Here is a 110710-nt window from a genome sequence, read left to right as displayed (position 1 = left end):
AGCGACAGATCGAGGGCGACCTGCGGGTAGCGCGCGCTGTAGCCGGCCAGGCGCGGCCCGAGCCGGGCGACGCTGAAACTGAACGGTGCGTTGATCCGCAGCGTGCCGGACGGGGTCAGTGCCTGTTCGCCGACCGCGGCCTCCATGTCGTCGAACTCGGCCAGCAGCAACTGGCAGCGCTGGTAATAGGCGGCGCCGACGCTGCTCGGGCTGACCCGGCGCGTGGTGCGATTGAGCAGGCGCGAGCCCAGGCGCTGTTCCAGCCACGCCACCTGGCGGGTGACGCTGGCCGTGGACATGCCCAGCGCGTCGGCGGCGGCGTTGAACCCGTTGCGGTCGACCACGGCGACAAAGACCCGCATCGCCTCCAGCGTGTCCATTGTTTCGGTTCCTGAAATGGATCGTCGGCGGCAGGGTAATTTATTCCCGCAGATGGCGGAAATACCCTGGTCGCCTGCACGAACGCCCGGCGCTGGCCGCGCGCGCCACCGTGCCGCCCCCCACTGCGTGGAGACCTGCCATGGCGCGTTTGCCTTCCCTTTACATCTCGCACGGTTCGCCGATGACCGCGCTGCAGCCCGGCCTGGTCGGCACGCGGCTGGCCGAACTGGCGGCCACGCTGCCGCGGCCGCGCGCCATCGTGCTGGCCTCGGCGCACTGGCTGGGCCGGCGGCCGCTGGTCGGTGCCGCCGCGCAGCCGCAGACCATCCACGATTTCGGCGGCTTCCCGCAGGCGCTGTACGCGATGCAGTACCCGGCGCCCGGCGCGCCGGCCCTGGCCCACCAGGTTGCCGAGCTGCTGGCGCAGGCCGGGCTGGCGCCGGTGCTGGACGAGCGCCGCGGCCTGGACCACGGCGTGTGGGTGCCGCTGTCGCTGCTGTACCCGCAGGCCGACATCCCGGTGGTGCCGCTGTCGATCCAGCCGGAACTGGGGCCGGAACACCACCTGGCCCTGGGCCGCGCGCTGGCGCCGCTGCGCGAGGACGGCGTGCTGGTGATCGGCTCGGGCAGCATCACCCACAACCTGCACGACTTGGGCCGCTACGCCGAGGGCAAGGAAGTGCCCTACGTGCGTCCGTTCATCGAATGGACCGAGCAGGCGTTGCGCCGCGACGACGTGCCGGCGATGCTCGACTACCGCCGGCAGGCGCCGTTCGCCGCGCGCGCGCATCCCACCGACGAGCACTGGCTGCCGATCTACGTGGCGATGGGCGCGGCCGGGGCGGACGGGCTGGGCGCACAGCGCATCGACGCCGGCATCGACGCCGGCCTGCTGGCGATGGACATCTACCGCTTCGACGGCGCCGCCGCGCGCGCGGCGGCCTGAGCGGTTCATCGCGGTGAAGGCCGCAGCGCATCCGCGTCTCACCGTTTGAGACGCGGACCCGGCATCGTCGGCCGGTGAATACCCTCGAGAAACTCGCCGTGCTCGCCGACGCGGCCAAGTACGACGCGTCCTGCGCCTCCAGCGGCGCCGACAAGCGCCATTCGCTGCGCAGCGGCGGCATCGGCAGCACCGAGGGCATGGGCATCTGCCATTCGTACACGCCCGATGGGCGTTGCGTGTCGCTGCTGAAGATCCTGCTGACCAACTTCTGCGTGTTCGACTGCGCGTACTGCGTCAACCGCGTGTCCAGCAACGTGCGCCGCGCGCGCTTCACCCCGGCCGAAGTGGTCAAGCTGACCCTGGATTTCTACAAGCGCAACTACATCGAAGGGCTGTTCCTTTCCAGCGGCATCATCCGCAACAGCGACTACACCATGGAGCAACTGGTGGAGGTGGCGCGGCAGTTGCGCGAGGAGCACCGCTTCGCCGGCTACATCCATCTCAAGACCATTCCCGATGCGGCGCCGGAGTTGCTGGCCGCCGCCGGCCGCTACGCCGACCGGCTCAGCATCAACGTGGAGTTGCCGACCGAGCGCGGCCTGGCGCAGCTGGCGCCGGAGAAGAACGTCGGCGGCATCCGCGCGGCGATGGGCGAGTTGCGCTGGCGCATCGAGGAGAGCAAGGAGGCGCGCAAGGCCGAAGCCCGCGTGCGCGCCAAGCCGCCGCGCTTCGCCCCGGCCGGGCAGAGCACGCAGATGATCGTCGGCGCCGACGGCGCGGACGACCGCGCGATCCTGCACACCAGCCACAATCTCTACGGCAACTACCGCCTGCGCCGGGTCTACTACTCCGCGTTCAGTCCGATTCCCGACGCCTCGGCCAAGCTGCCGCTGCTGGCGCCGCCGCTGCAGCGCGAACACCGCCTGTACCAGGCCGACTGGCTGCTGCGGTTCTACGATTTCTCGGTGGAGGAGATCGCCCCGCCCACCACCAGCGGCATGCTCGATCTGGATGTGGACCCCAAGCTGGCCTGGGCGCTGCGCAACCCCGAGCGGTTTCCGGTGGATCTCAACACCGCCGCGCGCGAGATGCTGCTGCGGGTGCCCGGGCTGGGCACGCGCAATGTCGAGCGCCTGCTGCTGGCGCGCCGGCATGCGCGGCTGCGGGTCGAGGACCTGGCGCGGTTGCGGGTGCCGCTGAAGAAGCTGCTGCCGTTCGTCAGTGTGCTGGACCATCATCCGCGGCAGCGGCTGGACGATCCGCAGCGGCTGCGCGCGCAACTGGCGCCGGCGCCGCGGCAGGGGGGCTTGTTTGATTGACGCGGTGGGGTGGGGCGTTGCCATGCTTGCGGCAACGGCAACGGCAACGGCAACGGCAACGGCAACGGCAAGAGCAACTGCAACTGCAACTGCAACTGCAAGAGCAAAGGCTTTCGCGCCTACGGGCGCGAGTGACTTTTGTCTTGGCAAAAGTCACCAAAACCGCTCCCGCCTGACACGAGCCGGTGCGATACGGCCGCACCGGTCCCCTGCGCTCCTCGCGGCGAGCGGCACGGCGCCCAAACTCGCTTCGCTCAAACAAGGGCGCCTCTTCGGCCGCTCGCCGCTGCGGTGCTCGGCTCGCTTTAAGGCGGGAAGGTTCAAAAGCAAAATCACCGGCAACAGCAACAGCAACAGCAACAGCAACAGCAACAGCAATGGCTGGGTGCACGGTCGCTCCTGGTGCGGGCGTCGCGTTCGTGGTGTGATCTTTTGTAGTCGCCCCAGTGTGACGATACATGGAGCGGACCGTGTTCCAGGCTGAGGTAGCGCCGCCGTGGAGCCTGGAGGCGTGGCGGGCGGTGGCGCGGGCGGCATGGTGTGCGCAGGTGGCGCCGGAGACGCTGGCGTGGGACGGCGATGCGCAGGGTGGGTTGCTCGCCGGGACCGACGTCGCCACGCTGCCGGCGCAGCTGCCGCCGCCGCGGGTGTCGGCTGAGTTCCTGGCGCTGGCCGGTGCGGTGCTGTGCCATCGCGATCCGCAGCGACATGCGCTGCTGTACCGGCTGCTGTGGCGTATCGCCGGCGGCGAGCGCGCGTTGCTGCAGCGGGTCACCGATGCGGACGTGCACCGCGCGCAGCAATGGGCGCAGGCGGTGCGCCGCGACAGCCACAAGATGAAGGCGTTCGTGCGCTTTCGCGAGGTGCCGGGCGAGCAGGAGGCTTACATCGCCTGGTTCGAGCCGGAGCATCACATCGTCGATCGGGTGGCGCCGTTCTTCGCGCGGCGCTTCGCCGGCATGCGCTGGGCGATCCTCACCCCGTACCGCAGCGTGCGCTGGGACGGCGAGACGCTGCAGTTCGGCGCCGGCGCGCAGCGTGCCGATGCGCCGGCCGACGACGCGCAGGACACGCTGTGGCGCACCTACTACGCCAACATCTTCAATCCGGCGCGGCTCAATCCGACGATGATGCGCCAGGAGATGCCGCAGAAATACTGGAAGCATCTGCCGGAGGCGCAGCTGCTGCCCACGCTGATCCGCGACGCCGGGCTACGCGTGCGCGAGATGGCCGAGCGCGCGCCCGAGCCGGTGCGCCGGCGCATTCCCGCGCCGGCACCGGCGCCGGCGGTGGCCGCCGACGACAGCCTGGACGCGCTGCGCGCGGCGGCGCGCGACTGCCGCCGCTGCCCATTGTGGCAGCCGGCCACCCAGACCGTGTTCGGCGAAGGCCCGCAGGACGCGGCGGTGATGGTGGTCGGCGAGCAGCCCGGCGACGAGGAGGACCTGAGCGGGCGTCCCTTCGTCGGCCCGGCCGGGCGCCTGTTCGATCGCGCACTGCAGGAGCTGGGGGTCGAACGTGCAGGCATGTACGTGACCAACGCGGTCAAGCATTTTCGCTTCGAGCAGCGCGGCAAGGCGCGGCTGCACCGCAATCCCGAGCGCGCCCATGTCGAGGCCTGCCGGATGTGGCTGGCCGGCGAACTGGCGCGGGTGCGTCCGCGCATCGTGCTGTGCCTGGGCGCGACCGCGGCGCGCGCGGTGCTGGGGAGCGGTTTCAGGCTGATGGCCCAGCGCGGGCAATGGCAGGCGCTGGACGACGGCACCCGCGCGCTGGCCACCGTGCATCCGTCGTGGGTGCTGCGCCAGCGTGGTGGCGAAGCGGGCGATGACGCCTATCAAGGCTTCGTGCGCGACCTGCGCATGTTGGCGGCGCAGGTGCCGATGCTGGATACGGAAAATTCCGGCAACTGACCATGCGTGCGCGTGCTGCGGTTGTCGCCATCGGGGCGCGGTGGCGCGGTTGCAGGCGTGGACGTGCAAAACGGGGACGGCCGCAGCCGTCCCCGCGATGCCAATGCACCCCCGATGTGCTTACGGCATCAAAACCTTGTCCACCACATGGATCACGCCATTGCTCTGCATCACGTCGGCGGTGGTGACGTGTGCGGTATTGCCCTTGCTGTCGGTGAGGGTGACCTTGCCGCCGCGGGCCTTGGCGATCAGCGTTTCGCCCTGCACGGTGGTCAGCTTGGCGCTGCCGCCGCCGGCCTTGATCTGCGCCAGCAACGCCGCCGCATCGAGCTTGCCCGGAACCACGTGGTAGGTCAGCACCTGGGTCAGCTTTTCCTTGTTCTCCGGCTTGAGCAGCGTGTCCACCGTGCCGGCCGGCAGCGCGGCGAAGGCGGCATTGGTCGGTGCGAACACCGTGAACGGGCCTGCGCCCTTCAACGTATCCACCAGGCCGGCGGCCTTGACCGCGGCGACCAGGGTGGTGTGATCCTTGGAGTTGACCGCGTTGTCGATGATGTCCTTGGTGGCGTACATCGGCGCGCCGCCGACCATCGGATTGGGCTTGGCCTCGCTCATCGCGGCGTGGTCGTGCATGGCGGCCTGGCTGGGGGCGGCCATGGCGGGCAGGGAGACGAGGCCGGCGAGGGCCAGGGACAGCAAGTGGAGTTTCATGGGCTTGGCTCCTGGAAAGGGATGCGCGGCCAGTCGGCCGTGCACCTGTCTTTACGCGCCCTGCGCCGGCGCGGTTGCATCACGCCATCCAGATAATGATGAACAGGGTGAGCTGGCGGGTGCCGTCGCTCGCATCCAGGGCGGTTCAGGCGAGCGCCCTGTCGCACGGTGGTGCAGCCGCAAAGCCGGGCAGCGCTCCGGCGAAGGGTCTATCCGAGTGCAGGCAGGCCTCATCGTCGGCCTGCGTCGATGAAGATCACCGACACTGAGAAGGGATGTCCATATCCTCGAACTGGGTTGCCAGTGGCAGAACGCCAGCCTCAAACCTGGCGCCACGCAAGTCGCATTTCTTGAATTTCGCATCAGCAAAGATGCAGTTGATGAATGTCGATGCTCTGAATTCGACTCTGTCAAAGACAGCGCCGGTAAAATCGCAGCCCATGAATTTCACCCGGCGGCCGCCGTACTCCATTCCGCAAGATCCACCGGCAAACCTAGCTTTGACGAAATCGGTTTTTTCGCAGATCGCATCATCCATGTTTATCACAAGCTTGCTTTTTGAAAAGTTGCAGTTTTTTATTTCCGATCTGCACAACAGGGCTCTGTTCAGGCTGGAATTCTCGAAGCTGACATGCATGAAGACGCTATCGTTCGCACTTCCCGATATTTTCGAGTAGGACAGGTCGGTGTTGCTGATCCTTGATTCGAAGAGATTTGCGGTTTTCAATTGCTCCAGGATGGCAAACGGGCCGATGGCGATGCCGGAAAGATCAGTGTCGCGAATGATCGGCCGTCCAGCCGCGATCGAATCGATGCTGTCGATGATGCTCGCCAGATAGTCATGGTTTCGCCATTTGGCGGTTGTGTGTTTCATGGGCGGCCGCCTCGGCGATGCATTGGCGGCATGATATCTGCCATGCCGTTATGTTTGAGCGCGGCTGCAGCTTCGGACGCACCGCGACGTCCGCACCCTGAGTGGCTGTCGGGTTCAGGGTCCAGGATCGATGATCGGTGTGTCGGAAATGCCTGTCCTGTTGGTTGGCCGGGATCATCCCGGCGATGCCATTCTCGGAACGCCGCTTTGCGCTGCCGGCATGCGCTGGAGGACCAGGGCACGTCGGCTCAGCGGCGTTGCAGGACGTAGCTGTTCTCGAAGCCGTAGGCGCAGCCGAGCACATGGAAGTCGCCGAAGTAGCCGGCGGCGCGCAGCAGGTCCACTGCCGGGCCGACCTCCGGCGAGTACTCCCAGTCGCCGTAGTCGTCGAACACCACGAATCCCCCCGAGACGACGCTGGGCGCGTACAGCAGGAAATCCAGCAGCACGTTGCGCCCGGTGTGGCCACCGTCGATGTGCAACAGGGCCACCTTCGGCTCCATGGCGTAGAAATGCTCGGCGCAGAATTCGGAATAGCCGCGGATGAACCGCGCATTGGGCAGCAACTGCTGCCGATAGTGGTTGAACTCCTCGAACTGGTTCGGCAGCGCGAACGGATCCATGCCGATCACCCGGCGCTGGCGGCCAGACACCTCGTTCATCAGCACCAGCGACTTGCCCTTCCACACCCCGATCTCCACCAGGTCGCCCGGTACGCCCTCCAGCAGCAGGCACAGGTAGCCCAGCAGCCGCACGTGATCGTGGAAGGACAGCTCGCGCCGCTCCATCGCGTGTTCGGCCGGCAGGCCGGCCTGGGCCTGCACGAAGTGGTCGCCGATCAGTTCCCAGATCCGCGGAATGCTGCCTTCGGCCGCGTGTTCGTCGATGAAGCGGTTGAGTTCCTGGATGGTCAGCATGCGGTCTCCGGCGGAAAGGCGCCGGTGTTCGCCACCGGCTCTGCCGCCGGATAGTAGCCTGGACGCCGCCCGCCCCACTGGACATCGCCGCCGCGGTGCGCTTTGCTTGCAGGCTCCCCCATTCATGGGCGGCGCCGCCGGCGTGGCGCCGCCGTCCGGACGAGCATGCATTCGATCGAAGTGGTCTTGGCGATGTTGCTGGCGGTGGTGGCCAGTGGCTACCTCGTGCGTGTCCTGCCGTTCTCGCTGCCGCTGCCGCTGGTGCAGATCGGCCTGGGCGCGATCATCGCCGGCGTGTTCAAGAAGGGCTATGCGCTGGAGCCGGAGCTGTTCTTCCTGCTGTTCCTGCCGCCGCTGCTGTTCCTGGACGGCTGGCGCATCCCCAAGCAGGGCCTGTTCCGCGACAAGGGCGTGATCCTGGAGCTGGCGCTGGGCCTGGTGGTGTTCACCGTCATCGGCGCCGGCTTCCTGATCCACTGGATGATCCCGACCATGCCGCTGGCGGTGGCGTTCGCGCTGGCCGCGGTGGTGTCGCCGACCGATCCGATCGCGGTGTCCTCGATCGCCGCACGCGCACCGATCCCCAAGCGGCTGATGCACATCCTGGAAGGCGAATCGCTGCTCAACGACGCGTCCGGCCTGGTCTGCTTCCAGTTCGCGGTGGCCGCGGCGATCACCGGCACGTTCTCGCTGGCCGACGCCTCGCTGACCTTCCTGTGGGTGGCGCTGGTCGGAGTGGCCGCCGGCATCGCCGTGGTGGTCGGCACCAGCCTGGCGCAGCGCTGGGTGTGGCGCCAGGTCGGCGAGGAGCCGGGCGCGGCGATCCTGGTCAACCTGTTGCTGCCGTTCGCCGCCTACCTGCTGGCCGAGGCGATCAACGCCTCGGGCATCCTCGCCGCGGTCGCCGCCGGCATCGCCATGAGCTACGTGGAGCTGAGCGGCCGCGCCCCGGGCAGCATGCGCGTGCAGCGCTCGGCGGTGTGGGACATGGTGCAGTTCACCCTCAACGGCATCATGTTCGTGCTGCTCGGCGAGCAGTTGCCGGGCATCGTGCAGGGCGCCATGCACAACATGGACGAAGCCGGACACCTGGACCCGTGGTGGCTGCCGGCCTACGCGCTGGCGCTCTACGTCGGCCTGCTGCTGCTGCGCTTCCTGTGGGTGTGGCTGTCGCTGCGCTGGACCCTGCTCAAGGCGCGCCGCCGTGGCGAGGACCGGCAGAGCCCGCCGTGGCGGATCGTGGTGGCGACCTCGCTGGCCGGCGTGCGCGGTGCGATCACCCTGGCCGGCGTGCTGACCCTGCCGCTGGTCCTGCCCAGCGGCGCCGCGTTCCCGGCGCGCGACCTGGCGATCTTCCTGGCCAGCGCAGTGATCGTCACCTCGCTGCTGGTCGCCAGCATCGGCCTGCCGCGGCTGCTGCGCGGGCTGGAGCTGCCGGAAGAGCCGACCGACCGCCTGGAAGAAGACCTGGCCCGGCGCGAATCCTCGCGTGCGGCGCTGGCGGCGGTGGAGAAGCTGCGCCAGCGGCTGGTGCAGGACAGCGAGCATGCCGACCTCTACAACGAGGCGGCGATCCGGGTCAGCGCCCTGTACCAGCGCCACCTCGATCACGGCGAGGCGATGGAGAGCGATCCGGAAGAAGCGCGGCGCCTGGACGACGTGCTGCGCCAACTGCGCCATGCCGGCCTGCAGGCCGAGCGCCAGGAGCTGTTCAAGCTGACCCGCCAGCGCAAGATCTCCGACGAGATCGCCCGGCGCCTGATCCGCAACCTGGATCTGCTGGAGGCGCGGCGCAAGAGTTGATCGACGGCCGGGAATGGGGAGTCGGGAATGGGGATTCGTGAAAGCGGCTTCCTGGCGCCGTTGCAGATTTTTCGCGGTGTCGTTGCTCGCGCTCGGCCAGCGCGCCGGACTAGGTCTCTTCGGCCAGCGGCGGCAGTCGTCGCGGCACCGGGGTCGACTTCACGATCGCGGTATTGGTTTCGGCGCGATCGGTGACTTTCGCCAGGATGCTGTCCAGGTGCGCGATGGTGCGCAGGTACAGCCGGCAGATGAAGCAGTCTTCGCCGGTCACCTTGTCGCACTCGACGAACTCCGGGATGCGCTGCAGCAGTTCCTCCACCAGGTGCAACTGCCCCGGCAGCGGTTTGACCCGCACGATCGCCTGCAAGGTGTAGCCGAGCGCGCGTGGGTCGAGTTCGACCGTGAACCCGGCGATCACGCCCTGCTGCTGCAGCCGGCGCACGCGGTCGGCGGTGGCGGGCGCCGACAGGCCGATCTGCCGGGCCAGTTCGCTGGTGGCCATGCGCGCGTCCTGCGCCAGGGCGGCAAGGATGGCGCGGTCGATCGGGTCGAGCGTGGTGGCAGTCGGGGTGGAAAGGCGGTTTTGCATGATGACCTTTGTTTAAAAGGTAAGTGCCGCATCCTGCCTAAGTTTAGGCATGTCTTCGAGCGGTTGTGGTTCCTACAATGGCTGCCATTCGCAGCATTGCAAGGAACCGGGATGGCTTCCAACGAAATTCGCCGTGGGGCGGCCGAGATGGTCGTGGCCATGCTCATGTCCGGCACGATCGGCTGGCTGGTGGTGTCGTCGGGGCAGTCGCCGTTCAACGTGGTGTTCTTCCGCTGCCTGTTCGGCGCCGCCACGTTGCTCATCGTCTGCGCGGCACTGGGCCTGTTGCGGCGCAAGGCGTTTTCGCCGCGGATGCTGGCGCTGGTGCTGCTCGGCGGGGTGGCGATCGTGGCGAACTGGCTGCTGTTGTTCGCCGCCTATGGTCGCGCCTCGATCTCGATGGCCACTGCGGTCTACAACACGCAGCCGTTCATGCTGGTCGGGCTGGGCGCGCTCGTGTTCCGCGAGCGCATCAGCGCCTCGACCGTGGCGTGGCTGGCGGTGGCCTTCGTCGGGCTGGTGGGCGTGGTGCGCATCGCCCCGGCGGTGCTCGCAGTGCCGGGCGAGTACCTGCAGGGCGTCGCCCTGGCGCTCGGCGCGGCGTTTCTGTACGCGGTGTCGTCGATCGTGACCAAGCACCTGAAAGGCACGCCGCCGCACCTGCTCGCGCTGCTGCAACTGGGCATCGGCATCGTGTTGCTGGCGCCGTTCGTGCATTTCGACGCCTTGCCGGCCCGCCCCGGCCAGTGGCTGGATCTGGTCGTGCTCGGCGTGGTCAACACCGGGGTGATGTACGTGCTGCTGTACGGCGCCATCCAGAAACTGCCTACCGCGATGATCGGCGCGCTGTCGTTCATCTACCCGGTGGTGGCGATCGCGGTCGATCGCATCGCCTTCGGGCAATCGCTGGCGTGGACGCAGGTGCTCGGGGCGTTGCTGATCCTGCTGGCGGCGGCCGGGGTCAACTTCGGCTGGCGCGTGTGGCCGTGGCCGCGCGCGGCGCGGGCGCCTGCCAGCGAGCTCAAGACCGGCGAGCGCTAGCCCACGGCGCGACGACGGCGTCGCCCGGCGGTTGCGGACCCTGGCTGGCGCACTGTCCCGCATCCGGGAGAGTGCTTCCGCCGGATCGGGATTTATCCATCACGATCGGGCTTCTACCCTGGGGGCCGTTTCCGCAGCCGCCGCGCGCCCAGGGAGTCCCCGTGTCGCCGATCATTTCCGTACAACAGCTCACCAAGACCTATGCCGGGGGCTTCCAGGCGCTCAAGGGCATCGATCTGGAGATCCGCCGCGGCGAGATCTTCGCCCTGCTCGGCCCCAACGGTGCCGGCAAGACCACGCTGATCAGCATCATCTGCGGCCTGGTCACCCCCAGCAGTGGCCGGGTGCTGGCCGATGGCCACGACATCGTGCGCGACTACCGCGCCGCGCGCGGCAAGATCGGCCTGGTGCCGCAGGAACTGGCCACCGATGCATTCGAGACGGTGTGGGCGACGGTGCGCTTCAGCCGTGGCCTGTTCGGCAAGCCGCGCGACGATGCGCACTTGGAGCGGGTGCTGCGCGAACTGTCGCTGTGGGACAAGCGCGACAGCCGCATCTCCACCCTGTCCGGCGGCATGAAGCGGCGCGTGCTGATCGCCAAGGCGCTGGCCCACGAGCCATCCATCCTGTTCCTGGACGAACCCACCGCCGGCGTCGACGTGGAGCTGCGTCACGACATGTGGCAGATGGTGCGGCGCCTGCGCGAGCAGGGCACCACCATCATCCTGACCACGCACTACATCGAGGAGGCCGAGGACATGGCCGACCGCGTCGGCGTGGTCAATCGCGGCGAACTGGTGCTGGTGGAGGACAAGCGCACGCTGATGCGCAAGCTCGGCAAGAAGCAGCTGGCGCTGACCCTGCAGGCGCCGTTGACGAGGGTACCGGCGGCGCTGGCGACGCAACCGCTGGAGCTGTCCGCCGACGGCGCGACGCTGACCTACACCTACGACGCGCAGGCCGAGCAGACCGGCATCGGCGCGCTGCTGCGGCAACTGGAGGCGCAAGGCGTGGAGATCAAGGACCTGCAGTCCAGCGAGAGTTCGCTGGAGGAGATCTTCGTCAACCTGGTGCGGCCGGCGTCGGCCGCGGCGGAGGTGCGCGCATGAACCTGCACGCGATCGCCGCGATCTACCGCTTCGAGATGGCGCGCACCTTCCGCACGCTGACCCAGTCCATCGCCTCGCCGGTGCTGTCGACTTCGTTGTACTTCGTGGTGTTCGGCGCGGCGATCGGCTCGCGCATGGGCGACATCGACGGTATCCGCTACGGCGCCTACATCATCCCCGGGCTGGTGATGCTGTCGCTGCTCAGCGAAAGCATCTCCAACGCCTCCTTCGGCATCTACATGCCGCGCTGGGCCGGCACCATCTACGAGGTGCTGTCGGCGCCGGTGGCGTGGTGGGAGGTGGTGATCGGCTATGTCGGCGCGGCGGCGAGCAAGTCGGTGCTGCTGGGCCTGCTGATCCTGCTCACCGCGCGCAGCTTCGTGCCGTACGAGATCGCGCATCCGCTGTGGATGTTCGGCTTCCTGGTGCTGACCGCGCTGACCTTCAGCCTGTTCGGCTTCATCATCGGCGTGTGGGCCGACGGCTTCGAGAAGCTGCAGGTGATCCCGTTGATGGTGATCACGCCGCTGACCTTCCTCGGCGGCAGCTTCTACTCGATCAACATGCTGCCGCCGCTGTGGCAGAAGATCAGCCTGTTCAACCCGGTGGTGTACCTGATCAGCGGCTTCCGCTGGGCGTTCTACGGCAAGGCCGACGTGCACATCGCGACCAGCCTGGGCATGACCCTGGCGTTCCTGGCGCTGTGCCTGGGCGTGGTCTGGGCGATCTTCCGCAGCGGCTACCGGCTCAAGCCCTGAGCGCAGCCCAAGGGTCGCGCGGCGTGCGGCCGCGCGTGGCAACGCGCTGGCAGACGCTGTGCCTGCCGGCGCTCGCGCTTACCGCGTTTACTTGGCGTCGAGCCAGAACGCCTCGACCGTGCCCTTGACCTTCATGGTCATCGGATTGCCGCGGCGGTCGCGCGCCTTGCCGACCTGCACGCGGATCCAGCCTTCGCTGATCGAGTACTCCTCGACGTTGTCGCGCTCCACGCCGTTGAAGCGGATGCCGACGCCGCGCGACAGCGTCTCGGCATCGTGGAACGGGCTCTGCGGGCTGACCGCCAGGCGGTCGGGGGGCGTGTCGGACATCGTGGTGGCTTCGCGTGACGGCGGACAGCGCCGTCTTCCGGGCTGCGAAGGATAAACGCCCGCGGCGCCGTTGCCGAGTTCCGCGCTTCCGTCGCCGCGCCGGGCGCGGCACACTGGCGCTCCCCCGAGATGCCCGATGCGCCGCCATGCCCGACAACAGCGCCGACTACGACGAGCCCGACGACCTGTTCGACGACGACGACGATCCGGACACCCAGCAGGGCCTGATCTGGAACCTGCTGCTGCTGATCAATCCCGGCGACGAGGAAAGCGCGCTGCGCCAGTTCGACGCCTACCGCGAGGCCGCCGGCGAAGCCGAGCGCGAGGACGCGGACTGGCTGTGGACGCTGAAGGACGCGATCGACTGGCGGGCGGGCTTCTACGTCGACGGCCACGACCGCGAGGCGCTGATCGGCGCGATCGACGAACTGGCCGCGCGCTGGAACCTGCGGATCGACTGGGGCGGCGACGTCGACGACGCCGATTTCCTCGAGGACCACGACAGCGCCTCGCTGCTGGCGGTGGCCTACGACCGCCTGCGCGAGCACGGCTACAGCGTCTGGTGCTGGGACGCCGGCAGCGAGATCCGCGCCGGCTGGATGGCGCTCAGCCGCGACGACCAGGACATGCAGCGCCTGGCCGCGATCCTGGGCATCGACCTGCGCCCGGGCAGCGATCCGTTCTAGGCCCGCGCATGCGGAGCCCGGGTTGTAGTGGAAATGGTGCCCCGTGTTGGCAAGCGCTGACGGCAGCGCCGACCTCGGATTGCTCCTTGTGGGAGGGACTTCAGTCCCGACTGCAGTGAGGTGGACGCATCAATGGCTGCGCTTGTCGCCGCCGCCGCGCCGGCAACGCCCCGGTCAATGCGCCTCGCCCCGCGCCTGCGCACGCGCATGGCGGATCAGCGCTTTCAGCAACTCGCGATCGCTGTGCCGCGAGACCGGCACCGCGCCCAGGCGGATCGCCTCATCGCGCAGGGCGGCGGGCACGTCGTAGTGCGCGCCGCTGAGCTTGTTCTGGAAGGCGCGGCGGGGGATGCCCAGCCGCGCCGCCATGGCGTGCAGTTCGTCCAGCGTGTCGGCGAGCAGGTGGCCCCAGCGCTGGCCGCGCCAGGGATGCACCGCATCGTCGATGTAGACCGCCACGCGCCAGGTCAGGCCGGCTTGTGCGTGCCGTCGGCATCCGCCGCGGGTTCCGCGGTGGCGCTGCCGTCGGCCTCGGCCGGAGCGGCAGCGTCCGTCTCCGCTGCGGCGTCCGCGTCGGCCCCGTCCTCGTCCTCGTCCTCGTCCGCACCATCCGCTGCACCATCGCCCGCAGCGAACTCGGCGACCAGCGCGTCCAGGTACTCGGTCGGGGTCTGGCCGGCCTCGGCCGCCAGCGCGTCGATCATCTGCTGCAGCTGCGCCGAGTAGTCGAGGGTGATGGTGTTGCCTTCCTGCTCCTGCAGGTTGGCCAGGTGCTTGAGCATCGCCAGCATCGGCACCGGATTGTCGGCATTGCCCATGGTCTGGCCACCGACCGACAGCAACCACTGGCGACCCTGCAGGCCGATCGCGGCCAGCACGCGGCCGCTCTCGTTCTGCAGCACGGCGTGGTTGGCGATGGGCTGCTCGCGGCCCAGGCGGGCGAAGGGGCGCGGCGACTGCTGCTTCTTGCGCTTGTCGCGCTTGGCTTTGGATTGCTTGGACACGGCGGTCTCGTTGGCGAAGTGGCGGCCATTGTAAGCGCCGCGCCGTGTGCGGTCCCGCCGGTGCCTGTCTGCCCGGCCGCCAGCGGCACAGCGAGCACTGCCGCGATCAGCGTGCGCTGGTCGCCTCGGTGCCGCCGGCGCCGGCGGCAGCCGTCACCGGTGCCCCGCCGTTGATGCTGCGCAAGGCATCGCGCGCAGCGGCGGCGGCCGCCTCCGGCGAGGTCGTGCGCGGTTCGACGATCTGTACCGAGGCCTTGCCGGACGTCGCGGCCGGGGCTGTCGGGGCAGTGCCGTTCGTGGCGGCAGGCGCTGTCACGGGCGCGCCCTTGCCGGCGGCCGGCGCTGCGGCCGCGTCCGCCGCCGCCGCGCTCAGGTCCGGCACCTTGGTGTCGGCGTCGGGCTGCACCGTGCCCAGGGCGACGCTGTGGTCGCCATCGGCGGTGGCGGCGTCCTCGGCATCCTTGGTCATCACCACGATGCTGATGCGGCGGTTGATCGGATTGTTCGGTACCTGCTTGTCGAACAGCACCGACGAGGACAACCCGACCACGCGCGAGACCTTGTCCTCGCCCATGCCGCCGGCGACCAGCTCGCGGCGCGCGGCATTGGCGCGGTCCGCGCTCAGTTCCCAGTTGCTGTAGCCGTTCTTGGCGCTGTACTGGGTGACGTCGGTGTGGCCGGTGATGCTGATGTGGTTGGGCACCTGGTTGATGAAGCCGGACAGCTCGTGGAGGATGCCGCGGGTATAGGGCTTGAGCACCGCGCTGCCGAGGTCGAACATCGGCCGGTTCTCCTTGTCCACGATCTGGATGCGCAGGCCGTCCGGGGTCAGGTCCAGCAGCAACTGGTCCTTGAACGGTTCCAGCGCCTGGCTCTTGTCGATGGCTTCCTTCAGTTCCTGCATCAGCGTTTCCAGGCGTTGCTTTTCCTTCTCGCGCTGCGTGGTCTTGCTGTCGTCGCCCTTCAGGCTCTTGCTGCCGAACGGATCCTTGTTGTTGCCGCGCTGCATCTCGCCGGCGCCGCCGAGCTTGATCATCGAGGTGCTGGCGCCGCCGGGGCCGGCCATGCCGGGACTCGGCGCCGGGCTCTTGCCGGACAGCGGGCTGGGGTTGCGGAAGTATTCGGCGATCGCCGCGCGCTGTTCCTTGGTGGTGGCCGCCACCAGCCACAGCACCAGGAAGAACGCCATCATCGCGGTCACGAAGTCGGCATAGGCCACCTTCCACGCGCCGCCGTGGTGGCCGCCGCCCTGGACCTTCTTGACCCGGCGGATGACGACGGTGGGCTTGGTCTCGGCCATGACCGCGTTACTTGATCGTCTTCAGATGGGTTTCGAAGTCGGCGAAGCTCGGCCGCACGTCGGTCGGCAGGGTCTTGCGCGCGAATTCGAGGGCGATCTTCGGGTTGTAGCCGCGCAGGCAGGCCAGCAGCGCGGTCTTCACCGATTCGAAGATGCGGCTGTCCTGCTCGGCGCGCGCTTCCATCGCCGCCGACAGCGGCGCGACGAAGCCGTAGGCCAGCAGGATGCCGAGGAAGGTGCCGACCAGCGCCGCGCCGACGTGGTGGCCGATCTCCTCGATCGGGCCGCCGATCGCGCCCATGGTGATGACGATGCCCAGCACCGCGGCGACGATGCCGAAGCCGGGCAGGCCGTCGGACACCTTGCTCAGCGCATGCGCCGGCGCCATCGCCTCGTGGTGGTGCTTCTCCAGCTCCAGTTCCAGCAGCGGTTCCAGTTCGTGCGGCTCGATGTTGCTGCCGATCATCAGGCGCAGGCAGTCGGTGATGAAGTCGAGCAGGTGGTGGTCGGCCAGCACCTTCGGGTAGTTGCCGAAGATCGCGCTGTCGGCCGGCCGCTCGACGTGGTCTTCCAGGGCCATGAAGCCGTCGCGGCGCGCCTTGTTCAGCAGTTCGTAGATCAGGGTCAGGGTGCTGCGGTAGTCGTCGGCCTTGTACTGCGGGCCCTTGAACACGCCCATGACGCCGGACAGCGTCGCCTTGACGATCTTGCCCGGGGTGCTGACCAGGAACGCGCCCAGCGCCGCGCCGCCGATGATCATCAGCTCGTAGGGCTGCCACAGCGCACCGAGTTTGCCGTTAGAGAGCAGATAGCCGCCGACCACGCTGAGGAGGACGACGACGAAGCCAACGATGATGAGCATGGCGGAGCAGCCTGCGGGCCGGAACGGGGACGCTCTAGATGTCGGCCCGGCGCCGCCGTTCTGAAGGTGTGAACCGTGCCGGGTTTTTGGCGGCCGGCGGCGGCCCGCCCGCTCAGCCGGTCATGCCGCTGTCATGCCGGACGCATTTGAGCGTCTCGCCCAGGCCCGCCAGGGTCAGCGTGGCCTGGTCCGGCTGCGCCTGCAGAAAGACGTTGCCCAGCGCATCGGTGTAACGCGCGCCGGTGGCGGCACCGGCATCGGTACGCTGCATGTCCAGGCGGGTGCCGCGCACCTGCAGCGCCAGGCGCTCGCGCGCCGGATCGGCGGCCGCCTGCACCAGTTCCTCGCCGCAGCGCCACTGCATGGGCAGGGCATCGGCCTGCAGGCCGGGTGCGCTGGCGGGCGACGGCGCGGCGGCGACGGGCGCGGCCTGCGCCGGCGGCGGGGTGGGGCTGCGCTGGCAGGCGCCCAGAGTGAGCGGCAGCAGCAAGAGGGGAAGCAACGAGCGACGCATACCGGTGGTCTCCCTGTGGCGGCGCGGCTGCGCCGGGAATCAGGCCGGTTCGGTCTCGCCGCCGCCGCGGTGCAGCGGGTTGGGCAGCGCCTGGCCCTGTTCGGTGAACTGCAGCGAGACCGAATTCAGGCAGTGGCGCTCACCGCTCGGCGGCGGGCCGTCCGGGAACACATGGCCGAGATGGCTGTCGCAGCGGGCGCAGACGATCTCGGTGCGGATCATGCCGTGGCTGGTGTCGCGTATCTCGCGCACGTGGTCGGGGTGGTAGGGCGCGAAGAAGCTCGGCCAGCCGGTGCCGGAATCGAACTTGGCGCTGGAGCGGAACAGCGGCAGCCCGCACAGCCGGCAGGTGTAGACGCCCTCCAGCTTGTTGTCCAGGAACACGCCGCAGAACGGCGCCTCGGTACCGTGCTGCAGCAGCACCCGGCGTTCCTCCGCGTTCAGTCCGCCGATCAGGTGCTCGCGCTCGGCAGCGGTGGGAGGCGTGAGGTCGAAACGGCTCATGGCGTGGCCCGTGGCTGGAAGAGGGGAAAAACAACATGAGGGCTGTACGGGGCGGATCAAGCGCACCGCGTGGCGTCGACGCGGCCGGATCGATGCGCTAGCGTGGAATCCTCTTGCCGGCCCATCGATGGAGCCACCGTGAACCGCTTGCTGCCCTGCGTTGCCATCGCCCTGCTCGTGCCGGCGCTTGCCGCCGCGCAGCATCTTCAGCCAGTCCCCGGCGCACCGGCCAGCGATCGCGACGCCAACACCCTGCAGTCCGCACCGGCGCCGGCGCCGTCGGTGGCCAGCCGCCTCGACGAGCGTCCCTCGGCATCGGCCTCCGCTCCCAAGGCGACGCCAGTCCCCTCCAGCCTGGACGACCGGCCGCAGGGGCAGGCCAAGCGCAAGCGCCCGGCCAGCCAGGCGGTGCCGGCGGCCGCCGCGGTGGCCGACCCGTCCGCACGCCGCCCGGTGCGCCTCTACGACCGCCGCGGCCAGCTGATCCCCGGCGCGATGCAGGTCGGGCCCAATCGCGCGCTGGATACCCGCACCGGCCGTTACTACACCACCGTGCCCAGCGGCGACGGGGTGCGCATCCAGGACTGAGGCGCCTGCGCGCGGGCGGCGAACGCGCGGCGAACGCCGCGTGGCCGCCATCCTCACAAATCGGTTCCTAGACTGGCGGACCGGCCGCGACTGCCGCGGCGCCACGTTTTCGCAGGAGAACCGATGAGCAAGCTTCCCGACAACACCCTGATCGTCGTCGCCGACCGCACCACTGCGCGCCTGTTCCGGGTCAACCTGGCCGGCGAGACCGCGCTGCTGGAGCAGACCGAAGTGCTGAACCCGACGCCCATCGAGGGCGTGGAGGACGGCGACCGGCCGATGACCATGGATGAGGCCGGGTTCGTGCGTCAGATCGCCGAGCGGCTGTACCAGGACGCGCTGCGCGGGCAGGTCGAGCACCTGATGCTGGTCGCCGACCCGCACACGCTGGGGCAGTTGCGGCCGCTGCTGCACAAGGAGGTCCAGAAGCGGGTGGTGGCCGAACTGGCCAAGAACCACGCCAATTCCTCGCGTGACGACCTGGAGAAGCTGCTGGTCTCCTGACCCGCACGCATCCGCACGCAACGCTCAGTCGGCGATCGGCAGGCTGAGCGTTTCCTTCACTTCTTCCATGACGATGTAGCTCTTGGACTCGCGCACGTGCGGCAGGGTTAGCAAGGTGCTGCCCAGCAGCTTGCGGTAGGACGCCATCTCGCTGATGCGGGCCTTGAGCAGGTAGTCGAAGTCGCCCGAGACCAGGTGGCACTCGAGCACGTTGGGCAGCTTCAGCGCGGCGCGGCGGAATTCCTCGAAGATGTCGCCGGACTTGTAGGCCAGGCTGATCTCCACGAACACCAGCAGGCTGGCCTTGAGGTAGTGCGGGTCCAGCCGTGCGTAGTAGCCGGTGATGGCGCCGTCGCGTTCCAGCCGGCGCACCCGCTCGGTGCATGGCGTGGTCGACAGGCCGACCCGCTCGCCCAGTTCGGTGAAGGAGATGCGCCCTTCCTGCTGCAGGATGCGCAGGATCTTGCGGTCGATCTTGTCCAGTTCGCGAGGGCGTGCGGCCATGCGGGCGGGTCTCAGGGGTTTGGCCTGCAAGGCGGGCAGAAGTCAGGGGAAAATCCTGGGTTGTGCTGCCTATACTGCACCGAACTTCTGCCCTGGTGCCATCCAGCCAGGGAATTGATCCAAGCGGAGTAGGCGCATGCGGGTTCTGGTTCTCGGCAGCGGTGTGATCGGCACCACCACGGCGTGGTATCTGGCCCGCAGCGGCTGCGAGGTGACGGTGGTCGACCGCCAGCCGGCGGCGGGGCTGGAGACCAGCTACGCCAATGCCGGGCAGGTCTCGCCCGGCTACGCGTCGCCATGGGCGGCGCCGGGGGTGCCGCTGAAGGCGCTGAAGTGGCTGTTCCAGCGCCATGCGCCGCTGGCGATCACGCCCACCGCCGACTTGCAGCAGTACCTGTGGCTGGCGCAGATGCTGCGCAACTGCACGGCCGAGCGCTATGCGATCAACAAGGCGCGCATGGTGCGCCTGTCCGAGTACAGCCGCGACTGCCTGGACCAGTTGCGCGCCGAGACCGGCATCGCCTACGAAGGCCGCCAGCTCGGGACCACCCAACTGTTCCGTACCCAGCAGCAACTGGACGGCGCGGCCAAGGACATCGAGGTGCTGCGCGAGTACGGCGTCCCCTACGAGCTGCTGGACCGCGCCGGCATCGCCCGGGTCGAGCCGGCCCTGGCCAGCGCGCCGGCCAGCCTGGTCGGCGCGCTGCGCCTGCCCAACGACCAGACCGGCGACTGCCGCCTGTTCACCCAGCGCCTGGCGGCGATGGCCGCCGCGGCCGGCGTGCAGTTCCGCCAGGGCGACACCATCGAGGCGCTGCAGGCCGATGGCGACCGCATCGACGGCGTGCGCATCGGCGGCCGGGTCGAGCGCGCCGACCGCTATGTGGTCGCGCTGGGCAGCTATTCGCCCGGCCTGCTGGCGCCGCTGGGCATCCGCCTGCCGGTGTACCCGCTGAAGGGCTACTCGCTGACCCTGCCGATCCGCGACGCCGCGCTGGCGCCCACCTCCACCATCCTCGACGAGAGCTACAAGGTGGCGATCACCCGCTTCGACGAGCGCATCCGCGTCGGCGGCATGGCCGAACTGGCCGGCTTCGACCTGTCGCGGCCGGCGCGCCGCCGCGCCACCCTGGAAAAGGTGGTCAACGACCTGTACCCGCGCGGCGGCGACCTGGCCGCGGCCGAGTTCTGGACCGGGCTGCGCCCGGCCACCCCGGACGGCACGCCGGTGGTCGGCGCCACCGGCTACCGCAACCTGTTCCTCAACACCGGCCACGGCACGCTGGGCTGGACCATGGCCTGCGGCTCCGGTCGCTACCTGGCCGACCTGATGGTCTCGCGGCAGCCGCAGATCAGCGGCGAGGGCCTGGACATCTTCCGTTATTCCCGCGGTTCCGCCGCGTCCGTCGCAGAGGCCGTCGCGTGCGCCCAGCCCGTGCAGTGATCGATCTCGGCGCGCTGCGCCACAACTACCGCCTGGCCCGCCGGTTGAGCGGCGGCAAGGCGCTGGCGGTGGTCAAGGCCGATGCCTACGGGCACGGCGCGGTGGCCTGCGCGCGCGCGCTGGACGGCGAGGCCGACGGTTTCGCGGTGGCCTGCATCGAGGAGGCGCTGGAACTGCGCCAGGCCGGCATCGTTGCGCCGATCCTGTTGCTGGAAGGCATCTTCGACGCCGACGAACTGCCGCTGGTCGCCGAACACCGGCTGTGGTGCGCGGTGGCCTCGCCCTGGCAGGTGGAGGCGATCGCCGCCTTCGCCGCGCCGCAGCCGCTGTGCCTGTGGCTGAAGCTGGACAGCGGCATGCACCGGCTGGGCCTGGCGCCGGACGAGTTCCGCGCCGCGCACGCGCGGCTGAGCGCGCTGCCGCAGGTCGAGCGGCTGGTGCTGATGAGCCACTTCGCCCGTGCCGACGAACTGGACAGCGCGCGCACGCGCGAGCAGGTGGAGGTGTTCCGCCAGGCCACCGCCGGACTGGCCGGCGAGACCAGCCTGTGCAACTCGCCAGCGCTGCTCGGCTGGCCGGAGCTGCGCAACGACTGGGGACGGCCGGGGCTGATGCTGTACGGCGCCGACCCGTTCGCCGCCGCGGCCGCGCTGCCCGGCGAACTGCGCCCGGTGATGACCCTGCAGTCCAGGATCATCTCCGTGCGCGACATCGCGCCGGGCGAGCCGGTCGGCTACGGCGCGCGCTTCGTCGCGGCGCGGCCGACCCGGGTCGGGGTGGTGGCGATCGGCTATGCCGACGGCTATCCGCAATTCGCGCCCAACGGCACGCCGGTGCTGATCGACGGCGCGCCCGGCGCACTGATCGGACGCGTGTCGATGGACATGCTGACCGTGGACCTGACCGACCACCCGCAGGCCGGCCTCGGCAGCGAGGTGAGATTGTGGGGCGAGCAACCGCGCATCGATGCGCTGGCCGGGCGCTGCAGTTCCAGCGCCTACCGATTGCTGTGCGGCCTCAAGCGCGCGCCGCGCGTCTATCTCGACGCGTAAGCCAATGGCTGACGGCGCCGGCGCGATGCCGACGCCACGCGCGGGGGCCTCAGCGCTCGGCGACCGTGCTGTCCTTGCGCAACTGCCGGCGCAGCCACTCGTCGAGCATGCGCTTTTCGTAGCGCAGCGGATCGGTGCTCAGGCCGACCGAGCTGTTGTACAGGTAGCTGGGGTCCATCAGTTTCGGCTGGCCCTGCGCCAGCACCTGGCCGTCGGCGCCGTACAGGGTGAAGTCGAAGCTGATCCGTGGCGGGTACAGGTCGCGCATCACCCGCACGTCGTTCCAGTTGGGGCCGTGCCACGGCTCGAAGTCGCCGGCGCGCTTGATGTCGGTCAGCTTGATGTCCAGGCGCTGCCCGGGCTGCAGTTGCTTGGCGGCCTGCTTCTGCAGGTAGGTGGCCAGGTCCTGCACCCAGTCGCCGCGTTCGGCCTCCCAGCGGTTGCGGCTCTGCCGCAGTTCGCTGAAGGTGGCCGGGTCGGCCCAGCTCACCTGCACCGGGCCATCGCTGGCGAGGCTGCGCGGGGCCTGCGGGTCGGTGACGTTGCGGATCTCGGCGGAGGCGCCGCCCGCCCACAGGCAGGCAACAGCCAGCGCCGTCCAGGCATGGCGGATCTTCATGGCGGATCTCCAGGAGGCGTACGCGCAGTGTGTGCCTGCGCCGGCGCGCCCGCAATCGCGGCGAGCCGCGCAGCGACGACCGTTGACCGCGGATTCATCCGCCCGGCATGACGGACGGCTCACATCGCCTCGCCGCCTGCTTCACGGCGCGCGCGCGAGCATGGCGGCCACTCGAGCACCACGGGGATCGCATGAAGACGCCGCTGTTCCACCAGGCCTACACCGGTAGCGATGTGCGCCTGCAGTTCATCGACTGGGCCAAGCGGCACGGGCACAGCCCGGCCAGCGGTGCGGCCGCGTTCGTCGAGCACCAGGCCAACCTGGACGAGGCGGCACGCCAGCTGCGGCTGAATCCCGGCGACGACGTGCGGCACCTGCTGCGGCGCTACCTGGTCTCGCTCGGCGAGGCGCAGGACGTGGCCGTGCAGTTCCCGCCCAGCTACCACTACCGCAGCCCGCAGGGGCAGAGCTTCCGCTACACGCTGACCCTGGTGCTGGCCGAGGACGGCGTGGAGTGGAAGGCGCGGGTCTGGACCGGCCTGGAGTACCTGGGCCTGATCGTTGGCCGTGGCGCCGGCCCGCGCGCCAACTACACGCGCCTGGCGCGGATGGCGGTGGAGCACGAACTGGCCAGCGACGCACCGCGTTTCACGCTCGGCTGAGCAATTCAGGAACCTTGGCATGTCCGTCGTCAGCGCCCCCGAGCGATCCGTCGTCCCAGAAGACTTCCGCCGCCAATGCCGGCAGTTGGGGCCGGCACGCGTGCAGCAATTGCTGGAGGCGTCGCCGCCGCCGTGGCGCGAAGAGGCCGAGCGCTGGCTGGAGGAGCAGGCCTTGCGCAATGCCCGCCTGACCCAGTGGATGGTGCTGGCCGGCATCGGGCTGTCGTTGCTGGGCATCGTGCTGGTGATCGCCTTCTATTGGTGACCGCTGGGCGACGGCAGATCTGTGCGGCGGCTTGACGTCGGCGGAGTGGCTTAACAAGATGGGCGTTCCGCCTCGCTGTTCCTGGCGCGTCGTTGTTGCGCCGCGGATGCCGGGCACTGTCTTCATCCGTTGCCGTAGGCCGCTTCCAGAGCTACTCCGTCATGCATGCCAGTCCAGACTCCACCGCGTCTTCGTTCGCGCAGGCGACGGACCTGCAGTATCGCGAGATCTTCGACAAGATCGATTCGGGCTTCTGCGTGATCCAGATGCTGTTCGACGGCGACCGCGCGGTCGATTACGTGTTCCTGCAGGTCAATCCGGCCTTTGAGCGCGAGACCGGCCTGCGCGACGTGGTCGGGCGGCGCATCCGCGAGTTCTCGCCGACGCACGAGGAACACTGGTTCCAGCGCTATGGCGACGTGGCCCTGACCGGGCGTTCGGCCAAGTTCGAGAACGTCGCGGTCGCGCTCGGGCGCTGGTGGGCGGTGGATGCGTTCCGGATCGGAGCGCCGGAGCTGCGCCAGGTCGCCGTGCAGTTCCTCGACATCACCGAGCGCAAGCGGGTGGAACGCGACCTGGCCGAAAGCGAGGCGCGCTTCAGCGCCCTGGCCGAAGGCCTGCCGATGCCGGTCTGGGTGCTGGACGCCAGCGGCGAACTGCGCTTCACCAACACCGCCTACGCCCAATTCTTCGGCATCGACCTGGACACCGACGATGCGCGCCCGGGCTGGGGCGACGTGCTGCATCCGGAGGATGTAGGCGTGTTCGCCTACGAACTGCGCAGTGCGCTGCACGACCAGCGCAACCTGCGCGCCCTGGTGCGCGCGCGCCGTCACGACGGCGAGTGGCGCTGGGTGGAGATGACCGCGGTGCCGCGCTATTCCGCCGAGGGCAAGTTCATCGGCCTGGCCGGCAGCAGCCCCGACGTGACCGAGCGCCGCGACATCGAACTGGCGCGCGAGCAACTGCTGGAATCCGAGCGCAGCGCGCGCAACGCCGCCGAGAGCATGGCGCGGCTGAAGGACGAGTTCCTGGCGACGCTGTCGCACGAACTGCGCACGCCGCTGACCACCATCCTCGGCTGGAGCGACCTGCTGCTGCAGCGGCTGCCGCCGGGCGACCCGAGCAGCAAGGGCCTGTCGGTGATCGCCAGCAGCGCACGCGCGCAGCAACGGCTGATTTCCGACATGCTCGATCTCAGCAGCATGCTGCTGGGCAAGGTGCAGCTGGAAGTGGAGGCGCTGGACCTGGCCGAGCAGGTGCGCGAGGCGATGCGTGCGCAGGAACCGGTGGCCGAAGGCAAGGACCAGGCGCTGACCCTGCAGGCGCCGACGCAGCCGTGCATGGTGCTGGGCGACGCCACGCGCCTGCAGCAGGTGTTCTGGAACCTGCTCTCCAACGCGATCAAGTTCACCCCGGCGCACGGGCGCATCGCCCTGGCGATCGCGCTCGAGGACGATGGCGAGCACGTCAGCGTGGCGGTGCGCGATTCGGGCGATGGCATCCCGCCGGAATTCCTGCCGCATCTGTTCGGCCGCTTCCGCCAGGCCGACAGCACCACCACGCGCCTGCACGGCGGCCTCGGCCTCGGCCTGGCGATCGTGCAGCAACTGGTGGAGATGCACGGCGGCCAGATCAGCGCGGCCAGCGAAGGCCGCGGCCGCGGCTCGGTGTTCACCGTGCGCCTGCCGCTGCACCGCGACGCGCCGGGCTCGCGCCCGCTGCGCGAAGTGCGCGCCTTCGCGATGGCCGAACAGGTGGTCGAGGCGTATTCGCTCAAGGGCATGCGCCTGCTGGCGGTGGAGGACCAGCCGGACATGCTCGACTACCTGCGGCGCCTGCTCGAGGAGCAGGGTGCCGACGTGGTCGCGGTGGGCTCGGCCAGCGAGGCGCTGGAGGTGCTCGACAGTGGCGGCCATGCCGCGATCGACGTGATTGTCACCGACATCGGCATGCCGGGCATGGACGGCTACGGCCTGATCCGCACCGTGCGCGAGAACATGGGCCTGGGTGCGGACGACCTGCCGGCGGTGGCGGTGACCGCGCTGGCGCGCGCCGACGATCGCCAGCGCGCGCTGCAGGCCGGCTTCCAGGAACACCTGGCCAAGCCCTACAGCGTGGCGCAGCTGGTGTCCGCGGTGCGCTTCGCGCGGCAACGCTAGGGAACGTCCTCGATCGACGGGCATGCCGCGCCCGCTCGATCCAGTGCGGCATGTGCGGCAACCGAGCGGATGTCCCGGCGCTCTTGTCCGCTGGCTCACGCCGGCGGCGCTAGGCTGCAGCGGTCCCCACACGGAGTCCGCCGATGACCCAGTTTGCCGAGCGTATCCACACCGACCAGGCGCAGATCCAGGCGCTGGAAGCGTTGATCCTGCAACTGCCCGGCCAGGCGCATGTGCGCATCGAATTGCACGATGGCAGCGTGTGCTTCGGCACCGTGTCGGTGCGCCCCAGCATCCAGCAGTTCCGCGACGCCGAGGGCAACGAGGGCAGCAATGCGCAGGTGCGCATCGACGACCTCGACGACCCGGCCCGGCACCGCTATCTGTGGCTGGACCAGATCCGCAGCGTGCGCCAGCTTCCCCCACGGCCCTGGGATGTCGATCCGCGCGACGCCGCCTCTTGACGCATCTTTCACTTTTCGCGTGGCGGGGCTGTGCATCATCGGCGTTCCCCCGTGTTCCCGGATATCCAAGACGCATGGCCATGTCTTCGCCGATTCGTGCCCGTTGGGTGTTGTGTGCGCTCAGTGCCGCCCTGCTCGCCGCCTGCGGCGACACCGCCAAGCACGCCATCGAGGACGGCATGGGGCCGGATCCGGTATTGCCCGATCCGGTCAAGCGCATGATCCCCACGGTCAAGGTCGCCGAGGTCAAGCGCTGGGCCGATGGCGCCGCGCCGGTGCCGGCCGCCGACCTGGCGGTGCAGGCCTTCGCCCGCGATCTCGACCATCCGCGCTGGCTGTACGTGCTGCCCAATGGCGACGTGCTGGTCGCCGAAACCGCCGAGCCGCCTGCCCCGGAAAAGGAGGGCAGCGGTCTGCGCGACAAGATCCAGGGCGCGATGATGTCCAAGGCTGGCGCCAGCGTGCCCAGCGCCAACCGCATCACCCTGCTGCGCGATGCCGACGGCGACGGCGTCGCCGAGGTGCGCACGCAGTTCCTCAAGGGCCTGTATTCGCCGTTCGGCATGGCCCTGGTCGGCGACCGCCTGTACGTGGCCAATGCCGATGCCCTGGTCAGTTTCCCGTACAAGGACGGCGATACGCAGATCACCGCCGCGCCCAGCTTCGTCGCCAACCTGCCTGGCGGTATCAATCACCACTGGACCAAGAGCCTACTGGCCAGCCGCGACGGCAAGAAGCTGTACGTGGGCGTCGGCTCCAACAGCAATGTCGCCGAGAACGGCATGGACCAGGAGCTCAACCGTGCCGCGATCCTGGAAGTGGACGCGGCCAGCGGTGCCACCCGCGTGTTCGCCAGCGGCCTGCGCAATCCGGTGGGCCTGGCCTGGCAGCCCGGCACCGACACGCTGTGGACCGTGGTCAACGAACGCGACGAACTCGGCAGCGACCTGGTGCCCGATTACCTGACCTCGGTGCGCGAGGGCGGCTTCTATGGCTGGCCGTACAGCTACTACGGGCAGCATGTGGACGAGCGGGTGCAGCCGCAGAACGCGGAGATGGTGGCCAGCGCGATCAAGCCCGACTATGCGCTGGGCCCGCACACCGCCTCGCTCGGCCTGGCCTTCTACGAGGGCGCACTGCTGCCGCCGACCTACCGCGGCGGCGCCTTCATCGGCCAGCACGGCTCCTGGAACCGCAACCCGCCGTCCGGCTACAAGGTGATCTACGTGCCCTTCGTCAACGGCAAGCCCAGCGTCAAGCCGCTGGACGTGCTGACCGGCTTCCTCGACGCCGAAGGCCGCGCGCAAGGCCGCCCGGTCGGCGTGGCGGTGGACAAGCCGGGCGCGCTGCTGGTCGCCGACGACGTCGGCAACGTGGTGTGGCGGGTGACGCCGAAGCCGGGCAAGTGACGATAGGCGTTGTCGGTCGTAAGACAGGCTTCAGTCGCGGGATTTTTTGAATCCTGTCGCGGCTGAAGCCGCTCCTACGAAAGTCCTGGTCACGCGGTGCGGCACAGGATCCACGTATTCCGCATCCCTCCAAGCGCGGCTGTGTGCTTCGAAGAGGATACGGATGCACTCGTGGCACTCGTAGGAGCGGCTTCAGCCGCGACGGGCATTCTCGGGAACGCCCGTCGCGGCGGAAGCCGCTCCTACATATCAAGTTCGGAAGGACGACGCCAACCGTCTGGCGTCAATGCTCCACCGGCGCCGGCTCCACGCCGAAACGGCGGGCGTAGCCGCGTTCGTCGAACACGCGCTGCACTTCGGTGTCGCCCAGTTCCGGCGCCGCATAGACGGCGTAGACCACGCTGCCGTCGTCGCGTGCGCCGCGCTGGTGCAGGCGGTAGCGCGGGCGCCCGGTGCCGGTGTTCTCCGGGTAGTGCAACGGCGGCTGGCTGCCATCCAGATCCACTTCGCTGTTGTCGACGACGCCGCCGATGAACACTGCGCGCATGCTGCCTCTCCAGTCGTTGGGTGCCTTGCAGCCTAGGCGCGGCGATGTTGCCGAAACATCAATGATGCGTTGGATTCGCGCAAAACCGGGCCCGCCGCCGGCTGCCGGTAGAATGCGCGTCCCTGTTCCGACGACCACGCCCGATGCCGGCCGCGCAAGACGCCCCCCTCGAGACCCTGTTCCTGCCCTTCGCCCAGGGCGTGCTGCGCTGGCCTGCCGGTAAGGTGCTGTTCCTGCGCGCCCGCGACGGCTGGGCGCTGCGCCAGCACGCGCAGCCGGCGCACCTGGTTTGCGAACAGGACTACCGACCCTTCGCCAGCGCGCTGCAGCAAGGCGGCTGGACGGTGCGCGCCGAGCAGGAAGGCGATGCCGATGCCGGCGGCTACGCGCTGGTGCTGGTGCTGCCGCCGCGCCAGCGCGAGGAAGCGCGGGCGTTGCTGGCGCGCGCGGTGGCGCTGACCGCGCCGGGCGGCGTGGTGGTGGCCTGCCAGGCCAACAACGAGGGCGCGCGCTCCGGCGAGGACGATCTGCAGCAGCTGGCCGGCCTCGGCGGCAAGCTGACCAAGCACCACTGCCGGGTGTACTGGACCGCGCCGCTGCAGGGCGGCCACGACGCCGCGCTGCAGCAGCGCTGGGCCAAGCTGGACGCGGTGCGGCCGATCCTGGATGGGCGCTTCCGCAGCCGCCCGGGCGTGTTCGCCTGGGACCGCATCGATCCGGCCTCGGCGCTGCTGGCCGAGCACCTGCCCGCCGACCTGCGCGGCCGCGCCGCCGATCTCGGCGCCGGCTACGGCTATCTGTCGGCCGAGCTGCTGGCGCGCTGCACGCAGCTCACCGCACTGGACCTGTTCGAGGCCGACGCGCGCGCGCTGGCGCTGGCGCGCGCCAACCTGGCGCAGGCGCCGGCTGCGGTGACGCTGGGCTTCCACTGGCACGACGTGACCACCGGCCTGCCCGGACACTACGACGTCATCGTCAGCAACCCCCCGTTCCATGCGCCGGGGCGGATGGAACGGCCGGACATCGGCCGGCGCTTCATCGCGGTGGCGGCGCAGACGCTGGCGCCCGGCGGGCGGCTGTTCCTGGTCGCCAACCGCCATCTGCCCTACGAAGCGGTGCTTGATGCCAGTTTCGGGGAGACCGAGGTGCTCGCCACCCGCGACGGCTTCAAGCTGATCCACGCGGTGCGCAGCCGCGGCGGAGCGCGCCGATGAAACTGGTCAAGCACCTGGCCAACCTGGGCTACGGCAGCCGCAAGCAGGTGGCGCTGATGTTCCGCGAAGGCCGCATCACCGACGCCGAGGGCGAGGTGCTGTATGCCGACGACCAGGTGCCGCACGCGGCGATCCGGGTCGATGGCGAAGCGTTGGATCCGCCTCCGGGGCTGATCCTGGCGCTGCACAAGCCGGTCGGCTACACCTGCTCGACCAAGGACCCGGGGCGCATCGTCTACGACCTGCTGCCGCCGCGCTTCCGCCTGCGCTCGCCGCTGCTGTCCACGGTCGGGCGGCTGGATCGCGACACCAGCGGCCTGCTGCTGATGACCGACGATGGCGCACTGCTGCATCGCATCGTCTCGCCGAAGGCGCGCCTGGCCAAGGTCTACGAGGCCACCCTGGCCGAGGACCTGCGCGGCGACGAAGCGGCGCAGTTCGCCAGCGGCACGCTGCTGCTCGACGGCGAGACCACGCCGCTGCTGCCGGTGGAGATGGAGACGCTGGGGCCGCGGCAGGTGCGCGTGGCCCTGCACGAAGGCCGCTACCACCAGGTGCGGCGCATGTTCGCCGCCGTCGGCAATCACGTGGCGGCGCTGCACCGCAGCCGCATCGGCGGCTTCGCTCTGGGCGATCTGCCTTCAGGACAGTGGCGGGTGCTTGAGGCGGCGGACGTGGCGCGCTTGTTCGAGGGTGGGGAGTAGGGATTGGGGATTCGGGATTGGCAAAGGCGCGATGCTCCTCGCACCGCGGCGAATCCCGCTTTTACGAATCCCGAATCCCGAATGCCGAATCCCGCCCCTCAACCGCCCGCTTCCAGCCCTCCAGCCCCAGCTTCTCCAGGGTCTGCAGATTGCGCTCGACGATCACGTCCGCGTCCGGGAATGCGGCCACCGCGCGTTCCACGCTGTCCTCGCGCAGCAGGTGCAGGGTGGGGTAGGGCGCGCGGTTGGTGTAGTTGCCGATGTCGTCCGGCGCGGTGCCGGCGAACTGGTACTGCGGATGGAAACTGGCCACCTGCAGGATGCCCTGCAGGTCCAGCGCCTCGACCGCGGCGTCGGCGTTGTCGAGGAAGTCGTTGTAGTCCAGGAAGTCCTGCAGCACGTCCGGATGCACGATCAGCGTGGTGTCGATCTGCTCGGCCGGGGTGTCGCGCAGCAGCACCAGTTCCTCGGCCAACTGTTCGAGCAGCGTCTCGGGCGTACTGGCGTCGCTGAGCACGTAGCGGATCTGCTGCTTGACGTGCACGGCCTTGGCGAAGGGGCACAGGTTCAGGCCGATCACGGCGCGTTCCAGCCAGCGGCGGGTGTCGCCCAGGTAGTCGGGCGCGTCGCCGGGAGTCTCGTCGTGCATCGGTCGCGGAAATCGCCTAGGGAAGGTGCAGGCGATTGTAGGCGGTGTCCAGCCACGCCGGCGTTTCCGCGTACATCTGGCGAATCAGCTGCTTGATCAGCGGCAGCAGATCGGAGCCGTCGTTGCGGCGGTGGCTGAGGATGATCGGCGAGGTGGCGTGGGCGTCGTCGAGCAGGCGGTAGTGCAGGTCGCGACGCAGCACCCGCACCGAGGCCGGGATGACGCACAGGCCCATCTCGGCAGCGACCAGGCCCAGCGCGGTCTGCAGTTCGCGTACTTCCTGTACCGCCAGCGGACGGATGCCGCGGTCGCGCAGCAGCGACAGCACCTGGTCGGCGAAGCTCGGCCGCGGCTGGCTGGGGTAGACGATCAGGCGCTGCGCGTTCAGCGCGTCCGGCGCCAACGGCGCGTCGGACGCGGCCAGCGGATGCTCCATTGGCAGCGCGACCACCAGGCGTTCCTCGCGCAGCACGAAGCGCTCCACCGTGTCGTCGTCGTGGCGGATACGGCCGATGCCCAGGTCGATGCGGCCGGTCTTCAACGCCTCGATCTGCTCGCCGGACATCAGTTCCAGCAGTCGGATGTCCAACTCCGGTCGCTGCTGGCGCAGCCGCCGCACCAGCATGGGCAGGCCGCCGTACAGCGCGGACGCGACGAAGCCGATGGCGAACACGCGCTGCTCGCTGCGGCCGAGCCGGCGCGCGGCATCCTGCATCTGCTCGACCCGGCCCAGTATCTGCAGCGCTTCTTCGTAGAACAGCTTGCCGGCGTCGGTCAGCCGCAGCGGGCGGCTGCTGCGCACGATCAGGCGTGTGCCCAGTTGCTCCTCCAACTGCTGGATCTGTCGGCTCAATGGCGGCTGCGCGATGTGCAGCAGCTCGGCGGCGCGGGTGAAGTTGCGCTCGCGGGCGACGGCGACGAAGTAGCGGAGTTGGCGCAGGTCCATCGGAATTCGTATTCGTTGGCGGTATGCTGCGCTGCAATAATGCCAGCAACCATGCGGATTGCGCCAAGAACATACCAAAAAGGTATGGAGCGAGACTGAGAGAGTCTTGGACGTGGCCACGCGGCCGGCGCAGTGTGGACCGCATGGACCCGTTGCCGACTCCCACCCGCCGTACCGCCCCCACCGTCGAACGCGTCGAGACCCTGCTGCTCGACCTGCCGACCATCCGCCCGCACCGCCTGTCGGTGGCGACCATGCAGGGGCAGACCCTGATGCTGGTGCGCCTGCACTGCTCCGATGGCGTGGTCGGCCTGGGCGAAGGCACCACCATCGGCGGCCTGGCCTACGGCGCGGAAAGTCCGGAAGGCATGAAGCTGGCGATCGACCGCTACCTGGCGCCGCTGCTGGCCGGCGCCGACGCCACCGGCGTGCAGGCGCTGATGCAGCGCATCGGCAAGCAGGTCAAGGGCAATCACTTCGCCAAGTGCGCCGTGGAGACCGCGCTGCTGGACGCGCAGGGCAAGCGCGTCGGGCTGCCGCTGTCCGAGTTGCTGGGCGGGCGCCTGCGCGAGCGCCTGCCGGTGGCCTGGACCCTGGCCTCCGGCGACACCGCGCGCGACATCGCCGAGGCCGAGCAACTGCTGGACCTGCGCCGGCACCAGGTGTTCAAACTGAAGATCGGCGCGCGGCCGCCGGCCGAGGACATCGCCCACGTGGCCGCGATCAAGCGTGCGCTGGGTGCGCGCGCCGCGGTGCGGGTCGACGTCAACATGGCCTGGACCGAGGCCGAGGCGGTGCGCGCGCTGCCGGCACTGGCCGATGCCGGCTGCGAGCTGGTCGAGCAGCCCGTGGCCTCGCGCGAGGCGATGCAGCGGCTGATGCAGCGCTTCCCGCTGGCGTTGATGGCCGACGAGATCCTGGCCGGGCCGGAGAGCGCGTTCCTGGCCGCGCGGGCGCCGGCGGCCGACGTGTTCGCAGTGAAGATCGAGCCGTCCGGCGGGCCGATCGCCGCGCAGAAGGTCGCTGCCATCGCCGAGGCGGCCGGGATCGGCCTGTACGGCGGCACCATGCTGGAAGGGCCGATCGGCACCATCGCCTCGGCACAGGTGTTCGCCACCTTCCCGCAACTGCAGTGGGGCACCGAACTGTTCGGGCCGCTGCTGCTCACCGAGCACCTGCTGACCGAGCCGCTGCGCTACGCCGATTTCCATCTGCAGCTGCCCACGGGCCCCGGCCTAGGCATCGCGCTGGACGAGGCGCAGGTGCAGGCCTTCCGCCGCGATCGCGGCCGCAGCGTGGTGGCGGTCAGCGCCACCGCGGAGGGCTGACCATGCTGTTTCACGTGACCATGGAGGTGAACCTGCCCGCCGACATGCCGCCCGAGCGCGCCGAGCAGCTCAAGCGCGACGAAAAGGCGCGTTTCCAGGCGCTGCAACGCGATGGCCGTTGGCGGCACATCTGGCGGGTGGTCGGGCAGTACGCCAACGTCAGCATCTTCGACGTGGCCGACAACGCCGAACTGCACGCGCTGCTGCTGTCGCTGCCGCTGTTCCCCTACATGCGCATCGCGGTCACCCCGCTGTGCCGCCACCCCTCGTCGCTGCACGAGGACGATCGCTAGTTCCGCTGCGGACGCTCCCTCGGGAGGGGACGTGTCTCGGCCGCCATCGCCACCACGAGAAAGGAAGGGCATCACCATGAGCGTCAAGATCTTCGCCACCCCCGATGTGCAGGCGTTCCTGCGCCAGGTCAGCGGGCTGGACATGCCGGGCGGCGCGCCGCGGGTGAAGCAGATCGTGCACCGCGTGCTCTCGGATCTGTTCCGCAGCATCGACGAGTTGGAGATCACGCCGGACGAATACTGGGCGGCGATCGCCTGGCTCAACGACCTCGGCGCGGCCGGGCAGGCCGGGCTGATCTCGCCGGGGCTGGGCCTGGACCACTTTCTGGACCTGCGCCTGGATGCCATCGACGCGCAGCTGGGCATCGACAATCCGACCCCGCGGACCATCGAAGGACCGCTGTACGTGGCCGGCGCGCCGGTGGCGCACGGCGTCGCCCGGCTCGACGATGGCAGCGACGAAAATGGCCACACCCTGGTCATGCACGGCACCGTGTACGGCGCCGACGGCCGCCCGCTGCCCGGCGCCAGCGTCGAGGTCTGGCACTGCGACACGCGTGGCTTCTATTCGCACTTCGATCCGACCGGCAAGCAGGCGCCGTTCAACATGCGCCGCACCATCATCGCCGATGCCCAGGGCCGCTATCGCTTCCAGAGCATCGTGCCCAAGGGCTACGGTGTGCCGCCAGGCAGCCCGACCGAACGCCTGCTGTTCGCGCTCGGCCGGCATGGCCAGCGCCCGGCGCACATCCACTTCTTCATCGGTGCCGACGGCCACCGCAAGCTGACCACGCAGATCAACATCGCCGGCGACCCGTTGGTCGACGACGACTTCGCCTACGCCACCCGTGATGGCCTGGTGCCGGCGATCGTCGAGCACAGCGACCCGGCCAGCATCGCTGCCAACGGCGTGGACGGCCCGTTCGCCGAGATCGCCTTCGATTTCCACCTGACCCCGCTGGTCGACGGCGTCGACAACCAGGCCAATCCGGCGCGGCGCCGCGCCGCCGCCTAGCCGAGTTCGCGCCACGGCCACGTTGCGGCCGCGGCGCAGCGACAACGCCGTCTTCAGTTCCTGGCATCCCGCTGCCGCCGCCGCTTCCGGTGGCGGTACGGATCCCTGCGCGCCGCCGGCCGGCGGCCGCATCCACGCATCGGCTCGGAGGGAGGGCCCGATCATGCAGCAGTTCGCACATCCAACGCGCCGCAAGGCGCAACGACAGGGCACGCCACGCTGGACCACGCTGCTGTGGACCGTGGCGGCGGTTTCTGGCGGTGCCGCCGCCAACAATGGCGTCGCCTTGCCCGGCTACGGCGCGCAGACCCAGGGGCTGGCCGGCACGTCGATCGCCCTGCCGCTCGACGCGGCGGCGTCGGCCAACAACCCGGCCGGCATGGGCGCGGTCGGCGACCGCGTCGATGCCGACCTGACCCTGATCTCGGCGCCGGTGCGCAGCCAGGTCGGCACGGCGCGCTACAAGGACGATGCGCTGATCCCGGTGCCGACCGCCGGCTACAACCGCCAACTTGGCGACGACCTGAGCCTGGGCGTGTCGGTGTTCGGCCATGGCGTGGCGCTCGACTACGGTGCACCGGTGTACGGCAGCCACGACACGCTGTCCAAGCTGCAGCAGGTGGTGCTGGCGCCGACCCTGGCGTGGCGCGTGGGCGAGCACCAGTACCTGGGCGTCTCTCCACGGCTGGCCTATCAGCGCCTGCACATCGCCGGGCTGGAGGGCATCGGCTTCCAGTCGGCCGGGGCCGACGCCGCGTACGGCTATGGCGTGGCGCTGGGCTGGTACGGCCAGTTGGCGCCGGGTTTGAACGCCGGCATTACCTGGTCCAGCCGCATCCGCTTCGGCCGCCTGCAGCGCTACCGCGGGTTGTTGCCGGAAGGCCGCCTGGATCTGCCGCAGCAGGCCGGTGCCGGCCTGGCCTGGCAGCCCAAGGCGGGGCTGACCCTGGCCGCCGACTGGCTATGGATCGACTGGTCCGGCGAGCGTGCCTACGGCAACCGCATCGACCAGGGCGGCGCACTCGGCGACGCGGACGGCCCTGGCTTCGGCTGGCACAGCCAGCGCGTGTTCCGGCTCGGCGCCGATTACCGCCTCAACGATGCCTGGTCGCTGCGGCTTGGTTACTCGCGCGCCAGCCAGCTGATCCCCGACAGCCAGGCGCAACTCGCGGTGCTGGCGCCGCTGGCGCAGTACCGCCACTACGCGCTTGGCGCGACCTGGCGGCTGTCGCCGCAGCTGTCGCTGACCGGCAGCGTCACCCACGCCCCGGGCGGCGCGGTCGCCAGCGGCGGCGTGCAGGCCGGCACCCGCGATCTCACGTATTTCAATCTCGGCTTCGGCTGGACCTTCCGCTGAGCCACACGGAGACGACCCCATGCAAACCTATCTGTTGCTGCACGGTTCCTGGCACGACGGCCACGCCTGGGACGGCGTCGCCGCCCATCTGCGCGCGCACGGCGTGCAGGTGCACGCTCCGACCATCGCCGGGCATGGCGTGGGCGCCGACAAGCGCGTCTCGCACGCCGATTGCGTGGCCTCGGTGCTGGACTACGTGCGCCGCCACGACCTGCGCGACCTGGTCGTGCTCGGCCACAGCTGGGGCGGCAGCATCGTGCAACGCCTGGCCGAGGAGGAGCCGGAGCGCTGCAAGCGGCTGATCTTCCACAACGCCTTCGTGCTGCGCGACGGCGAGGCGCTGTTCGACCTGTTGCCGCCGCACTACCAGGCGCTGTGGAAGAACGCGGTCGATGCCGACGGCGGCATCATGCTGCCGTTTCCGATCTGGCGCGACGGCTTCATCGGCGACGCCGACCTGGCGCAGGCGCAGCAGGCGTACGCGCAGTTGAGCCCGACCCCGGCGCGCAGCCATTTCGACGCGGTACCGCTCAAGCGCTTCCACGAGCTGCACATCCCGCGCAGCTGGCTCTATGCCACCGACGATGTGGCACTGCCGCCGGGCGAGTACGGCTGGCATCCGCGGCTGAGCGCGCGCCTGGGCGCCTACCGTCTGGTCAGCCTGCCGGGCAGCCACGAAGTGTGCTTCAGCGCGCCTGCGCTGCTGGCCGAGAAAATCCTGCTGGCCGGCCGCGACTGACCTTCCCCACCGGAGACTCCAGATGAATCCTGCATCCCCCCTGCGCATCGGCATCGTCGGCGGCGGCATCGCCGGCGTCGGTCTGGCCCTGGGCCTGTGCCGGCACCGCCATCTCGACGTGCAACTGTTCGAATCGGCGCCGGCCTTCGGCGAAATCGGTGCCGGTGTCTCGTTCGGCCCCAACGCGGTACGCGCGCTGGCCGGCCTGGGCATGGGCGAGTCCTATGCCGAGCTCGCCGACCGCACCCCCGCACCGTGGCAGGACGTGTGGTTCGAATGGCGCCGCGGCGAGGACGCGCGGTTGCTGGGGCAGACCCTGGCGCCCGGCGTCGGCCAGTCCTCGGTGCACCGCGCCGACTTCCTCGATGCGTTGGCCACGCGCCTGCCGTTCGGGCTGGCCAGGTTCGGCAAACGCGCGGTCGCCGTGGAGCAGGACGCCGACGTGGCGCGCGTGCGCTTCGCCGACGGCAGCCAGTACGAGGGCGATGTGCTGATCGCCGCCGACGGCATCAAGTCCGCCTTGCGCGGCGAGGTGCTGCGCGCGCTCGGCCACGCGCCGGCGGAACCGCGTTTCACCGGCACCTGCGCCTATCGCGGCCTGATCGACGCCGCGCGGCTGCGCGCCGCCTTCGCCGCCCGCGGCGTGGACGCGCACCTGGTCGACGTGCCGCAGATGTTGCTGGGCCTGGACGCGCACATCCTCACCTTCCCGGTGAAGCAGGGAAGGCTGATCAACGTGGTCGCCTTCGTCTCCGACCGCAGCGAGCCGGCGCCGCAATGGCGCGCTGGCCAGGCCTGGGTGCGCGAAGCCAGCCGTCGCGAGATGCTGGAGGCATTCGCGCACTGGGGCGAGGCCGCGCGTACGCTGCTGGAGTGCATCGACACGCCCACGCACTGGGCGCTGCACGATCTGGCCGAGCTGCCTGGCTACGTGCACGGGCGGCTGGCGCTGATCGGCGATGCCGCGCACGCGATGCTGCCGCACCAGGGCGCCGGCGCCGGGCAGGGGCTGGAGGACGCCTATCTGCTGGCGCAGTTGTTGGCCACGCCTGGCCTGACGCGCGGCGATCTGCCGGCTCTGCTGCAGGTCTACGAGCGCTTGCGCCTGCCGCGCGCCTGCCGCGTGCAGCGCACCTCGCGCGAGGCCGGCGAGCTGTACGAGCTGCGCGATCCGCAGGCCGGTGCCGACGATGCGCGGCTGGCGCAGACGCTGGCGCAGCGCTTCGACTGGATCTGGGAGCACGACCTGGAGGCCGACGTGGCGCAAGGGCGGCGGATGCTGGCCGCGGGCGTCACCGAGGGCGCCTAGCCCGCAACTGCGGTGCTAGGCTTCGAGCGCCCACGTGCACCCACGCACCACGGCGACGGCATCGTGCGATCGAGTGCAAGGCGATCCATCGCCATGCGATGGTCGTCCTGCACCCTCGCACCGGCATGGCGAGGGCGCGCGAGGCGTTTGCGCGGCGGCCTCAGTCGCGGAAATTGTCGAACTGCAGTGGCAGCTCGAAATCGCTCTTCTTCAGCAGCGCGATCGCGTCCTGCAGGTCGTCGCGCTTCTTGCCGCTGACCCGCAGCTTGTCGCCGTTGATCTGCGCTTCCACCTTGAGCTTGGCCTCCTTGAGCGTGGCGACGATCTTCTTGCCCAGCTTCTGCTCGATGCCCTGCTTGACGGTGATCTTCTGCCGCGCGCCGCCCAGGTTGGTCTCCAGGTCGCCGAATTCCAGGCAGCGCACGTCGATGCCGCGCGCCAGCAGGCGTGCGCGCAGGATGTCGGTCATCTGCTTGACCTGGAAGTCGCTGGGCGCCGATTGGGTGATGACCTGGTCGTCGAGCGCGAACTTGGCGTCCACGCCCTTGAAGTCGAAGCGCGTCGACAACTCGCGGTTGGCCTGGTCGACGGCATTGGTCAGTTCGTGCTTGTCGACTTCGGACACGATATCGAAGGAAGGCATGGGCAAGTCCTCGGCAAAGATGCCTATCGTAAGACGTGCGGGTCGTGCCTGGGGCGGAGATTGGGGATTGGGGATTGGGGATTCGCAGAAGTGTCCTGCGCCGACACGCCAGGCGCCGTCGTAGGAGCGGCTTCAGCCGCGACTGCTGTGCCAGGAAGGCCCTGTCGCGGCTAAAGCTGCTCCTGCGAGACACCGCTATGCGCGGAGAAAAGCAGGTGATCGGAGATGTCTTGAAGCCGCTCTCACAGCGGGCTGTGTCAACCGATGCAACCGGGGCTGGAGCCATGTGGGAGGGACTTCAGTCCCGACGCGATGGCCCCGGCACCACGCACGCCACCGATCGCGGCGATAATGCGCCGATGCCCAACTCCCGTTCCAATGCCGCTGCCGCCGCGTGGATGATCGCCGCGGTCGCGTTCTTTTCGCTGATGGATGCGTCGATGAAGCAGCTCAGCACGCACTATCCGGCGCTGCAGGTCGCGGCGCTGCGCGGCGGCGCCTCGCTGCCGTTCGTGCTGGTGTGGGTGCTGGCCAGCGCCGGGCCGCGCGCGATCTGGCCGGTGCGCTGGGGCTTGCACCTGCTGCGCGGCGTGCTCGGCATCGCCATGATCGGCTGCTTCGCCTGGGCCTTGCGCAGCCTGCCGCTGTCCACCGCTTACACCATCTACTTCGTCGCACCGCTGCTGGTGGCCGCCCTGTCGGTGCCGCTGCTCGGCGAATACGTGGGGCCGCGGCGCTGGGCGGCGATCGGCGTCGGCCTGGTCGGTGTGCTGGTGGTGCTGCGCCCGGGCATGGACGGGTTCGTCTCGCTGCCGGGGTTGATGGTGCTGCTGGCGGCCATCGCGTATGCGGTGGCCTCGGTGCTGGTCAGCCTGCTGGCGCGCACCGACACCTCGCAGTCGCTGGTGGTGTGGTTCCTGCTGATCATGGCGCTGGGCGCCGGTGCGCTGGCGTTGCCGGAGTGGACCCCGCTGCGGCCGGCCGACACCGGCTGGATCGCCGGCATGGGCCTGGCCGGGGCGCTGGGCCAGGTGGCGCTGACCCAGGCGTTTCGCCGCGGCGACGCCTCGCTGGTCGCGCCGCTGGAGTACAGCGGCCTGTTGTGGGTGATTCCGTGGGACTGGCTGCTGTGGCGCAAGCTGCCCGATGCCTGGACCTGGGTGGGCGGGGCGATCATCGTCGCCAGCGGCCTGTACCTGCTGCATCGCGAGCGGGTCCGCGCGGTGGCGCACCCGCCGCCACAGGCGCGGCCCTAGGCCCCGCGATGCGCGCGCACGTTAGAATCGAATGGAATAACGCACGCCATCCTGGCCTGCTAGGCTTTGCGCCCCCCGTCGCTGCCGGTCCCGCGCGTTGATCCAGTTCGAGCGCCTGCACAAGTCCTATTCCGTCGCTGGCCAGCCGGTCGCGGCACTGCATCCGCTCGACCTGCGCATCGAGGCCGGCGAGGTGTTCGGCATCATCGGCCATTCCGGCGCCGGCAAGTCGACCCTGATCCGGCTGATCAACCGGCTCGAGGAACCCAGCGGCGGCCGCCTGATCATCGACGGCGAGGACGTCACCGCGCTGGATCGCGCCGGGCTGCGCACGCTGCGCCAGCGCGTGGGCATGATCTTCCAGCACTTCAACCTGCTGTCCTCGCGCACGGTCGCCGGCAACGTCGCCTTCCCGCTGGAGCTGGCCGGCACCCCGCGCGCGGAGATCGACGCGCGGGTGGCCGAGTTGCTGGAGCGGGTCGGGCTGGCCGCGCATGCCGGCAAGTACCCGGCGCAGCTGTCGGGTGGGCAGAAGCAGCGCGTCGGCATCGCCCGCGCCCTGGCCACGCGGCCGCGGATCCTGCTGTGCGACGAGGCCACCAGCGCGCTGGACCCGCAGACCACCGCCTCGGTGCTGGCGCTGCTGGCGCAGATCAACCGCGAGCTGGGCCTGACCATCGTGCTGATCACCCACGAAATGGAAGTGATCCGCCGGGTCTGCGATCGCGTGGCGGTGCTCGATGCCGGGCACCTGGTCGAGAGCGGGCCGGTCACCGAGGTGTTCCTGCATCCGCAGCATCCGACCACCAGACGCTTCGTCTCCGAAGCCGAACACGTCGACGAGGGCGAGCTGTACCGCGATCTCGCCGCGGTGGACGGCCGCATCCTGCGCCTGACCTTCCTCGGCGCCGACACCTACGCGCCGCTGCTCGGGCGCATCGCCCGCGCCACCGCGGTGGACTACAACATCCTGTCCGGGCGCATCGACCGGATCAAGGACACCCCCTATGGCCAGCTGACCGTGGCCCTGGTCGGCGGCGACATGGATGCGGCGCAGGCCGAGTTCGTCGCGGCCGGCGTGCATGTGCAGGAGCTGCGCCGATGAGTCCGTTCGCCACCGCCGCCACCGGCTTCTTCCGCAATCTCGATGCCGGCAAGTGGAGCGAGATCGGCCGCGCCACCGTCGATACGCTGCTGATGCTCGGCGGCTCGCTGCCGCTGACCCTGCTGATCGGCCTGCCGCTGGGCGTGCTGCTGTTCCTCACCGGCCCGCGCCAGACCCACCAGAAGCCGCTGCTGTACGGCGGCCTGGCGCTGGTCATCAATGTGCTGCGCTCGGTGCCCTTCATCATCCTGATGATCGCGATGATCCCGCTGACGCTGTGGACGATGGGCACCTCGCTGGGCGTGCGCGGCGCGATCCTGCCGCTGGTGGTGGGCGCGGCGCCGTTCTACGCGCGGCTGGTGGAGACCGCGCTGCGCGAAGTGGACCGCGGCGTGGTCGAGGCCAGCCTGGCGATGGGCGCGACCACCTGGCAACTGGTGATGCGGGTGCTGCTGCCGGAAGCGCGGCCGGGCCTGATCGCCGGCGCCACGGTGACCACCATCGCCCTGATCGGCTTCACCGCGATGGGCGGCGCGATCGGCTCCGGCGGCCTCGGCGACCTGGCCTACCGCGACGGCTACCAGCGCTCGCACGCCGACGTGGCCCTGGTGACGGTGGTGATCCTGTTGCTGCTGGTGCAGGCGTTGCAGATGCTCGGCGACCGCCTGGTCGCGCACTACAGCCGGCGCTGATGTCCTGCGTGCCGCGGCAGGAGCGGCTTCAGCCGCGATCCCTGCCGGCGAGCGGTCGCGGCTGAACCCACTTCTGCGCGCATGGATCGCCCCGCCTGCACGGCCGTCTGCTAGCGTGCACGCATCGCGGCCGCGGGTCGCGCTCCTCCATTCCCCCCGTTTCCCCGGATACCTGCCATGACCCGATTCCCGTTCCGCCTCCTGCTCGCCAGCGCCGTGCTCGCCCTCGGCGGCTGCGGCAAGCCCGATGCCGGCGCCGCCGGCGACCACCTCAGCGTCGCCGCCACCGCCGTGCCGCACGCCGAGATCCTGGAGGTGGTCAAGCCGATGCTGGAGCAGCAGGGGCTGACCCTGGACGTGCGCGTGTTCAACGACTACGTGCAGCCCAACGACCAGGTGGTACAGAAGCAGATCGACGTGAACTACTTCCAGACCGAGCCCTACCTGCAGGCCTACAACCGCGACCGCAAGAGCAACCTGGTCACCGTGGTCGGCGTGCACATCGAGCCGTTCGGCGCCTATTCGCGCCGCTACAAGTCGCTGGATGCGCTGCCGCAGGGCGCCGACGTGGTGATCCCCAACGATCCCAGCAACAACAGCCGCGCGCTGATCCTGCTGGACAAGGCCGGGGTCATCAAGCTCAAGGATCCGAGCAATGCGCTGTCCACCCAGCGCGACATCGTCGCCAATCCCAAGCAACTGAAGTTCCGCGAGCTGGATTCGGCGATGCTGCCGCGGGTGCTGGACCAGGTCGACCTGGCGCTGATCAACACCAACTACGCGCTCGACGCCGGCCTCAACCCGACCCGCGACGCGCTGGCGATCGAAAGCAAGGATTCGCCGTACGTGAACTTCCTGGTCGCACGTCCCGACAACAAGGACGATCCGCGCGTGCAGAAGCTGGCCAAGGCGCTGACCAGCCCGGAAGTGAAGGCCTTCATCCAGCGCAAGTACCAGGGCGCCGTACTGCCGGCGTTCTGATCGGCCTGCGCGCATGCCGCTGCTGCTGGCCATTCCGCTGGCGATCGTGATCGCGCTGGCGGTGACCGCGGTGCTGTTGCCGCTGTCGCTGCTGCAGCGCTTTCGCGTCGGTACCGCGCGGCGTCAGGCGCGTGGCTGGCTGGTCGCGGTGCAGCTGTGGTCGGCGCTGCTGTCCAGCGGCGTGCTGCTGGTCTTTGCCGTGATCGCCGGGCACTGGTGGCCGGACGCCGCCATGTACGCACTGGCGGGCTGGGGCTGCGGTGTGCTGTTGGGTGCGCTCGGCATCGGCGTCACCCGCTTCGAACCGCTGCCGCATGGCCTGCACTACACGCCGAACCTGTGGTTGGTGCTGGGCCTGACCGCGCTGGTGGCGGTGCGCATCGGCGCCGGGCTGTGGCAGGGCTGGCGCAGCCTGGTCGATGGCGCGGCGTGGCCGACCCAGGGCTGGATGAGCCACGCCAGCCTGCTGGCCGCCGCCGCATTGCTGCTCGGTTACGCCTGCGCCTATTCGTGGTTGTTGCGGCGGCGCCTGCGTCGTTTCGACCGCTACCGCGGTTTCGACCGCTCGCCGCGCTGAAGGCGAGCGCGCGTGCGGGCTCGCGCGATGCCGTTTCCGCTGGTCGCGCTCCCAGTCCAGCGCACGCGCAAAAACAAACGGGCCCTTGCGGGCCCGTTTGCATCACCACTGGAGACGGAACGCTTAGAAGCGCGCGCCGACGCCGAAGCTGAACAGCCACGGATCCAGCTTCAGGTCTTCGCCGGTGCCTTCGCCGGCCACCTTCAGCTCCGGACGCGAGCGCATGTAGCGCGCATCGGCACGGGCGAACCAGGTGGAGTTGATGTTCATGTCCACGCCGACGGTGCCGATGGCGCCCTTGGCGGTGTCCAGGCTCACGTGCTGGTCGGCGTTGAGGCCGGCGAGCTTCTCGTTGCTGAAGTTGGACTCGTAGTAACCGACGCCGACGAACGGACGGAACACGTTGTCCGCCTGGCCGAAGTGGTACTGGCCGCTCAGCGCGATCGGCTGCTGCTCGACGGTGCCGACCTTGCCGATGCCGTCGGCCTTGACGCGGTGGTTGAACTTGTCGGCAGCGCCCCACAGTTCGACCGCCCAGTTGTCGTCGATCAGCCAGCTGGCGCTGATGGTCGGCGCCGGGCCGCCATCGACGTCGAGGCCGGCCGCCGGCTTGGAGTGCGGGTCGAGCAGGGTCGCGCTGCCGACGACGGAGAAGTGCTTGCCGGACGCGGTATCGGCATCCTGTGCGAATGCGGCGGGCGCAAACGCAAGGGCGGACACGACAGCCAGGCTCAGGATCTGAATGGACCGCATGGGATATCTCCTCATCTTTTTCTTGTGGGGCCACGGGAGTGGGCGCGCACACCGTATCGATGAGAAGATGAATCGTTGCCGACCCTCGCCGGACCAATGCAGACGACGTTCAGCCACATGCGCTCTGCGCTTGAAATAACGAGGTTTTAAGACTTTTGGCTGTTCATCCAGATGCGCGCGACGTGACGACGCAGCCGCTGCTGCAGGGTCTGCCCGCGCGGATACGCGACGATTGCCGGGTGCTGCTGCTCGGCTCCATGCCCGGTGCGGCATCGTTGCAGCAGGCGCGCTATTACGCGCATCCGCGCAACCGGTTCTGGCCGTTGATGGCGGCGTTGTGCGGTTTCGATCCGGCACTCGACACAGAAGCGCGCATGCAGGCATTGCACGCAGCCGGCGTCGGCCTGTGGGATGTCATCGGCCAGTGCCGGCGCCGCGGCAGCCTGGATGCGGCGATCGTGCGCGGCAGCGAAGTGCCCAATGCCTTGCCCGAGCGCATTGCGCAGTTGCCGCAATTGCGCGTCGTCGCCTGCAATGGCGCGGCAGCGGCGCAGGCGTTCGCGCGCTTCGTGCAGCCGCGGTTGCCGCCGCGCGATCCGCCGCTGGTGTTGTTGTCGTTGCCGTCCAGCAGTCCGGCCAATGCTGCCTTCGCCTGGCCACGTCTGCTGCAGGCGTGGTCGCCGTTGCAGCAGTGGCTGCGTGCGCCGGCGGCCGGCGATTGAATGACGCCGCAAATCCCACGAGCCGCTCCTACGAGAGACGGCGCGCTGTGCGGGAAGAACAGGTGATTGGCGGTGCTCTGGCGTCGCGACGATCGATCAGCGCCGCGCGCGCGTGCGCAGCCACAGGGTCTGCAGCGCCAGCACGACGGCCAGCGACAGCGCTACCCATGCCGCAGTCTGCGCACCGGCCAGCGTGCTCCCGGCCTGTTTGACGTAGACCGCGGCCAGCGCCCACAGCGCCGCCGCCGCATAGGCGAAATTGCCGCGCATCGCCCGGTTCATGCCCAGCAGCAGCGCCGCCGCCAGCGCGAACAGCACCAGGCTCCACGGCAGCATCCGCTCGGTCGAGAGCCAGCGATAGGCCACGATCACCTGCGCGGTGTTCAGGAACGCCGCCAGCGACAGCCAGCCGGCGTGCAGCGACAGTGGCAGCCACGCCCACAAGGTTTGGCCGGGTTCGGCCGCCGGATCGCGCGACAGCCGCAGCGCGGCCAGCAGCGTCGCCGCCAGCGCAGTCCAGATCACCGCCAGCGCGAGCAGGAAGTGCTGTTGGGAGAACACCGGCATCCACGCCGCGGTCAGCGCGAAGCCCAGCGCCGCCGGTGCCCGCACCTGCGCCAGCGCGCTGCCGCGGCGGCGCCGCGCGCTGCATTGCCACAGGCCGAAGGCCAGGTCGAGCAGGAAGATCACGCCCCAGATCGCGAAGGCATAGCCGGCGGCGACGACCAGGGTCGGGTAGCGGTCGGAAATGGCGCCATTGGTGGGACCGAACGCGCCACGTTGCCCGAACCAGGCGACCAGCGGCATCGCCAACGCCATCAACAGCACCAGGATCCGCATGCCCGCCCTCCGGAAATCTGCGGCGAGCCTAGCCGCGGCGCCGTGAAGGCGGCGCACCGGCGGCGGGCGCCGCGGGTGCGCAACATGCGCCGGCGTACTGTCCGCTGGCAGCGCCCGCGCGCGCAGGCGATCAGGCTTTTTTGCCCGGCAAAGGTTGGCGCTGCGGCTGCGGGCCGCCACAATAGGGGTTTCCCCCTCATCAGTTGCCGGAGTTCCCCGCATGGCCGAAATCAAGGAAGCACTTGTCCCCGATATCGGTGACTACAGCGACGTCCCGGTAATCGAAGTGCTGGTGGCCGTCGGCGACACGGTGAAGAAGGACCAGAGCCTGGTCACGCTGGAGTCGGACAAGGCGACGATGGAAGTGCCGTCGCCGTTCGCCGGCGTGGTCAAGGAGATCAAGGTCAAGGTCGGCGACAGCCTGTCCGAGGGCAAGGTAGTGGCGCTGATCGAAGTGGCCGAGGGTGGCGCCAGTGCCGCAGCCGCCGCGCCTGCGGCCGCCAAGGCCACGCCCGCGCCGGCCCAGCAGGCCGCCGCCCCGGCCGCCGCACCCGCACAGAACGCGATCAAGCCGGCCCCGGCCGCGGCCGCGCCCGCCGGCGTGGTCGAGGCGCGGGTGCCGGACATCGGCGACTACAGTGACGTGCCGGTGATCGAGGTGCTGGTCGCGGTCGGCGACACGGTCAAGAAGGACCAGGGCCTGGTCACCCTGGAGTCGGACAAGGCGACGATGGAAGTGCCCTCGTCGGTGGCCGGCGTGGTCAAGGAACTCAAGGTCAAGGTCGGCGACAGCCTGTCCGAGGGCAAGGTGGTGGCGCTGATCGAGGTGGCCGGCAGCGATGCCGACGCGCCGGCCGCATCCGCGGTCCAGCCCAGCGCCGAGACCGGCGGCGGCGTGGAGCCGGTGCCGACCTCGTCCGCGCCGGACAAGCTGGCCCAGCGCGAGATCGCCCAGGTCCAGGCGACGGCGCCGGCCAAGGCCGCCGCGCCGTCCGCCACCCAGAGCAGCCCGCCGGTGGCGTTCGACGCCGACAGCGTGCTGCCGCAGAAGGTGCCCTACGCCAGCCCGGCGGTGCGCGTGTTCGCCCGTGAGCTCGGCGTGGACCTGTTCCAGGTCAGCGGCTCGGAGCAGGGCGGCCGCATCACCAAGGACGACGTGCAGCGCTACGTCAAGGCCGCGCTGTCCGGCGCCGCGCCGGCCGCCGCCGGTGCCGCGCCTGCCGCAGGCGGCAATGGCCTGAACCTGCTGCCGTGGCCGAAGGTGGATTTCGCCAAGTTCGGCGAGGTTGAGGTCAAGCCGCTGTCTCGGATCAAGAAGATCTCCGGCGCCAACCTGGCGCGCAACTGGGCGATGATCCCGCACGTCACCCAGTTCGAGCAGGCCGACATCACCGACCTGGAAGCGCTGCGCGTGGCGCTGAACAAGGAAAACGAGAAGGCCGGCATCAAGCTCACCATGCTCGCCTTCCTGCTCAAGGCCAGCGCCGCGGCGCTGAAGCAGTTCCCCGAGTTCAACGCCTCGCTCGATGCCAGCGGCGAGAACCTGACCCTGAAGAAGTACTTCCACATCGGGTTCGCCGCCGACACCCCGAACGGGCTGGTGGTGCCGGTGATCCGCGACGTGGACAAGAAGGGCGTGGTCGAGCTGGCGCGCGAGAGCGGCGAGCTGGCCAAGAAGGCGCGCGATGGCAAGCTCGGCCCGGCCGACATGAGCGGCGGCTGCTTCTCGATCAGCTCGCTCGGCGGCATCGGCGGCACCGCCTTCACCCCGATCGTCAATGCGCCGGAAGTGGCGATCCTGGGCGTGTCCAAGTCGTCGATCCAGCCGGTCTGGAACGGCAAGGAATTCGCGCCCAAGCTGATGCTGCCGCTGTCGCTGAGCTACGACCACCGGGTCATCGACGGCGCCGCCGCCGCGCGCTTCACCACCTACCTGAGCCAGGTGCTGGCGGACATGCGCCGCGTGCTGCTGTAAGCCCTGTCGTCACGGCGCCGCCGCTGTCGCGGCGCCGGTTTCCCCCCACCTGCGCGCGCCGGCTGTTTGCGCGGTCGCGCCGACGAACTGCAAACGCCCCTCGCTGAGGCGAAGGGCCACAGGAGAAGCTGCATGGCGGTCATTGAGGTCAAGGTCCCGGATATCGGCGACTACAGCGACGTTCCGGTCATCGAGGTGCTGGTCGCCGTCGGCGACACGGTGAAGAAGGACCAGGGCCTGGTGACGCTGGAGTCGGACAAGGCCACGCTGGAAGTGCCGTCAGCGGCCGCCGGCGTGATCAAGGAGCTCAAGGTCAAGCTCGGCGACACCCTGTCCGAAGGCGCGGTGATCGCGCTGCTGGAGACCGCCGATGGCGCCGCTGCCGGCGCGCCCGCCGCGGCCCCGGCCGAGGTGCCGGCCAGCAAGCCGCCGGTGGCGCCGTCGCACCGCGCCCCGGCCGAGCCGCCGGCACCGAAGCCGGCCCTGGCCAGCGGCAAGCCCGCCGACATCGAATGCAAGATGGTGGTGCTCGGCGCCGGCCCCGGCGGCTACACCGCCGCGTTCCGTGCCGCCGACCTGGGCCTGGACACGGTGCTGATCGAGCGCTACGCCAGCCTCGGCGGCGTCTGCCTCAACGTCGGCTGTATCCCGTCCAAGGCGTTGCTGCACGCGGCCGCGGTGATCGACGAGGTCGCCCATGCCGGCGACTTCGGCGTGGACTTCGGCAAGCCCAAGATCACCCTGGACAAGCTGCGCGAGTACAAGGAAAAGGTGGTCGGCAAGCTCACCGGCGGCCTGGCCAGCATGGCCAAGCAGCGCAAGGTGCGCACCGTCACCGGCGTGGCGTCGTTCGTGTCGCCGAACGAACTGGAGATCGTCGGCGCCGACGGCAAGACCCAACTGCTGCGCTTCGAGCACTGCATCGTCGCCGCCGGCTCGCAGGCGGTGAAGCTGCCGAACTTCCCGTGGGACGACAAGCGGGTGATGGATTCCACCGACGCGCTGGAACTGCAGGAGATCCCCAAGACCCTGCTGGTGGTCGGCGGCGGCATCATCGGCCTGGAAATGGCCACCGTGTACAGCGCGCTGGGCAGCAAGGTCACCGTGGTCGAGTTCATGGACCAGCTGATGCCGGGCGCCGACAAGGACCTGGTCAAGCCGCTGGCCGATCGCTTGAAGAAGCAGGGCGTGGAGGTCCACCTCAAGACCAAGGCGGCCGAGGTCAAGGCCGACAAGAAGGGCATCACCGTGACCTTCGAGGCCGCCACTGCGGGCGAGACCCCGGCGCTGGCCGCCACCACCTACGACCGCGTGCTGGTCGCGGTGGGACGGGCGCCCAACGGCAAGAAGATCGGCGCCGACAAGGCCGGCATCAACGTCACCGAGCGTGGCTTCATTCCGGTCGACCGGCAGATGCGCACCAACGTGCCGCACATTTTCGCCATCGGCGACATCGTCGGTAACCCGATGCTGGCGCACAAGGCCACCCACGAGGGCAAGCTGGCCGCGGAAGTGGCTGCCGGCGAGAAGAAGGAGTGGGTGGCGCGGGTGATCCCGTCGGTGGCCTACACCAACCCGGAAATCGCCTGGGTCGGCGTCACCGAGACCGAGGCCAAGGCCAAGGGGCTGAAGGTCGGCGTGGCCAAGTTCCCGTGGGCGGCCAGCGGCCGCGCCATCGGCATCGGTCGCACCGAGGGCTTCACCAAGCTGATCTTCGACGAGGAGACGCACCGCATCATCGGCGGCGCGATCGTCGGCGTGCACGCCGGCGACCTGCTGGCCGAGATCGGCCTGGCGATCGAGATGGGGGCCGAGGCCGAGGACATCGGCCACACCATCCATGCGCATCCGACCCTGAGCGAGTCGGTCGGCATGAGCGCCGAGGTCTACGACGGCACCATCACCGACCTGTACATCCCGAAGAAGAAGTGACGTCCTTGCATGCGACCGTACCGCCACGTGCGGTGCGGTCGCGGCCGGGGTGAACCGACGCATGGAGGTCGACGTGGGGCAGGACACCCTGTGTCCCGAACTGCAGGCGCTGCTGCAGCGCGAACTGGCCGGCGGCAACCGCATCGCCGAGCCGTCGCGGCGGACCGACTGGCCGCATCCCGGCTCGGTGTTCGTCTCGCTGAAGCGCGATCTGCGCAGCGACGTGGCCTCGCTGCCGGCGACGGTGCAACACGCGATCTGCACCGACCCGCACTATGGCTGGCACGACGAGTGCTACTGCACCACGCACCGGCACCTGCTGGTGGCCGGGGCGACCAAGCCGCCCTGAATCCGCCGCGTCGGCGGCGTTGCATGCCTGCAGGAACGCGAAAGGCCCGCACATGGCGGGCCTTTCGTTTGCAACGCGCGCTTGCGGCGCGCGTGGGCGTCGATCAGAACGCGAAGGTCACGCCCGCGACCGGGCCCTTGAACTCCTGCTTCAGGCCGATGCTGGCGTTGTCGCGCTTGCGGTCCACGTCCAGCTTGAACCAGTCGTAGCCGGCGAAGATGCCGAAGTTGCGGGTGAAGCGGTACTCGACGATGGCGTTGGCGCGGCTCAGGTCGCCGTCGTACTTGTCGAAGTTGCCCCACTTGGTGTTGAGGTACTGGCCCTGGATGTTGAACAGCCAGTGCTCGCTCGGATGCGCGGTGAAGCGCAGGCCGACCACCGGCGCGGCGCCGTCCTCGCTCTCGTCGAGGAAGGTGCCGGCATACACCGGACCCAGGTCGGCGTAGGCGTTGGCCTGCACCTTGGCCCACTCGGCACCGATCTGCAGGCCCATGCTGAACTGCGGGTTGTCGATCACCGAGTAGTCGTACACCAGGCTGGCCACCTGGTACTTCAGCTCGCCCTTGACGAAGCTGCCGGTCGGCACGGTCACGCCGCCGAAGCTCGCGTCTTCGCTCAGCTCTTCGCGGCGGTCCTTGTCGTACTTGAAGTAGTCGAAGATCAGGCGCTGGCGGGTGCTGAGGCGGAACACGCCGTCCACGCGCGGCTCCCATTCCTTGCCGCCGAAATTGAAGTCCTGCGCGCCGGAAATGGCGTTGCCGTTGATCACGGCATTGCCGCGCAGGGTGTTGTCGTTGTCCACGTTCATCGCGCCGACACGCAGGGTGAAGCGGTCGTCGCCGTCTTCGGCGTGGGCGGGCAGGGCGTAAGCGGCGGCGAGCGCGCAGGGCAGCGCCAGGGCAAGCAGGTGTTTCATGGGGGACAAACTCCGTCGTCTTGGGATTTTTTCGGATGAGGCGTCGATGGCAGTGCCAGCGCGTGCCGTCACTATCCTTAAATTTGCGTCCACCATTCGTGAAAGTATGGTGGCCCGGGCCGCCACGGCTGTCCCAAAACGCGCCACGAAAAAAGCCCCGGAAGGACCGGGGCTCGGTGGGGCTGCGCTGTGGGCCGACGAGGATGGGCGCAGTCCCTGTCCAATCGGACAGCGGGGCGGACAGAAAGTTCCCCCGCAAAGACGTGCTGCAACGCCGCATTCGGTGCCGGTGGCGGGCGGCCACCGTGCTATCGTCTACGGGTGGACGGGGACCCGGACGCTGTCAGGACTCCTGGCGGTTGTCTCGCAAATTGTCCCATTGCTATAATTCCGCGGCTCGACGGACGCGAAGACGTCCTCAATCCACCACCAATTGCAGGATTTTCTGTGCTGAACTCCGTTGATGCGGGTCGGCGGCTGATGCTGCGCGCAGCGATTTACCCGCTGGTGGCGGTGGCCGTGGTGTCACTGCTGTTCCTGCTGCTGGGACCGAAATACGCGATGGGCGCCGCCGCAACCGGGCTGGCGACCGTGGCAGGGGGATGGCTGGCCGCACGCACCGCGCTCAATGGCGGCGTGCAGGCGGCAGGCTCGGCGCTGGCGCGGTTGATCGTGGCCATGGTGCTGAAGTGGGTGTTGGTGTTCGCGGTGCTGGCGCTGGGCTTTGCCTGGTGGCGGTTGCCTCCTCTGGCCCTGTTGGCGGGTATCGCCGTCGGGCTGATGTTCCAGGTTCTGGCTCTGGCCAGGCGTTGATCGAATCAAGAAAAGGCTCAGGACTCATGGCGGGCGAGGCACTAACCCCTACCTCCTACATCCAGCACCACCTCAAGAACCTCACTTTCCAGGTGCAGGAAGGCGGGTTCTGGCAGTTGCACGTCGACACCCTGGTGATGTCGCTGCTGATGGGCCTGCTGATGGTGTTCGGCTTCTGGCTGGCCACGCGCAAGGCCACCGCGGGCGTGCCCGGCAAGTGGCAGGCGTTCGTGGAGATCCTGCTGGAGTTCGTCGACCGCCAGGCCAAGGACACCTACCACGGCACCAGCAAGCTGGTGACCCCGATCGCGATCACCCTGTTCTTCTGGATCCTGATGATGAACCTCATCAAGATGATCCCGGCGGACTTCCTCGCGATCCCGTTGAGCTGGGCCGGCGTGCACTTCTGGAAGCCGGTGCCGACCGCCGACGTCAATGCCACCCTGGGCATGTCGATCAGCGTGTTCTTCCTGATGCTGTTCTTCTCGCTGCGCTCCAAGGGCGTGGGCGGCATGACCAAGGAATTCCTCACCGCGCCGTTCGGCAAGTGGATGCTGCCGTTCAACCTGATCCTCAATATCGTCGAATGGCTGAGCAAGCCGGTGTCGCTGGCGATGCGACTGTTCGGCAACATGTTCGGCGGCGAGATCGTGTTCCTGCTGATCTGGGTGCTGGGCGGTGCCGGCATCCTCGGTGCGCTGGCCGGCGGCGCGTTCGGCTTCGGCTGGATGCTGTTCCACCTGCTGGTGATTCCGCTGCAGGCGTTCATTTTCATGATGCTGTCCATCGTGTACCTGAGCCTGGCGGAAGACAGCCACTGACGTTTCTGTTTCACGCGTTCTAAGCAACCCTTCGTTCGATTCACCATCCTCAAGCAACTTTGTTCCTGGAGAAAACCATGTACTTCGCCGTCCTGACCAACCTCGCCCAAGTCCAGAGCTCCACCGTCCTCGCCGTCGGCATCATGATCGGCCTGGCCGCGCTGGGCGCCGGCCTCGGTCTGGCCATCATGGCCGGCAAGTTCCTGGAATCGGCCGCGCGCCAGCCGGAACTGATCCCGGTGCTGCAGGTCCGCATGTTCATCACCGCCGGCCTGATCGACGCCGCGTTCATCATCAGCGTCGCGGTCGGCCTGCTGTTCGCGTTCGCCAACCCGATGATCGGCGAGTTCGTCGCGCGTCTGCCGCAGGGCGGTTGATCCCGTCGTACCGGCGTGCGGTCGCCACCGGCGGCCGCCGCTACGGATGAAGGTTCGGACGCGTCGCCGTGCTGGCGGCGCGTCCACCCCGTCACCATTGGCTGAGCGTACCCCATGAATATCGGTCTCACCCTCTTTGCCCAGGCGCTGGCGTTCGCCGGTCTGATCTGGATCGTCGCGACCAAGATCTGGCCGCCGCTGATGCAGGCCATCGAAGAGCGCCAACAGAAGATCGCCGAAGGCCTGGCCGCCGCCGATCGCAGTCAGAAGGATCTGGCGCAGGCGCAGGAAAAGGTCAACGAAGCGTTGAAGGACGCCCGCATCAAGGCCAACGAGATCATCGACCAGGCGCATGCGCGCGCCAACCAGATCGTCGAGGCGGCCAAGCACGAGGCGATCGTCGAAGCCACCCGGCAGAAGGAGCTGGCCCAGGCCGAGATCGACGCCGCGGCCAACCGCGCGCGCGAGGACCTGCGTCGCCAGGTGTCGCTGCTGGCGGTGAGCGGCGCCGAGAAGCTGCTCAAGCGCGAAATCGACGCCAACGCCCACAAGGCGCTGCTCGACGAGCTGGCGGCGGAGATCTGAGATGAGCCAGGCCCTCACACTGGCGCGTCCCTACGCTCGCGCCGCGTTCGCCGCGGCCAGCGACGCCGGCAAGCTCGCGCCCTGGTCGCAGGCGCTGGCGTTCTCCGCCCAGGTCGCGGCCGACCCGCGCGTGGCCGCGCTGCTGCACAACCCGCTGCTGCAGCGGGAGCAGGCGGTGTCGCTGCTGGCGCCGGACGCGGCCGACGAGCAGTACCAGCGCTTCCTGAGCCTGCTGGCCGAAGGCCAGCGGCTGCCGCTGCTGCCGGAGATCGCCGGGCTGTACGACCAGCTGCGCGCCGAGGCCGAGCGCGTGGTGCAGGCCAACGTGACCTCCGCGACGGCGCTGAGCGATGCCGAGGTGGCCTCGCTGAAGGTGGCGCTGAAGCAGCGCTTCGGCCGCGAGGTCGAGATCACCACGGCGGTGGACGCTTCGCTGATCGGCGGCGCGGTGATCGACGCCGGCGACGTGGTCATCGACGGTTCGTTGAAAGGCAAGCTGTCGCGTCTGCAATCCGCACTGGCCCACTAAGAAACGGGAATGGCGAATAGAGAGGAGAGAACCCGGCCCGGCGGCGACGCCACCCGCGATTCCCGATTCCCCATTCCCGATTCTCAAAGAAGCTAACCACACGTCGCCATGCGCCCTTGCGCGATGGACGATCCGAAGGAAACCAAGATGGCAACCACGCTCAACCCCTCCGAAATCAGCGAACTGATCAAGAACCGCATCGAGCAGGTCAAGCTGGCCGCGGAGTCGCGCAACGAAGGTACGGTCACCAGCGTGTCCGACGGCATCGTGCGCATCTTCGGCCTGGCCGACGTGATGCAGGGCGAAATGATCGAACTGCCGAACGACACCTACGCCCTGGCGCTGAACCTGGAGCGCGACTCGGTCGGCGCCGTGGTGCTCGGCGACTACGAGAACCTGCGCGAAGGCGACGTGGCCAAGACCACCGGCCGCATCCTGGAAGTGCCGGTGGGCAAGGAACTGCTGGGCCGCGTGGTCAACGCGCTGGGCGAGCCGATCGACGGCAAGGGCCCGCTGGGCACCAGCCAGACCGCGCCGGTGGAGCGCGTGGCGCCGGGCGTGCTGTGGCGCAAGTCGGTCGACCAGCCGGTGCAGACCGGCTACAAGTCGGTCGACGCGATGATCCCGATCGGTCGCGGCCAGCGCGAACTGATCATCGGCGACCGCCAGACCGGCAAGACCGCCATGGCCATCGACGCGGTGATCAACCAGAAGAGCACCGGCATCAAGTGCGTGTACGTGGCGATCGGGCAGAAGGCCTCGACCGTCGCCAACATCGTGCGCAAGCTGGAAGAGAACGGCGCACTGGCGCACACCATCGTGGTCGCCGCGACCGCTTCCGAATCGGCGGCGATGCAGTACATCAGCGCCTACGCCGGCTGCACGATGGGCGAGTACTTCATGGACCGCGGCGAAGACGCGCTGATCGTGTACGACGACCTGTCCAAGCAGGCCGTGGCCTACCGCCAGATCTCGCTGTTGCTGAAGCGTCCGCCGGGCCGCGAAGCCTACCCGGGCGACGTGTTCTACCTGCACAGCCGCCTGCTGGAGCGCGCCGCGCGCGTGTCCGAGGAATACGTGGAGAAGTTCACCGAGGGCAAGGTCACCGGCAAGACCGGTTCGCTGACCGCGCTGCCGATCATCGAGACCCAGGCCGGCGACGTGTCCGCGTTCGTGCCGACCAACGTCATCTCGATCACCGACGGCCAGATCTTCCTGGAAACCGACCTGTTCAACGCCGGCATCCGCCCGGCGGTGAACGCCGGCATCTCGGTCTCGCGCGTCGGCGGCGCCGCGCAGACCAAGATCATCAAGAAGCTCTCCGGCGGCATCCGCATCTCGCTGGCACAGTACCGTGAGCTGGCGGCGTTCGCGCAGTTCGCCTCGGACCTGGACGAATCCACCCGCAAGCAGCTCGAGCGCGGCCAGCGCGTGACCGAGCTGATGAAGCAGAAGCAGTACCTGCCGATGTCCATCGCCAACCAGGCGCTGTCGATCTACGCGGTCAACGAGGGCTACCTCGACGACGTGCCGGTCAACAAGCTGCTGGCGTTCGAAGAGGGCCTGCACGCCCACTTCGCCAACACCCAGGGCGACCTGGTGGCCAAGGTCAACGACACCGGCGACTGGAACGGCGACATCGAAGCCGCGTTCAAGAAGGGCATCGGCGAGTTCAAGACCACGGGCAGCTGGTAAATCAGTTGCCGGGAATCGGGAATCGGGAATAGAGAATAGGGAATCGTAGGAGCGGGATCCGGGCTTGCCCATTCCCGATTCTCCATTCCCCATTCCCACGAAGCGAGCAAAGCGAGCGAGAGCATGGCAGGCGGACGCGAAATCAAATCCAAGATCAAGAGCGTGCAGAACACCCGCAAGGTGACGCGCGCGCTCGAGATGGTCTCGGCCTCCAAGATCCGCAAGGCGCAGGATCGGATGAAGACCTCGCGTCCGTACGCGCAGGCGATGAAGCAGGTGATCGGGCATCTGGCGCAGGCCAGCACCGACTACACGCATCCGTTCCTGGCCGAGCGCGAGAACGTCAAGCGCGTCGGCTACATCGTGATCTCCTCCGATCGCGGCCTGGCCGGCGGCCTGAACAACAACCTGTTCCGCAAGATGCTGGGCGAAGTGCGCCAGTGGCAGGACCAGGGCGCGGGCGTGGACGTGGTCACCATCGGCCAGAAGGCCTCGGTGTTCTTCCGCCGGATCAAGGTGGACATGGTCGGCAGCGTCAGCCACCTCGGCGACCTGCCGCAGCTGGAGCAGTTGATCGGCGTGATCAAGGTGATGCTGGACGCGTTCACCGAAGGCAAGCTGGACCGCGTGTATCTGGTCTACAACCGCTTCGTCAACACGATGACGCAGAAGGCCAGCTTCGACCAGTTGCTGCCGCTGCCGGCGGCCGAGAGCCAGGTCGCGCACCACGACTGGGACTACCTGTACGAACCCGATGCCGCGAGCGTGCTCGAGCACGTGATGACGCGCTACATCGAGTCGCTGGTGTACCAGGCGGTGCTGGAGAACGTGGCGTCCGAGCATGCGGCGCGCATGGTCGCGATGAAGGCGGCCAGCGACAACGCCAGCAAGCTGATCAGCACCTTGCAGTTGGTCTACAACAAGGCGCGTCAGGCCGCGATCACCCAGGAAATTTCCGAAATCGTCGGCGGCGCAGCCGCTGTGTAGCCGGGAATGGGGAATGGAGAAACGGGAATGGTCGAAGCAGCAGCGCTCGATCTTCCCATTCCCGATTCCCCGTTCCCCATTCCCGACACCAGATTCGCATAGACATTAGTGGAGCTATCCAAATGAGTCAGGGCAAGATCGTTCAGATCATCGGCGCGGTCGTCGACGTCGAATTCGCGCGTGCCGATGTGCCGAAGATTTACGACGCACTGAAGGTCGAAGGCACCGCCATCACGCTGGAAGTGCAGCAGCAGCTAGGCGACGGCGTCGTGCGCACCATTGCGCTCGGCTCCACCGACGGCCTCAAGCGCCACCTGGTCGCCGCCAACACCGGCAAGGCGATCGCCGTGCCGGTCGGCATCGGCACCCTGGGCCGCATCATGAACGTGCTCGGCGAGCCGATCGACGAGCGCGGCCCGGTCCAGTCCGACGTGCAGTGGGAAATCCACCGCGAGGCGCCCGACTACGCCGACCAGTCCTCCAGCACCGAACTGCTGGAAACCGGCATCAAGGTCATCGACCTGATGTGCCCGTTTGCCAAGGGCGGCAAGGTCGGCCTGTTCGGCGGCGCCGGCGTCGGCAAGACCGTCAACATGCTGGAGCTGATCAACAACATCGCGACCGAGCACTCGGGCCTGTCGGTGTTCGCCGGCGTGGGCGAGCGGACCCGCGAGGGCAACGACTTCTATCACGAGATGAGCGACGCCAACGTCATCGTCCAGGACGACCTGAGCAAGTCCAAGGTGGCGATGGTGTACGGCCAGATGAACGAGCCGCCGGGCAACCGTCTGCGCGTGGCGCTGACCGGCCTGACCATGGCCGAGTACTTCCGCGACGAGAAGGACGCCAACGGCAAGGGCCGAGACGTGCTGTTCTTCGTCGACAACATCTACCGCTACACCCTGGCCGGTACCGAAGTGTCGGCGCTGCTGGGCCGCATGCCGTCGGCGGTGGGCTACCAGCCGACCCTGGCCGAGGAAATGGGCGTGCTGCAGGAGCGCATCACCTCGACCAAGACCGGCTCGATCACCTCGATCCAGGCCGTGTACGTGCCCGCGGACGACCTGACCGACCCGTCGCCGGCGACCACCTTCGCCCACCTCGACGCCACCGTCGTGCTGTCGCGCAACATCGCCTCGCTGGGTATCTACCCGGCGGTGGATCCGCTCGACTCGACCAGCCGCCAGCTGGACCCGAACGTGATCGGCCACGAGCACTACGACACCGCCCGCCGCGTGCAGTCCACCTTGCAGAAGTACAAGGAACTGAAGGACATCATCGCGATCCTGGGCATGGACGAATTGTCCGAAGACGACAAGCAGGCCGTGTCGCGCGCGCGCAAGATCGAGCGCTTCTTCAGCCAGCCGTTCCACGTGGCCGAAGTGTTCACCGGCTCGCCGGGCAAGTACGTGTCGCTGAAGGACACCATCCGCGGCTTCAAGGCCATCGTCGACGGCGAATACGACCACCTGCCGGAGCAGGCCTTCTACATGGTCGGCGGCATCGAGGAAGCGGTCGAGAAGGCCAAGAAGATGGCCGAGAAGGCCTGATCTGGACGCCGGCCGCAGGCGGCCGGCATCCGGGAATGGGGAATCGGGAATAGAGAATCGTCAAGGCGGGACAACTGGAATCTGATGCATCGCGTACTGGTTGAGAGAAGGCAATCTGCTTCTCCCCATTCCCGATTCCCGATTCCCGATTCCCGCCTCACCCAGTGAGGCACCATGAGCACCATCCGTTGCGACATCGTCAGCGCCGAGCATGAGATCTACCACGGCGACGCCACCCTGGTGGTCGCGACCGGCGAACTGGGCGAGCTGGGCATCGCGCCCAAGCACGCGCCGTTGATCACCCGGCTCAAGCCCGGCAAGGTGGTGGTGACCACCGCGAGCGGCGAGCAGCTGGATTTCGCCATTTCCGGCGGCATCCTCGAGGTGCAGCCGCAGGTGGTGACGATCCTGGCCGACACCGCGATCCGTGCGCAGGACATCGACGAGGCGTCGGTGCGCAAGGCCAAGGAAGAAGCCGAACGCCTGCTCGCCAATCGCGGCGAAGGCATGGACGTGGCCGAGGCACAGGCCAAGCTGGCCGAGGTCACCGCGCAGTTGCAGGCGCTGGAGCGCCTGCGCAAGAACCTCAAGCACTGAGGGTTCCCGCCACGCGGCCCAGCGGCCGAATGCGCGATGACGACGCCGGCTTCTGCCGGCGTTTTCGTGTCTGGGAAAGGCGGCGGGTGGACGGCACCGGCGCGCGGTGGTCGCGGGCGCGCTGCGACGTTGCCACCGCGGAATGCGACGTCGCGCACGGCGCTGGCTTGCTGGTCGCTGACTCGGCGGTGTCGCCATGCGACAAGACGCGGGTGCGGTCATCGTGCGGTCGGTGGACTGCGGCAAGATGGCGGCCCGATCTGCGCTCCATCCCCCACGCGCAGACGGTTACCGGAGAACCGAGATGAGCCTGTCCGCTTCCGTTCCTCGCCCCTGTGCGCACGCCCTGACCGCCGTGCTGGCCGGCGCCATGTTGATGGGCTGCGCCTTGCCCGCGCGCAGCGCCACCCCGCTGGAGCCGCTGCTGGATCGCATCGTCGAGCGCAATGCGATCGGCGACCAGGTCGCGCTGAGCAAGTGGGACAGCGGCAAGCCGGTGCTGGATGCCACGCGCGAGGCCGCGGTGCTGGCCAGCGTGCGCGAGCAGGCGCCGGCCCATGGCGTGGATGCCGACGATGCCGTGCGCTTCTTCGGCATGCAGATCGAATCCAACAAGCTGGTGCAATACGAGTTGCTGTCGCGCTGGCATCTGCGCGGCCGCGCGCCCGACAGCCCGCGCCCCGACCTGACCGCGCTGCGCGCGCGCCTGGACCAGTTGCAGGGCGAGATGCTGGACGCGTTGCAGGCCAGCGCCGCGGTGCGCCAGGCTCCGGATTGCCCGGCCACGACCGCACGCGCGGCCGAGGCCTATGCGCTGCGCTGGCAGCTCGACCAACTGCATCGCACGGCGCTGGTGCGCAGCCTGGGCGATTTCTGCCACTGAGTCGTCGCTAGCGGGGCCGGCAACGGATGGCCTGCGTCGGAGGCAGACAAAGTTGCTTTGGCGATCAGCGCCCCTGATGTGGGCTCGTCGTCCGGGCTTCGCTCGTCGCGACTGAAGTCGCTCCCACAGGGATGCTCCCGGCATCTGCTGGGCCTTGTGGGAGAGGCTTCGGTCCCGACGGCCGTCGATACAATCACGACCCGGGCTTCGCTTGTCGCGACTGAAGTCGCTCCACAAGAACTTGCGGCGAACGCGCGGGATGCACTGTGGGAGGGACTTCAGTCCCGACGCATTGCGCCATCAAAAGCACGCCACTTCGTGCGCCGCCGCCGCATGACAGACGCCCCCCAGCATCTGCCGAACCCGTGTGGGAGCCGCTTCAGCCGCCGTCGCGATGGACGCCGATCGCGTAGAACGGTCATGCCCGATTGCCGCCACGCGCGCCGGCGCTAGCGATAGACCAACTGTCGGCCCAGGAAGAACGACACCACCGCCAGCATGCCTTCGACCAGCGGCTTGGCCAGCCAGGCCAGGCGCAGACCCAGCCCGTGCGCGCACAGCGCCACCAGCCAGGTGCTGAGTGCGGTGAGCACCAACCACATGGCCATGAAGCGGCCGAAGCGCCGCCAGCCCAGCCGCGCGTCGTCGCCGTTGGCGAAGGTGATGCGGCCGTTGAGCCAGAACCCGAGCAGGGCGCCGCAGACGCGGCCCAGCACGTTGCCCGGCACGGTGGGCATGCCGGCCGCGGTGGCGGCGACGAACACGCTCCAGTCGACCAGCAATTGCAGCAGGCCGATCAGCAGGAACTGGCTGCCCTGGCGCAGGAGACCCATGAACATCCGCAGGAGAAGACGATCGCGCATGCTAGCGCCTGCCGCGCCGATGTACAGCCCGCCGCGCGTGCGGCGCCCGTGACGGCAGGCGCGGCCGGCACCCTCTAGAATTCGTCGTCCACTCGCAACGGAACCGCCCCATGAGCCTGCCCCTGCACGTCGTGATCCTCGCCGCCGGCGCGGGCAAGCGGATGAAGTCGGTCAAGCCCAAGGTGCTGCAGCCGATCGCCGGCCGGCCGATGCTGGCGCATGTGATCGAGACCGCGCGCCACCTGCAGCCCGATGCGATCCACATCGTTCATGGCCACGGCGGCGAGGCAGTGCTGGCGGCGTTCGCCGACCAGCCGGACCTGCTGTGGGCCGAGCAGGCGCAGCAGCTCGGCACCGGCCACGCGGTGCAGCAGGCGATGGCGGCCGTGCCCGACGCGGCCACGGTGCTGGTGCTGTACGGCGACGTGCCGCTGATCCGTGCCGAGACCCTGACCCGCCTGCTGCACGCGCCCGGCCGCGTCGCGGTGCTGGTCGCCGAACCGGAGGATCCCACCGGCTACGGCCGCATCGTTCGCGATGCGGCCGGCAAGGTCGCAGCGATCGTCGAGCAGAAGGACGCCGACGACGAGCAACGGCGCATCCGCACCATCAACACCGGCATCGTCACCGCCGAGTCCACCGCGCTGAAGCGCTGGCTGGCGCAGCTGCGCAACGACAACGCGCAGGGCGAGTACTACCTGACCGACGTGTTCGCCGCCGCCGCCGCCGAGTTCACCCCGGCCGAGATGGTGCTGGTGGCCGACCCGATCGAGGCCGAGGGCGCCAACGATCCGTGGCAGCTGGCGCAACTGGAACGCGCCTGGCAACTGCGTGCGGCGCGTGCGCTGTGCGAACAGGGCGTGCAACTGATCGACCCGAACCGCGTGGATCAGCGCGGCCGCGTGCGCGCCGGCCACGACGTGCGCATCGACGCCAACGTGATCCTGGAAGGCGAGGTGGAACTGGGCGACGGCGTCAGCATCGGCCCGTTCGTGCGGCTGAAGGACGTGGTGCTGGGGCCGGGCACCGAGGTGCGTGCGCATTGCGATCTGGAAGGCGTGGTCACCGAGGGCGCGGTGCAGATCGGCCCGTTCGCGCGGTTGCGCCCTGGCACGGTGCTGGCCGACGGCGTGCACATCGGCAACTTCGTCGAGACCAAGAAGGCCGTGCTCGGCGTCGGCAGCAAGGCCAATCATCTGACCTATCTGGGCGATGCCACGATCGGCAGCGGGGTCAACATCGGCGCCGGCGTCATCACCTGCAACTACGACGGGGTGAACAAGTCGCAGACGTCGATCGGCGATGGCGTGTTCGTCGGCTCCAACAGCGCGCTGGTGGCGCCGCTGGAGATCGGCGACGGCGCCACCATCGGCGCCGGCTCGGTGATCACCCGCAGTGCGCCGGCCGGCAAGCTGAGCGTGGCGCGGGTGCGCCAGGAAACCATCGAAGGCTGGAAACGCCCGGGCAAGCGCGACTGAGGCATGGTCCGGCGCATTCGTCTGGCGCGCGCGCAGGAGCTGGCGCGGCTGCAGGAGATCGAGCGGCGTGCCGGCGCCCTGTTGCAGGGCCACGCAGAGCAGGCCGTGTTCGCAGCGCACGTGCTGGACGCGGAAGCGTTGCGTGCTGGGCTGGCGCGCGAGCAGCTGTGGGTGGCGCTGGACGAGGACGGCCAGTGCGTGGGCTATCTGCTCGGCGGGCGGCTGGACGACGGCTTCCATGTGCAACAGATGGATGTAGACCCCGACGCAGGACGCCGCGGCCATGGCCGGGCGCTGCTGCGGTACGCGCACGCGGCGGCAATGGCTGCCGGCTTCCCGTGCATGCTGCTGACCACTCTGCGCGATGTGCCGTGGAATGCGCCGTTCTACGCCAGCGAAGGCTTCGCCGAACTGCCGCCTGCGCAGTGGGGGCCGCAACTGCGCGCGACCTGGCGACAGGAAGCCGCGCTCGGCTTCCCGATGCAGCTGCGAATGGCGATGCGCTGCACGCTGCCGTCGCACTGAGCCTCGCGGCCGGCTCGCCGCGTCTCAGCTCGCCGCGACCGCTGCATTCCCAGGGAGCCGGGTCCCCAATCCCGAATCCCCAATCCCGGCCCCAAAAAATCAGCCGCGCTCGCCCTGCGGCAACTGCACCGTCACGCACAGTCCGCCTTCGTCGCGGTTGTGCAGCGACAGGCGGCCGCCGTGGGCTTCGACGATCTCGCGGGTCAGGGCCAGGCCCAGGCCGGTGCCGTTGCGCTTGGTCGAATAGAACGGCATCAGCGCGTTGTGCAGCACCGCCTCGTTCATGCCGCTGCCGCGATCCAGCACTTCCAGGCGCAGCCAGTCCGGGCGGGTGGACACGCGCACGCGCACGCCGTCGACCGGCGTCTGCCCTTCCGGCAGGGATTCGTGGGCGTTCTTGACCAGGTTGAGCAACGCCTGCTGCAGTTGCGCCGGATCGACCCGGCTGTGCAGGTCCGGCGACTCCAGTTCTAGCGCGAACGGGATGTGCTGCTGCAGCCCGGCCAGAAACTGCGCCCAGTGCACCGTCTGCAGTTGCGGCTGCGGCAGCTTGGCGAAGCGCGCATAGCCGCGGATGAAGCCTTCCAGGTGCCGCGCGCGCTCCTCGATGGTGCCGAACACCTCTTCCAGCCGCTCCACCTTCTGCCGCCGCACCAGTTCGGCGCCGGAGTGCGCCAACGAGGCGATCGGCGCCAGCGAGTTGTTGAGTTCGTGGCTGATGACCCGGATCACCTTCTTCCAGGTGTGCACTTCCTGGCGGCGCAGTTCGGCGGTGAGCAGGCGGATCAGCAGCAGTTCGTGCGGGCGGCCGTTGAGATGGAAGCGGCGCTGCGACAGGTGGTAGATCTGCTCCTCGTCCGGATCCTCGTCGCCGCCCTCGATGGCGAACAGGCTGTCGCCGCCGCGCGAGATCGCCTCGCGCAACGGCCCCGGCACGCCCAGCAGCAGGTCGTCCAGGCGCTGGCCTTCCAGCTTCCAGCCGCTGTGCAGCAGCTTGCGCGCGGCCAGGTTGGAGAACACCACGCGGCGCAGGCCGTCGCCGCCCTTGGCGATGAGCAGCATCGCCACCGGGGTGTTCTGCACCATGGTGTCGAGCATCAGTTCGCGCTGCGCCAGGCCCTGGCGCTGCTCGCGCAGGATCTCGCCCAGTTGCGCGTGCGCGGCGACCATCTCGCCCAGTTCGTCGTCGCCGCGCCAGTGCACGCCGAAGTTGTATTCGCCGTCGCGGTAGCTACTGACGGTGCCGGCCAGGGCGCGGAACAGCGAGCGCATCGGCGCGGTGGCGCGGCGCAGGGTCCACCACATCAGCAGCAGCAGGGCCAGCGCCGAGGCCGTCACCACTTCCCAGCCGCGGTCCATCCAGTAGGCCAGCAGCCACGGCAGGGCGGCGGCCAGCGCCAGCACCGGCAGCAGGCGCAGGAACAGCATGACGGTGAAGGAGCGGCGCAGTTTCATTCGCGCGGGATGCCGTAGCGGTCCATGCGCCGGTACAGCGCCTGCCGGCTCATGCCCAGTTCGGCGGCGGCCTGGGCGATGACGCCGTGCGCACGGCTCAGCTCGGCCACGATGCGCTCGCGATCGGGTTCGGCGGCGGTGGCCGTGCGCGGCGCGGCGGGCTTGGGCAGGTTGAGGTCGGCGGCCTCGATCTGCGCGCCGCCGGCCAGCAGCTCGGCGCGCTGCACCACGTTGCGCAGTTCGCGCACGTTGCCGGGCCAGGCGTGGCGCTGCAGCGCCTGGCAGGCGCCGGCCGACAGCGGCTTGTCGCCGGACAGGAAGTGCTCGGCCAGCGGCACGATGTCGCCGGGGCGCTCGGCCAGTGCCGGCAGCGACAGTTCCACCGCGTTGAGCCGGTAGTACAGGTCCTCGCGGAAACTGCCGTCGCGGATCATGCCGATGAGGTCGGCGTTGGTGGCGCTGATCACCCGCACCTTGACCTGCCGCTCGCGGTTGGAGCCCAGCCGCTCGAACCGGCCGGTCTCCAGCACCCGCAGCAGCTTCATCTGCCCGGCCAGCGACAGGTTGCCGATCTCGTCCAGGAACAGGGTGCCGCCGTCGGCGGCCTCGAACTTGCCTTCGCGCACCTTGTTGGCGCCGGTGTAGGCGCCGGCCTCGGCGCCGAACAGTTCGGCCTCGATCAGTTCGGCCGGGATCGCGCCGCAGTTCAGCGCCACGAACGGGCCGCGCCGCACCGAAGAGTTGGCCTGGATGATCTGCGCGATCTTCTCCTTGCCGCTGCCGTTGGGGCCGGTGATCAGCACCGGCAGTTCCGAACGCGCGACCTGGCAGGCCAGGGCGATGGCGCGCTCGCTGGCGGGGTCGGCGAACACCGCACCGCACAGCTCGTAGCGCTGCGCCAACTGCTGGCGATGGCGGCGCTCGCCGTCGCGGCGGCGTTCCAGTTCGCGTCGCGTCTCCGACAGCTCCAGCAGGTTGTTGACGGTGGTCAGCAGCTTGCGGTCGTCCCAGGGCTTGGCCAGGTAGTCGGCGGCGCCGGCCTTGACCAGCTCCACCGCGCTGCTGAGCTGGGTCCAGGCGGTCAGCAGGATCACCGGCAGGTCCGGATGGCGCGTGCGGATCGCCTCGAACAGGGCCACGCCTTCCTCGCCGGAGGTGGTGTCGGCGGTGAAGTTCATGTCCTGCAGGACCAGGTCGATGTCGCCTTCGCCCAGGCGCTGCAGGCCGGCCTGCGGACTGTCGGCGTAGACGGTGTCGATGTCGTGCAGGGAGAACAGCACTTCCAGCGCGGTGGCGACCGCGGGGTTGTCGTCGATGATCAGCAGGCAGGGCATCGTGCACCTTGGGCGCGGAACGGCGCGCCGGCGAAGAAAAACGGACCAGGCGGCATCATCGCAGTCTGCGTGGAGATTGTCGTGCCTGCGTGCATCGGCGCCTCAGACACTGCGCGTGGCCACCGCCGGCGGCACCGCGGCGGCGCGGCGCGCGGGCAGCAGCACCGCGAGCTGGCCGAGCAGCCACAGCGCCAGCGCGCCGATCGGCAGGTACCACAACGGCAGCCGCGGCAGTTCGTAGGCGCTCATCAGATACAGGTTGGCGGCATAGGCCAGCAGCATGCCGAGGACGATGCCGGCGCTGGCGAGCAGGAAGTTCTCCAACTGGAAATGCCGCAGGATCTGCGTGCAGGTGGCGCCGAGCGCGCGGCGGATGCCGATCTGCTTGGTGCGTTGCTGCACCCAGAAGCTGGTCAGGCCGACGATGCCCAGCGCGGTGACCAGCAGCAGCGCGACGCAGACCCCGACCAGCAGCCACGCCATCGCCTGGTCGTTGCGGTAATAGTCTGCACGCGCCTGCTGCAAGGTCTTGGTGCGGTTCACCATCCGCCGTGGACCGTGTTGCGACAGCGTCGCCTTGGCTTGCCGCAACACCGCCTCGCGCTGCGCCGGATCGCGCACGCGCAGCAGGTAGGTGCCGCGATCGTAGGGAACGTTCACCGGGAACAGCATCGTGTCCTCGTAGTGGCCGGTGCTCCCGCCTTCGCGGGGTTGCACCAGGCGCTGCACCACGCCGACGACGCGGTGTTCGCCGTAGACGTAGATGGTGCGGCCCACGGCGTTCTGGCCGGGGAACAGGCGTTGCGCCAGCGACTGGCTGAGGATGACCGAGGGCGGGATGCGCTTGGCCACTGGATCGCGCAGTTGCGCGTCGTCGATGAACTCGTCGTCCGCGAAGCGGCGCCCTGCGACCAGATGCAGCCCCAGGGTATCGAGCAGCCGCGCGTCGCCGAAGTACTGCACCGCATGCAGGGTGCTGCGTTCCTGGTCCGGGCGCAGCGACACGCCGCTGTAGCCGAGCGAGTCGCCGAACAGCGGCTGGTTGATGATGCTGGCCTCGCGCACACCCGGAATGCGTCGCAGCGCGTCTAGGTCGGCGCGGGTCTGCGCGGCGCTGTTGCCGTCGCTGACCACGCTGCGGCTGCGCAGTTGCACCAGTTCCTGCTCGGCGGCGCCGCTGGGCCGCTGCATGCGTTCGAGCCGCTGATCGATCAGGAACAGCGCGTTGCAGACGACGGCGCAACTGAAGGCGATCTCCAGCACGATCAGGCTGGCGGCGACGCGGTGCTTGCGCAGACTGGAGAGGATGGGATGGAGGGACACGATGGGAGTTCCTGGCGGAGAGGGCGCGCGCGGCGCGTCATTGCGACTTGAGCTGCAGGGCGGTGGACACGCGCATCGCCTGCCAGGCCGGCAGCGCGCCGGCGAGCAGGCTGCTGCCCAGGCTCAGCGCCAGGGCGAGCAGCAACATGCGGCCGTCCAGGTGCGCCAGCGCGGCGTAGTCGGCCGGCTGCTGCCGCACCAGCCAGGTGCCGATCCAGGCCAGCAGCAGGCCGCCGGCGCCGCCGGCCAGCCCGATCGCCGCCGCTTCGATCAGGTGCTGGGCGAAGATCGTGCGCCGCGCGGCGCCGAGCGCGCGGCGCACGCCGATCTCGCCGCTGTGGCGCAGGAACTTGGCCAGCATCAGCCCGGCGGTGTTGAGCAGGCAGATGCCCAGGAACGCCAGCGCCAGCCCCACCTGCAGGCGCACGTCGGAGGGCACGGCGTGGTTGCGGTCCAGCCAGGTCATCACGTCGCTGAGGCGGATGTCCGGCTGGTGGCGGAAGCCGCCGGCGTCGCGCAGCTGGCGCACATAGGCTTGCAGCGCATCCAGATAGGCGATGCGCTTGGCGGGGGTGTCCAGTTCCACCCAGTACTGGATCCAGGCGCAGGGTGCGTTCGCGCTGGTCCTGTTGCCGGCATGGTCGCCCCAGCAGGACATCGAGCCGCTGACGTCCAGGTCCAGGTCGCGCGCGGTGGAGAACGGCACGAACACCTCTTCGCTGTCGCCATACTCGGTGTTGGTCAGGTCGTAGAAGCGCGGGTTCATGTCCCAGGCGTCGATCACCCCGACCACGCGCAGCACGGCATCGCCCAGCTGGAGCTGGCGGCCGACGCTGTTGGCGTCGCCGAACAGCTGGGCATTGAGTCGCCGCGAGATCACCGCGACACGTGCGCGCCGGGCATCGTCGTCTGCGGTCCAGGCGTGGCCATAGCGCATCGGCACCGCGAACATCGGGAAGAAATCGGCGCTGGTGTAGCGTGCCTCGGCGCCGAACGGCGACTGGTTCGCCTGCGCCGGCACCACGGTCACGCCGCCGGCGGACATCATCGCCTGGCGGTCGCCGCGCTTGTCGCGCAGCAACGCTTCGGCGTCGCGCCGGGTCAGTTGCTGCGGATCGGTGTCGTTCGGATCGTAGTGGTCGTCCGGCGCGATGTTGAACTCGACGTTGAACAACTGCGCGCTCTTGCCGGGAATGGGATCGGCCGCCAGCACGTGGAACACGGTCAGCGTGGTCATCGACGCGCCGATGCCGACCGCGATCGCCAGCACCATCAGGGCGGTCAGCAGGCGGTTGCGACCTAAGCTGTGCAGCGCCAGTTTGCAGTAGTAGCCGAACATCGGGCGTCCTGAAGAAAAAAGGCCGGCCGGAGCCGGCCAAGGGGATGGGTCAGGTGCTGCGGGTGGCCACGGCCGGCGGCACGTCGGCGGCGCGGCGCGCCGGCGCGAACACCGCCAGCTGGCCCAGTAGCCACAGCGCCACCGCGCCGATCGGCAGGTAGGCCAGCGGCAGCCGCGGCAGTTCGTACTTGCCCATCAGCCACTGGTTGATGGCGTAGGCCAGCAGCATGCCGAGCACGATGCCGGTGCTGGCCAGCAGGAAGTTCTCGGTCTGGAAGTAGCGCAGGATCTGCCCGCGGGTGGCGCCGAGCGCACGGCGGATGCCGATCTGCTTGGTGCGCTGCTGCACCCAGAAGCTGGCCAGGCCGACGATGCCCAGCGCGGTGACGATCAGCAACGCCACGCAGACCGCGCCGAGCAGCCACACCATCGCGCGGTCGCCCTGGAAGTAGGCGTCGCGGATCTCGCTGTAGGTCTGCTGCTTGAGTACCAGGCGGCTGCTGTCGACCTTCATCAGCGCCGCGGTGGCCGCGTTCAGCACTTCCTGGCGCCGCGCCGGGTCGGTAACCCGCAGCACGTACAGCCCGTCGGTGTAGTTCAGCCGAAACGGCAGCAGCATCGCGTAGTCGATCTCGGCCAGGCCGCTGGTGGCGGTGGGCCGCGCCAGGGTCTCGACGATGCCGACCACGCGGGCGCCCACCGGCCCGGTATACACGGTCTTGCCCAGCGCGTTCTGCCCCGGGAACATCTTCTCCGCGGTGGCGCGGTTGAGGATGATGGCGGTGCCCTTCTCCTGGATCCGCTTGTCGGTCTGCGCGGCTTCCAGATCCATGTACTCGTCGGGGGAGAAATCGCGCCCGGCCACCAGCTTCAGGCCCAGGGTCTTCAGCGTGCCTTCCTCGGCCATGTACTGCGCGGCATTGAGGGTGGGCCGCTCCTGGTCCGCGCTCAGCGACAGGCTGGTGTTCCAGGAGTAGTGCACGAACGGCACCTGGTTGAGCACGGTGGCGTTACGCACGCCGGGCACCGCGCGCAACGCGGCCAGGTCCTCGCGGGTGCGCGCGGCGGCGTTGACCTGCTGGCCTATGCCGCCCAGCGAGATCGTCACCAGTTCCGACTCGGCGATGCCGCTGGGCCGGTGCAGGGTCTCGATGCGGTTGCCGATCAGGAACAGCGCGTTGCAGACGATCGCGCAGGCCAGGGCGATCTCCAGCACGATCAGCGCGGCGGCGGTCTTGTGCCGGCGCAGGGTGGACAGGATGGGGCGGATATCCATGGCGATGACCTTGTGAGAATGCGTGGAAGGCGCAGGGCGCGCAGGATCAGGACTTGAGCTGCAGGGCGGGCGCGACCTGGATGGCGCGCCACGACGGCAACAGGCCGGCGAGCAGGCTGGCGCCCACCGCCATCGCGAAGGTCAGCGCCAGCATGCTCGGATCCAGGTGCGCCAGCTTGGCGTAGCTGGCCGGCTGCTGGCGCACGGCCCACAGGCCGAGCGTGGCCAGGCCGAGGCCGGCCACGCCGCCGGCCAGGCCGATGGCGCCGGCCTCCACCAGGCATTGCGCGAAGATCGCCCCACGCGAAGCGCCGAGCGCGCGGCGCACGCCGATCTCGCCGCTGCGGCGCAGGAACTTGGCCAGCAGCAGGCCGACGGTGTTGAGCAGGCACACCAGCAGGAAGCCCATCGCCAGCCATAGCTGCAGGCGCACGTCGCCGGGCACCACTTCGTTGTGGTCCAGCCACTGCATGACGTTGCGCAGGCGCACGTTGTTGGGGCGCTGGAAGCGCCCGGCGGCGCGCTGCTGGGCCGAATAGTTCTCCAGGTAGGCCTTGTAGTCGGCAGCCTGCGCCGGGTTCTCCAGTTCCACCCAGTACTGCACCCAGGTGCAGGGCGCATTGAGCGCGGTCTGGTCGCCGTTGCTGTCGCCGAAGCAGTTCATGCTGCCGTTGCGGTCCATCTTCAGGTCCATCGCTACCGAGAACGGCAGATAGGCCTGTTCGTCCGACCCATAGGTGTTGGTGACGTCGTAGAAGCGCGGCTTGACCTCCCAGGTGTCGAGCACGCCGACGATGCGGAAGGTGTTCTGGTCCATGCGCAGTTCGCGGCCGACGCTGTCGGCGCCGTCGAACAGCTTCTCGTTGAGCTTCCTGCTGATGACCACCACGCGGTCGTGGCGCTCGTCTTCGGTGCCGGTCCAGCCGTGGCCGTACTGGAACGGCGTGTCGAACATCGGGAAGAAGTCCGCCGACGTGAAGCGCACTTCCGACTTGAATGGCTTCAGGCCGCTCTTGGTCGGTTCGATCGCCACGCTGCCGCCGGTCATCAGCGCCTGGCGCTTGGCGCGCTTCTCGCGCAGCAGCGCCTCGGCATCGAAGCGCGTGTTCTGCGAATCCGGTTCCTCGCCCGGCTGGAAACCGGCCTTGGGCTGCGGATCGACCTGCACGTAGAACAGGCGATCGCTCTTCTGCGGAATCGGGTCGCCGGAGAGCACGTGGAACACGGTCAGCGTGGTCATGCTGGCGCCGATGCCCAAGGCGATGGCCAGCACCATCAGCGCGGTGAGGACGGTGTTGCGGCGGAAGCTGCGCAAGGCGAGGCGGACGTAGTAGCCGAACATGGGAGCTCCGGGGTCAGGCGCTGCGGGTGGCGGTGGCGGGCGGGACGGCGGCGGCGCGCAGGGCCGGGCCGAGGACGGCGAGCTGGCCGAGCAGCCACACCGCGACGATGCCGGTGAGCACGGTCGGCGAAGACAGTCGCTCCAGTTCGAAGCGCTGCATCAGCCACTGGTTCATGACGTAGGCGAGCACCGCGCCGAGCAGCGCGCCGCCGCCGACGATCAGCAGGTTCTCGGTCTGGAAGTAGCGCAGGATGTCGCCGCGGGTGGCGCCGAGCGCGCGGCGGATGCCGATCTGCCGGGTGCGCTGCTGCACCCAGAAACTGGCCAGCCCGCCGATGCCCAGCGCGGTGACGGTGAGCAGGATCAGGATGATCGCCAGCAGCATCCGCGCCACTGCGCTGTCGCTCTTGAAGTACTCGGCCCGCAGTTCCTGCATGGTGCTCACCCGCTGCTGCACGTAGGTCGGGTTGGCGCGCTGCATCGCCGCGGCCGCGCGCGGCAGCGCCTGCGCCAGCTGCCCCGGCGTGCTGCGGATCAAGTAGCCGCCGCCCCAGCCTTCGCTGCCGATGCGGATCTCGGTCAGCAGCGCATCGGCATCGTCGTCGTGGCCGGTGATCTCGCCGCGCACCGGCGCCATCACCCCGACGATGTCCAGGCGCACCGGCTGGTTGAAGGTGCTGGTGTAGAGCGTGCGCCCCAGCGGCGACGCGCCGGGGAACAGTTTGGCGGCCAGCGAGGGCGTGATCAGCGCCGGCAGGCGCCGCTCGATCTCCGGCGGCGCGCCGAACAGGTCCGAGGCGCCGGTGAGTTCCGCATCGCGCAGGTCGCGGCCGGCGACGATGCGGATGCCCAGCGTGCGGTTCAGGCCCTGGCTGCCGAGGAACAGGCGGGCACGGGCGACCGGTTGCGTGGCCTGCGGCTGCAGGAACAGTTGCGCCTGCGTCGGGCCCCACAGCGGCGGCGTGCCGAACGCCGCAGCCTCCACGCCGGGCACCGCCTGCAGCAGGTCCAGGCTGCGGCCGACGCTGCTGACGCTGCCCGGCTCGCCGACCACGCTGATGCTCTGGATCAGGCCGATATCCTGTTCCATCACCCCGGTCGGGGTCTGCACGCGCTGGTAGGTGCGGGCGATGATGAACACCAGGTTGCACAGCACCGCCAGGGTCAGGGCGATCTGCAGCGCCATCAGCACCACCGCGGCGCGATGGCTGCCCAGCGCCGACAGGATGGGGCGTACCGGAGGCAGCGGAGTCATAGCGATTTCACCTGCAGGGCGGGGGCGATGCGCGAGGCGCGCCAGGCCGGCCACAGGCCGGCGGCCAGCGCCGAGAGCGTGGCCACGGCCAGGGCGATGCCCAGGATCGCGGGATCGGCATGCGCCTGTTGCGCGTAGGCCACCGGTTGCTGGCGCACCAGCCACAGGCCGATCCAGGTCAGCGGAATGCCGAGCAGGCCGCCCAGGCAGCCGATCAGCGCCGATTCGGCCAGGCATTGCGCGAACACCGCGCGGCGGCTGGCGCCGAGCGCGCGGCGCACGCCGATCTCGCCGGCCTTGCGCATGAACTTGGCGACCAGCAGGCCGACCGCATTGAGCAGGCACACCAGCAGCACGCCGAAGGCGATCCAGGTCTGCATGCGCACCGTGGCCGGCACCACCCGCTTGTAGTCCAGCCAGTCGACCAGGCTACGCAGGCGGGTGTTGGGGGCGCGTTCGAAGCGGCCGAGCTGGCGCTGCTGCGCGCTGTAGGCTTCCAGCGCCGCGCGGTAGCGCCGCACCTGCTCGGGCGTGTCCAGCCGCACCCAGTACTGCACCCAGGTGCATTGCGCGGCCTTGGGGTCGTGCAGGCCGGCCTCGCCATCCTTGCCCCAGCACTGCATCGGCCCGTAGCCGTAGTCCTGCGGCAGGTCCAGCCAGGTCTCGAACGGCATGTACAGTTCCTCCGGCGGCGTGTACGCGCCGGAGTTGAGATCGTAGAAGCGCGGTTGCGCGTTCCAGGCGTCGATCACCCCGATCACCCGGAACGGGCGAGTGGCGATGGTCAGGGTCTTGCCGACGCTGTCCGCGCCACCGAACAGCGCGTCGTTGAGCTTGCGGCTCAGCACCACCACCGGCGCGCGCTGGCTGTCGTCGTGCCGGCTCCAGCCGCTGCCGTACACGAAGCGCATGCCGAACATGCCGAACAGGTCGGCCGTGGCGGCACGCGTGGTCAGCATGCGCAGCGGGCTGTCGGGCACGGTCTGGCGCACCGGCAGCCAGTTCGCGCTGGTCATGGTCTGCGCTGGCGCCGCCTGCGCCCGATACAGCGCGGTCGCGTCCTGCCAGGTCAGTTCGTCCGGCGGCTCGGGGTCGGCGCTGGGCAGGTTGCGCGGACGCGGATCCAGTTGCGGATGGAACAGCGTGGCGCTGCGCCCGGGCAGCGGGTCGCCGGAGAGCGTATGCAGCACGGTCAGCATGGTCATCGACGCGCCGATGCCCAGCGCCACCGCCAGCACCATCAGCGCGGTGAGGATGCGGTTGCGGCCGAAGCTGCGCAGCGCCAGGCGGAGGTAGTAGGCGAACATGCGGGCTCCGGGTCAGGCGCTGCGGGTGGCGGTGGCGGGGGCGACGGCGGCGGCGCGCAGGGCCGGGCCGAGCACGGCGAGCTGGCCCAACGCGCACAGCAGCAGCGCGCCGACCGGCAGGTAGCTGGCCGGCAGCCGTTCCAGTTCGAAGACGTGCATCAGCAGCACGTTGCCGCCGTAGGCCAGCAGCATGCCCAGCGCCACGCCGGCGCCAACGATGAGCAGGTTCTCGGTCTGGAAGTAGCGCAAAATGTCGCGGCGGGTCGCGCCGAGCGCGCGGCGGATGCCGATCTGCTTGGTGCGCTGCTGCACCCAGAAGCTGGCCAGGCCGACGATGCCCAGCGCGGTCACCAGCAGCATCGCGACGATGATTGCGACCAGCAGCCCGGTCATCGCGCGGTCGCTCTGGAAGTAGGTCTGGCGCAGCGCGTCCAGCGGTTGGCTGTTGGCGTTGTCCAGCACCGCCTCTGGCACCGCACGCGCCACCGCTGCGCGCGCCTGCGCCAACACCCGTGGCAGGTCGCGCGGATCGGCACGCAGCACGTAGGTGCCGGACTGCGCGGCTTCGCGCACCGGGAGCACCACCGACCAGTCGCTGCCGATCACGCCGTCCTCGCTGCGGCCGGGGTCGGGGCGCGCCAGATGCGCCAGCGTGCCGATCACGCGGAAATGGCCGCCGGCCCAGAACTCCTTCCCCAGCGGATCCTGGCCCGGCCACAGATGCGCGGCCAGCGCCCGTGTGATCCACACGCCGGCCGCGGTCGGGAGGCCGTTGACGAGCGGCTGGTAGTCCGCGTCGGCAAACGCGCGGCCGCTGTCCGGCTTCAGTTCCAGCGCGGCGACAGCGCCCGGGCTGAGCATGTAGAAGTGCGGCACGCCGCCGACCTGGGTGCAGTCCTGGTCCAGGCACAGCCCGTTGTTGAACGCCGGTGGCGCGAACGGAACCGTGTTGATGGCGCCGGCCGCGCGCACGCCGGGCGTGCGCCGCACCGCATCCAGCGCGCGCGCGTTGACATCGGCATCGTTGCAGCCGTCGCAGCCGGACAGCGTCACCAGGCCCAGCGCGGATTCGTCGATGCCGCTGCGCAGATGCACCAGGTCCAGGCGGTTGCCGATCAGGAAGAAGGCGTTGCACAGCACCGCACAGGCCAGCGCCACTTCCAGCGCGATCAGCGTGGCCGCAATGCGATGGCGCGACAGCGCGCTGAGGATGGGCGTGATCTGCATGGTCGCGGGCCCCGGTTACAGACTCTTGAGTTGCATGGCTGGCGCGATACGGCTGGCGCGCAGGGCGGGGAACAGGCCGGCCGCGAGGCTGCAGGCGATCGCCAGGGCGAAGGTGCCGGCGAACGTGGTCAGGTCCAGGTGTGCGAGGTCGGCGTAGGCGGTGGGCTGCTGGCGTACGCTCCACAGGCCGATCAGGGTCAGCAGCCAACCGCCGATGCCGCCGACCAGGCCGATCACGCTGGCCTCGGTCAGGCACTGCGCGAAGATCGCGCGGCGCGAGGCCCCCAGCGCGCGGCGCACGCCGATCTCGCCACCGCGGCGCAGGAACTTGGCCAGCAGCAGGCCGACGCTGTTGAACAGGCACAGGCCCAGGAACGCCAGCGCCAGCCAGCTCTGCAGGCGCACATCGCCCGGCACCACGCGGTTGTGGTCCAGCCATTGCGGCAGCGACAGCAGGCGTGCGGTGTCGGCACGGCCGATGCGCCCGGCGGCATGCTGCTGCGCGGCGTAGTCGGCCAGCAGCCGGCGGTAGTCGGCGATCTTCGCCGGCGTGTCCAGTTGCACCCACAACTGCAGCCACACGCACGGGGCGCTGCGCAGGTCCATGTTCGCGTCCGGCTTGCCGAAGCAGGTCCACGGCTGGACGTGGCCGTCGTTGACCTCCAGGCTGCTGGACAGCGGCATGAACACGTCCTGCGGCCGTCCGTAGAAGCTGCCGGTATCGCCATGGGCGAAGCTGCCGCCGGCCAAGGTGTAGAACAGCGGCGACGGCCGCCACGGCGCCAGCACGCCGACGATGCGCACCGCGGTGCCGCGCACCAGCAGGTTGCGTCCGACGCTGTTGCGTCCGCCGAACAGCTTGGCGTTGAGATCGGACGAGATCACTGCCACCCGCGCCCGGTCCTCGTCCTCGCGCGCGCGCCAGCCGCTGCCGTAGGCGAACGGCACCTGGAACATCGGGAAGAAATCGGCCTGGGTCATCAGCAACTGGGTCATGAAGGGCGGTGCGGCGCTGTCCGCCGCGTGCACCTTGATCTCGCTCTCGGCGACCATGGCCTGGCGATCGGCGCGCCCGCGCTTCCACAGGTCCATGGCCGAGGGGTAGTCGAGCTTGTCGTACGGCTTCTGGTTGGCGCCGTTGCTGGGGCGCGGATCCAGTTGCGCGAAGAAGATCTGCTGGCTGCGTCCCGGCAGAGGGTCGCCGGAGAGCAACCGCATCACCGTCAGCGTGGTCATCGCCGCGCCGATGCCCACGGCGATGGACAGCACCATCAGCGCGGTGAGCACCGGGCTGCGGCGCAGGCTGCGCCACGCTTGCTGGAAGTAGTAGCCGAGCATGTCGATCTCCGCGCCGTCGCCGTGCCGGTCAGCGCATGGCCGCGGCGTCGCTGCCGCCGTGCACCAGCACCGGGTCGCGCTGCAGGTCGGTGGCCTGGCCGTCGACGATGTGCACGTTGCGCTGCGCGCGCGCGGCCAGTTCCGGGTCGTGGGTGACCATGACGATGGTCGAGCCCTGCGCGTTGATCTCCTCCAGCAGTTCCATCACCCCGCGCGCCATCTGCGAGTCGAGGTTGCCGGTCGGTTCGTCGGCCAGCAGCAGGCGCGGGCTGCCGGCCAGGGCGCGGGCGATCGCCGCGCGCTGCTGCTGGCCGCCCGACAGTTCGGACGGATAGTGCTTCATGCGCGAGCCCAGCCCGACCCGGCTCAGCGCCTCCTCGATGCGCTGCTTGCGCTCGGCGGCGCCCATGCCGCGGTAGCGCAGCGGCACGTCGACGTTGTCGAACAGGTTGAGGTCGGGAATCAGGTTGAAGCCCTGGAAGATGAAGCCGATCTTCTGGTTGCGCATGCGCGAGCGCGCATCGTCGTTGAGGTTGCTGACGTCCTGGCCGTCGAGCAGGTACTGGCCGCTGGTGAAGGTCTCCAGCAGGCCGGCGATGTTGAGGAAGGTGGTCTTGCCCGAACCCGACGGCCCGGTGACGGCGACGAACTCGCCCTCGCGGACATGCAGGTCCAGCGAGCGCAACGCATGCGTCTCGACCTGTTCGGTGCGGAAGACCTTGGAGACGGAGCGCATTTCGAGCATGGCGTGAGTTCCTGTGGTGGTGGAGCGGGGATTGGGGATTGGAGATGTCGGGATTCGGAATCAGCAGCCGGGAAAGGAGAGCGGGAGGGGCTGACGAATCCCCACTCCCGACTCCCCAATCCCGGCCTTCAATGCACCGTGACCTGCGGGGCGTCGCCGAACAGATCGCTGCCGGAGACGACCACCCGGTCGCCCGGCTGCAGGCCCGAGCGCACTTCGACCTCGCCCAGGCTGGTGACGCCGAGTTCGACCGGGCGACGCACCGCCGAGTCGCCGTCCATGACGTAGGCGTAGCGGCCGCCGGACTGTTCGACGAACGGGCCGCGTTCGAGCTTGAGCACGTTCTTGCGGGTATCCAGCAGCACCCGCGCGCTCATGCGCTGGCTCTGGCGCAGGCCCGGCGGCTGCTTGTCGGTGAAGCGGATGCGCGCGTTGACCTCGCCGTTGACCACTTCCGGCGACACCGCCGAAATCGCCCCGGCGAACGGCTCGCCGGCACCGCTGGTCAACTGCGCCGGCATGCCGATCGCCAGGTCGCGGGCGAAGCTTTCCGGCACCTTGATCTCCAGTTCGAACTTGGACAGGTCGACCACGCTCAGCACCGGCGCGTTGGCGGCGACGTTGGTGTGCTGCGAGACCTGCACCTGGCCGACCTGGCCGTCGAACGGCGAGCGCAGGGTCAGCAGGTCGACCTGGCGCTTCACCTCGGCCACCACCGCACGCTGGCGCTCGGCGAGCAGGCGCTTGTTGCGCGCGTCCAGCGAGGCGCCCTGCGCCTGCAGGCCGGAATCCTTCTGCGCGTGGCTCATCGCGATGTCGGCCTTCTTCAGCGTGTCCTGGGCCTTGGCCAGTTCCACCTGCGGCACCGCGCCGCCTTCGTAGCCGCGCTGGTAGCGCTCCAGGTCGCGGCTGGCGGCCTGCCGTTCGATCTGCGCCTGGTCGATCAGCTTGCTGGCGTTGGCGCGGGCCAGGCTCGCGTCCAGGTCGGCGCGGCCGGCCTCCGCTTCCAGGCCGGCCAGGGTGGCCTCTTCCTGGGCCAGCTTGCTGCGCAGCTCCGGGCTGTCGATCTCGGCCAGCTCCTGGCCCTGCTTGACCACGTCGCCGGCGACCACCTTCAGGGTCACCGTGCCGCCGGAGATGGCGTACAGGGTGGGGCTGTTGGCGGCGATCAGGCGGCCGTCGGCGGAGATGTCGCGGACCAGGTCGCCGCGGGTCACCGTGGCGATGCGCACGCGCTGCGCGTCGAACGAGCGGCTGCCGGCGATCCAGCCGCGCGCGGCGAAGGCGATGCCCAGCAGCACCAGCGCGGCGATCGCCCCGGGCCACAGCCAGCGGCGCCAGGCGGCGGAGCGGGGGCGGGCGAGAACCTGGTCCTGGGCGGAGGTGTCACGGATCATCGGACGATCGCAGCGGTGAGGATGGGGACTCCATCGCACGATGCGTGCCAACTGCAAGTCGTTGAATTGTATGGGTGCGGCCGGCGCGGACAGGTGTCCGGGTGTCCGCGGACACGTTCGCGGACACTAGGACGTGTCATCAATCCCCGCGCAACCGTGGCCCTTCGGGTTGTGCCTGGCAGGCGCGGCATACCCGGGAATGGGTGACTCGCCTGGGTCCTGCAGAGGACAGCGGCGAGACATTCAGCGGACTTGGCTAGAATGGCGGACTTTTCGGGAAGGGCGTGGCTATGTGCGGTATCGTCGGTGCGATCGCGGATCGCGATGTGGTCCCGGTCCTGATCGAAGGGCTCAAGCGCCTGGAATACCGGGGCTACGACTCGGCCGGCATCGCCGCCATCGCCGACGGGCAGGTGCGCCGCGTGCGCCGCACCGGCCGCGTGGCCGAGACCGAAAGCGCCGCGCAGGCCGAGGGACTGCACGCGCCGCTGGGCATCGGCCACACCCGCTGGGCCACCCACGGCGGCGTCACCGAGGCCAATGCGCACCCGCACGTCAGCCACGGCGACCTGGCCCTGGTCCACAACGGCATCATCGAGAACCACGAACAGCAGCGCGAGCGCCTGACCGCGCTCGGCTACGTGTTCGAATCGCAGACCGATACCGAGGTCATCGCCCACCTGATCCACCACTACATCGACCAGGGCCGCGACCTGCTCGGCGCGCTGCAGGCGGCGGTAAAGGAACTGACCGGGGCCTATGCCGTGGCCGCGGTCAGCAAGTCGCGCCCGGACCTGCTGGTGTGCGCGCGCATGGGCTGCCCGCTGCTGATCGGCCTGGGCGAGGGCGAGAACTTCATCGCTTCCGACGTCTCGGCGGTGATCCAGGCCACGCGCCGGGTGATCTTCCTGGAAGAAGGTGATACCGCCGAACTGCGCCGCGACGGCGTGCAGGTGTACGACGCGCAGGACCAGCCGGTGCAGCGCGAGCCGCACGTCTCCGACGTGTCGCTGGCCTCGCTGGAACTGGGGCCGTACCGCCACTTCATGCAGAAGGAGATCCACGAGCAGCCGCGCGCGCTGGCCGACACCCTGGAGGCGCTGTTCGACGCCGGCGGCTTCGACACCGCGCTGTTCGGCAGCAAGGCCGAGGCGCTGCTGGCCGACGTGGACGCCGTGCAGATCCTGGCCTGCGGCACCAGCTACTACGCCGGCCTCACCGCGCGCTACTGGATCGAAGGCATCGCCGGGCTGCCGTGCAGCGTGGAGATCGCCAGCGAGTACCGCTACCGCGATGCCTGCGCCAACCCGCGGCAGTTGATCGTGACCATCTCACAGTCCGGCGAAACCCTGGACACGATGGAGGCGCTCAAGTACGCCAAGGCGCTGGGCCATGCCAAGACGCTGTCGATCTGCAACGTGCCCGAGAGCGCGATTCCGCGCGCCAGCGCGATGGTGCTGTATACCCGCGCCGGCGCCGAGGTCGGCGTGGCCTCGACCAAGGCCTTCACTACCCAGCTGGCGGCGCTGTTCCAGCTCACCTGCGTGCTGGCCAAGCGTCGCGGGCGGCTGAGCGCCGAGCAGGAGGCCGAGTACCTGGAGCAACTGCGCTACCTGCCCGGCAGCGTGCAGCACGTGCTCAACCTGGAACCGCAGATCGCGGTGTGGGCCGAGCGCTTCGCCGACAAGCACAACGCGCTGTTCCTGGGCCGTGGCCTGCATTACCCGATCGCCCTGGAAGGCGCGCTCAAGCTCAAGGAAATCACCTACATCCACGCCGAGGGCTACCCGGCCGGCGAACTCAAGCACGGCCCGCTGGCGCTGGTCGACGCCAACATGCCGGTGGTGGTGATCGCGCCCAACGACACCCTGCTGGAGAAGGTGAAGTCGAACATGCAGGAAGTGCGCGCGCGCGGCGGCGAACTCTTCGTGTTCGCCGACCAGGACAGCAACTTCAACGAATCCGAGGGCGTGCACGTGATCCGCACGCCGCGCCACGCCGGCGTGCTCAGCCCGGTGCTGCACACCGTGCCGGTGCAGTTGCTGGCCTACCACACCGCGCTGGCGCGCGGCACCGACGTGGACAAGCCGCGCAACCTGGCCAAGTCGGTGACGGTGGAGTAAGCGCGCTCAGTCGCGTTCGGTGCGCCAGCGATGCGCAGGCTGAGCGCCGTGGCGATGTCCGCCGCGGCGCCGGGCTGTCGCTGAGCGCTAGGCGCCGATGCCGTTGAAGAAATCGACCAGGCTCTGCGGCGCGGTGTCGTCGAAGAACAGGGCGAGGTTGCGCTGCGATTCGCGGGCGAACGGCGCGCTGCGCGCGAACAGCTCGGCTTCGTACATGGCCAGCGCGGCGTCGATCGCGCCAGGATGCGCGGCGATGGCCTTGCCCAGCTCGGCGCCATCGTGGAGCGCGAGATTGGCGCCTTCGCCGGCGAACGGCGACATCAGGTGCGCCGCATCGCCGAGCAGGGTCAAGCCGGGGACGCGCTCCCAGCGATGGTCGACCGGCAAGGCGTGGATCGGACGCAGCACCGGTGGTGTGTCGCTGGCGGTGATCAACGCGGTCAGCGCTTGCGCCCAGCCGGCGAACTCCGCGGCGATGCGCGCCATCGCGCTCGCCGGCACTGCAGCGTCGATGCCGTCGAACCATGCCTCCGGCCTGACCAGCGCCACATAGGCCTGCAACATGCCGTCGGCATGGCGGTGCGCGAGCACGCCCTTGCCCGGTGCGACCGCCATCAGCGTTCCGCCGCCGACCAGGTGCGCGCTGGCCGGATACCGGGTGTCGGCGTGCAACAGGCAGGTCTCGACGAAGGTGATGCCGCTGTAGGCGGGCACCGCAGCGGACAGCAAGGGCCGTACCTTCGACCAGGCGCCATCCGCACCCACCAGCAGGTCGGTGGTGACCGTGGCGCCATTGCCGAAGTGCAGCCGATGCCGCCCCTCGCCGAGCGGCGACACGCCGGCGAGCTTGTGGCCCCAGCGCACCGCGCCGGCCGGAAGCGCATCGAGCAGCAGGCGGCGCAACTGCCCGCGATCCACCTCCGGCCGACTGCCGGCGGCGATGTCCGGCCGCTCCACCAGTAGCGTCCCGTGCGCGCCGACCACGCGTTTCGCATCCGCGCCGGGCAACACCAGCGCGCGGAACTGCGCGTACAGCCCGGCGTCCTTGAGCGCCAGTTGCCCGTTGTATTCGTGGATGTCGAGCAGGCCGCCCTGCGGGCGCGCCTCGGCCGATGCCTCGGCTTCGTAGAGCGTTGCGGCGATGCCGTGGAGGTGCAGCACGCGGGCGAGCGCAAGCCCGCCCAGTCCGGCGCCGATGATCGCGATGGGAGTGTGCATCCGGGGACCTCGAAGGCGTGGCGCGCGCAGCGAAGCGCGCGGCGCATGGGTGATGGAACGTCGTTCCATCATATTGGAATGACGTTCCATTCGTGTCAAGATCGGCCATGGCCAAGCCACGCCCCAGCCCGTCCCGCCGCGATGCCGCGTTGTCGCGCGAGCAGATCGTCGACGCGGCGATCGCCCTGCTCGATCGCGACGGCGAAGCCGGCCTGACCTTCCGCGCGCTGTCCGAACGGCTCGCCACCGGACCGGGCGCCCTGTATGGCCATATCGCCGACAAGCGCGATCTGCTGACCGCCGCCTGCGACGCCGTCATCGCGCGCAGCCTGCCGCCGCCACCGGCAGGCGCCACGCCGCAGGCCGCCATCCGCGCGCTGGCCCTGGCCATGTTCGACGCGATCGATGCGCATCCGTGGATCGGGTCGGCGCTGTGGCAGGCGCCGGGACAGTTGCCGATCGTGCGCATCATCGAAGGCCTGGGCCAGCCGCTGCGCGCGCTCGGTGTGGCCGACGCCGCGCAATGGGCGGCGGTGTCCGCGCTGCTCAACTACATGCTCGGCGTGAGCGGACAGAACGCGGCCAACACGCAGTTGGCGCTGACCCAGGGGCTTGTCCGCAGCGAGGCCCTGGATGCGATGGCGGGCATGTGGTCGCGGCTCGATCCGGCCGCGTATCCGTTCGTGCGCAGCATGGCCACCGCGCTGCGCACGCACGACGACCGTCTGGATTTCGTCGCCGGGATCGACCTGATCCTCGCCGGCATCCTGGCGCAGGGCGCTGCGCCGGCGACCGGCGACGTCCGCAAGCGCCGCAGGTCCTGAACGATCCGGGCACCGAGCGCTGCGCGAGGTGGCACATGGCGCGCAGCTGCGAGCGCCGCATGACGCCGCTGGTCACGACGCGAACGCTGGCACTTGTGCGTGGACATTGCCAGCAGTGTGGCGCGGGTTATGCATAAGCTTCCTGCGAGGGTTCCCGCCACGCAGGAGGACGCATGTACGAGTCTTTCAGACAGGGGGCGCCGGCCGAGTTGTGGCAGGCGCTGGTGCACGAGGCCGGGCAGCGCCTGGGCCGGCCGCTTGACGAATCGCGCGAGCACTATCTGGTGTTCGTGCTGCTGCGCTACCAGCGCGACGCGCAGTTGCTGGCGCGCATCCAGGCGCTGGCGTGGCTGCATGCGCAGGAGCAGGTGGGGCGTGCACGTGCCGACGCCTTGCGTGAGGTCGGCGACGGCTGCCTGCTGATCGCCGGGCTGTTCCCCGGCGTGGCGGCGCGGCGCCGGGTCAGCGTGGACTACTTCATCGACTTGGGCCGCGGCGCCTACGCCGAAGTCGCCGAAACCCGCGACAGCGACGCCAGCCTGTTCGGGCAACTCGCACGCAGCTACCGGGAGCTGGTCCGCACGCTGGGCGCGCTGCGTCCGCCACGCCACGAAGTAGAGGCATTGCAGGCGGCGCTGCACGCGTGAACGGCGAAGAGGCACGTCCAGCGTTCGTCGCCGTCGGTGCCTGATGCGCTGTGCCGGGCTCCCGGTGCCGCATCTCGTAGGAGCGGCTTCAGCCGCGACGGGCATTCCCGGGAAAGCCCCTCGCGGCTGAAGCCGTTCCTACGGACGCACGGCCGTTTGCGGTGCCCGGGTGTGGAGAGAGCCGTGCGTGCGCCTGGCGCGCGACGCGCATCGCTCTGGCGGCGACGTCGCGTTTCGCTGCGGGGGCGCGTCCTTGCCGCCGGAGCGCGCACCCGCAGCTCGACACCAGAACCGTCAGAACCAGAACCGCAGGCCCGCGACCCAACGCGTCTCGCGCACCGCCTCGCCGTCGGCGCGGCGCAGCTCGGCGGTGTCGCCGAAGTGGCGGACGTGGTCCACGCCGATGTACGGCGCGAACCGCCGCGTGATCTCGTAACGCAGGCGCAGTCCGCCCTCCACGGTGGCCAGGCCGCTGCCGGTGCGGTGCGCCGGATCGTCGCGCACGGCCAGTTCCGCCTCCAGCCGTGGCTGCAGGATCAGCCGGTTGGTCAGCAGCACGTCGTATTCGCCTTCCAGGTGCAGGCTGGCATGGCCGCCTGCGCCGACGTACAGCATGGCCGAGACCTCGAACTTGTACGGCGCCATGCCCTGCACGCCGAACGCGGCCGAGGTCCGCGCGCTGCCCGGCGCGAACGCCTGCCTACCGCCGATCAGCACGTCCCACCACGGCGAGATCGCGCGCCCGTAGGCCAGTTCCAGCGAGGACGCCGTGGTGCGGCCGCCCTCGCGTTCGCCGTCGCTGCGCAGCCACAGCCGGTCGATGTCGCCGCCGTACCAGCCGCGCGCTTCCCAGGCCTGGCCGCTGCCGCGGGCGTTGTCCCAGCGCTCCAGGCGATCGACCAGCAGGTAGCCGGTGCGCGCCGCGCCGTGCGCCATGCCGTGGTCGCGCAGCACCGGGAACGCCGCCGCCTGGTCGGCGGCGGTGATCGGCGGGATCGGCTCGCGCGGCAGCGACGTGTCGGCGCTCGCGGGACAGTGGCACGCTGTCGCTGTCGCTGTCGCTGTCGCTGTCGCTGTCGGTCCGGGCGCCGACGGCGTCGCATGGTCCATGCGGTCGTGATGCATGCCGTCGCGTGCGGAGTGCGCGTGTTCGCCATGCTCGACCTGCGACGCCGGCGCGGCCGCCTGGTCCATCGTGGCGTGGTCCATGTGCTCGTGCGACATGGCGTCGGCGTGCTCTGCCGTGGTCTGCGTGGCAGGCGCGGCGTGCATGGCTGGCGCGTGCGCGGCATGCCCCATTGCGGTGTGGTCCACAGCACCGTGTATTGCCGCGTCGGGCTGCGGTGCCGTTGTCGCGTCCGCGATGGGCATGCTGGCAGCGGACGCCGGGCAGGCGCAGGGCGCGGCAGGGAGATCGGCGTCGCTGTCGGCCGCGTGGACATGCTGTGCCTGCGCCACGGCGTGCGCCAACAGCAGTGCCATGCCGGTGGCCTGGGCGAGCGGAGCGAGAGGGAAGCGGCTCATGCGTCCACCCGCACTTCGCGCATCATGCCGCCGTCCATGTGGTACAGCAGGTGGCAGTGGTAGGCCCAGCGGCCCAGCGCATCGGCGCGCACGCGGTAGCTGCGGCGCGTGCCCGGCGGCATGTCCACGGTGTGCTTGCGCACCTGGAAGCGGCCGGCGGCGTCCTCGACGTCGCTCCACATGCCGTGCAGGTGGATCGGGTGCTGCATCATCGTGTCGTTGACCAGCACGATGCGCAGGCGCTCGCCGTAGTTCAGCCGCAGCGGCTCGGCGCTGGCGAAGGGAATGCCGTCGAACGACCAGGCGAACTTCTCCATGTTGCCGGTCAGGTGCAACTGGATCTCGCGTCCCGGCTCGCGTCCGTCCGGGTCCTCGAACAGGCTGTGCAGGTCGGCATAGCTCAGCACGCGGCGGCCGTTGTCGCGCAGGCCGATGCCAGGGTCGTCCAGCCGCGGCGCAGTGGCGGAGGACTGCATGTCCACCAGCGGATTGCCGCGTTCGCTGCGCGGATGCGCAGGTGCGGCGGCAGCCGCGTGCGCGGCGTGGTCCATGCCCGGCATGCCGGCCATGTGCATGCTCGCGCCGCAGCCGCCTTCCATGCCCTGCATGGCCGTGCCGGCGCCGTGGTCCATGCCGGCGTGCCCGGCCATCGCATGGCCCATGTCCTGCATGCGCAGCAACGGACGCGGATCGTTCGCGGGCACCGGCGCCTGCAGGCCCTCGCGCACGGCCAGGGTGCCGCGCGCGTGGCCGGTGCGGCCCATGTCCTGGGCGAACACCGTGTAGGCGTCCTGGCCGCTGGGCTCGACCAGCACGTCAAAGGTCTCGGCCGCGGCGATGCGGAACTCGTCCACGCTCACCGGATGCACGTACTGGCCGTCGGCGGCGACCACGGTCATCTTCAGCCCGGGGATGCGCACGTCGAAGTAGCTCATGCTGGAGGCGTTGATGAAGCGCAGCAGCACCTTCTCGCCGGGGCGGAACAGCCCGGTCCAGTTGCCGCCCGGGGTCATGCCGTTGAGCAGGTAGGTGTAGGTGTTGCCGTTGACGTCGGACAGGTCGCTCGGCGTCATGCGCATGCGCCCCCACATGCCGCGGTCGGCGAGGGTGGCGCGCAGCCCGTCCTCGCGCGCGTCGCGCAGGAAATCGCCGACAGTGCGCTGGTACAGGTTGTCGTAGGACGGCATCTGCTTCAGCCGCCGGAACAGCGCCGCCGGGTCCAGGTCGGTCCAGTCCGACAGCAACAGCACGTGTTCGCGGTCGTAGCGGTACGGCGGCGGCTCGCGCGGGTCGATGACGATGGCGCCGTACAGCCCGGCCTGCTCCTGGTGCAGCGAATGGCTGTGGTACCAGTAGGTGCCGGACTGGCGCAGGGCGAAGCGGTACTGGTAGGTCTCGCCCGGGTAGATGCCGTCGAAGCTCATGCCCGGCACGCCGTCCATGTTGGCCGGCAGCAGCAGGCCGTGCCAGTGCACCGAGGTCTGGGTGTGGCCGGGCAGGCGGTTGGCCACGCGGATGGTCACGGTGTCGCCTTCGCGCCAGCGCAGCAGCGGTGCCGGCACGCTGCCGTTGACCGCGATGGCGGGACGCTCGCGCCCGGTGAAGTTGACCCGCGTGCTGCCGATGCTCAGGTCCAGGTCGGTGCCGTGCAGCACGTAGGGCGCGGCGCCGTTGCGCGCCAGTGTGCTGGCCTGGGCGTGGCGCAGCGGCAGCCCGGTGAGGCCGGCGGCGGCGCCCAGCGCCAGCCCGGTGACGAAGCGGCGCCGCGACGGCAGCGCCGGCAGGCCGGAAGAAGATGGGTTCATGTGCGATGTCCGTAAGCGGATGCGATGCGCCGCACAGCGCCGACGGAGCGCTGCAGGCACGGACGCGGCAGCGCCTGTGCGCTGCCGCCGGGAGACCGCCCAGCAGGCGGCCGCGCGCGCTCAGGCGCTGGGAGGGCGCTCCAGCCGCGGCAGGCCGGGCGCGCCGTGCGCGGCCTGGGGAACGGCGGCAATCAGGGTGCGGGGCAAGCGTGGCAGCGCCAGCGGCATCGCCAGCAAGGCCGGCAGCGGTTGCGCGTGCGGGCATTGGCAGCCGGCCATGCCGCCGCAGTTGCCGTGCTTGCCGGCATGGTCGTGGCAGTGCTCGCCGTGATCGGCCGGCGGCGGTGGCGGTGCGTCGTGGCAGGGCATCGCCGCATGCGCCGGCACCACGCTGGCGACGGTGGCAGCCGCTTCGTGCGCCGCGCTGCCGTGCGCCGGCATGCCGGGCATCGCCATGGCGGCCGCGGTGCCTTTGAGCAGCAGGCTCAGGCACAGCAGCAGGCGCAGCAGGACGGCGAAGGTCGGCACAGGCGGCAGGGTGGTAGCGGGAACGGAAGAGGATACCGAAGCCGGCGTGCGCAGCAAGCGACCGCCATGCGGCAAGGCTTGACTCTGGACCCGAGTCCAGGGAGTAGGGTGTGCGCATGCGATCCGACCCCGCCACCGCCCGCTTCACCATCGGCGCGCTCGCCCGCCAGGCCGACGTCGCCATCGACACCGTGCGCTACTACGAGCGCCAGGGCCTGCTGCCGCCCGCCCCACGCCGCGCCTCGGGCTACCGCGAGTACGACGCCGCGGCGGTGCAGCGGGTGCGCTTCATCCGCCGCGCCAAGGAGCTGGGCTTTTCGCTGGAGGAGATCGGCGAGTTGCTGGCGTTGCAGGACGATCGCGTACACGGCGTGGAGGGCATCAAGCAGCGCGCCAGCGCACGCCTGCAGGCGCTGGATCGGCGTATCGCCGAGCTGACCGAGATGCGCGAGACCCTGGCGGCCCTGGTCGAGGATTGTCCCGGCCACGGCGCGCCGGACGCCTGCCCGATCCTGGGCGACATCCGCGGCGATGCCGCTGGCGAGCCGTCGCGATGAGCGCAGACCGGGCCACCACGTCGCTGACGCTGCCGGTGCAAGGCATGACCTGCGCCGCCTGCGCGGCGGGCGTGGAAAAAGCGCTCACGCGTCTGCCCGGCGTGGCGGCGCAGGCCAGCTACGCCGGCGCGCGCGTGCAGGTGGACTACGACCCGCAGCAGGTGGACCTGCCGACGCTGCTGCAGCGCATCCAGCACGCCGGCTACCGCGTGCCGACCCAGACCGTGACCCTGGAACTCAGCGGCCTGCACTGCGCGTCCTGCGTGGCGTCGATCGATGCGGTGCTGGCGAAGACCCCCGGCGTGCTCGCCGGCCACGCCAACCTGGTCTCGGCCAAGGCGCGGGTGGAGATCGTGCCTGGTGCGGTTGCGCCGGCGGAGCTGGTCGCACGGATCGAACGCGCCGGGTTCGGCGCGCGCGTCGCCCAGGCCATGGACCCGGCGCAGCTGGCCGAGCGCGAGCGCAGCGAGCGGCGCGCCTGGCGCCGCGAGCTGGGCCTGTTCGCCGCGGCGGTGCTGCTGACGCTGCCGTTCTGGGGGCAGATGCTCGGCATGCTGGATGGCGACGCCCTGCGCGGCGCGCATGCCGAGCCGCTGCCGCGCTGGCTGCAGTTGCTGCTGGCCACGCCGGTGCAGTGCTGGATCGGCGCCCGCTTCTACCGCGCCGGCTACCGCGCGCTGCGCAACGGCAGCGCCAACATGGATGTGCTGGTCGCGCTGGGCACCGGCATGGCCTATCTGTACAGCGCCGTGGTCACCGTGGCCGGCCTGCACGGCCAGCACGTGTACTTCGAGGCCAGCACCAGCGTCATCACCCTGGTGCTGCTCGGGCGTTTACTGGAGGCACGCGCCAAGCGCCGTACCACCGCGGCGGTGCGCGCGCTGCTCGACCTGGCGCCGACCACCGCGCGGGTCGAGCGCGACGGCGCCATCGTGGAGGTGGATGCGGCGGAACTGGCGGTCGGCGACGTGTTCGTGGTCGCCGCCGGCGAGCGCGTGCCGGTGGACGGCGAGGTGCTCGACGGCCACTCCAGCGTGGACGAGGCCATGCTCTCCGGCGAGGCCATGCCGGTGGCCAAGGCGCCGGGCAGCCGCCTGCATGCGGCCACGGTCAATCAGCTGGGCCTGCTGCGCGCACGCGCCACCGGGGTCGGCGCGGACACCCTGCTGGCGCAGATCGTGCGCATGGTCGATGCCGCGCAAGGCTCGCGCGCGCCGATCCAGCGCCTGGTCGACCGCATCGCCGCGGTGTTCGTGCCGGCGGTGCTGGGCATCGCCGCGCTCACCCTGGGCGCGACCTGGGCGCTGGGCGGCAGCTTCGCCGAGGCGCTGGTGCACGCGGTGGCGGTGCTGGTGATCGCCTGCCCGTGCGCGCTGGGCCTGGCCACGCCGACCGCGATCATGGTCGGCACCGGCGTCGGCGCGCGCGCCGGCATCCTGATCCGCGACGCCGAGGTGCTGGAACGCGCTCGTGCGCTGACCGCGCTGGTGGTCGACAAGACCGGCACCCTGACCCTGGGCCAGCCGCAGGTGACTGCGGTGCTGGTCGCCGACGCGGCCGAGACCGCGCCGCTGTTGCGCCTGGCCGCGGCGCTGGAGACCGGGTCGGCGCATCCGCTGGCGCGCGCCATCGTGCAGCGCGCCGCCGAGTTGGGCGTGCGCGCGGCCGTGCCGGCACCGTCGGCCGAGGCAGTGCAGACGCTGCCGGGGCAGGGCGTGCGCGGCCGCGTGGACGGGCGCGAGGTGGCGCTGGGCGCGCTGGCGTGGCTCGACGGCCTGGTCGCCGCGCCGGCCGACCCGGCGCTGCGCCGCCAGGCCGAGGCGGCACAGGCGCAGGGCCACAGCGTGGTCGGGGTGGCGGTGGACGGCACGGTGACCGGCTACATCGCCATCGCCGATCCGCTGCGCGAGGATGCCGCCGAGGCGGTGGCGTTACTGCAGGCGCGCGGCATCGCGGTGACCATGCTCAGCGGCGATAACCGCCACGCGGCGCAGGCGGTGGCCGTGCGGCTCGGCATCCAGCAGGTGCAGGCCGAGGTGCTGCCGCAGGACAAGGCCGCGCACGTGCGCCGGCTGCAGGCCGTGCCGGGCGCACACGTGGGCATGGTCGGCGACGGCATCAACGATGCCCCGGCGCTGGCCGCAGCCGATGTCAGTTTCGCCATCGGCAGCGGCTCGGACATCGCCATCGAGGCGGCCGACGTGGTGCTGATGCACGGCGACCTGGCCGGCGTCGCCGCCGCCATCGACCTGTCCGCGGCGACGGTGCGCAAGATCCGCCAGAACCTGTTCTTCGCCTTCGTCTTCAACGGCCTGGGCATCCCGCTGGCCGCGTTCGGTCTGCTCAACCCGGTGATCGCCGGCGCGGCGATGGCACTGAGTTCGGTCTCGGTGCTGGGCAACGCGCTGCTGCTGAATCGCTGGCGTCCGCAATGAGCGCGGATTCGATTTCCTGACCCTGGAGCCTGACATGCACCATCTCGATCTTCTGGTTCACGGCATGAGCTGCGGCGGCTGCAGCGCACGGCTGCAGCGGGTGCTCGACGCCTGCCCGGGCGTGGCCGCCAGCACGGTGCTGCTGGAAGGCGGGCGCGTCGGCATCGACTACGACCCCGCGCGCATCGACGTGGCCGCGCTGGAGCAGGCGATCGCCGACGCCGGCTTCAGCGTGGTCGCCGGCTGAGCGCCGCCCCGGCGCCGCGTCCTCCCGGGTGAACGCCGGCGTGGCGGCCGCTGCCGCGCATGGTCCGGGCGCGCGGCCGGGCGTGTATCGTGGGCGCGGTTTCTCCGCTCCCGCATCGTCATGACCCATCGCGCTTGGGTGGCCGCCGCCATCCAGAAGATCGAAGCCGACTTCAACCGCTCGGCCGATACCCACCTGATCCCGCTGGACCTGCCCGGTTTCCCCGGCATCGACCTGTACTTCAAGGACGAGTCCAGCCATCCCACCGGCAGCCTCAAGCACCGCCTGGCGCGCTCGCTGTTCCTGTACGCGCTGGCCAACGGCTGGCTGCGCGAGGGGCGCCCGGTGATCGAGGCCTCCAGCGGCTCCACCGCGGTGTCCGAGGCGTATTTCGCGCGCCTGCTGGGGCTGCCGTTCATCGCGGTGATCCCGGCTACCACCTCGCCGGAGAAGATCGCCGCGATCGAGTTCCAGGGCGGGCGCTGCCACCTGGTCGGGCGCGCCTGCGACCTGCACGCCGATTCGGTGCAGTTGGCGCGCGAGACCGGCGGCCACTTCATGGACCAGTTCCTGTACGCCGAGCGCGCCACCGACTGGCGCGCCAACAACAACATCGCCGAGTCGATCTTCCGGCAGATGCAGGAGGAGCCGCATCCGATCCCGGCGTGGATCGTGTGCAGCCCCGGCACCGGCGGCACCGCGGCCACGCTCGGCCGCTACGTGCGCTACCGGCGCCATCCCACCCGCATCCTGTGCGCCGATCCGGAAGTGTCGCTGTTCTTCGACGGCTACCGCGAGGCGCTGGCCGGGCGCGACTATGCCGGCCTGGAAAGCACCGGCGGCTCGCGCATCGAAGGCATCGGCCGGCCGCGGGTGGAGCCGAGTTTCATCCCCAGCTGTGTCGATGCGATGGTCAAGGTGCCCGACGCGCTGAGCCTGGCGGCGATGCGCTACGTCAGCGCGCGCCTGGGCCGGCGCGTGGGCGGCTCCACCGGCACCAACTTCGTCGGTGTGCTGCAGGCGGCCACGCGCATGCGCGAGCAGGGCCGCAGCGGCGCCATCGTCACCATCCTGTGCGACAGCGGCGAGCGCTACGTGCACAGCTACTACCGGCCGCAGTGGTACGCCGAGCAGGGCATCGACGTGGAGCAGGCCGATGCGCAGCTGGCCGCGGCGGTGGCCGGTGCCGGCCTGCCGCCGCTGCCTTGTGCCGCGCTGGACTGACCGCCATCTGTCGTTCATGGCCGGCCGCGCCGGTCCTTCCTCCGCTACCGAGAGTTCCGCGATGACCAATCCCCTGCTCGATTTTTCCGGCCTGCCGCGCTTCGATGCGATCCAGCCCGAGCACATCGGCCCGGCGATCGACACGCTGCTGGCGCAGGCCGAGGCCGCCGTGGCCGCCGCCGAGACGGTGGCGCCGGTGCGCTGGGACAGCTTCGTGGCGCCGCTGGACGATGCCACCGAGCGCCTGTGGCGGGCCTGGGGCCAGGTGGGCCACCTGCAGGCGGTGGTCAACACGCCTGCGCTGCGCGAGGCCTACAACGCCAACCTGCCCAAGGTGACGCGCTTCTCCAGCGCGCTCGGGCAGAACCTGGCGCTGTTCGCCCAGTACCGCACGCTGGCGCAATCGCCGGAGGCGGCCACGCTGACGCCGGCGCAGCGCAAGGTGCTGGACAACGCGCTGCGCGATTTCCGCCTGGGCGGCGCCGAACTGGGCGAGGCCGACAAGCAGCGCTTCGCCGCGATCCAGGAAGAGTTGTCGGCGCTGTCGGCCAAGTTCTCGCAGAACGTGCTCGACGCCACCGACGCGTGGTCGCTGCTGATCGACGACCCGGCGCGCCTGGCCGGCCTGCCCGAGGACAGCATCGCCGCCGCGCGCGCGGCGGCCGAACGCGACGGCCAGGAAGGCTGGAAGCTGACCCTGCAGATGCCGTGCTACCTGCCGGTGCAGATGTATGCCGAGGACCGCGCGCTGCGCGAGACGCTGTACCGCGCCAATGCGATCCGCGCCTCGGAGTTCGGCGATGCGGCGCTGGACAACAGCGCGGCGATCGGCCGCATCCTCGCCCTGCGCGGCGAACTGGCGGCCCTGCTCGGTTTCGCCAGCTACGCCGAGTATTCGCTGGCGACGAAGATGGCACAGGATCCGGCACAGGTGCTGGCGTTCCTGCACGACCTGGCCGCGCGCGCCAAGCCCTACGCGCAGCGCGATCGCGCCGAGCTGGAGCAGTTCGCGCGTGAGCACCTGGGCCTGGACACGCTGGAAGCCTGGGATCTGGCCTACGTCAGCGAAAGACTGAAGCAGGCGCGCTACAGCTTCTCCGAGCAGGAGGTGAAGCGCTACTTCACCGAGCCCAAGGTGCTGGAGGGCCTGTTCGGCCTGATCCACGACCTGTACGGCCTGCGGGTGGAGGCCGACAGTGCGCCGGTGTGGCATCCGGACGTGCGCTTCTTCCGCCTCAGCGACGCGCAGGGGCGCCTGGTCGGGCAGTTCTACCTGGATCTGTACGCACGCGAAGGCAAGCGCGGCGGCGCCTGGATGGACGACTGCCGCAACCGCCGCGAACGCGCCGACGGCGTGCAGACCCCGCTGGTGTACCTGGTGTGCAACTTCGGCCGCGGCAGCGACGGCAAGCCGGCCACCTTCACCCACAACGAGGTCACTACCCTGTTCCACGAGATGGGCCATGGACTGCACCAATTGCTGACCCAGGTCGGCGAACTGGGCGTGGCCGGCATCAACGGCGTGGAATGGGACGCGGTGGAACTGCCCAGCCAGTTCATGGAAAACTTCTGCTGGGAATGGCCGCGCCTGCAGGCGATGACAGCGCACGTGGACAGCGGCGAGCCGCTGCCGCGCGCGCTGTTCGACAAGATGCTGGCGGCGAAGAACTACCAGAGCGGCATGTTCACCGTGCGCCAGCTCGAGTTCGCGCTGTTCGACATGCAGCTGCACCACAGCTTCGATGCGCAGTCCGACAGCGTGCTGCAGTTGCTCGAGCGCGTACGCGACGCCGTGGCGGTGAACCGGCCGCCGGCCTGGAATCGCTTCCCGCACCAGTTCAACCACATCTTCGCCGGCGGCTATGCGGCCGGCTACTACAGCTACAAGTGGGCCGAGGTGCTCAGCGCCGACGCCTACGCGGCGTTCGAGGAAGCGCCGGACCAGTTGGCCGCCACCGGCGCACGTTTCCTGCGCGAAATCCTCTCGCGCGGCGGCAGCCGCCCGGCGCTGGAGAACTTCACCGCCTTCCGCGGCCGCGCGCCGGAGCTGGAGGCGCTGCTGCGGCACAGCGGCATGGCCGGATAAGCCGGGATTCGGGATGACCAGCCTGCGGCTGTTGAAAGCCGGGATTCGGGATGACTAGCCTGCGGCTGTTGAGAGCCGGGATTCGGGATTTTCCCGCGCAGGCGTAGTGGTTGCGATTGCACTGTGGGAGGGACTTCAGTCCCGACGGGCTTTCCCGGGAAAGCCCGTCGGGGCTGAAGCCCCTCCCACAAAAGCAGCTGCTTTTTATCGGCGTACTGGATCGCTTTGCAGCGGTTGTGCTCCGCGGACTACGCTGCCGTCCCGATTCCCGATTCCCGATTCCCGATTCCCGGCTTTCAACAGCCGCGGTCTGGTCATCCCGAATCCCCAATCCCGAATCCCGGCTCCTCCGTGCTAGAACAGGACGCAGCGGCACGGCGATCTTCGCCGCCGCGATCGCGGCGCAGGAAACCGCCGCACCGCACAAGGAGGACCGCATGAAGCGAGCAGGGTGGTGGACGCCGTTGTTGTTGAGCATGGCCGCGCCGGCGCTGGCGCAGGACGGCAGTGGCACGGTGCGCATCGGCGCCAGCCTGCGCGCCGGCCCGGCACCGGAGTATCCGCGCGTGGCCACGCCGGTCACCGACGACGCGCTGCGGGTGCATGGCTGCACCCGCGACTGGGCCTGGTGCGATGTCAGTTGGCGCGAGAAACGCGGCTGGTTGCCGGCCGGCGCGATCGATTTCAGCGCACAGGAACAGGGCATCGTACCCGGCGTGCCCACCGTCGGCTTTGCGCTGGATCGCTATTGGGACACGCACTATCGCGGTCAGCCGTGGGCGCGTGAACGCGCGCGCTATCGACCGCTGGAAAGCACAGCGGCCGCGGCCGGCCCGGCGCAGATTCCAGCCCCGTTGCAGCGCCAGTTGGCGCCGCAATGGCGGGCGCCGCCACCCGCGGCGTCTGCCTCCGAGGCCGTGAGCGCCACGCCGGCATGGACGCCGCCGGGCGAGCGGATGTACCAGATCCCGCCGCCGGACGCGCTCAATCCCCGCTACAACAAGGAACTGTCGAAGGAACTGCAACGGCAGGAAGACGACCGGCGCCAGCGCGAATCGATGGGACTGTCGCCCGTACCACCGCCTGCGTCCGCGCCCTCGGCATCGCCGGCGTGGCCGCCGTCGCCGGCGACGATCCAGTGGGTCGAGCGGCATCCGCCGAAGCCGACTTCGCCGCCGCCACCACCTCCACCGCCACCACCGCCACCACCGCCTCCGTCTCCGCCCTCAGCGCCACCGGCCAAGCCGGAACCGAACAAGGACGAGGCCGCCGGGCGCCACGACGTGAAGCAACTGGAACGCTGAGCCGCGCCACGGCGCCCTCAAAAGCGCCGTGCGGCCTGGGTCCGGTCAGGCCTTGGCGAACACCAGCGCCGCGTTGGTGCCGCCGAAGCCGAAGCTGTTGGACATCACCGTGCGCAAGTCCGCGTCGCGGCTTTCGCGCACGATCGGGAAGCCCTCGGCACGCGGATCCAGCGTGTCGATGTTGGCCGAGCCGGCGATGAAGCCGTCGCGCAGCATCAGCAGGCAGTAGATCGCCTCGTGCACGCTCGCTGCGCCCAGCGAATGCCCGGACAGCGCCTTGGTCGAGGACAGCGGCGGCACCGCATCGCCGAACACCGCGCGCACCGCATCCAGCTCGGTGACGTCGCCCAGCGGCGTCGAGGTGCCGTGGGTGTTGAGGTAGTCGATCGGCGCGTCCACGCCCTGCAGCGCCATGCGCATGCAGCGCACCGCGCCTTCGCCGGACGGGGCCACCATGTCGGCGCCATCGGAGGTCACGCCGTAGCCGACCAGTTCGGCATGGATGCGCGCGCCGCGCGCCACCGCACGCTCGTAGTCCTCCAGCACCAGCATGCCGCCGCCGCCAGCGATGACGAAGCCGTCGCGCGCGGCGTCGTAGGGCCGCGACGCCACCGCCGGCGTGTCGTTGAAGCCGGTGGACAGCGCGCCCATCGCGTCGAACATCAGGCTCATGGTCCAGTCGAGCTCTTCGCCGCCGCCGGCGAACATCACGTCCTGCTGGCCGTGGCGGATCAAGTCCGCCGCCGCGCCGATGCAGTGCGCCGAGGTCGCGCAGGCCGCCGACAGCGAGTAGCTCACGCCCTTGATCTTGAACGCGGTGGCCAGGCTGGCCGAGACCGCCGAACACATCGTGCGCGGCACCATGTACGGGCCGACCTTGCGCACGCCGCGGTTGCGCAGCAGGTCCGCCGCTTCCACCTGCCAGTGGCTGGAGCCGCCGCCGGAGCCGGCGATCAGGCCGATGCGCGGGTCGCTGATCGCCGCCTCGTCCAGGCCGGCATCGGCCAGCGCATCGCGCAGCGCCAGGTAGGCGTAGGCCGAGGCATCGCCCATGAAGCGCTTGAGCTTGCGGTCGATCGCCGCGTCCAGGTCCAGTTGCACATCGCCGCCGACCTGGCTGCGCAGGCCGGCTTCCACCGCCTGCGGGTTGTGGCGGATGCCGGACTGGCCTTCGCGCAAGGCGCGCGCCACGCTATCCAGATCGTTGCCCAGGCACGAGGTGATGCCCATCCCGGTAATGACCACGCGCCGCATCAGAACGCCTCCGTCGACGTGAACAGGCCCACGCGCATGTCCTTGGCGGTATAGATCTCGCGTCCGTCCACCGACATGCGGCCGTCGGCCACCGCCATCACCAGCTTGCGGTTGATCACCCGGCTGATGTCGATCTCGTACACCACCTGCTTGGCGCTGGGCAGCACCTGTCCGGTGAACTTCACTTCGCCCACGCCCAGCGCACGGCCGCGGCCGGGCGCGCCCAGCCAGGTCAGGAAGAAGCCGGTCAGTTGCCACATCGCATCCAGGCCCAGGCAGCCGGGCATCACCGGGTCGCCGATGAAATGGCAGCCGAAGAACCACAGGTCCGGGCGGATATCCAGCTCGGCGCGGATCACGCCCTTGCCGTGCGCGCCGCCGGTCTCGTCGATGGCGACGATGCGGTCGAACATCAGCATCGGATCGTTGGGCAGGCGCCCGGCGTTGGCGCCGAACAACTCGCCGCGTGCGCTGGCGAGCAATTGCTCGCGCGAATAGGAAGACAGACGACTCATGAGCGGAAGATTTCCAGGCGAGACAGTCGAGGCGCGCAAGAGTGCATGAGCCTTGCGCGTTCAATCAAACGTTTTATCCGTACGCACGCGTAGTGTCGGCAGCGGCGGTGGCGCACGCACTGCGCCGGATCAAGGCGCGCATTCTCAGTCCGTGCGCAGTGCCGGGCTTATCATGCGCGCACCGTTCGCAGGCGTAGGGTATGGGGTCGATGCGCAAGATCATTCACGTCGACATGGATGCGTTCTACGCGTCCGTGGAGCAGCGTGACGATCCGGCGCTGCGCGGCAAGCCGGTGGTGGTGGCCTGGCGCGGCATGCGCTCGGTGGTGTGCGCCGCCTCCTACGAGGCGCGCGTGTTCGGCGTGCGCTCGGCGATGCCGGCGCTGCGCGCCGAGCGGCTGTGCCCGGACGCGATCTTCGTGCCGCCGGATTTCGCCCGCTACAAGGCGGTGTCGCGGCAGGTGCGCGAGATCTTCCAGCGTCATACCGACCTGATCGAGCCGCTGTCGCTGGACGAGGCCTACCTGGACGTCACCGAGCCGAAGGGCGAATTGCGCACCGCCACCGAGATCGCCCAGACCATCCGCGCGCAGATCCGCGCCGAAACCGAACTGACCGCCTCGGCCGGGATCGCGCCGAACAAGTTCCTGGCCAAGATCGCCTCGGACTGGCGCAAGCCCGATGGCCAGTTCGTGATCCGCCCGCATCGCGTGGAAGCCTTCCTGACCCCGTTGCCGGTGAACAAGGTGCCTGGCGTGGGCAAGGTGATGGAAGGCAAGCTGGCGGAACTGGGCATCGCCACCGTGGGCGATCTGCGCGCGCGCAGCGAAGCGGAGCTGGAAGCGCGCTTCGGCAGCTTCGGCCTGCGCCTGTACCAGCGCGCGCGCGGCATCGACGAACGCCCGGTGGAGTCGGACCAGCCGGTGCAGTCGATCTCCTCCGAGGACACCTTCGCCGAAGACCTGGCGCTGGACGCGCTGGAGCCGGCGATCCGGCAACTGGCCGAGAAGACCTGGAACGCCACCCGCCGCACCGAACGCATCGCCCGCACCGTGGTGCTGAAGCTGAAGACCGCGCAGTTCCGCATCCTCACCCGCAGCTTCACCCCCGAGCAGCCGCCGGAGTCGCTGCAGACCTTGATCGACATCGCCCTGGCGCTGCGCGCGCGCGTGGACCTGCCCGCATCCACCCGCTACCGCCTGGTCGGCGTGGGCCTGTCCGGTTTCCACGAACCCGCACCTTCACAGGCGCAGGGGCGCCTGTTCGGTTGAGGTGGTCACGCGCGGAGGCTGTATGGTGTTCTGCCTGGTGCGTGGATTGAAGCGGGTTGTCGTCGTCGTTGAGGATGCCAAGTCGGCAGCCGCTCCCTCGCCGTGCGTGGATTGAACACCAAGGGATACGCGAGCGAACCGGGAACGTGGCCTTTGCCCATTCCGCGTCGGGACTGAAGTCCCTCCCACATGTGCGCGCAAGGATTGGAATACGGACTTCATCGTCTGGGCATGCTGATCGGCCTTGTCGCGACCGCATACCTTCCGTGCGCCACCTACAATGCATGCTTCCTCCCTTGTCCTGGCACGACATGACATTTCCCTATGCAGTGGCGGTGTTCGACCTCGACGGCACCCTGGTCGACAGCGGCGCCGACATCGCCGAGGCGCTGAACCGCACCCTGGCCGACTTCGGCCTGCCGCGCGTGCCGGAGCCGACCGTGCTCGGCTGGATCGGCGAGGGCGTGCGCAAGCTGGTCGAGGCCGCCTGGCGGCATGCCGGGGATGCCACGCCGCTCGATGCGGTGATGCCGACCTTCATGCGCCACTACGCCGAGTGCCTGTTGCGCAGTCCGCGCTTGTATCCCGGCGCGGCCGAGGCCTTGGCGCAACTGCATGCCGATGGCGTGACGCTGGCGCTGTGCACCAACAAGCCGGCGGCGATGGTGCCGCCGCTGCTGCGCCATCTGGGTGTGGCCGATGTGTTCTCTGCCGTGCTGGGCGGCGACAGCCTGCCCGAGCGCAAGCCCAGCCCGGCGCCGTTGCTGCACCTGGCGCAGCAGTTCGCGCAGCCACCTGCGTGCTGCCTGATGGTCGGCGATTCGGGGACCGACCTGCAGGCCGGGCACGCCGCCGGCATGCCGGTGGCGCTGGTGCGCTACGGCTATCCGCGCGACCTGGATCTGGCCACGGCCGACGTGGTGCTGCTGATGGACGATCTGCGCGAGCTGCTGCAGTTGCGCTGAGGCGATGGCGGCGCAGCGCCCCGGTGCAGCGCGAAGATCCCTGTTGTGTCGTAGGAGCGGCTTCAGCCGCGACGGGCTTTATCGGGAAAGCCCATCGCGGCTGAAGCCGCTCCTACGAAAAGCGCGTGTTGTATCCGTGCCGTTGCCCCGCGCCACGCCCGCTGGCGCAGCGCGGGGTGCCGACTCAGCGCACCGCCGGCGCGTAGCGCAGGGTCAGCGCGTATTCGCGGCCCGGCTGGTTGTACCAGTTCACCGTCTGGTAGTCGCGATCGAACACGTTGCTGGCCTTGGCCTGCAGCGTCCAGTCCGGGGTGAACGCGTATTCCGCGCGCAGGTCGACGGTGCCGTAGCCGGCCAGGCGCACGCGGTTGGCCGCGTCGTCGAAGCGGTGGCCGCTGCCGAACACGGTGACGCCGAGCTTGACCGGGCCGATGCCGCGGTCCACGTCCAGGCGCGCAGTGTTCTGCGCGCGGCGCGCCAGCCAGTTGTCGCGGTTGTCGCCGTCGCTGCGGTTGCGCGGGTCGGTGTGGCTCAGCTGCGCCGACAGTTCCCAGCCGGCCAGCAGCGCATAGCCGGTCAGTTCGGCGCCGCGGATGCGCGCTTCGTCCACGTTCACCGGCAGGAAGCTGATCGCGTCGTAGGAGATCAGGTCCTTGACCCGGGTCTCGTAGGCGTTGAAGGTCCAGTTCCAGCTGTCGGCATACTGCGCAATGCCGAGGTTGCCGCTCTTGGAGCGCTCCGGCTTCAACGCCGGGTTGCCGGCGAACGGGTAGTACAGGTCGTTGAAGGTCGGCGCCTTGAAGCCGGTGCCGACGCTGGCGGTGAGCTTGAGGCCATGCGCCAGTGCCAGGCCCCAGCCGAGGCTGCCGGTGGTGTGCTCGCCGAACTGTTCGTTGTCGTCGCTGCGCACGCTGGCCTGCACCTGCTGCGCGCCGAAGCGGCCCTGGTACTCGGCGAACACGCCGGTGTTGTCGCGGCTGTCGACGTCGAAGGCGGTGGTGCTGGTGACGTGCTCGCGCTGCCAGTCGCTGCCGACGCTGAGCAGATGGCCTTCGGCCAGGCTGATGTCGCCCTGCAGCGCGGCGGTGTCGCGGCGGCTGTCGAAGGTGCTGATGAAGCTGCGGGTGCGTGCGCCCGGCGCACGGTAGTAGCTGTCGGCGTCGTCGACGTTGCGGCCCAACTGCGCGGCCAGGTGCAGGCGATCGGAGGGCGTCCAGTCGAGCTTGCCGCTGAACACCTGCTGGGTGTTGTCGGCCTCGTTGCCGGCGAACAGCGCATCGCCGTCGTATTCGTTGCGGCTGTCGATGTTCAGCGCCTGGCCTTCGATGCGCAGCGTGTCGGTCAGCGCGTAGCCGCCGCGCGCGCTCAGCGAGACGTTGCGGTAGCCGTCGCGGTCGGGCTGGTCGACGAAGCAGCCGGCGAACAGCGTGGCCGAGCCGTTGCAGGCATTGATGCCGTCGGTCTTCTGGTAGCCGCCCTGCACGGCCAGCCAGCCGCGTTCGCCGCGGTTGCTGAAGCCGGCGCCGGCCTCGCGCAGGCCATGGCTGCCGCCGCCCAGGCTCAGGTTCTGCTGGAAGCCCTGGCCACCGCGGCGGGTGAAGATCTGGATGACGCCGCCGATCGCGTCGGAGCCGTACAGGCTCGACCGCGGCCCGCGCACGATCTCGATGCGCTCGATCTGGCTCAGCGGCAGGTCCTGGAACGCGGCCAGGCCGGCGCTGGCCGAGCCGATGCGCACGCCGTCCACCAGCACCAGCACGTGGTCCGATTCGCTGCCGCGCAGGTTCAGCGTGGTCAGCTTGCCCAGGCCGCCCTGGTTGGAGACGCCGATGCCGGCGCGGCCCTGCAGCAGTTGCGCCAGCGACGTGGCCTGGCTGCGCTCGATCTCGGCGCGGTCGATGACCTGCGCCGGCACCACGCTGTCCTCCACGGAAATCTGGGTGCGGGTGGCGGTGACCAGGACCTGATCGAGGTCGGTGGCGGCGTCGGCGGCGTGGGCCAGCGCGGGCAGGGACAGGGCGGACGCGATCGCGACCGAAAGCAGGCGGGACGACATGGGTGGCAACTCCGGCGCGCGGCTGCGCGCTGTGACGGCAAAGGAGTCGCGAACGGAAGGTGCAAGCGGACGGCGCAGGACACGGCGCGGCACGCCGCGACGCCCTCCGCATCGCAACCAGTGAACTGCAAGGCCGGTCTCCGGGCTTGCGATCGGGGAGGCGGACCTCCCGGCTGCGACGCCTTCCCATGCCCAGGGCACAGTGGCGCAGGTCGTCAGCGCGGATCGCTTACCGTTGCGGGGGCAGCGCCGGCCTTGTCGCAAGACGCACCGGCTTCCCGTTTCAACCCGCTGGCCGGAGCCGGCGGGTCACCTTGAAGCGGCGCGATTGTACGCGATCGCCGCTGCCCGCGCGGCTCAGTCGGCGTGGGCGCCGTGGCCGTCGTCGTCGCCGTGGTTGTCGCCCACCGGCGTGTCGTGCAGGTCCGGCGCATAGGCGCCGTCGGCGTCATCGTCGCCGCGCGGGTCGTCGCGGTCGAAATGGGTAGTCGCCACGGGCCCTGCGACCTGCGCGCCGCGCTGCGCCGGCAGCGCCGCCGTCGCGGTCTCCAGTTCGCCCAGCAATTGCGCGCGCCGCGCTTCGGACAGTTCCTGCCAGTGGCAGCCGCTGAGCGCGCCTTCCAGCGAGTACAGCAGGTTGAGGCTGGGCTTGAAGCCGGCGCGCTTGACCTTGACGAAGGCGCCGACCGCGCCGGCCGCCTCCAGGTCCTGCTGTGTGCGCACGCCGACCTGGCGCAGCCAGGCCGCGCTCTTGGGGCCGATGTTGCGCAGCTTGGTGGTGCTCATCGCAGGCTGTCGACGAAGACCTGGGCGATCGCTTCCAGGCCGCGCTGGTCGTCGGCGTCGAAGCGGGCCAGGTCGGGGCTGTCCAGGTCGAACACGCCGACCAGCGCGCTGTCGCGCAGCAGCGGCACCACCAGTTCCGAGCGCGAGGCCGCATCGCAGGCGATGTGCCCGGGGAAGGCCTCCACGTCGTCGATGCGCTGGGTCTGGCCGCTGCTGGCGGCCGCGCCGCACACGCCCTTGTGCAGCGGAATACGCACGCAGGCCGGCAGGCCCTGGAACGGCCCGACCACCAGTTCCTTGCCGTCGTAGAGATAGAAACCGACCCAGTTCAGCCGCGGCAGCGCGTGATACACCAGCGCCGCCAGGTTGGCGGCATTGGCGATGCGGTCGGGCTCCCCGGCGACCAGGGCGCGGGCCTGGTCGAGCAACTGGGCGTACTGTTCCGGCTTGCTGCCGGTGAGCGAGGACGAGGCGAACATCGCCCGAGTCTAGCAGCGCGCTGGGTCCGCCGGCACCGCGGCGGCTGACGCGCGCGGCGCGCCCGGCTATCCTGCGCGCCGCCGCGCGTCCCGCCGGCCAACCGACAGGGTTTCGCTCGCATGGCTGTTCCCGCCTTCTACGTCACCGGCACCGATACCGGCATCGGCAAGACCATCGCCAGCACCGCGCTGCTGCATGCCCTGCGCGCGCGCGGCCAGCGCGCGGTGGGCATGAAGCCGGTGGCCAGCGGCTGCACCCGCGAGGCCGAGGGCTGGCGCAACGAGGACGCACTGGCGCTGCAGGAGGCCAGCGCGCCGCGCCCGCGCTATGACGATCTCAATCCGTACGCGCTGCCGTTGCCGCTGGCGCCGGAACTGGCTGCCGCCGATGCCGGCGTGCAGTTGGAGCTGGCGCCGATCGCGGCCGCGTTCGACCGCCTGCGCGCGCAGGCCGACGTGGTGGTGGTGGAAGGCGTGGGTGGCTGGGCGGCGCCGCTGTCGGCGACGCTGGACCAGGCCGATCTGGCGCGCGCGCTGCGGCTGCCGGTGGTGCTGGTGGTCGGCCTGCGCCTGGGCTGCCTCAACCACGCGCGGCTCAGCGCCGCGGCGATCGCCGCCGACGGCCTGCAGTGCATCGGCTGGATCGGCAACGAGATCGACCCGGCGATGGAGCGCATCGACGACAACATGGCGATGCTGCGCGCGCGCCTGCCGATGCCGTGCTGGGGGCGGTTGCCATACCGGCCGCAACCGCAGGCCGAGCAGTTGGCGGCCCAATTGCAGCCCTGGGCGGGCATGTCGCCGGGCTGATCGACTGCCGGGCGGGTGTGTGGGAGGGATTTCAGTCCCGACGCCGCACCAACGAAGCGCCGGTGCTGCAGCCCAAAAAGAAAATCAGGGATGCCGAAGCGCAGGGATCAACCAATCCCGAATCCCCACTCCCAAATCCCACCCAGAAAAAAAGGCCCGGTAGAGGGAGGGATCTACCGGGCCTGGGGGTTGCACGGGGGGAGGGACCCATGCAGACCGAGGGTGCGTCGGGCGGCGGACCGCAGCGACGTCGAATCGGGTGTTACTTCGTGGCGGGCTTGGCCTTGGGCGCGGCCTGTTCGGTCGCCGCCTCGAACTGGTGCTTGGCGAGCTGGCCGATGGCCTCGGAGGTCTTCAGGCCCAGGCCGAACACTTCCTGGTTGGCCGTGGCCAGCCGCTCGAAGTTGTCGCGGGCGATCTGCAGGCCCTTCGGCCACAGCGCCTGCACGGTGCCCAGGTCGCGCGCCTCGGTCAGTTCGCCGAGGAAGCCGGTGGTGGCCGACACGTTCTTCTCGAAGGTCTTCAACTGCACGCCGAACACGCTCTCGGCGCTCTCCAGCGCCAGGCGGTTGGCACGCGCCGCCGCAGCGGCGAACTGCTGGGTGTAGCTGCTGAACTGGTCGTTGAATTGAGCGGACATCATGCAACTCCGTTGGAATGCCGACTGCTGTTGCAGTGCAACATACGCCCATTCTGCTGCGATGCAACAAAATTTTCTGAAGCCGCTCAGGATCCGTTCAAATTGCTTTTAAGATCAATTGCTTGGCGCAATTCTGCCGGCCCTTGCCGATCGCCTCCGCGCCTCCGGCGGGCGCCAACTGCGCGCGACGACGAGGAACAGGCAAGCCGGCACGGAGGCTCTCGGTCGTCGCAGTGCCGCTCTTACGATTCCCGAATCCCCATTCCCCATTCCCCATTCCCGGCCTTCTTCAACCCGGCCCGCGATACCGGCACCCAGAAGTGCAGGTCTCATGCACCACCACTTCGCTCAGCAGCGGCAGCGCCGGCTTGAGCCGCTCCCAGATCCACATCGCCAGGCGTTCGCTGGTCGGGTTGTCCAGCCCGTCGATGTCGTTGAGGTAGTGGTGGTCGAGCTGGTCGTAGAGCGGGCGGAACGCCGCCTTGATATCGCCGAAATCCATTACCCAGCCGCTCTCGGCGCCGGGTTCGCCGCTGACGTGCAGCTCGATGCGGAACGAGTGCCCGTGCAGGCGCGCGCACTTGTGGCCGGGCGGCACGTTGGGCAGGCGGTGCGCGGCTTCGAGGGTGAAGACTTTGAAGATATCCATGGGCGGCATTGTACGGTCAGGGGTGGAGCGGCATGGCGCGGTGCGGGGCGCGCGGAACGGACGACGTGGCGTGCTGCAGGGCCGGCGGCAGGCACGCGACGTCCGGGTGCAGCGGACAAAAAAGGCCGCCCCGAAGGGCGGCCTGGATGCGTGCGGAGCGCGCGGCCGCGGATGGCTCAGCGCGGCGCGGCAGGACGGTTGCCGCCGTTGCCGTGGCGGCGACCCTGGCCCTGGCCCTGGCGGCGGGCGCCGTCGGCGTGGTTGCCGCCGGGCTTCTTGCTGCCGGCGTGCGCGTGCGCGTGCGCCGGCGCATCGCCGTGCCCGCGGCGGGCGTGGCTGCCGCGGCGCGGCGGGCGCTGGCCGCCCGGACGCTCGTCCGGCGGGTTGTTGTTGCCCCAGCGGATCGGCGTGACCGGCTCGAAGCCGGGCACGTCGCGGATATCCATCTCGCGCTTGAGCATGCGCGCGATCGCGCGCAGCAGCTTGGCCTCGTCCTGCGCCACCAGCGAGATCGCCTCGCCGGTCGAACCGTTGCGGCCGGTGCGGCCGATGCGGTGCACGTAGTCCTCGGCGACCATCGGCAGGTCGTAGTTGATGACCTTGGGCAACTGGTCGATATCGATGCCGCGCGCGGCGATGTCGGTGGCCACCAGCACGGTGATGCGGCCGGCCTTGAAGTCGCTCAACGCGCGCAGGCGCTGGCCCTGGCTCTTGTTGCCATGGATCGCCGCGGTCTTCAGGCCGGACTTGTCCAGGAAGGTGGTCAGCTTGTCGGCGCCGTGCTTGGTGCGGGCGAACACCAGGGTCTGCTTGCGCGAGTCGGCGGCCAGCAGGTGCAGCAGCAGTTCGCGCTTGCGCGCGCCATCCACCGGATGCACGCGGTGGGTGATGGTGTCGGCCACGGTGTTGCTCGGGGTGGCCTGGATTTCCTGCGGGTCGTGCATGAACTCGCGGGCCAGCTGCTTGATGCCTTCCTCGAAGGTGGCCGAGAACAGCAGGGTCTGCCGGTTCTGCTTGGGCAGCTTGGCGAGGATGCGCTTGATCGACGGCAGGAAGCCCATGTCGAGCATGCGGTCGGCTTCGTCCAGCACCAGGATCTCGATGCCCGACAGGTCCACGCTGCGACGCTCGAGGTGATCGAGCAGGCGGCCCGGGCAGGCGATCAGCAGGTCCACGCCACGGCGCAGCGCGTCGAGCTGGTTGCCCATGCCCACGCCGCCGTAGATGGTGGTGCTGGGAATGCGCAGGTACTTGCTGTAGCCGCGCAGGCTGTCGTGGACCTGGGTGGCCAGTTCGCGGGTCGGGGTCAGGATCAGCGCGCGCGGCTTGCGCGGGCCGGGGCCCACCGGCTGCGGCGAGGTGCCCAGGTGCTGCAGCAGCGGCAGGCCGAACGCGGCGGTCTTGCCGGTGCCGGTCTGCGCGCCGGCCATCAGGTCATGGCCTTCCAGGGCGACGGGAATGGCCTGCGCCTGGATCGGGGTGGGGGTTTCGTAGCCCTGCTCGGCCAACGCGCGCAGCAGGAAGGGCGCAAGGCCCAGGGATTCGAACGACATGAGAATGCTCCGGATAACGCGCCGACGCCTGGACGAACCCAGCGCGCAGGCGCAAGTAGGTGAGGCTCGGAGCGTTCCCGTGAACCGCGCTGCGAGAGGGTGGATCAACCCGCAGCGCAAGGCTGGGGTTCGTCGGCACCACGAAAGGCGTCGGGCGGGGCGGGCGAGTCGGATCATTGCGATCCTGGCCTCGCCGGCGGTCCCTGAGGGAAACGGACGGCCGCATGCAGACCGGCGCAGTGTACCTGAATTGGCGCGCTGCACAAAATGCGTGTCCGTTTCAGTTGAAACCAAGCCGCCGTCTGGCCGTACAATCGCCGGCTCAGCCCCCAGCACTGGACGGACATGAAGCTAGGTTCCCTGAAGGAAGGCGGTCGCGACGGCACCCTGATCGTCGTGTCCCGCGATCTGACCCGCGCGGTGCGCGCGACCGGCATCGCGCCGACCCTGCAGCGCGCGCTGGAGGACTGGAGCAACCTCGCCCCGCGCCTGAACGCCCTGTCCGAGTCGCTCAACGACGGCAGCGCCGACGGCCAGTTCGACCTGGACATGGCGGCCCTGGCTGCACCGCTGCCGCGCGCCTACGAATTCCTCGACGGCAGCGCCTACCTGCCGCACGTGGAGCGCGTGCGCCGCGCGCGCGGCGCCGAGGTGCCGGAGAGCTTCTACACCGACCCGCTGATGTACCAGGCGGTCAGCGCCGGCTTCTACGGCCCGCGCGATGCGGTCAAGGTGGTCAGCGAGGACTACGGCATCGACCTGGAGGCCGAGATCGTGGTGGTCACCGACGACGTGCCGATGGCGGTGACGCCGGCGCAGGCCGCCGCGCACATCCAGCTCATCGGCCTGGTCAACGACGTGTCGCTGCGCAACCTGATTCCGCCGGAACTGGCCAAGGGCTTCGGCTTCGTGCAGTCCAAGCCGCGTTCGGCGCTGTCGCCGGTGTTCGTCACCCCCGACGAGCTGGGCGAGGCCTGGCAGGGCAACAAGGTGCACCTGCCGCTGCTGACCCATATCAACGGCGCCTGGTTCGGCGCGCCGGAAGCGGGCGAGGACATGCAGTTCGATTTCGCGCAGCTGGTCGCGCACGCGGCCAAGACCCGGCCGTTGGCGGCGGGCGCGGTGATCGGTTCGGGCACCATCGCCAACCAGGACACCGCGCGCGGCGCCTCCTGCTTCGCCGAGCAGCGCACCGTGGAAACCCTGCGCGACGGCAAGCCGAGCACGCCGTACATGTCCTTCGGCGACGTGGTGCGGATCGAAATGCTGGACCGTGACGGAGTGAGCATCTTCGGCGCGATCGAGCAGCGCATCGAGCAGGCGCCGCTGCCCTGACCCGGCCGGCGGCGGTGCCGGGGCGACCGGCGGCGCCGCAGCCCAGGTGTCCACCGGTATCGTTGTCGATTGCGCAGACGGAGGCGGGCATGGACGAGGCACTGCAGCTCTACACCTACTGGCGCTCCAGCGCCGCGTACCGCGTGCGCATCGGGCTGGAGTTGAAGGGGCTGTCCTACCAGTCGCTGCCGGTGCACCTGGTGCGCGACGGCGGGCAGCAGCACTCGCCGGAATATGCGCGGCTGAACCCGCAGGAACTGGTGCCGACCCTGTGCCACGACGGCCAGCCGATCCGTCAGTCGCTGGCGATCCTGGAGTACCTGGACGAGCGCTGGCCGGAGCCGCCGCTGCTGCCGGACGCGCCGATCGACCGCGCCCGCGTGCGCGGCCTGGCGCAACTGATCGCCTGCGACATCCACCCGCTCAACAACCTGCGCGTGGCGCAGTTCTTCGAGAGCGCCTGGAACGTGCCGCAGCCCGAGCGCGAGGAGTGGATGCGGCACTGGATGCAGGTCGGCTTCGACGCGCTGGAGCAGTTGCTGGCCGAGTCGCCGGATACCGGCAGTTTCTGCCACGGCGAGCAGCCGGGCCTGGCCGATTGCTGCCTGATCCCGCAGCTGTACAACGCGCGCCGTTTCGGCGTGGACCTGCAGGTCTACCCCACCCTGGAGCGGATCGAACGCGCCTGCCTGGCCCTGCCGGCCTTCGACGCGGCACGCCCGGAACACCAGCCGGACGCACAGTGAAATTCGCCGTGTCGTAGGAGCGGCTTCAGCCGCGACCGGTCTGCCGATATACGCGAGCGAACGCCCGGTCGCGGCTGAAGCCGCTCCTGCGAAGTCGCTCCCACAGGCGCTTGCGGCGAACTCGCTGGGTGCACTGTGGGAGGGACTTCAGTCCCGACGCGCAGATGCGTGGAAGTGGCGTTTGCCCCGCAAAGGCGGCCCCGCGGGACCGCCGACGGACCCCGGTCCGCCGTTGCCGCCGTCGCTGCGGGACTGGCGCGACCAGGCATCTGCGAACGCCCGGTCGCGGCTGAAGCCGCTCTTACGTAGCTATTCCTGCATAGGCGCCGCATTGCTTGCGGCGATGCGCTCAGACGAAGCCGTGGGTGATGCGCGGCGCGGCGCTGGGGCCGCTGTCGTAGTCGGCGTAGGGGTCGTGTTCGCCGCTGCCGCCTTCGGACAGGCGGAACTTCAGGGCCAGGCCGTCGCGCGAGTCGGCCGCGCGCAGCGCTTCCTCCTGCTCGATCTGGCCCTGCTTGACCATGCGGAACAGGCACTGGTCGAAGGTCTCCATGCCGTCCTCCAGCGACTCCTCCATCGCCTGCTTGATCTCGTGGACCTGGCCGCGGCGCAGCAGGTCGCGGATCATCGGCGTGTTCAGCAGCACTTCCGAGGCCGGCCGGCGGCGGCCGGTGTTGTCCTTGACCAGGCGCTGCGAGATCACCGCGCGCAGGTTCAGCGACAGGTTCATCAGCACGTTCTTGTGCGCGCTCTCGGGGAAGAAGTTGAGGATGCGCTCGATGGTCTGGTCGGCGTTGTTGGAGTGCAGGGTGGCCAGGCACAGGTGCCCGGTCTCGGCGAAGGCGATGGCGGCCTCCATGGTCTCCGCGTCCAGGATCTCGCCGATCAGGATTACGTCCGGCGCCTCGCGCATCGCGTTCTTCAGCGCGTTGTGGAAGGCGTGGGTGTCCAGGCCCACCTCGCGCTGGTTGACGATGGACAGCTTGTGCTTGTGCAGGTATTCGATCGGATCCTCGATGGTGAGGATGTGCCCGGTGGTGGTGCTGTTGCGGTAGTCGATCATCGACGCCAGCGAGGTGGACTTGCCCGAGCCGGTCGAGCCGACCACCAGGACCAGCCCGCGCGGGGTCATGATCACGTCCTTGAGCACCTGCGGCAGGTGCAGCTCCTCGATGCTGGGGATCTTGCTGCGGATCGCGCGGATCACCATGCCGACCTCGCCGCGCTGCTTGAACACGTTGACGCGGAAGCGCCCGGCGTCCTGCAGGGCGATGGCCATGTTCAATTCCAGCTCCCGCTCGAACTGCGGCACCTGGCCCTCGTCCATCAGCGAGTAGGCAATCTTCTTGACCATGCCCGGCGGCAGGCCGGTGGCGCCGAGCGGGTACAGCTTGCCTTCGATCTTGATATAGACCGGTGCTCCTGTGGTCAGGAACATGTCCGAGGCGTTCTTTTCGGTCATCAGCTTCAGGAAATAGCCGATATCCATGCGCAATGGTTCCCCAACAATCCGCAATCGCCCGTTGCAAGCGCGCCACAGGCTTCCGACAATGGCCGTGATCGACGTCTCCGTCCACGGCCCCCCTAGATGAAAACTAGCTTCGCACACTTCCGTTGTCAGCAGTATGTGATGGCCTGCGCATTGGCGTTGTTCGCCGCGCCGGCCGCGTTCGCCCAGGTGGCCTCGCCGGAGTTGCTGGCCGCGCAGCAGGCGGTGCAGCGTGCGATCCAGGCCGATGCCGACCAGTACGCGCCGGACCTGCTGGCCAGCGCCCGCCAGGGCCTGGAGCAGGCGCAGCAGGCCGAACTCGACCGCCGCCAGCGCAAGACCGCGCCGCAGCTGGCGCTGCGCGTGGCCGCCGATGCCGACCTGGCGCGCGCGCGCAGCGAGGAGGCGGTGGCCAATGCGCAACTGAAGCAGCGCCAGGCCGAGGTGGCCCAGCTGCAACAGACCCTGGGCACCGGGGAGGGCCGTCCATGAGCCGCGCCCTGCACGGAATGCGCCGCCTGGCGCTGCTAGCGTTGCTGCTGGCGCCGCTGGGCGCGATGGCCGCCGACGACCCGGAACTGGCCGTGCTCAACCAGCGCCTGGTGGCGCTGCAGGCCGATCCGCTGAACGCCGATGTCGCCGCCTACGAGCGCCTGCAGGCGCAGCAGGCGGTGGCCAACTTCGCCAACGCCAAGCGCAAGGAGCGCGACGAGGCGCGCTACCTGGCCGAGCGCCGGGTCGAGATCGCCGAGACCATGGCCCGCGCCGAAATCGCCCGCCGCCAGGTCGACCAGTTGGAAAAGACCCGCAGCGACCTGCTGATCGAGGCCAGTCGCCGCGAGGCCGCGCGGGCCCGCCAGGAAGCCGAGCGCCTGCGCGTGCAGGCGCAGATCCAGGCCGAGGAGGCCGAGAACCTGCGCCAGGCCGCCGAGGCCGAACAGGCCGCGCGCGCGGATGCCGATGCGGCCCTGGCCAGCGTGGCCGGACAGCAGACCGCCAAGCTCAGCGCCGCGCAGCAGAAGTCGGCCAAGCTGGCACGCGAGGAGGCCGAACTGGTCGCCGGCACCAAGCTGCCGGCCTCGCGCTTCGACACCCGCGGGGAGGTCTTCACCTTCTCCGGCGCGGCCTTCGGCGCCGGCAAGTCGGCGCTGTCGGGCGACGCCACGAACCAGGCCAAGGCCCTGTCGCAATACCTGCAGATCAGCAAGGGCAAGGTGCGGATCGAGGCCTACGACACCGACGCCGGCGTGGCCCAGAAGCGTGCCGATGCCTTGCGCGCGGCGCTGGTCAGCGGCGGCGTGCCCGCCAATCGGATGCAGGCGGTCGGCAAGAAGGGGGCGTCGACCAAGGCCCGCTCGGCCGAAGTTGTGATCGCGCCCTAAGTGCGTCGTGCCCTGCGCCAGGCGTTTAACGGGGTTTTTCCCTGGGCCTGAGCGCCGAGCAACTGAATGCGGCAAAGCGGGCCTGCTTCTCTTGTTCGCGGCGGTGGGGAAGCGTAGGGTCGGTAGTCCAGGTGGCACTCCCGCCGCCTGGTGCCAACGGAGGAGTTCGAGCCGATGACGCAGTGGCGCACACCGCAGTCCGACGTCGCAGGAACCGTGGTTCCAGGCGTTGTGGCGGTGCAGCCGGCGGCTCGCGCGCTTCCGCTCCCAGGCAACGCCCCGTGCCGCAGCGGCCGGGGCGTTCTTGTTTCCAGCTGAAGGAGGCTATTCCTATGTTCGAAGGGCAACCGCAGACCGAAATCGACGCGTTGATCAAGTCCGATCCGGAGTTCAAGCAGCTCTACCAGCGCCACAAGACCTTGGACAAGAAGTGCATGGACGCCGAGCTCGGCGTGCTGCCGATCGACGATGTCACCCTGGCGCAGATGAAGCGCGAAAAGCTCGCCGCCAAGGAAAAGCTGCTGCGCCTTTACGAGCAGAAGCCGCACTGACCGTACTATTGCCCCCTTGTCGCGGGCGGTGGCTGGCCTCCTCGTCGGCTTGCCACCGTCCGCGTCATCCCCCTGCCGAAGGCCGCGCTCGCGGCTTTTTTCGTCGCTGCCGCGCGCATTCTCTGACTTTCCCTCCCCGAGCGCGGATAATGCCCGGTCCAGCCGCTGCCGCGGCGCGACGCATTCGGACCCGATGGCCATTCATTCCTCCGTCCTCGACCTGATCGGCGACACCCCTATCGTCAAGGCCAGCAAGCTCGACACCGGGGTGTGCGAGCTGTACCTGAAGCTGGAAAGCGCCAATCCCGGCGGCTCGATCAAGGACCGCATCGGCCTGTCGATGATCGAGGCGGCCGAGCGCCGCGGCGACCTCAAGCCCGGTGCGGTGCTGGTCGAGGGCACCGCCGGCAACACCGGCATCGGCCTGGCCCTGGTCGCCCAGCAGAAGGGCTACAAGCTGATCCTGGTGGTCCCGGACAAGATGAGCCGGGAGAAGATCTTCAACCTCAAGGCGATGGGCGCCGAGGTGGTGCTGACCCGCTCCGACGTGGCAAAGGGCCACCCCGAGTACTACCAGGACCTGGCCGCGC

Annotated in this window: 110 protein-coding genes, 1 pseudogene and 1 riboswitch (2 of these 112 running past the window's edge); of the genes and pseudogenes, 64 read left to right on the top strand and 47 right to left on the bottom strand. The window is 69.6% G+C overall.

Annotation, left to right across the window (positions count from 1 at the left end; all coding sequences use genetic code 11):
• On the bottom strand, positions 1–380 hold the 5' portion of the coding sequence (locus J7357_RS15400; RefSeq protein WP_209247768.1) for a LysR family transcriptional regulator. The gene continues 526 nt to the left of window position 1, outside the view; the window shows 380 of its 906 coding nt (coding positions 1–380); it begins with the start codon at positions 378–380; its stop codon lies beyond the left edge, outside the window.
• A 140-nt stretch (positions 381–520) separates the two neighbouring features.
• Here J7357_RS15400 and J7357_RS15395 point away from each other — a divergent pair, with 140 nt between their 5' ends.
• From J7357_RS15395 to J7357_RS15385, 3 genes are all read left to right on the top strand, one after another.
• On the top strand, positions 521–1327 hold the full coding sequence (locus J7357_RS15395) for a class III extradiol ring-cleavage dioxygenase (RefSeq protein ID WP_010343647.1): 807 nt from the start codon (positions 521–523) through the stop codon (positions 1325–1327).
• A 74-nt stretch (positions 1328–1401) separates the two neighbouring features.
• On the top strand, positions 1402–2646 hold the full coding sequence (locus J7357_RS15390; RefSeq protein WP_209247766.1) for a putative DNA modification/repair radical SAM protein: 1245 nt from the start codon (positions 1402–1404) through the stop codon (positions 2644–2646).
• Positions 2647–3116: 470 nt separating this feature from the next.
• Positions 3117–4559 (top strand): UdgX family uracil-DNA binding protein, encoded by a 1443-nt coding sequence (locus J7357_RS15385; RefSeq protein ID WP_209247764.1) that lies wholly within the window; start codon positions 3117–3119, stop codon positions 4557–4559.
• Positions 4560–4679: 120 nt separating this feature from the next.
• Here J7357_RS15385 and J7357_RS15380 read toward each other — a convergent pair whose 3' ends face one another.
• The 3 genes from J7357_RS15380 to J7357_RS15370 form a co-directional block, all read right to left on the bottom strand.
• Positions 4680–5270: a fasciclin domain-containing protein gene (locus J7357_RS15380; protein WP_209247762.1), complete on the bottom strand. Its 591-nt coding sequence runs from the start codon at positions 5268–5270 to the stop codon at positions 4680–4682.
• A gap of 256 nt (positions 5271–5526) precedes the next feature.
• The gene (locus J7357_RS15375) at positions 5527–6144 is read right to left on the bottom strand and encodes a pentapeptide repeat-containing protein (RefSeq protein WP_209247760.1); all 618 of its coding nucleotides are present in this window, start codon (positions 6142–6144) and stop codon (positions 5527–5529) included.
• A gap of 248 nt (positions 6145–6392) precedes the next feature.
• The gene (locus tag J7357_RS15370) at positions 6393–7061 is read right to left on the bottom strand and encodes a class I SAM-dependent methyltransferase (protein ID WP_209247758.1); all 669 of its coding nucleotides are present in this window, start codon (positions 7059–7061) and stop codon (positions 6393–6395) included.
• Between the two features lie 165 nt (positions 7062–7226).
• Here J7357_RS15370 and J7357_RS15365 point away from each other — a divergent pair, with 165 nt between their 5' ends.
• A complete protein-coding gene (locus tag J7357_RS15365; protein ID WP_209247756.1) occupies positions 7227–8864 on the top strand; it encodes a Na+/H+ antiporter in 1638 nt (545 codons plus the stop codon).
• A 109-nt stretch (positions 8865–8973) separates the two neighbouring features.
• Here J7357_RS15365 and J7357_RS15360 read toward each other — a convergent pair whose 3' ends face one another.
• Positions 8974–9453, bottom strand: a complete 480-nt coding sequence (locus tag J7357_RS15360) for an Lrp/AsnC family transcriptional regulator (protein ID WP_209247754.1) — start codon at positions 9451–9453, stop codon at positions 8974–8976.
• A 111-nt stretch (positions 9454–9564) separates the two neighbouring features.
• On the opposite strand from J7357_RS15360, the gene J7357_RS15355 reads away from it, so the two are divergent.
• From J7357_RS15355 to J7357_RS15345, 3 genes are all read left to right on the top strand, one after another.
• Positions 9565–10494, top strand: coding sequence for a DMT family transporter (locus J7357_RS15355; RefSeq protein ID WP_209247752.1), 930 nt, complete (start codon positions 9565–9567; stop codon positions 10492–10494).
• A gap of 161 nt (positions 10495–10655) precedes the next feature.
• Positions 10656–11603 (top strand): ABC transporter ATP-binding protein, encoded by a 948-nt coding sequence (locus tag J7357_RS15350; protein ID WP_209247750.1) that lies wholly within the window; start codon positions 10656–10658, stop codon positions 11601–11603.
• The gene (locus tag J7357_RS15345) at positions 11600–12361 is read left to right on the top strand and encodes an ABC transporter permease (RefSeq protein WP_019801505.1); all 762 of its coding nucleotides are present in this window, start codon (positions 11600–11602) and stop codon (positions 12359–12361) included. The genes J7357_RS15350 and J7357_RS15345 overlap by 4 nt, the downstream gene beginning before the upstream one ends.
• An 87-nt stretch (positions 12362–12448) precedes the next feature.
• Here J7357_RS15345 and J7357_RS15340 read toward each other — a convergent pair whose 3' ends face one another.
• Complete coding sequence (locus J7357_RS15340; RefSeq protein WP_010343635.1) at positions 12449–12691, bottom strand: DUF3297 family protein; 243 nt, start codon at positions 12689–12691, stop codon at positions 12449–12451.
• A gap of 146 nt (positions 12692–12837) precedes the next feature.
• Here J7357_RS15340 and J7357_RS15335 point away from each other — a divergent pair, with 146 nt between their 5' ends.
• Positions 12838–13377: a hypothetical protein gene (locus J7357_RS15335; protein WP_209247748.1), complete on the top strand. Its 540-nt coding sequence runs from the start codon at positions 12838–12840 to the stop codon at positions 13375–13377.
• Positions 13378–13551: 174 nt separating this feature from the next.
• On the opposite strand, the gene J7357_RS15330 is transcribed toward J7357_RS15335, so the two are convergent.
• The 6 genes from J7357_RS15330 to msrB form a co-directional block, all read right to left on the bottom strand.
• A complete protein-coding gene (locus J7357_RS15330; RefSeq protein ID WP_209247746.1) occupies positions 13552–13836 on the bottom strand; it encodes a DUF4031 domain-containing protein in 285 nt (94 codons plus the stop codon).
• A gap of 8 nt (positions 13837–13844) precedes the next feature.
• The gene (locus J7357_RS15325) at positions 13845–14381 is read right to left on the bottom strand and encodes a hypothetical protein (protein ID WP_209247744.1); all 537 of its coding nucleotides are present in this window, start codon (positions 14379–14381) and stop codon (positions 13845–13847) included.
• A gap of 106 nt (positions 14382–14487) precedes the next feature.
• Positions 14488–15681, bottom strand: a complete 1194-nt coding sequence (gene motB / locus J7357_RS15320; RefSeq protein ID WP_209247742.1) for a flagellar motor protein MotB — start codon at positions 15679–15681, stop codon at positions 14488–14490.
• Positions 15682–15688: 7 nt separating this feature from the next.
• Positions 15689–16543: a flagellar motor stator protein MotA gene (gene motA / locus J7357_RS15315; RefSeq protein WP_209247740.1), complete on the bottom strand. Its 855-nt coding sequence runs from the start codon at positions 16541–16543 to the stop codon at positions 15689–15691.
• Between the two features lie 112 nt (positions 16544–16655).
• Entirely contained in the window at positions 16656–17057 is a 402-nt protein-coding gene (locus tag J7357_RS15310; RefSeq protein ID WP_209247738.1) for a hypothetical protein, read from the bottom strand.
• 39 nt (positions 17058–17096) lie between these two features.
• Positions 17097–17561: a peptide-methionine (R)-S-oxide reductase MsrB gene (gene msrB / locus J7357_RS15305; RefSeq protein WP_209247736.1), complete on the bottom strand. Its 465-nt coding sequence runs from the start codon at positions 17559–17561 to the stop codon at positions 17097–17099.
• A gap of 138 nt (positions 17562–17699) precedes the next feature.
• Here msrB and J7357_RS15300 point away from each other — a divergent pair, with 138 nt between their 5' ends.
• Complete coding sequence (locus tag J7357_RS15300) at positions 17700–18149, top strand: hypothetical protein (protein WP_209247735.1); 450 nt, start codon at positions 17700–17702, stop codon at positions 18147–18149.
• A gap of 123 nt (positions 18150–18272) precedes the next feature.
• On the top strand, positions 18273–18653 hold the full coding sequence (locus J7357_RS15295) for a host attachment protein (protein WP_010343256.1): 381 nt from the start codon (positions 18273–18275) through the stop codon (positions 18651–18653).
• Between the two features lie 24 nt (positions 18654–18677).
• Here the strand turns inward: J7357_RS15295 and J7357_RS15290 are convergent, their stop codons facing one another.
• A complete protein-coding gene (locus J7357_RS15290; protein WP_010343257.1) occupies positions 18678–19157 on the bottom strand; it encodes an Lrp/AsnC ligand binding domain-containing protein in 480 nt (159 codons plus the stop codon).
• A 136-nt stretch (positions 19158–19293) separates the two neighbouring features.
• Here J7357_RS15290 and J7357_RS15285 point away from each other — a divergent pair, with 136 nt between their 5' ends.
• Entirely contained in the window at positions 19294–20601 is a 1308-nt protein-coding gene (locus J7357_RS15285) for a D-amino acid dehydrogenase (RefSeq protein WP_209247733.1), read from the top strand.
• Positions 20580–21653 (top strand): alanine racemase, encoded by a 1074-nt coding sequence (gene alr, locus J7357_RS15280; RefSeq protein WP_209247731.1) that lies wholly within the window; start codon positions 20580–20582, stop codon positions 21651–21653. The genes J7357_RS15285 and alr overlap by 22 nt, the downstream gene beginning before the upstream one ends.
• A 49-nt stretch (positions 21654–21702) precedes the next feature.
• On the opposite strand, the gene J7357_RS15275 is transcribed toward alr, so the two are convergent.
• Positions 21703–22272, bottom strand: coding sequence for a DUF3016 domain-containing protein (locus tag J7357_RS15275; protein ID WP_209247729.1), 570 nt, complete (start codon positions 22270–22272; stop codon positions 21703–21705).
• Positions 22273–22463: 191 nt separating this feature from the next.
• Here J7357_RS15275 and J7357_RS15270 point away from each other — a divergent pair, with 191 nt between their 5' ends.
• From J7357_RS15270 to J7357_RS15250, 5 genes and pseudogenes are all read left to right on the top strand, one after another.
• A complete protein-coding gene (locus J7357_RS15270; RefSeq protein WP_209247727.1) occupies positions 22464–22934 on the top strand; it encodes a hypothetical protein in 471 nt (156 codons plus the stop codon).
• A 19-nt stretch (positions 22935–22953) separates the two neighbouring features.
• A complete protein-coding gene (locus J7357_RS15265) occupies positions 22954–23199 on the top strand; it encodes a hypothetical protein (protein WP_209247994.1) in 246 nt (81 codons plus the stop codon).
• 218 nt (positions 23200–23417) lie between these two features.
• Positions 23418–25361: pseudogene (locus J7357_RS15260) on the top strand (ATP-binding protein); the annotation flags it as partial.
• Between the two features lie 143 nt (positions 25362–25504).
• Complete coding sequence (locus tag J7357_RS15255) at positions 25505–25825, top strand: DUF3247 family protein (protein ID WP_209247723.1); 321 nt, start codon at positions 25505–25507, stop codon at positions 25823–25825.
• 74 nt (positions 25826–25899) lie between these two features.
• On the top strand, positions 25900–27234 hold the full coding sequence (locus J7357_RS15250) for a sorbosone dehydrogenase family protein (RefSeq protein WP_209247721.1): 1335 nt from the start codon (positions 25900–25902) through the stop codon (positions 27232–27234).
• A gap of 283 nt (positions 27235–27517) precedes the next feature.
• Here J7357_RS15250 and J7357_RS15245 read toward each other — a convergent pair whose 3' ends face one another.
• Positions 27518–27781, bottom strand: a complete 264-nt coding sequence (locus J7357_RS15245) for a hypothetical protein (RefSeq protein WP_209031578.1) — start codon at positions 27779–27781, stop codon at positions 27518–27520.
• Between the two features lie 143 nt (positions 27782–27924).
• Between J7357_RS15245 and J7357_RS15240 the strand changes: the two genes are divergently transcribed.
• Positions 27925–28995 carry a methyltransferase gene (locus J7357_RS15240; protein WP_209247719.1) on the top strand — a complete coding sequence of 357 codons (1071 nt, stop codon included), beginning with the start codon at positions 27925–27927 and terminating at the stop codon, positions 28993–28995.
• Positions 28992–29699, top strand: a complete 708-nt coding sequence (locus tag J7357_RS15235) for a pseudouridine synthase (protein ID WP_209247717.1) — start codon at positions 28992–28994, stop codon at positions 29697–29699. Before J7357_RS15240 ends, J7357_RS15235 begins: the two co-directional genes overlap by 4 nt.
• A 61-nt stretch (positions 29700–29760) precedes the next feature.
• On the opposite strand, the gene J7357_RS15230 is transcribed toward J7357_RS15235, so the two are convergent.
• Positions 29761–30348, bottom strand: coding sequence for a DUF1415 domain-containing protein (locus J7357_RS15230; protein WP_209247715.1), 588 nt, complete (start codon positions 30346–30348; stop codon positions 29761–29763).
• A 16-nt stretch (positions 30349–30364) separates the two neighbouring features.
• A complete protein-coding gene (locus J7357_RS15225; RefSeq protein WP_209247713.1) occupies positions 30365–31294 on the bottom strand; it encodes a LysR family transcriptional regulator in 930 nt (309 codons plus the stop codon).
• A gap of 143 nt (positions 31295–31437) precedes the next feature.
• On the opposite strand from J7357_RS15225, the gene J7357_RS15220 reads away from it, so the two are divergent.
• The 6 genes from J7357_RS15220 to salA all read left to right on the top strand — a co-directional run bounded on the left by J7357_RS15220 (position 31438) and on the right by salA (position 37335).
• Complete coding sequence (locus J7357_RS15220; RefSeq protein WP_209247711.1) at positions 31438–32622, top strand: muconate/chloromuconate family cycloisomerase; 1185 nt, start codon at positions 31438–31440, stop codon at positions 32620–32622.
• Positions 32623–32624: 2 nt separating this feature from the next.
• Entirely contained in the window at positions 32625–32915 is a 291-nt protein-coding gene (catC, locus tag J7357_RS15215) for a muconolactone Delta-isomerase (RefSeq protein WP_209247709.1), read from the top strand.
• Positions 32916–32991: 76 nt separating this feature from the next.
• Positions 32992–33930, top strand: a complete 939-nt coding sequence (gene catA / locus J7357_RS15210) for a catechol 1,2-dioxygenase (protein WP_209247707.1) — start codon at positions 32992–32994, stop codon at positions 33928–33930.
• A 163-nt stretch (positions 33931–34093) separates the two neighbouring features.
• Positions 34094–35287 (top strand): outer membrane protein transport protein, encoded by a 1194-nt coding sequence (locus J7357_RS15205; RefSeq protein WP_209247706.1) that lies wholly within the window; start codon positions 34094–34096, stop codon positions 35285–35287.
• 19 nt (positions 35288–35306) lie between these two features.
• Positions 35307–36026 (top strand): alpha/beta hydrolase, encoded by a 720-nt coding sequence (locus J7357_RS15200; protein WP_209247704.1) that lies wholly within the window; start codon positions 35307–35309, stop codon positions 36024–36026.
• A 22-nt stretch (positions 36027–36048) separates the two neighbouring features.
• Positions 36049–37335, top strand: coding sequence for a salicylate 1-monooxygenase (salA, locus tag J7357_RS15195; RefSeq protein WP_209247702.1), 1287 nt, complete (start codon positions 36049–36051; stop codon positions 37333–37335).
• 160 nt (positions 37336–37495) lie between these two features.
• On the opposite strand, the gene J7357_RS15190 is transcribed toward salA, so the two are convergent.
• Entirely contained in the window at positions 37496–37978 is a 483-nt protein-coding gene (locus tag J7357_RS15190; protein ID WP_010343276.1) for a YajQ family cyclic di-GMP-binding protein, read from the bottom strand.
• Positions 37979–38337: 359 nt separating this feature from the next.
• Between J7357_RS15190 and J7357_RS15185 the strand changes: the two genes are divergently transcribed.
• The 5 genes from J7357_RS15185 (at position 38338) to J7357_RS15165 (ending at position 42589) form a co-directional block, all read left to right on the top strand.
• Positions 38338–39234, top strand: coding sequence for a DMT family transporter (locus J7357_RS15185; protein ID WP_152238516.1), 897 nt, complete (start codon positions 38338–38340; stop codon positions 39232–39234).
• A gap of 97 nt (positions 39235–39331) precedes the next feature.
• Positions 39332–40339: a methionine ABC transporter ATP-binding protein gene (locus J7357_RS15180; RefSeq protein ID WP_209247700.1), complete on the top strand. Its 1008-nt coding sequence runs from the start codon at positions 39332–39334 to the stop codon at positions 40337–40339.
• A complete protein-coding gene (locus tag J7357_RS15175) occupies positions 40336–41031 on the top strand; it encodes a methionine ABC transporter permease (RefSeq protein ID WP_209247698.1) in 696 nt (231 codons plus the stop codon). The genes J7357_RS15180 and J7357_RS15175 overlap by 4 nt, the downstream gene beginning before the upstream one ends.
• Positions 41032–41208: 177 nt before the next feature.
• On the top strand, positions 41209–42012 hold the full coding sequence (locus J7357_RS15170) for a MetQ/NlpA family ABC transporter substrate-binding protein (RefSeq protein ID WP_209247696.1): 804 nt from the start codon (positions 41209–41211) through the stop codon (positions 42010–42012).
• A 13-nt stretch (positions 42013–42025) separates the two neighbouring features.
• Positions 42026–42589 (top strand): DUF1453 domain-containing protein, encoded by a 564-nt coding sequence (locus J7357_RS15165; protein WP_209247694.1) that lies wholly within the window; start codon positions 42026–42028, stop codon positions 42587–42589.
• A gap of 123 nt (positions 42590–42712) precedes the next feature.
• Here J7357_RS15165 and J7357_RS15160 read toward each other — a convergent pair whose 3' ends face one another.
• A complete protein-coding gene (locus tag J7357_RS15160) occupies positions 42713–43342 on the bottom strand; it encodes an OmpW family outer membrane protein (protein WP_010343282.1) in 630 nt (209 codons plus the stop codon).
• Between the two features lie 182 nt (positions 43343–43524).
• Here J7357_RS15160 and J7357_RS15155 point away from each other — a divergent pair, with 182 nt between their 5' ends.
• Positions 43525–44064 (top strand): DNA-deoxyinosine glycosylase, encoded by a 540-nt coding sequence (locus J7357_RS15155; RefSeq protein WP_209247692.1) that lies wholly within the window; start codon positions 43525–43527, stop codon positions 44062–44064.
• Positions 44065–44160: 96 nt separating this feature from the next.
• On the opposite strand, the gene J7357_RS15150 is transcribed toward J7357_RS15155, so the two are convergent.
• Positions 44161–44904 carry a hypothetical protein gene (locus J7357_RS15150; protein ID WP_209247690.1) on the bottom strand — a complete coding sequence of 248 codons (744 nt, stop codon included), beginning with the start codon at positions 44902–44904 and terminating at the stop codon, positions 44161–44163.
• A 220-nt stretch (positions 44905–45124) separates the two neighbouring features.
• Here J7357_RS15150 and aceF point away from each other — a divergent pair, with 220 nt between their 5' ends.
• The 3 genes from aceF to J7357_RS15135 all read left to right on the top strand — a co-directional run bounded on the left by aceF (position 45125) and on the right by J7357_RS15135 (position 49160).
• Positions 45125–46879, top strand: a complete 1755-nt coding sequence (gene aceF, locus J7357_RS15145; protein WP_209247688.1) for a dihydrolipoyllysine-residue acetyltransferase — start codon at positions 45125–45127, stop codon at positions 46877–46879.
• A gap of 132 nt (positions 46880–47011) precedes the next feature.
• A complete protein-coding gene (lpdA, locus tag J7357_RS15140; protein WP_152236502.1) occupies positions 47012–48811 on the top strand; it encodes a dihydrolipoyl dehydrogenase in 1800 nt (599 codons plus the stop codon).
• A 61-nt stretch (positions 48812–48872) separates the two neighbouring features.
• Positions 48873–49160: a hypothetical protein gene (locus J7357_RS15135; RefSeq protein ID WP_209247957.1), complete on the top strand. Its 288-nt coding sequence runs from the start codon at positions 48873–48875 to the stop codon at positions 49158–49160.
• 103 nt (positions 49161–49263) lie between these two features.
• On the opposite strand, the gene J7357_RS15130 is transcribed toward J7357_RS15135, so the two are convergent.
• Entirely contained in the window at positions 49264–50076 is an 813-nt protein-coding gene (locus J7357_RS15130) for a hypothetical protein (RefSeq protein ID WP_209247686.1), read from the bottom strand.
• Between the two features lie 447 nt (positions 50077–50523).
• Between J7357_RS15130 and J7357_RS15125 the strand changes: the two genes are divergently transcribed.
• The 10 genes from J7357_RS15125 to J7357_RS15080 all read left to right on the top strand — a co-directional run bounded on the left by J7357_RS15125 (position 50524) and on the right by J7357_RS15080 (position 58913).
• Positions 50524–50889, top strand: a complete 366-nt coding sequence (locus tag J7357_RS15125; protein ID WP_026143249.1) for an ATP synthase subunit I — start codon at positions 50524–50526, stop codon at positions 50887–50889.
• A 26-nt stretch (positions 50890–50915) separates the two neighbouring features.
• Positions 50916–51710, top strand: a complete 795-nt coding sequence (gene atpB, locus J7357_RS15120; protein ID WP_209247684.1) for a F0F1 ATP synthase subunit A — start codon at positions 50916–50918, stop codon at positions 51708–51710.
• 77 nt (positions 51711–51787) lie between these two features.
• Positions 51788–52087, top strand: a complete 300-nt coding sequence (gene atpE / locus J7357_RS15115; protein ID WP_010340497.1) for a F0F1 ATP synthase subunit C — start codon at positions 51788–51790, stop codon at positions 52085–52087.
• A 114-nt stretch (positions 52088–52201) separates the two neighbouring features.
• The gene (locus J7357_RS15110) at positions 52202–52672 is read left to right on the top strand and encodes a F0F1 ATP synthase subunit B (RefSeq protein ID WP_010340680.1); all 471 of its coding nucleotides are present in this window, start codon (positions 52202–52204) and stop codon (positions 52670–52672) included.
• Position 52673: 1 nt separating this feature from the next.
• Positions 52674–53201 carry a F0F1 ATP synthase subunit delta gene (locus tag J7357_RS15105; RefSeq protein WP_010340679.1) on the top strand — a complete coding sequence of 176 codons (528 nt, stop codon included), beginning with the start codon at positions 52674–52676 and terminating at the stop codon, positions 53199–53201.
• Between the two features lie 147 nt (positions 53202–53348).
• Positions 53349–54896, top strand: a complete 1548-nt coding sequence (gene atpA, locus J7357_RS15100) for a F0F1 ATP synthase subunit alpha (protein ID WP_209247682.1) — start codon at positions 53349–53351, stop codon at positions 54894–54896.
• 123 nt (positions 54897–55019) lie between these two features.
• Positions 55020–55883: a F0F1 ATP synthase subunit gamma gene (gene atpG / locus J7357_RS15095; protein WP_209247680.1), complete on the top strand. Its 864-nt coding sequence runs from the start codon at positions 55020–55022 to the stop codon at positions 55881–55883.
• A 122-nt stretch (positions 55884–56005) separates the two neighbouring features.
• Positions 56006–57433, top strand: coding sequence for a F0F1 ATP synthase subunit beta (gene atpD, locus J7357_RS15090; RefSeq protein ID WP_209247678.1), 1428 nt, complete (start codon positions 56006–56008; stop codon positions 57431–57433).
• Positions 57434–57607: 174 nt separating this feature from the next.
• Positions 57608–58030, top strand: a complete 423-nt coding sequence (locus J7357_RS15085) for a F0F1 ATP synthase subunit epsilon (RefSeq protein ID WP_017910296.1) — start codon at positions 57608–57610, stop codon at positions 58028–58030.
• A 304-nt stretch (positions 58031–58334) separates the two neighbouring features.
• Complete coding sequence (locus tag J7357_RS15080) at positions 58335–58913, top strand: chorismate mutase (protein ID WP_209247676.1); 579 nt, start codon at positions 58335–58337, stop codon at positions 58911–58913.
• 449 nt (positions 58914–59362) lie between these two features.
• On the opposite strand, the gene J7357_RS15075 is transcribed toward J7357_RS15080, so the two are convergent.
• Positions 59363–59746 carry a GtrA family protein gene (locus J7357_RS15075; RefSeq protein WP_209247675.1) on the bottom strand — a complete coding sequence of 128 codons (384 nt, stop codon included), beginning with the start codon at positions 59744–59746 and terminating at the stop codon, positions 59363–59365.
• A gap of 140 nt (positions 59747–59886) precedes the next feature.
• Here J7357_RS15075 and glmU point away from each other — a divergent pair, with 140 nt between their 5' ends.
• Positions 59887–61254 (top strand): bifunctional UDP-N-acetylglucosamine diphosphorylase/glucosamine-1-phosphate N-acetyltransferase GlmU, encoded by a 1368-nt coding sequence (gene glmU / locus J7357_RS15070; RefSeq protein WP_209247673.1) that lies wholly within the window; start codon positions 59887–59889, stop codon positions 61252–61254.
• Positions 61255–61257: 3 nt separating this feature from the next.
• Positions 61258–61779: a GNAT family N-acetyltransferase gene (locus J7357_RS15065; protein ID WP_209247671.1), complete on the top strand. Its 522-nt coding sequence runs from the start codon at positions 61258–61260 to the stop codon at positions 61777–61779.
• A 99-nt stretch (positions 61780–61878) separates the two neighbouring features.
• Here the strand turns inward: J7357_RS15065 and J7357_RS15060 are convergent, their stop codons facing one another.
• From J7357_RS15060 to J7357_RS15005, 12 genes are all read right to left on the bottom strand, one after another.
• Positions 61879–63234 (bottom strand): HAMP domain-containing sensor histidine kinase, encoded by a 1356-nt coding sequence (locus J7357_RS15060; RefSeq protein WP_010343792.1) that lies wholly within the window; start codon positions 63232–63234, stop codon positions 61879–61881.
• The gene (locus J7357_RS15055) at positions 63231–64568 is read right to left on the bottom strand and encodes a sigma-54 dependent transcriptional regulator (RefSeq protein WP_209247669.1); all 1338 of its coding nucleotides are present in this window, start codon (positions 64566–64568) and stop codon (positions 63231–63233) included. The genes J7357_RS15060 and J7357_RS15055 overlap by 4 nt, the downstream gene beginning before the upstream one ends.
• Positions 64569–64670: 102 nt before the next feature.
• Positions 64671–65891, bottom strand: coding sequence for an FtsX-like permease family protein (locus J7357_RS15050; protein ID WP_209247667.1), 1221 nt, complete (start codon positions 65889–65891; stop codon positions 64671–64673).
• A 37-nt stretch (positions 65892–65928) separates the two neighbouring features.
• The gene (locus tag J7357_RS15045) at positions 65929–67230 is read right to left on the bottom strand and encodes an ABC transporter permease (RefSeq protein WP_209247665.1); all 1302 of its coding nucleotides are present in this window, start codon (positions 67228–67230) and stop codon (positions 65929–65931) included.
• Between the two features lie 49 nt (positions 67231–67279).
• Positions 67280–68506, bottom strand: a complete 1227-nt coding sequence (locus tag J7357_RS15040; RefSeq protein WP_209247663.1) for an FtsX-like permease family protein — start codon at positions 68504–68506, stop codon at positions 67280–67282.
• A gap of 46 nt (positions 68507–68552) precedes the next feature.
• Entirely contained in the window at positions 68553–69848 is a 1296-nt protein-coding gene (locus J7357_RS15035; protein ID WP_209247661.1) for an ABC transporter permease, read from the bottom strand.
• Positions 69849–69861: 13 nt separating this feature from the next.
• Positions 69862–71103 carry an FtsX-like permease family protein gene (locus J7357_RS15030; protein ID WP_209247659.1) on the bottom strand — a complete coding sequence of 414 codons (1242 nt, stop codon included), beginning with the start codon at positions 71101–71103 and terminating at the stop codon, positions 69862–69864.
• Positions 71100–72410: an ABC transporter permease gene (locus tag J7357_RS15025; protein ID WP_209247657.1), complete on the bottom strand. Its 1311-nt coding sequence runs from the start codon at positions 72408–72410 to the stop codon at positions 71100–71102. Before J7357_RS15025 ends, J7357_RS15030 begins: the two co-directional genes overlap by 4 nt.
• 12 nt (positions 72411–72422) lie before the next feature.
• The gene (locus tag J7357_RS15020) at positions 72423–73637 is read right to left on the bottom strand and encodes an FtsX-like permease family protein (RefSeq protein ID WP_209247655.1); all 1215 of its coding nucleotides are present in this window, start codon (positions 73635–73637) and stop codon (positions 72423–72425) included.
• Positions 73638–73652: 15 nt separating this feature from the next.
• Entirely contained in the window at positions 73653–74975 is a 1323-nt protein-coding gene (locus J7357_RS15015; protein WP_209247652.1) for an ABC transporter permease, read from the bottom strand.
• A 28-nt stretch (positions 74976–75003) separates the two neighbouring features.
• On the bottom strand, positions 75004–75720 hold the full coding sequence (locus J7357_RS15010) for an ABC transporter ATP-binding protein (protein ID WP_209247650.1): 717 nt from the start codon (positions 75718–75720) through the stop codon (positions 75004–75006).
• Between the two features lie 128 nt (positions 75721–75848).
• Positions 75849–77117: an efflux RND transporter periplasmic adaptor subunit gene (locus J7357_RS15005; RefSeq protein ID WP_209247648.1), complete on the bottom strand. Its 1269-nt coding sequence runs from the start codon at positions 77115–77117 to the stop codon at positions 75849–75851.
• 290 nt (positions 77118–77407) lie between these two features.
• On the opposite strand from J7357_RS15005, the gene glmS reads away from it, so the two are divergent.
• Entirely contained in the window at positions 77408–79240 is a 1833-nt protein-coding gene (glmS, locus tag J7357_RS15000) for a glutamine--fructose-6-phosphate transaminase (isomerizing) (RefSeq protein ID WP_209247955.1), read from the top strand.
• A gap of 87 nt (positions 79241–79327) precedes the next feature.
• On the opposite strand, the gene J7357_RS14995 is transcribed toward glmS, so the two are convergent.
• A complete protein-coding gene (locus J7357_RS14995; protein ID WP_209247646.1) occupies positions 79328–80458 on the bottom strand; it encodes an NAD(P)/FAD-dependent oxidoreductase in 1131 nt (376 codons plus the stop codon).
• 107 nt (positions 80459–80565) lie between these two features.
• On the opposite strand from J7357_RS14995, the gene J7357_RS14990 reads away from it, so the two are divergent.
• Positions 80566–81282 carry a TetR family transcriptional regulator gene (locus J7357_RS14990; protein ID WP_209247644.1) on the top strand — a complete coding sequence of 239 codons (717 nt, stop codon included), beginning with the start codon at positions 80566–80568 and terminating at the stop codon, positions 81280–81282.
• Positions 81283–81455: 173 nt separating this feature from the next.
• Positions 81456–81929: a hypothetical protein gene (locus J7357_RS14985; protein ID WP_209032510.1), complete on the top strand. Its 474-nt coding sequence runs from the start codon at positions 81456–81458 to the stop codon at positions 81927–81929.
• A 294-nt stretch (positions 81930–82223) separates the two neighbouring features.
• On the opposite strand, the gene J7357_RS14980 is transcribed toward J7357_RS14985, so the two are convergent.
• The 3 genes from J7357_RS14980 to J7357_RS14970 form a co-directional block, all read right to left on the bottom strand.
• The gene (locus tag J7357_RS14980) at positions 82224–83201 is read right to left on the bottom strand and encodes a copper resistance protein B (protein ID WP_244667554.1); all 978 of its coding nucleotides are present in this window, start codon (positions 83199–83201) and stop codon (positions 82224–82226) included.
• 248 nt (positions 83202–83449) lie between these two features.
• Positions 83450–85258, bottom strand: coding sequence for a copper resistance system multicopper oxidase (locus J7357_RS14975; protein WP_209247640.1), 1809 nt, complete (start codon positions 85256–85258; stop codon positions 83450–83452).
• Positions 85259–85378: 120 nt separating this feature from the next.
• Positions 85379–85786: a CopL family metal-binding regulatory protein gene (locus tag J7357_RS14970; protein ID WP_209247638.1), complete on the bottom strand. Its 408-nt coding sequence runs from the start codon at positions 85784–85786 to the stop codon at positions 85379–85381.
• A 116-nt stretch (positions 85787–85902) separates the two neighbouring features.
• Here J7357_RS14970 and J7357_RS14965 point away from each other — a divergent pair, with 116 nt between their 5' ends.
• From J7357_RS14965 to J7357_RS14940, 6 genes are all read left to right on the top strand, one after another.
• The gene (locus J7357_RS14965; RefSeq protein ID WP_209247636.1) at positions 85903–86343 is read left to right on the top strand and encodes a heavy metal-responsive transcriptional regulator; all 441 of its coding nucleotides are present in this window, start codon (positions 85903–85905) and stop codon (positions 86341–86343) included.
• Positions 86340–88778 (top strand): heavy metal translocating P-type ATPase, encoded by a 2439-nt coding sequence (locus J7357_RS14960; protein ID WP_209247634.1) that lies wholly within the window; start codon positions 86340–86342, stop codon positions 88776–88778. Before J7357_RS14965 ends, J7357_RS14960 begins: the two co-directional genes overlap by 4 nt.
• Positions 88779–88812: 34 nt before the next feature.
• Positions 88813–89025: a heavy-metal-associated domain-containing protein gene (locus J7357_RS14955; RefSeq protein ID WP_209247632.1), complete on the top strand. Its 213-nt coding sequence runs from the start codon at positions 88813–88815 to the stop codon at positions 89023–89025.
• A 120-nt stretch (positions 89026–89145) separates the two neighbouring features.
• On the top strand, positions 89146–90249 hold the full coding sequence (locus tag J7357_RS14950; protein WP_010343816.1) for a PLP-dependent cysteine synthase family protein: 1104 nt from the start codon (positions 89146–89148) through the stop codon (positions 90247–90249).
• Positions 90250–90310: 61 nt separating this feature from the next.
• Positions 90311–92335 carry a M3 family metallopeptidase gene (locus J7357_RS14945; protein ID WP_209247631.1) on the top strand — a complete coding sequence of 675 codons (2025 nt, stop codon included), beginning with the start codon at positions 90311–90313 and terminating at the stop codon, positions 92333–92335.
• 437 nt (positions 92336–92772) lie between these two features.
• Positions 92773–93639: a hypothetical protein gene (locus J7357_RS14940; protein WP_244667603.1), complete on the top strand. Its 867-nt coding sequence runs from the start codon at positions 92773–92775 to the stop codon at positions 93637–93639.
• A gap of 45 nt (positions 93640–93684) precedes the next feature.
• Here the strand turns inward: J7357_RS14940 and fabB are convergent, their stop codons facing one another.
• Complete coding sequence (fabB, locus tag J7357_RS14935; RefSeq protein ID WP_209247629.1) at positions 93685–94893, bottom strand: beta-ketoacyl-ACP synthase I; 1209 nt, start codon at positions 94891–94893, stop codon at positions 93685–93687.
• Complete coding sequence (gene fabA, locus J7357_RS14930) at positions 94893–95408, bottom strand: 3-hydroxyacyl-[acyl-carrier-protein] dehydratase FabA (protein WP_010343820.1); 516 nt, start codon at positions 95406–95408, stop codon at positions 94893–94895. Before fabA ends, fabB begins: the two co-directional genes overlap by 1 nt.
• A gap of 200 nt (positions 95409–95608) precedes the next feature.
• Here fabA and dinB point away from each other — a divergent pair, with 200 nt between their 5' ends.
• Positions 95609–96679 carry a DNA polymerase IV gene (gene dinB, locus J7357_RS14925; protein WP_209247627.1) on the top strand — a complete coding sequence of 357 codons (1071 nt, stop codon included), beginning with the start codon at positions 95609–95611 and terminating at the stop codon, positions 96677–96679.
• Between the two features lie 311 nt (positions 96680–96990).
• The gene (gph, locus tag J7357_RS14920; protein WP_209247625.1) at positions 96991–97644 is read left to right on the top strand and encodes a phosphoglycolate phosphatase; all 654 of its coding nucleotides are present in this window, start codon (positions 96991–96993) and stop codon (positions 97642–97644) included.
• A gap of 184 nt (positions 97645–97828) precedes the next feature.
• Here gph and btuB read toward each other — a convergent pair whose 3' ends face one another.
• The 3 genes from btuB to J7357_RS14905 all read right to left on the bottom strand — a co-directional run bounded on the left by btuB (position 97829) and on the right by J7357_RS14905 (position 100965).
• A complete protein-coding gene (gene btuB, locus J7357_RS14915; RefSeq protein ID WP_209247623.1) occupies positions 97829–99700 on the bottom strand; it encodes a TonB-dependent vitamin B12 receptor in 1872 nt (623 codons plus the stop codon).
• Positions 99701–99813: 113 nt separating this feature from the next.
• A riboswitch (cobalamin riboswitch) is annotated at positions 99814–100032 on the bottom strand.
• A gap of 25 nt (positions 100033–100057) precedes the next feature.
• Entirely contained in the window at positions 100058–100486 is a 429-nt protein-coding gene (locus tag J7357_RS14910; RefSeq protein ID WP_209247621.1) for a TfoX/Sxy family protein, read from the bottom strand.
• A complete protein-coding gene (locus tag J7357_RS14905; RefSeq protein ID WP_160948164.1) occupies positions 100483–100965 on the bottom strand; it encodes a GAF domain-containing protein in 483 nt (160 codons plus the stop codon). The genes J7357_RS14910 and J7357_RS14905 overlap by 4 nt, the downstream gene beginning before the upstream one ends.
• 120 nt (positions 100966–101085) lie before the next feature.
• On the opposite strand from J7357_RS14905, the gene bioD reads away from it, so the two are divergent.
• On the top strand, positions 101086–101775 hold the full coding sequence (bioD, locus tag J7357_RS14900; RefSeq protein WP_209247619.1) for a dethiobiotin synthase: 690 nt from the start codon (positions 101086–101088) through the stop codon (positions 101773–101775).
• A gap of 262 nt (positions 101776–102037) precedes the next feature.
• Here bioD and J7357_RS14895 read toward each other — a convergent pair whose 3' ends face one another.
• The 3 genes from J7357_RS14895 to J7357_RS14885 all read right to left on the bottom strand — a co-directional run bounded on the left by J7357_RS14895 (position 102038) and on the right by J7357_RS14885 (position 104617).
• Positions 102038–102415, bottom strand: coding sequence for a phasin family protein (locus J7357_RS14895; protein WP_209247617.1), 378 nt, complete (start codon positions 102413–102415; stop codon positions 102038–102040).
• Between the two features lie 289 nt (positions 102416–102704).
• Positions 102705–103064: a 6-carboxytetrahydropterin synthase QueD gene (gene queD / locus J7357_RS14890; protein WP_010343828.1), complete on the bottom strand. Its 360-nt coding sequence runs from the start codon at positions 103062–103064 to the stop codon at positions 102705–102707.
• Between the two features lie 176 nt (positions 103065–103240).
• Entirely contained in the window at positions 103241–104617 is a 1377-nt protein-coding gene (locus tag J7357_RS14885; protein ID WP_209247616.1) for a DEAD/DEAH box helicase, read from the bottom strand.
• A gap of 345 nt (positions 104618–104962) precedes the next feature.
• On the opposite strand from J7357_RS14885, the gene J7357_RS14880 reads away from it, so the two are divergent.
• Both J7357_RS14880 and maiA read left to right on the top strand, forming a co-directional pair.
• Positions 104963–105952 carry a fumarylacetoacetate hydrolase family protein gene (locus J7357_RS14880; protein WP_209247614.1) on the top strand — a complete coding sequence of 330 codons (990 nt, stop codon included), beginning with the start codon at positions 104963–104965 and terminating at the stop codon, positions 105950–105952.
• A gap of 89 nt (positions 105953–106041) precedes the next feature.
• A complete protein-coding gene (maiA, locus tag J7357_RS14875; RefSeq protein ID WP_209247611.1) occupies positions 106042–106698 on the top strand; it encodes a maleylacetoacetate isomerase in 657 nt (218 codons plus the stop codon).
• A gap of 349 nt (positions 106699–107047) precedes the next feature.
• Here the strand turns inward: maiA and J7357_RS14870 are convergent, their stop codons facing one another.
• Positions 107048–108187, bottom strand: coding sequence for a PilT/PilU family type 4a pilus ATPase (locus J7357_RS14870; RefSeq protein WP_209247609.1), 1140 nt, complete (start codon positions 108185–108187; stop codon positions 107048–107050).
• Between the two features lie 99 nt (positions 108188–108286).
• On the opposite strand from J7357_RS14870, the gene J7357_RS14865 reads away from it, so the two are divergent.
• The 4 genes from J7357_RS14865 to J7357_RS14850 form a co-directional block, all read left to right on the top strand.
• Positions 108287–108679 carry a DUF4398 domain-containing protein gene (locus J7357_RS14865; RefSeq protein WP_010340230.1) on the top strand — a complete coding sequence of 131 codons (393 nt, stop codon included), beginning with the start codon at positions 108287–108289 and terminating at the stop codon, positions 108677–108679.
• Positions 108680–108696: 17 nt separating this feature from the next.
• Positions 108697–109569 carry a hypothetical protein gene (locus tag J7357_RS14860; protein ID WP_209247951.1) on the top strand — a complete coding sequence of 291 codons (873 nt, stop codon included), beginning with the start codon at positions 108697–108699 and terminating at the stop codon, positions 109567–109569.
• 332 nt (positions 109570–109901) lie between these two features.
• A complete protein-coding gene (locus J7357_RS14855) occupies positions 109902–110120 on the top strand; it encodes a YdcH family protein (protein WP_010340228.1) in 219 nt (72 codons plus the stop codon).
• A gap of 193 nt (positions 110121–110313) precedes the next feature.
• Positions 110314–110710, top strand: the 5' portion of a protein-coding gene (locus J7357_RS14850) for a pyridoxal-phosphate dependent enzyme (RefSeq protein ID WP_010340227.1). The gene runs 974 nt beyond the window's last position; the window shows 397 of its 1371 coding nt (coding positions 1–397); it begins with the start codon at positions 110314–110316; its stop codon lies off the right edge, out of view.

Origin of the sequence: Xanthomonas sp. D-109, from assembly GCF_017746095.1 — a bacterium.
Classification (GTDB): Bacteria; Pseudomonadota; Gammaproteobacteria; order Xanthomonadales; family Xanthomonadaceae; genus Xanthomonas_A; species Xanthomonas_A sacchari.
Note: the sequence above shows the minus strand (reverse complement) of the source record. Positions and strands in the feature narration are given on the sequence as shown.

Bases quoted from the DNA above. Each gene is read 5' to 3' on its own strand.
- J7357_RS15395 (WP_010343647.1), top strand. From the start codon at position 521: ATGGCGCGTTTGCCTTCCCTTTACATCTCGCACGGTTCGCCGATGACC.
- J7357_RS15380 (WP_209247762.1), bottom strand. From the start codon at position 5,270: ATGAAACTCCACTTGCTGTCCCTGGCCCTCGCCGGCCTCGTCTCCCTG.
- J7357_RS15375 (WP_209247760.1), bottom strand. From the start codon at position 6,144: ATGAAACACACAACCGCCAAATGGCGAAACCATGACTATCTGGCGAGC.
- J7357_RS15370 (WP_209247758.1), bottom strand. From the start codon at position 7,061: ATGCTGACCATCCAGGAACTCAACCGCTTCATCGACGAACACGCGGCC.
- J7357_RS15365 (WP_209247756.1), top strand. From the start codon at position 7,227: ATGCATTCGATCGAAGTGGTCTTGGCGATGTTGCTGGCGGTGGTGGCC.
- J7357_RS15360 (WP_209247754.1), bottom strand. From the start codon at position 9,453: ATGCAAAACCGCCTTTCCACCCCGACTGCCACCACGCTCGACCCGATC.
- J7357_RS15355 (WP_209247752.1), top strand. From the start codon at position 9,565: ATGGCTTCCAACGAAATTCGCCGTGGGGCGGCCGAGATGGTCGTGGCC.
- J7357_RS15345 (WP_019801505.1), top strand. From the start codon at position 11,600: ATGAACCTGCACGCGATCGCCGCGATCTACCGCTTCGAGATGGCGCGC.
- J7357_RS15340 (WP_010343635.1), bottom strand. From the start codon at position 12,691: ATGTCCGACACGCCCCCCGACCGCCTGGCGGTCAGCCCGCAGAGCCCG.
- J7357_RS15335 (WP_209247748.1), top strand. From the start codon at position 12,838: ATGCCCGACAACAGCGCCGACTACGACGAGCCCGACGACCTGTTCGAC.
- motB (WP_209247742.1), bottom strand. From the start codon at position 15,681: ATGGCCGAGACCAAGCCCACCGTCGTCATCCGCCGGGTCAAGAAGGTC.
- motA (WP_209247740.1), bottom strand. From the start codon at position 16,543: ATGCTCATCATCGTTGGCTTCGTCGTCGTCCTCCTCAGCGTGGTCGGC.
- J7357_RS15310 (WP_209247738.1), bottom strand. From the start codon at position 17,057: ATGCGTCGCTCGTTGCTTCCCCTCTTGCTGCTGCCGCTCACTCTGGGC.
- msrB (WP_209247736.1), bottom strand. From the start codon at position 17,561: ATGAGCCGTTTCGACCTCACGCCTCCCACCGCTGCCGAGCGCGAGCAC.
- J7357_RS15295 (WP_010343256.1), top strand. From the start codon at position 18,273: ATGAGCAAGCTTCCCGACAACACCCTGATCGTCGTCGCCGACCGCACC.
- J7357_RS15290 (WP_010343257.1), bottom strand. From the start codon at position 19,157: ATGGCCGCACGCCCTCGCGAACTGGACAAGATCGACCGCAAGATCCTG.
- J7357_RS15285 (WP_209247733.1), top strand. From the start codon at position 19,294: ATGCGGGTTCTGGTTCTCGGCAGCGGTGTGATCGGCACCACCACGGCG.
- J7357_RS15275 (WP_209247729.1), bottom strand. From the start codon at position 22,272: ATGAAGATCCGCCATGCCTGGACGGCGCTGGCTGTTGCCTGCCTGTGG.
- J7357_RS15270 (WP_209247727.1), top strand. From the start codon at position 22,464: ATGAAGACGCCGCTGTTCCACCAGGCCTACACCGGTAGCGATGTGCGC.
- J7357_RS15265 (WP_209247994.1), top strand. From the start codon at position 22,954: ATGTCCGTCGTCAGCGCCCCCGAGCGATCCGTCGTCCCAGAAGACTTC.
- J7357_RS15255 (WP_209247723.1), top strand. From the start codon at position 25,505: ATGACCCAGTTTGCCGAGCGTATCCACACCGACCAGGCGCAGATCCAG.
- J7357_RS15250 (WP_209247721.1), top strand. From the start codon at position 25,900: ATGGCCATGTCTTCGCCGATTCGTGCCCGTTGGGTGTTGTGTGCGCTC.
- J7357_RS15245 (WP_209031578.1), bottom strand. From the start codon at position 27,781: ATGCGCGCAGTGTTCATCGGCGGCGTCGTCGACAACAGCGAAGTGGAT.
- J7357_RS15240 (WP_209247719.1), top strand. From the start codon at position 27,925: ATGCCGGCCGCGCAAGACGCCCCCCTCGAGACCCTGTTCCTGCCCTTC.
- J7357_RS15235 (WP_209247717.1), top strand. From the start codon at position 28,992: ATGAAACTGGTCAAGCACCTGGCCAACCTGGGCTACGGCAGCCGCAAG.
- J7357_RS15230 (WP_209247715.1), bottom strand. From the start codon at position 30,348: ATGCACGACGAGACTCCCGGCGACGCGCCCGACTACCTGGGCGACACC.
- J7357_RS15225 (WP_209247713.1), bottom strand. From the start codon at position 31,294: ATGGACCTGCGCCAACTCCGCTACTTCGTCGCCGTCGCCCGCGAGCGC.
- J7357_RS15220 (WP_209247711.1), top strand. From the start codon at position 31,438: ATGGACCCGTTGCCGACTCCCACCCGCCGTACCGCCCCCACCGTCGAA.
- catC (WP_209247709.1), top strand. From the start codon at position 32,625: ATGCTGTTTCACGTGACCATGGAGGTGAACCTGCCCGCCGACATGCCG.
- catA (WP_209247707.1), top strand. From the start codon at position 32,992: ATGAGCGTCAAGATCTTCGCCACCCCCGATGTGCAGGCGTTCCTGCGC.
- J7357_RS15205 (WP_209247706.1), top strand. From the start codon at position 34,094: ATGCAGCAGTTCGCACATCCAACGCGCCGCAAGGCGCAACGACAGGGC.
- J7357_RS15200 (WP_209247704.1), top strand. From the start codon at position 35,307: ATGCAAACCTATCTGTTGCTGCACGGTTCCTGGCACGACGGCCACGCC.
- salA (WP_209247702.1), top strand. From the start codon at position 36,049: ATGAATCCTGCATCCCCCCTGCGCATCGGCATCGTCGGCGGCGGCATC.
- J7357_RS15190 (WP_010343276.1), bottom strand. From the start codon at position 37,978: ATGCCTTCCTTCGATATCGTGTCCGAAGTCGACAAGCACGAACTGACC.
- J7357_RS15185 (WP_152238516.1), top strand. From the start codon at position 38,338: ATGCCCAACTCCCGTTCCAATGCCGCTGCCGCCGCGTGGATGATCGCC.
- J7357_RS15175 (WP_209247698.1), top strand. From the start codon at position 40,336: ATGAGTCCGTTCGCCACCGCCGCCACCGGCTTCTTCCGCAATCTCGAT.
- J7357_RS15170 (WP_209247696.1), top strand. From the start codon at position 41,209: ATGACCCGATTCCCGTTCCGCCTCCTGCTCGCCAGCGCCGTGCTCGCC.
- J7357_RS15165 (WP_209247694.1), top strand. From the start codon at position 42,026: ATGCCGCTGCTGCTGGCCATTCCGCTGGCGATCGTGATCGCGCTGGCG.
- J7357_RS15160 (WP_010343282.1), bottom strand. From the start codon at position 43,342: ATGCGGTCCATTCAGATCCTGAGCCTGGCTGTCGTGTCCGCCCTTGCG.
- J7357_RS15150 (WP_209247690.1), bottom strand. From the start codon at position 44,904: ATGCGGATCCTGGTGCTGTTGATGGCGTTGGCGATGCCGCTGGTCGCC.
- aceF (WP_209247688.1), top strand. From the start codon at position 45,125: ATGGCCGAAATCAAGGAAGCACTTGTCCCCGATATCGGTGACTACAGC.
- lpdA (WP_152236502.1), top strand. From the start codon at position 47,012: ATGGCGGTCATTGAGGTCAAGGTCCCGGATATCGGCGACTACAGCGAC.
- J7357_RS15135 (WP_209247957.1), top strand. From the start codon at position 48,873: ATGGAGGTCGACGTGGGGCAGGACACCCTGTGTCCCGAACTGCAGGCG.
- J7357_RS15130 (WP_209247686.1), bottom strand. From the start codon at position 50,076: ATGAAACACCTGCTTGCCCTGGCGCTGCCCTGCGCGCTCGCCGCCGCT.
- atpB (WP_209247684.1), top strand. From the start codon at position 50,916: ATGGCGGGCGAGGCACTAACCCCTACCTCCTACATCCAGCACCACCTC.
- atpE (WP_010340497.1), top strand. From the start codon at position 51,788: ATGTACTTCGCCGTCCTGACCAACCTCGCCCAAGTCCAGAGCTCCACC.
- J7357_RS15110 (WP_010340680.1), top strand. From the start codon at position 52,202: ATGAATATCGGTCTCACCCTCTTTGCCCAGGCGCTGGCGTTCGCCGGT.
- J7357_RS15105 (WP_010340679.1), top strand. From the start codon at position 52,674: ATGAGCCAGGCCCTCACACTGGCGCGTCCCTACGCTCGCGCCGCGTTC.
- atpA (WP_209247682.1), top strand. From the start codon at position 53,349: ATGGCAACCACGCTCAACCCCTCCGAAATCAGCGAACTGATCAAGAAC.
- atpG (WP_209247680.1), top strand. From the start codon at position 55,020: ATGGCAGGCGGACGCGAAATCAAATCCAAGATCAAGAGCGTGCAGAAC.
- atpD (WP_209247678.1), top strand. From the start codon at position 56,006: ATGAGTCAGGGCAAGATCGTTCAGATCATCGGCGCGGTCGTCGACGTC.
- J7357_RS15085 (WP_017910296.1), top strand. From the start codon at position 57,608: ATGAGCACCATCCGTTGCGACATCGTCAGCGCCGAGCATGAGATCTAC.
- J7357_RS15080 (WP_209247676.1), top strand. From the start codon at position 58,335: ATGAGCCTGTCCGCTTCCGTTCCTCGCCCCTGTGCGCACGCCCTGACC.
- J7357_RS15075 (WP_209247675.1), bottom strand. From the start codon at position 59,746: ATGGGTCTCCTGCGCCAGGGCAGCCAGTTCCTGCTGATCGGCCTGCTG.
- glmU (WP_209247673.1), top strand. From the start codon at position 59,887: ATGAGCCTGCCCCTGCACGTCGTGATCCTCGCCGCCGGCGCGGGCAAG.
- J7357_RS15065 (WP_209247671.1), top strand. From the start codon at position 61,258: ATGGTCCGGCGCATTCGTCTGGCGCGCGCGCAGGAGCTGGCGCGGCTG.
- J7357_RS15060 (WP_010343792.1), bottom strand. From the start codon at position 63,234: ATGAAACTGCGCCGCTCCTTCACCGTCATGCTGTTCCTGCGCCTGCTG.
- J7357_RS15055 (WP_209247669.1), bottom strand. From the start codon at position 64,568: ATGCCCTGCCTGCTGATCATCGACGACAACCCCGCGGTCGCCACCGCG.
- J7357_RS15045 (WP_209247665.1), bottom strand. From the start codon at position 67,230: ATGTTCGGCTACTACTGCAAACTGGCGCTGCACAGCTTAGGTCGCAAC.
- J7357_RS15040 (WP_209247663.1), bottom strand. From the start codon at position 68,506: ATGGATATCCGCCCCATCCTGTCCACCCTGCGCCGGCACAAGACCGCC.
- J7357_RS15035 (WP_209247661.1), bottom strand. From the start codon at position 69,848: ATGTTCGGCTACTACGTCCGCCTCGCCTTGCGCAGCTTCCGCCGCAAC.
- J7357_RS15030 (WP_209247659.1), bottom strand. From the start codon at position 71,103: ATGACTCCGCTGCCTCCGGTACGCCCCATCCTGTCGGCGCTGGGCAGC.
- J7357_RS15025 (WP_209247657.1), bottom strand. From the start codon at position 72,410: ATGTTCGCCTACTACCTCCGCCTGGCGCTGCGCAGCTTCGGCCGCAAC.
- J7357_RS15020 (WP_209247655.1), bottom strand. From the start codon at position 73,637: ATGCAGATCACGCCCATCCTCAGCGCGCTGTCGCGCCATCGCATTGCG.
- J7357_RS15015 (WP_209247652.1), bottom strand. From the start codon at position 74,975: ATGCTCGGCTACTACTTCCAGCAAGCGTGGCGCAGCCTGCGCCGCAGC.
- J7357_RS15010 (WP_209247650.1), bottom strand. From the start codon at position 75,720: ATGCTCGAAATGCGCTCCGTCTCCAAGGTCTTCCGCACCGAACAGGTC.
- J7357_RS15005 (WP_209247648.1), bottom strand. From the start codon at position 77,117: ATGATCCGTGACACCTCCGCCCAGGACCAGGTTCTCGCCCGCCCCCGC.
- glmS (WP_209247955.1), top strand. From the start codon at position 77,408: ATGTGCGGTATCGTCGGTGCGATCGCGGATCGCGATGTGGTCCCGGTC.
- J7357_RS14995 (WP_209247646.1), bottom strand. From the start codon at position 80,458: ATGCACACTCCCATCGCGATCATCGGCGCCGGACTGGGCGGGCTTGCG.
- J7357_RS14990 (WP_209247644.1), top strand. From the start codon at position 80,566: ATGGCCAAGCCACGCCCCAGCCCGTCCCGCCGCGATGCCGCGTTGTCG.
- J7357_RS14985 (WP_209032510.1), top strand. From the start codon at position 81,456: ATGTACGAGTCTTTCAGACAGGGGGCGCCGGCCGAGTTGTGGCAGGCG.
- J7357_RS14980 (WP_244667554.1), bottom strand. From the start codon at position 83,201: ATGCACGCCGCGCCTGCCACGCAGACCACGGCAGAGCACGCCGACGCC.
- J7357_RS14975 (WP_209247640.1), bottom strand. From the start codon at position 85,258: ATGAACCCATCTTCTTCCGGCCTGCCGGCGCTGCCGTCGCGGCGCCGC.
- J7357_RS14965 (WP_209247636.1), top strand. From the start codon at position 85,903: ATGCGATCCGACCCCGCCACCGCCCGCTTCACCATCGGCGCGCTCGCC.
- J7357_RS14960 (WP_209247634.1), top strand. From the start codon at position 86,340: ATGAGCGCAGACCGGGCCACCACGTCGCTGACGCTGCCGGTGCAAGGC.
- J7357_RS14955 (WP_209247632.1), top strand. From the start codon at position 88,813: ATGCACCATCTCGATCTTCTGGTTCACGGCATGAGCTGCGGCGGCTGC.
- J7357_RS14950 (WP_010343816.1), top strand. From the start codon at position 89,146: ATGACCCATCGCGCTTGGGTGGCCGCCGCCATCCAGAAGATCGAAGCC.
- J7357_RS14945 (WP_209247631.1), top strand. From the start codon at position 90,311: ATGACCAATCCCCTGCTCGATTTTTCCGGCCTGCCGCGCTTCGATGCG.
- J7357_RS14940 (WP_244667603.1), top strand. From the start codon at position 92,773: ATGAAGCGAGCAGGGTGGTGGACGCCGTTGTTGTTGAGCATGGCCGCG.
- fabB (WP_209247629.1), bottom strand. From the start codon at position 94,893: ATGCGGCGCGTGGTCATTACCGGGATGGGCATCACCTCGTGCCTGGGC.
- fabA (WP_010343820.1), bottom strand. From the start codon at position 95,408: ATGAGTCGTCTGTCTTCCTATTCGCGCGAGCAATTGCTCGCCAGCGCA.
- dinB (WP_209247627.1), top strand. From the start codon at position 95,609: ATGGGGTCGATGCGCAAGATCATTCACGTCGACATGGATGCGTTCTAC.
- gph (WP_209247625.1), top strand. From the start codon at position 96,991: ATGACATTTCCCTATGCAGTGGCGGTGTTCGACCTCGACGGCACCCTG.
- btuB (WP_209247623.1), bottom strand. From the start codon at position 99,700: ATGTCGTCCCGCCTGCTTTCGGTCGCGATCGCGTCCGCCCTGTCCCTG.
- J7357_RS14910 (WP_209247621.1), bottom strand. From the start codon at position 100,486: ATGAGCACCACCAAGCTGCGCAACATCGGCCCCAAGAGCGCGGCCTGG.
- J7357_RS14905 (WP_160948164.1), bottom strand. From the start codon at position 100,965: ATGTTCGCCTCGTCCTCGCTCACCGGCAGCAAGCCGGAACAGTACGCC.
- bioD (WP_209247619.1), top strand. From the start codon at position 101,086: ATGGCTGTTCCCGCCTTCTACGTCACCGGCACCGATACCGGCATCGGC.
- J7357_RS14895 (WP_209247617.1), bottom strand. From the start codon at position 102,415: ATGTCCGCTCAATTCAACGACCAGTTCAGCAGCTACACCCAGCAGTTC.
- queD (WP_010343828.1), bottom strand. From the start codon at position 103,064: ATGGATATCTTCAAAGTCTTCACCCTCGAAGCCGCGCACCGCCTGCCC.
- J7357_RS14885 (WP_209247616.1), bottom strand. From the start codon at position 104,617: ATGTCGTTCGAATCCCTGGGCCTTGCGCCCTTCCTGCTGCGCGCGTTG.
- J7357_RS14880 (WP_209247614.1), top strand. From the start codon at position 104,963: ATGAAGCTAGGTTCCCTGAAGGAAGGCGGTCGCGACGGCACCCTGATC.
- maiA (WP_209247611.1), top strand. From the start codon at position 106,042: ATGGACGAGGCACTGCAGCTCTACACCTACTGGCGCTCCAGCGCCGCG.
- J7357_RS14870 (WP_209247609.1), bottom strand. From the start codon at position 108,187: ATGGATATCGGCTATTTCCTGAAGCTGATGACCGAAAAGAACGCCTCG.
- J7357_RS14865 (WP_010340230.1), top strand. From the start codon at position 108,287: ATGAAAACTAGCTTCGCACACTTCCGTTGTCAGCAGTATGTGATGGCC.
- J7357_RS14860 (WP_209247951.1), top strand. From the start codon at position 108,697: ATGCGCCGCCTGGCGCTGCTAGCGTTGCTGCTGGCGCCGCTGGGCGCG.
- J7357_RS14855 (WP_010340228.1), top strand. From the start codon at position 109,902: ATGTTCGAAGGGCAACCGCAGACCGAAATCGACGCGTTGATCAAGTCC.